Origin of the sequence: Paenibacillus sp. FSL M7-0134, from assembly GCF_038007865.1 — a bacterium.
Lineage (GTDB): Bacteria > Bacillota > Bacilli > Paenibacillales > Paenibacillaceae > Paenibacillus > Paenibacillus polymyxa_B.
The window spans coordinates 2,204,388-2,319,730 of the sequence record NZ_JBBOXV010000001.1 but is presented as its reverse complement, the minus strand read 5'-3'; the positions used below and the strand labels follow the sequence as shown (position 1 = coordinate 2,319,730).

Annotated in this window: 103 protein-coding genes (2 of these 103 cut by a window edge); 14 read left to right on the top strand and 89 right to left on the bottom strand. The window is 44.5% G+C overall.

The window, feature by feature from the left end; genetic code table 11:
* From NSQ58_RS10335 to NSQ58_RS10325, 3 genes are all read right to left on the bottom strand, one after another.
* Positions 1–260, bottom strand: the 5' portion of a protein-coding gene (locus tag NSQ58_RS10335) for a hypothetical protein (RefSeq protein WP_040103232.1). The gene continues 112 nt to the left of window position 1, outside the view; 260 of the gene's 372 nt are visible here — the first part of the coding sequence; it begins with the start codon at positions 258–260; the stop codon falls past the left edge of the window.
* 154 nt (positions 261–414) lie between these two features.
* Complete coding sequence (locus NSQ58_RS10330; protein ID WP_341057325.1) at positions 415–1,389, bottom strand: hypothetical protein; 975 nt, start codon at positions 1,387–1,389, stop codon at positions 415–417.
* Positions 1,390–1,561: 172 nt separating this feature from the next.
* The gene (locus NSQ58_RS10325) at positions 1,562–1,786 is read right to left on the bottom strand and encodes a helix-turn-helix domain-containing protein (RefSeq protein WP_160789508.1); all 225 of its coding nucleotides are present in this window, start codon (positions 1,784–1,786) and stop codon (positions 1,562–1,564) included.
* A gap of 153 nt (positions 1,787–1,939) precedes the next feature.
* On the opposite strand from NSQ58_RS10325, the gene NSQ58_RS10320 reads away from it, so the two are divergent.
* Positions 1,940–2,227, top strand: a complete 288-nt coding sequence (locus NSQ58_RS10320) for a DUF6809 family protein (protein WP_007431381.1) — start codon at positions 1,940–1,942, stop codon at positions 2,225–2,227.
* 197 nt (positions 2,228–2,424) lie between these two features.
* Here the strand turns inward: NSQ58_RS10320 and NSQ58_RS10315 are convergent, their stop codons facing one another.
* The 15 genes from NSQ58_RS10315 to NSQ58_RS10245 all read right to left on the bottom strand — a co-directional run bounded on the left by NSQ58_RS10315 (position 2,425) and on the right by NSQ58_RS10245 (position 18,915).
* A complete protein-coding gene (locus NSQ58_RS10315) occupies positions 2,425–2,985 on the bottom strand; it encodes an AAA family ATPase (RefSeq protein ID WP_076157317.1) in 561 nt (186 codons plus the stop codon).
* 529 nt (positions 2,986–3,514) lie between these two features.
* Positions 3,515–4,054 carry a hypothetical protein gene (locus NSQ58_RS10310; protein ID WP_341057320.1) on the bottom strand — a complete coding sequence of 180 codons (540 nt, stop codon included), beginning with the start codon at positions 4,052–4,054 and terminating at the stop codon, positions 3,515–3,517.
* Between the two features lie 174 nt (positions 4,055–4,228).
* Positions 4,229–4,975: a methylamine utilization protein MauJ gene (gene mauJ / locus NSQ58_RS10305; RefSeq protein WP_341057319.1), complete on the bottom strand. Its 747-nt coding sequence runs from the start codon at positions 4,973–4,975 to the stop codon at positions 4,229–4,231.
* A 147-nt stretch (positions 4,976–5,122) separates the two neighbouring features.
* Positions 5,123–5,887 carry an HNH endonuclease signature motif containing protein gene (locus NSQ58_RS10300; protein WP_190297672.1) on the bottom strand — a complete coding sequence of 255 codons (765 nt, stop codon included), beginning with the start codon at positions 5,885–5,887 and terminating at the stop codon, positions 5,123–5,125.
* 181 nt (positions 5,888–6,068) lie between these two features.
* A complete protein-coding gene (locus tag NSQ58_RS10295) occupies positions 6,069–6,434 on the bottom strand; it encodes a hypothetical protein (protein WP_341057316.1) in 366 nt (121 codons plus the stop codon).
* Between the two features lie 158 nt (positions 6,435–6,592).
* The gene (locus NSQ58_RS10290) at positions 6,593–6,988 is read right to left on the bottom strand and encodes a contact-dependent growth inhibition system immunity protein (protein ID WP_340981962.1); all 396 of its coding nucleotides are present in this window, start codon (positions 6,986–6,988) and stop codon (positions 6,593–6,595) included.
* A gap of 239 nt (positions 6,989–7,227) precedes the next feature.
* A complete protein-coding gene (locus tag NSQ58_RS10285; protein WP_341057314.1) occupies positions 7,228–7,818 on the bottom strand; it encodes a restriction endonuclease in 591 nt (196 codons plus the stop codon).
* 638 nt (positions 7,819–8,456) lie between these two features.
* Positions 8,457–8,837, bottom strand: coding sequence for an immunity 22 family protein (locus NSQ58_RS10280; protein ID WP_028542320.1), 381 nt, complete (start codon positions 8,835–8,837; stop codon positions 8,457–8,459).
* Between the two features lie 158 nt (positions 8,838–8,995).
* Positions 8,996–11,059 carry a methyl-accepting chemotaxis protein gene (locus tag NSQ58_RS10275; RefSeq protein ID WP_340858269.1) on the bottom strand — a complete coding sequence of 688 codons (2,064 nt, stop codon included), beginning with the start codon at positions 11,057–11,059 and terminating at the stop codon, positions 8,996–8,998.
* A gap of 284 nt (positions 11,060–11,343) precedes the next feature.
* Positions 11,344–11,883, bottom strand: coding sequence for a CueP family metal-binding protein (locus NSQ58_RS10270; protein ID WP_340858268.1), 540 nt, complete (start codon positions 11,881–11,883; stop codon positions 11,344–11,346).
* Positions 11,884–12,109: 226 nt separating this feature from the next.
* Positions 12,110–14,497, bottom strand: coding sequence for a polyprenyl synthetase family protein (locus tag NSQ58_RS10265; RefSeq protein ID WP_340858267.1), 2,388 nt, complete (start codon positions 14,495–14,497; stop codon positions 12,110–12,112).
* A gap of 220 nt (positions 14,498–14,717) precedes the next feature.
* Positions 14,718–15,638, bottom strand: a complete 921-nt coding sequence (locus tag NSQ58_RS10260; RefSeq protein ID WP_053325851.1) for a hypothetical protein — start codon at positions 15,636–15,638, stop codon at positions 14,718–14,720.
* 161 nt (positions 15,639–15,799) lie between these two features.
* The gene (locus tag NSQ58_RS10255; protein WP_160790284.1) at positions 15,800–16,753 is read right to left on the bottom strand and encodes an ADP-ribosylglycohydrolase family protein; all 954 of its coding nucleotides are present in this window, start codon (positions 16,751–16,753) and stop codon (positions 15,800–15,802) included.
* Positions 16,754–16,834: 81 nt separating this feature from the next.
* Positions 16,835–17,923: a hypothetical protein gene (locus tag NSQ58_RS10250; RefSeq protein ID WP_256703621.1), complete on the bottom strand. Its 1,089-nt coding sequence runs from the start codon at positions 17,921–17,923 to the stop codon at positions 16,835–16,837.
* Positions 17,923–18,915, bottom strand: a complete 993-nt coding sequence (locus NSQ58_RS10245; protein WP_341057307.1) for a hypothetical protein — start codon at positions 18,913–18,915, stop codon at positions 17,923–17,925. Before NSQ58_RS10245 ends, NSQ58_RS10250 begins: the two co-directional genes overlap by 1 nt.
* Positions 18,916–19,127: 212 nt before the next feature.
* Here NSQ58_RS10245 and NSQ58_RS10240 point away from each other — a divergent pair, with 212 nt between their 5' ends.
* Both NSQ58_RS10240 and NSQ58_RS10235 read left to right on the top strand, forming a co-directional pair.
* Entirely contained in the window at positions 19,128–19,778 is a 651-nt protein-coding gene (locus NSQ58_RS10240; protein ID WP_340858262.1) for a hypothetical protein, read from the top strand.
* 34 nt (positions 19,779–19,812) lie between these two features.
* Positions 19,813–20,382, top strand: a complete 570-nt coding sequence (locus NSQ58_RS10235; protein ID WP_023989662.1) for a DUF1697 domain-containing protein — start codon at positions 19,813–19,815, stop codon at positions 20,380–20,382.
* Positions 20,383–20,494: 112 nt separating this feature from the next.
* Here NSQ58_RS10235 and NSQ58_RS10230 read toward each other — a convergent pair whose 3' ends face one another.
* From NSQ58_RS10230 to NSQ58_RS10180, 11 genes are all read right to left on the bottom strand, one after another.
* Complete coding sequence (locus NSQ58_RS10230; RefSeq protein ID WP_341057306.1) at positions 20,495–22,240, bottom strand: methyl-accepting chemotaxis protein; 1,746 nt, start codon at positions 22,238–22,240, stop codon at positions 20,495–20,497.
* Between the two features lie 383 nt (positions 22,241–22,623).
* Positions 22,624–25,416, bottom strand: a complete 2,793-nt coding sequence (locus NSQ58_RS10225; protein WP_339200606.1) for an alpha-mannosidase — start codon at positions 25,414–25,416, stop codon at positions 22,624–22,626.
* A 38-nt stretch (positions 25,417–25,454) separates the two neighbouring features.
* The gene (locus NSQ58_RS10220; protein WP_339200608.1) at positions 25,455–28,610 is read right to left on the bottom strand and encodes a beta-galactosidase; all 3,156 of its coding nucleotides are present in this window, start codon (positions 28,608–28,610) and stop codon (positions 25,455–25,457) included.
* The gene (locus NSQ58_RS10215) at positions 28,607–29,926 is read right to left on the bottom strand and encodes a glycoside hydrolase family 125 protein (RefSeq protein WP_076264739.1); all 1,320 of its coding nucleotides are present in this window, start codon (positions 29,924–29,926) and stop codon (positions 28,607–28,609) included. Before NSQ58_RS10215 ends, NSQ58_RS10220 begins: the two co-directional genes overlap by 4 nt.
* A 26-nt stretch (positions 29,927–29,952) precedes the next feature.
* Entirely contained in the window at positions 29,953–33,066 is a 3,114-nt protein-coding gene (locus NSQ58_RS10210) for an alpha-mannosidase (RefSeq protein WP_341057304.1), read from the bottom strand.
* Positions 33,066–35,369 (bottom strand): glycoside hydrolase family 3 N-terminal domain-containing protein, encoded by a 2,304-nt coding sequence (locus NSQ58_RS10205; RefSeq protein ID WP_341057772.1) that lies wholly within the window; start codon positions 35,367–35,369, stop codon positions 33,066–33,068. Before NSQ58_RS10205 ends, NSQ58_RS10210 begins: the two co-directional genes overlap by 1 nt.
* Before the next feature lie 22 nt (positions 35,370–35,391).
* On the bottom strand, positions 35,392–36,312 hold the full coding sequence (locus tag NSQ58_RS10200) for a carbohydrate ABC transporter permease (RefSeq protein WP_076264741.1): 921 nt from the start codon (positions 36,310–36,312) through the stop codon (positions 35,392–35,394).
* 23 nt (positions 36,313–36,335) lie between these two features.
* A complete protein-coding gene (locus tag NSQ58_RS10195; protein ID WP_076157362.1) occupies positions 36,336–37,265 on the bottom strand; it encodes an ABC transporter permease in 930 nt (309 codons plus the stop codon).
* A 111-nt stretch (positions 37,266–37,376) separates the two neighbouring features.
* Positions 37,377–38,855, bottom strand: a complete 1,479-nt coding sequence (locus NSQ58_RS10190; protein ID WP_341057301.1) for an ABC transporter substrate-binding protein — start codon at positions 38,853–38,855, stop codon at positions 37,377–37,379.
* 187 nt (positions 38,856–39,042) lie between these two features.
* A complete protein-coding gene (locus NSQ58_RS10185; protein WP_316244027.1) occupies positions 39,043–40,566 on the bottom strand; it encodes a response regulator transcription factor in 1,524 nt (507 codons plus the stop codon).
* The gene (locus tag NSQ58_RS10180) at positions 40,559–42,403 is read right to left on the bottom strand and encodes a sensor histidine kinase (protein ID WP_341057300.1); all 1,845 of its coding nucleotides are present in this window, start codon (positions 42,401–42,403) and stop codon (positions 40,559–40,561) included. The genes NSQ58_RS10185 and NSQ58_RS10180 overlap by 8 nt, the downstream gene beginning before the upstream one ends.
* 190 nt (positions 42,404–42,593) lie before the next feature.
* Here NSQ58_RS10180 and NSQ58_RS10175 point away from each other — a divergent pair, with 190 nt between their 5' ends.
* Positions 42,594–45,341 (top strand): endo-beta-N-acetylglucosaminidase, encoded by a 2,748-nt coding sequence (locus NSQ58_RS10175; RefSeq protein WP_341057298.1) that lies wholly within the window; start codon positions 42,594–42,596, stop codon positions 45,339–45,341.
* Positions 45,342–45,476: 135 nt separating this feature from the next.
* Here the strand turns inward: NSQ58_RS10175 and NSQ58_RS10170 are convergent, their stop codons facing one another.
* The 22 genes from NSQ58_RS10170 to NSQ58_RS10065 form a co-directional block, all read right to left on the bottom strand.
* A complete protein-coding gene (locus NSQ58_RS10170) occupies positions 45,477–46,013 on the bottom strand; it encodes an SMI1/KNR4 family protein (protein ID WP_341057297.1) in 537 nt (178 codons plus the stop codon).
* A 56-nt stretch (positions 46,014–46,069) separates the two neighbouring features.
* Positions 46,070–46,729 carry a DUF2625 domain-containing protein gene (locus NSQ58_RS10165; protein WP_034095070.1) on the bottom strand — a complete coding sequence of 220 codons (660 nt, stop codon included), beginning with the start codon at positions 46,727–46,729 and terminating at the stop codon, positions 46,070–46,072.
* A 36-nt stretch (positions 46,730–46,765) separates the two neighbouring features.
* Positions 46,766–47,284, bottom strand: coding sequence for a hypothetical protein (locus tag NSQ58_RS10160; RefSeq protein ID WP_069081143.1), 519 nt, complete (start codon positions 47,282–47,284; stop codon positions 46,766–46,768).
* A gap of 35 nt (positions 47,285–47,319) precedes the next feature.
* On the bottom strand, positions 47,320–48,471 hold the full coding sequence (locus NSQ58_RS10155) for an immunity 26/phosphotriesterase HocA family protein (protein WP_053325867.1): 1,152 nt from the start codon (positions 48,469–48,471) through the stop codon (positions 47,320–47,322).
* 84 nt (positions 48,472–48,555) lie between these two features.
* Positions 48,556–49,563: a phosphotransferase enzyme family protein gene (locus NSQ58_RS10150; RefSeq protein ID WP_053325868.1), complete on the bottom strand. Its 1,008-nt coding sequence runs from the start codon at positions 49,561–49,563 to the stop codon at positions 48,556–48,558.
* Positions 49,564–49,657: 94 nt separating this feature from the next.
* Positions 49,658–50,656, bottom strand: a complete 999-nt coding sequence (locus NSQ58_RS10145) for an AraC family transcriptional regulator (RefSeq protein ID WP_034095071.1) — start codon at positions 50,654–50,656, stop codon at positions 49,658–49,660.
* An 84-nt stretch (positions 50,657–50,740) separates the two neighbouring features.
* Positions 50,741–51,937, bottom strand: a complete 1,197-nt coding sequence (locus tag NSQ58_RS10140; RefSeq protein WP_341057294.1) for an MFS transporter — start codon at positions 51,935–51,937, stop codon at positions 50,741–50,743.
* Positions 51,938–51,971: 34 nt separating this feature from the next.
* On the bottom strand, positions 51,972–54,713 hold the full coding sequence (locus tag NSQ58_RS10135) for an alpha-L-rhamnosidase (RefSeq protein ID WP_076264743.1): 2,742 nt from the start codon (positions 54,711–54,713) through the stop codon (positions 51,972–51,974).
* Positions 54,714–54,981: 268 nt separating this feature from the next.
* On the bottom strand, positions 54,982–55,983 hold the full coding sequence (locus NSQ58_RS10130) for an ABC transporter ATP-binding protein (RefSeq protein WP_028542292.1): 1,002 nt from the start codon (positions 55,981–55,983) through the stop codon (positions 54,982–54,984).
* On the bottom strand, positions 55,967–56,956 hold the full coding sequence (locus tag NSQ58_RS10125; RefSeq protein ID WP_023989675.1) for an ABC transporter ATP-binding protein: 990 nt from the start codon (positions 56,954–56,956) through the stop codon (positions 55,967–55,969). The genes NSQ58_RS10130 and NSQ58_RS10125 overlap by 17 nt, the downstream gene beginning before the upstream one ends.
* Before the next feature lie 64 nt (positions 56,957–57,020).
* Positions 57,021–57,956, bottom strand: a complete 936-nt coding sequence (locus tag NSQ58_RS10120) for a DUF1177 domain-containing protein (protein ID WP_053325872.1) — start codon at positions 57,954–57,956, stop codon at positions 57,021–57,023.
* A 13-nt stretch (positions 57,957–57,969) separates the two neighbouring features.
* On the bottom strand, positions 57,970–59,241 hold the full coding sequence (locus NSQ58_RS10115; RefSeq protein WP_023989677.1) for a M20 family metallopeptidase: 1,272 nt from the start codon (positions 59,239–59,241) through the stop codon (positions 57,970–57,972).
* Between the two features lie 134 nt (positions 59,242–59,375).
* Entirely contained in the window at positions 59,376–60,968 is a 1,593-nt protein-coding gene (locus tag NSQ58_RS10110; RefSeq protein ID WP_316244036.1) for an ABC transporter substrate-binding protein, read from the bottom strand.
* Between the two features lie 35 nt (positions 60,969–61,003).
* Positions 61,004–61,912: an ABC transporter permease gene (locus tag NSQ58_RS10105; RefSeq protein WP_023989679.1), complete on the bottom strand. Its 909-nt coding sequence runs from the start codon at positions 61,910–61,912 to the stop codon at positions 61,004–61,006.
* A gap of 34 nt (positions 61,913–61,946) precedes the next feature.
* Positions 61,947–62,957: an ABC transporter permease gene (locus tag NSQ58_RS10100; RefSeq protein WP_023989680.1), complete on the bottom strand. Its 1,011-nt coding sequence runs from the start codon at positions 62,955–62,957 to the stop codon at positions 61,947–61,949.
* 405 nt (positions 62,958–63,362) lie between these two features.
* Positions 63,363–63,770 (bottom strand): hypothetical protein, encoded by a 408-nt coding sequence (locus NSQ58_RS10095; protein WP_341057290.1) that lies wholly within the window; start codon positions 63,768–63,770, stop codon positions 63,363–63,365.
* 15 nt (positions 63,771–63,785) lie between these two features.
* Complete coding sequence (locus NSQ58_RS10090; RefSeq protein ID WP_076157390.1) at positions 63,786–64,112, bottom strand: hypothetical protein; 327 nt, start codon at positions 64,110–64,112, stop codon at positions 63,786–63,788.
* 333 nt (positions 64,113–64,445) lie between these two features.
* A complete protein-coding gene (locus NSQ58_RS10085; RefSeq protein ID WP_023989683.1) occupies positions 64,446–65,648 on the bottom strand; it encodes an MFS transporter in 1,203 nt (400 codons plus the stop codon).
* Positions 65,649–65,755: 107 nt separating this feature from the next.
* Complete coding sequence (locus NSQ58_RS10080; protein WP_075154565.1) at positions 65,756–66,718, bottom strand: helix-turn-helix domain-containing protein; 963 nt, start codon at positions 66,716–66,718, stop codon at positions 65,756–65,758.
* 543 nt (positions 66,719–67,261) lie between these two features.
* Positions 67,262–68,245 (bottom strand): sensor domain-containing diguanylate cyclase, encoded by a 984-nt coding sequence (locus tag NSQ58_RS10075; protein WP_316244037.1) that lies wholly within the window; start codon positions 68,243–68,245, stop codon positions 67,262–67,264.
* A gap of 24 nt (positions 68,246–68,269) precedes the next feature.
* Complete coding sequence (locus NSQ58_RS10070) at positions 68,270–69,076, bottom strand: alpha/beta fold hydrolase (RefSeq protein ID WP_028542285.1); 807 nt, start codon at positions 69,074–69,076, stop codon at positions 68,270–68,272.
* 183 nt (positions 69,077–69,259) lie between these two features.
* A complete protein-coding gene (locus NSQ58_RS10065) occupies positions 69,260–69,814 on the bottom strand; it encodes a TetR/AcrR family transcriptional regulator C-terminal domain-containing protein (RefSeq protein WP_023989688.1) in 555 nt (184 codons plus the stop codon).
* A 196-nt stretch (positions 69,815–70,010) separates the two neighbouring features.
* Between NSQ58_RS10065 and NSQ58_RS10060 the strand changes: the two genes are divergently transcribed.
* A complete protein-coding gene (locus NSQ58_RS10060; protein ID WP_023989689.1) occupies positions 70,011–70,505 on the top strand; it encodes a nuclear transport factor 2 family protein in 495 nt (164 codons plus the stop codon).
* 87 nt (positions 70,506–70,592) lie between these two features.
* Here NSQ58_RS10060 and NSQ58_RS10055 read toward each other — a convergent pair whose 3' ends face one another.
* From NSQ58_RS10055 to NSQ58_RS09945, 23 genes are all read right to left on the bottom strand, one after another.
* Positions 70,593–71,429, bottom strand: a complete 837-nt coding sequence (locus tag NSQ58_RS10055) for a methyl-accepting chemotaxis protein (RefSeq protein ID WP_023989690.1) — start codon at positions 71,427–71,429, stop codon at positions 70,593–70,595.
* Between the two features lie 276 nt (positions 71,430–71,705).
* Positions 71,706–73,163 (bottom strand): glycoside hydrolase family 1 protein, encoded by a 1,458-nt coding sequence (locus NSQ58_RS10050; protein WP_316244038.1) that lies wholly within the window; start codon positions 73,161–73,163, stop codon positions 71,706–71,708.
* Between the two features lie 31 nt (positions 73,164–73,194).
* Positions 73,195–75,108, bottom strand: coding sequence for a beta-glucoside-specific PTS transporter subunit IIABC (locus tag NSQ58_RS10045; RefSeq protein WP_028542282.1), 1,914 nt, complete (start codon positions 75,106–75,108; stop codon positions 73,195–73,197).
* Positions 75,109–75,215: 107 nt separating this feature from the next.
* Positions 75,216–76,049 (bottom strand): BglG family transcription antiterminator LicT, encoded by an 834-nt coding sequence (gene licT, locus NSQ58_RS10040; protein ID WP_023989692.1) that lies wholly within the window; start codon positions 76,047–76,049, stop codon positions 75,216–75,218.
* A gap of 586 nt (positions 76,050–76,635) precedes the next feature.
* Positions 76,636–77,652 (bottom strand): GTP 3',8-cyclase MoaA, encoded by a 1,017-nt coding sequence (gene moaA, locus NSQ58_RS10035; protein ID WP_023989693.1) that lies wholly within the window; start codon positions 77,650–77,652, stop codon positions 76,636–76,638.
* 37 nt (positions 77,653–77,689) lie between these two features.
* Positions 77,690–77,923, bottom strand: a complete 234-nt coding sequence (locus NSQ58_RS10030; RefSeq protein ID WP_023989694.1) for a MoaD/ThiS family protein — start codon at positions 77,921–77,923, stop codon at positions 77,690–77,692.
* Positions 77,920–78,360, bottom strand: a complete 441-nt coding sequence (locus NSQ58_RS10025; protein WP_023989695.1) for a molybdenum cofactor biosynthesis protein MoaE — start codon at positions 78,358–78,360, stop codon at positions 77,920–77,922. The genes NSQ58_RS10030 and NSQ58_RS10025 overlap by 4 nt, the downstream gene beginning before the upstream one ends.
* Before the next feature lie 85 nt (positions 78,361–78,445).
* Complete coding sequence (locus NSQ58_RS10020; RefSeq protein WP_023989696.1) at positions 78,446–79,465, bottom strand: ThiF family adenylyltransferase; 1,020 nt, start codon at positions 79,463–79,465, stop codon at positions 78,446–78,448.
* Entirely contained in the window at positions 79,458–80,612 is a 1,155-nt protein-coding gene (locus tag NSQ58_RS10015; protein WP_023989697.1) for a nitrate/nitrite transporter, read from the bottom strand. The genes NSQ58_RS10020 and NSQ58_RS10015 overlap by 8 nt, the downstream gene beginning before the upstream one ends.
* A gap of 166 nt (positions 80,613–80,778) precedes the next feature.
* A complete protein-coding gene (locus NSQ58_RS10010) occupies positions 80,779–81,309 on the bottom strand; it encodes a hemerythrin domain-containing protein (protein WP_176716890.1) in 531 nt (176 codons plus the stop codon).
* Between the two features lie 22 nt (positions 81,310–81,331).
* A complete protein-coding gene (locus NSQ58_RS10005) occupies positions 81,332–81,979 on the bottom strand; it encodes a response regulator transcription factor (protein ID WP_023989699.1) in 648 nt (215 codons plus the stop codon).
* A 7-nt stretch (positions 81,980–81,986) separates the two neighbouring features.
* A complete protein-coding gene (locus NSQ58_RS10000; RefSeq protein WP_023989700.1) occupies positions 81,987–83,051 on the bottom strand; it encodes a PAS domain-containing sensor histidine kinase in 1,065 nt (354 codons plus the stop codon).
* Position 83,052: 1 nt separating this feature from the next.
* A complete protein-coding gene (locus tag NSQ58_RS09995) occupies positions 83,053–83,505 on the bottom strand; it encodes a GAF domain-containing protein (protein ID WP_023989701.1) in 453 nt (150 codons plus the stop codon).
* Positions 83,506–83,550: 45 nt separating this feature from the next.
* On the bottom strand, positions 83,551–84,234 hold the full coding sequence (gene narI, locus NSQ58_RS09990; protein ID WP_028542277.1) for a respiratory nitrate reductase subunit gamma: 684 nt from the start codon (positions 84,232–84,234) through the stop codon (positions 83,551–83,553).
* On the bottom strand, positions 84,234–84,800 hold the full coding sequence (gene narJ, locus NSQ58_RS09985) for a nitrate reductase molybdenum cofactor assembly chaperone (RefSeq protein WP_023989703.1): 567 nt from the start codon (positions 84,798–84,800) through the stop codon (positions 84,234–84,236). Before narJ ends, narI begins: the two co-directional genes overlap by 1 nt.
* Entirely contained in the window at positions 84,793–86,370 is a 1,578-nt protein-coding gene (narH, locus tag NSQ58_RS09980) for a nitrate reductase subunit beta (RefSeq protein ID WP_023989704.1), read from the bottom strand. Before narH ends, narJ begins: the two co-directional genes overlap by 8 nt.
* Complete coding sequence (locus NSQ58_RS09975; protein ID WP_028542274.1) at positions 86,360–90,034, bottom strand: nitrate reductase subunit alpha; 3,675 nt, start codon at positions 90,032–90,034, stop codon at positions 86,360–86,362. The genes narH and NSQ58_RS09975 overlap by 11 nt, the downstream gene beginning before the upstream one ends.
* A gap of 198 nt (positions 90,035–90,232) precedes the next feature.
* On the bottom strand, positions 90,233–90,910 hold the full coding sequence (gene modB, locus NSQ58_RS09970; RefSeq protein WP_028542273.1) for a molybdate ABC transporter permease subunit: 678 nt from the start codon (positions 90,908–90,910) through the stop codon (positions 90,233–90,235).
* Positions 90,907–91,758 carry a molybdate ABC transporter substrate-binding protein gene (gene modA / locus NSQ58_RS09965; protein ID WP_023989707.1) on the bottom strand — a complete coding sequence of 284 codons (852 nt, stop codon included), beginning with the start codon at positions 91,756–91,758 and terminating at the stop codon, positions 90,907–90,909. The genes modB and modA overlap by 4 nt, the downstream gene beginning before the upstream one ends.
* Positions 91,759–91,787: 29 nt before the next feature.
* On the bottom strand, positions 91,788–92,507 hold the full coding sequence (gene ric / locus NSQ58_RS09960; protein WP_023989708.1) for an iron-sulfur cluster repair di-iron protein: 720 nt from the start codon (positions 92,505–92,507) through the stop codon (positions 91,788–91,790).
* 109 nt (positions 92,508–92,616) lie between these two features.
* Positions 92,617–94,038, bottom strand: coding sequence for a protoporphyrinogen oxidase (hemG, locus tag NSQ58_RS09955; RefSeq protein ID WP_341057289.1), 1,422 nt, complete (start codon positions 94,036–94,038; stop codon positions 92,617–92,619).
* Positions 94,022–95,137, bottom strand: a complete 1,116-nt coding sequence (locus NSQ58_RS09950) for a TIGR04053 family radical SAM/SPASM domain-containing protein (protein WP_076295515.1) — start codon at positions 95,135–95,137, stop codon at positions 94,022–94,024. The genes hemG and NSQ58_RS09950 overlap by 17 nt, the downstream gene beginning before the upstream one ends.
* Before the next feature lie 14 nt (positions 95,138–95,151).
* On the bottom strand, positions 95,152–95,940 hold the full coding sequence (locus NSQ58_RS09945) for a YwiC-like family protein (RefSeq protein ID WP_341057287.1): 789 nt from the start codon (positions 95,938–95,940) through the stop codon (positions 95,152–95,154).
* A 169-nt stretch (positions 95,941–96,109) separates the two neighbouring features.
* Here NSQ58_RS09945 and NSQ58_RS09940 point away from each other — a divergent pair, with 169 nt between their 5' ends.
* Positions 96,110–96,532, top strand: a complete 423-nt coding sequence (locus NSQ58_RS09940; protein ID WP_023989712.1) for a hypothetical protein — start codon at positions 96,110–96,112, stop codon at positions 96,530–96,532.
* A 29-nt stretch (positions 96,533–96,561) separates the two neighbouring features.
* Here NSQ58_RS09940 and NSQ58_RS09935 read toward each other — a convergent pair whose 3' ends face one another.
* The 5 genes from NSQ58_RS09935 to NSQ58_RS09915 form a co-directional block, all read right to left on the bottom strand.
* Positions 96,562–97,359, bottom strand: coding sequence for a hypothetical protein (locus NSQ58_RS09935; protein WP_341057286.1), 798 nt, complete (start codon positions 97,357–97,359; stop codon positions 96,562–96,564).
* A 78-nt stretch (positions 97,360–97,437) separates the two neighbouring features.
* A complete protein-coding gene (locus tag NSQ58_RS09930; RefSeq protein WP_341057284.1) occupies positions 97,438–97,905 on the bottom strand; it encodes a hypothetical protein in 468 nt (155 codons plus the stop codon).
* Positions 97,906–97,938: 33 nt separating this feature from the next.
* Positions 97,939–98,418: a DUF6097 family protein gene (locus NSQ58_RS09925; RefSeq protein ID WP_341057283.1), complete on the bottom strand. Its 480-nt coding sequence runs from the start codon at positions 98,416–98,418 to the stop codon at positions 97,939–97,941.
* A 99-nt stretch (positions 98,419–98,517) separates the two neighbouring features.
* The gene (locus NSQ58_RS09920; RefSeq protein ID WP_445671668.1) at positions 98,518–99,228 is read right to left on the bottom strand and encodes a DUF1963 domain-containing protein; all 711 of its coding nucleotides are present in this window, start codon (positions 99,226–99,228) and stop codon (positions 98,518–98,520) included.
* Between the two features lie 11 nt (positions 99,229–99,239).
* A complete protein-coding gene (locus NSQ58_RS09915) occupies positions 99,240–100,166 on the bottom strand; it encodes a cell division protein ZipA C-terminal FtsZ-binding domain-containing protein (RefSeq protein ID WP_341057281.1) in 927 nt (308 codons plus the stop codon).
* A gap of 161 nt (positions 100,167–100,327) precedes the next feature.
* Between NSQ58_RS09915 and NSQ58_RS09910 the strand changes: the two genes are divergently transcribed.
* The 4 genes from NSQ58_RS09910 to NSQ58_RS09895 all read left to right on the top strand — a co-directional run bounded on the left by NSQ58_RS09910 (position 100,328) and on the right by NSQ58_RS09895 (position 103,780).
* The gene (locus tag NSQ58_RS09910) at positions 100,328–101,074 is read left to right on the top strand and encodes a hypothetical protein (protein ID WP_341057769.1); all 747 of its coding nucleotides are present in this window, start codon (positions 100,328–100,330) and stop codon (positions 101,072–101,074) included.
* 272 nt (positions 101,075–101,346) lie between these two features.
* Positions 101,347–102,432, top strand: coding sequence for a WXG100 family type VII secretion target (locus NSQ58_RS09905; protein ID WP_341057280.1), 1,086 nt, complete (start codon positions 101,347–101,349; stop codon positions 102,430–102,432).
* A gap of 33 nt (positions 102,433–102,465) precedes the next feature.
* On the top strand, positions 102,466–103,302 hold the full coding sequence (locus tag NSQ58_RS09900) for a hypothetical protein (RefSeq protein ID WP_053325888.1): 837 nt from the start codon (positions 102,466–102,468) through the stop codon (positions 103,300–103,302).
* The gene (locus NSQ58_RS09895; RefSeq protein ID WP_341057279.1) at positions 103,295–103,780 is read left to right on the top strand and encodes a DUF5381 family protein; all 486 of its coding nucleotides are present in this window, start codon (positions 103,295–103,297) and stop codon (positions 103,778–103,780) included. Before NSQ58_RS09900 ends, NSQ58_RS09895 begins: the two co-directional genes overlap by 8 nt.
* 18 nt (positions 103,781–103,798) lie before the next feature.
* Here NSQ58_RS09895 and NSQ58_RS09890 read toward each other — a convergent pair whose 3' ends face one another.
* From NSQ58_RS09890 to NSQ58_RS09880, 3 genes are all read right to left on the bottom strand, one after another.
* A complete protein-coding gene (locus NSQ58_RS09890) occupies positions 103,799–104,509 on the bottom strand; it encodes a 5'-methylthioadenosine/adenosylhomocysteine nucleosidase (protein WP_338532710.1) in 711 nt (236 codons plus the stop codon).
* A 42-nt stretch (positions 104,510–104,551) separates the two neighbouring features.
* Positions 104,552–105,727: an aminotransferase class I/II-fold pyridoxal phosphate-dependent enzyme gene (locus tag NSQ58_RS09885; RefSeq protein WP_341057277.1), complete on the bottom strand. Its 1,176-nt coding sequence runs from the start codon at positions 105,725–105,727 to the stop codon at positions 104,552–104,554.
* Positions 105,728–105,796: 69 nt separating this feature from the next.
* Complete coding sequence (locus NSQ58_RS09880; RefSeq protein WP_341057276.1) at positions 105,797–106,636, bottom strand: MetQ/NlpA family ABC transporter substrate-binding protein; 840 nt, start codon at positions 106,634–106,636, stop codon at positions 105,797–105,799.
* 289 nt (positions 106,637–106,925) lie between these two features.
* On the opposite strand from NSQ58_RS09880, the gene NSQ58_RS09875 reads away from it, so the two are divergent.
* On the top strand, positions 106,926–107,483 hold the full coding sequence (locus NSQ58_RS09875; protein WP_076264755.1) for a YdhK family protein: 558 nt from the start codon (positions 106,926–106,928) through the stop codon (positions 107,481–107,483).
* An 85-nt stretch (positions 107,484–107,568) separates the two neighbouring features.
* Here NSQ58_RS09875 and NSQ58_RS09870 read toward each other — a convergent pair whose 3' ends face one another.
* The 5 genes from NSQ58_RS09870 to NSQ58_RS09850 all read right to left on the bottom strand — a co-directional run bounded on the left by NSQ58_RS09870 (position 107,569) and on the right by NSQ58_RS09850 (position 111,818).
* Positions 107,569–109,452, bottom strand: coding sequence for a stalk domain-containing protein (locus NSQ58_RS09870; RefSeq protein WP_341057274.1), 1,884 nt, complete (start codon positions 109,450–109,452; stop codon positions 107,569–107,571).
* 167 nt (positions 109,453–109,619) lie between these two features.
* Positions 109,620–109,907 carry an antitoxin Xre/MbcA/ParS toxin-binding domain-containing protein gene (locus NSQ58_RS09865; protein ID WP_023989726.1) on the bottom strand — a complete coding sequence of 96 codons (288 nt, stop codon included), beginning with the start codon at positions 109,905–109,907 and terminating at the stop codon, positions 109,620–109,622.
* 13 nt (positions 109,908–109,920) lie between these two features.
* Positions 109,921–110,406, bottom strand: coding sequence for a methylated-DNA--[protein]-cysteine S-methyltransferase (locus NSQ58_RS09860; RefSeq protein ID WP_341057273.1), 486 nt, complete (start codon positions 110,404–110,406; stop codon positions 109,921–109,923).
* Between the two features lie 25 nt (positions 110,407–110,431).
* Complete coding sequence (locus NSQ58_RS09855) at positions 110,432–110,992, bottom strand: bifunctional transcriptional activator/DNA repair enzyme AdaA (protein WP_023989728.1); 561 nt, start codon at positions 110,990–110,992, stop codon at positions 110,432–110,434.
* Between the two features lie 37 nt (positions 110,993–111,029).
* Complete coding sequence (locus tag NSQ58_RS09850) at positions 111,030–111,818, bottom strand: isocitrate lyase/PEP mutase family protein (protein WP_339200640.1); 789 nt, start codon at positions 111,816–111,818, stop codon at positions 111,030–111,032.
* Between the two features lie 332 nt (positions 111,819–112,150).
* On the opposite strand from NSQ58_RS09850, the gene NSQ58_RS09845 reads away from it, so the two are divergent.
* Complete coding sequence (locus tag NSQ58_RS09845; protein WP_341057272.1) at positions 112,151–112,843, top strand: chitosanase; 693 nt, start codon at positions 112,151–112,153, stop codon at positions 112,841–112,843.
* A 229-nt stretch (positions 112,844–113,072) separates the two neighbouring features.
* On the opposite strand, the gene NSQ58_RS09840 is transcribed toward NSQ58_RS09845, so the two are convergent.
* A complete protein-coding gene (locus tag NSQ58_RS09840) occupies positions 113,073–113,444 on the bottom strand; it encodes a hypothetical protein (RefSeq protein WP_023989731.1) in 372 nt (123 codons plus the stop codon).
* A gap of 437 nt (positions 113,445–113,881) precedes the next feature.
* Between NSQ58_RS09840 and NSQ58_RS09835 the strand changes: the two genes are divergently transcribed.
* Together NSQ58_RS09835 and NSQ58_RS09830 are read left to right on the top strand one after the other, a co-directional pair.
* Positions 113,882–114,148 (top strand): hypothetical protein, encoded by a 267-nt coding sequence (locus NSQ58_RS09835; protein WP_023989732.1) that lies wholly within the window; start codon positions 113,882–113,884, stop codon positions 114,146–114,148.
* A 28-nt stretch (positions 114,149–114,176) separates the two neighbouring features.
* Positions 114,177–114,323 carry a hypothetical protein gene (locus NSQ58_RS09830; RefSeq protein WP_023989733.1) on the top strand — a complete coding sequence of 49 codons (147 nt, stop codon included), beginning with the start codon at positions 114,177–114,179 and terminating at the stop codon, positions 114,321–114,323.
* Positions 114,324–114,423: 100 nt separating this feature from the next.
* Here NSQ58_RS09830 and NSQ58_RS09825 read toward each other — a convergent pair whose 3' ends face one another.
* On the bottom strand, positions 114,424–115,343 hold the 3' portion of the coding sequence (locus NSQ58_RS09825) for an MFS transporter (RefSeq protein ID WP_069081162.1). 253 nt of this gene lie beyond the right edge of the window; the window shows 920 of its 1,173 coding nt (coding positions 254–1,173); its start codon lies off the right edge, out of view; it ends in the stop codon at positions 114,424–114,426.

Sequence of the window (115,343 nt, the reverse complement as noted above, 5' to 3'; positions counted from 1 at the left end):
ATTTGTTCAATACTCCCGTAGCTACGTTTAAATCCTTTGGCCAACTTCAGTATGTTTTCTTTAGTTGCGGCAAATGATAATACTACTCTTAACTCTTCATCTGTCCAAGGTCTCCCCTTATTTTCTGTACTATACGCTTGTTTTTTCTCATATTCAAAAATCAACAATTTCGTTTTGTGGATTACTTGGTCTGTTGTTAGTTCTTCAATTCCTTCATTAAGTAATTCAATTAATCTATCTTTATATTCTTTCTTTTTCATACATTTTCCCTCCATGATTTTTTCAATAATTACGCATAACGTTCCTGTATTCACGACCCAGCGTATGCTTGGTGTCCGGCGATGCCGGACCCAGGACGAATGTCCGCAGCGTGAATATTATGTTATATGATGTCGAGATCATCTCGAACTACAATCAAATCTTCTCTAAATCACTAAATAAATCGTTAATATTTGATAGTGCAAAAACTTTAGTATCATACTTCTTATCCAGACCTAATCGCTTGATTCTATTCATTTGATCGCGATCTGTAAGTACGTAATCACAATAAGGAAGTAGCGTTGACAAGTTCGTAATATCTGTAGGATCTCCAATTTCAAGAGATTTTCTTTTCGAAGTAAATAAATCCGTCACCATACGTGCATTGATATCTACATAGGGCAATTGTTTATAATCATTTGATTTTAAAAAATCCAAGTAGCCTGATAAACCACTTTTTTGTTCTTCGTTCCAAAAGGATAACGGTCTATTTAGCATGTGTAAGATTTGAAGATTTTCAACTTCACTCAAAGGAATATCATTTTCTTTTTTGTATTTATACATATCTATTAAGTATGAAATAGCAATAAAATGTCCGTTTAACTCATCATTTATTTTTGAGACAAATTCTTTGTCTTTGTAGAACTCATCTTTAACGGATTGAAGTTCTTCGATATTTTTTTGCTTTATAATCTTTCTTGTATCTATTTCTAATTGAGTTGGCTCTATTACAATTGAAAAAATAAAACCATTTTTATTTTTGAGATGAGTTACTGGATCTCTATGAAATGCGTCTAAATATGTTAGTTCTACATCTTTTGTTTTACTATATGATTTTATTGCTTTGATCAGTTGGCTTTCTTTGATTTCATCATTCGAAAGAAAGCTAATTCCAAGTGATAAATCTACGAATTGCTTAATCACTTCGCCAACTTTTTCCTCTATCTCTTCTTCTTGTTCTCCTAATGGACAAATGAGTTTTCCTTGGCTTACTTTTTCTCTAACAATATTAAATAACTTTTTTATTCTTGGATTCTCTTTCTCCTCTTTGATAGTTTTATAAATTTCTATAACGGCAAGGGTATCTAGCCAGATAATTGGAGTCGTTGATTTAGTAATAAATATCCCCAAATAATCCACCTTCATTTCTATGCTTTCACTCGATTTTAAATAACGTTTCTGTATTCATGAACCCCGAAGGGGTTGTCTGCTGAAATTCCTCCCCGAAATCCATCCGCAGACCAAGGCTCCGAAGGAGCCCGCTGCTTGAATATTATGTTATACGACGGATTCAGTGCCCTCACTATTGATTATCTCCAGGTAGATATTCAATCAAATCAGATAATTTACAGTTAAATGTATCGCAAAGCTTGAATAAAGTCTCCAGCTTTGTTGTTTCTATATTCGTTTCCCTATATAGCTTATTAATTGAATTCCGACTCAATCCCGATTTCGCCATCAATTCTGTTATATCATCTATTCGATGTTCTGCCATGAGTTCCCTTATATTGCACTTGATTGCGGTCATCTTTTCCCCTCCATAATTCTATCTTATCTCCCATATCAGTAATCATCAACGAAAAGCAAAGTTTTAACTCTACAAAGTCAAATATTCACCTCGTAATTAACCCTATAAAGTTATATAATAACTCTATAAAGTTAATTAAAGGAGGAACAATATATGATTAATGCATTAGAATCATTGACAGAGCCACTTATAAGAATACGTTTAGAATTACTCTTTGCTGAGCTTCTGGAGTACCATACGGAGTACAATCAGCTTTCTTCGGAGACAGATCGATACTTTAGAACGCTTCGCGAAGCGTTACCCGATCAACTTCAACATACGGTTTTTCTGTACGAAGATGCTCAAATTTCTCTCCAATCCATCTTAGAAAGAAGCATCTACATACAAGGTTTCAAAGACGCTCTACAACTCTTTAGTGAATTGAAAAATTCTAACATCTAGAGGATCATATGATCCTCTTTTCTATTGTTTTTGATTCTTTCGTATAACGTTCCTGTATTCGTGACGCCCAGCATATGCTGGGTGTGTCTGCTGGAATTCCTCCCTGAAATCCATCCGCAGACCAAGGCTCCCTTGGGAGCCGTAGCATGAATATTATGTTATACGAAGGATCATTTTTCTTTGATAGACTCTCTACCTTAAAACTTAAATCTTTCTTTTATCATTTCAGCTACCTGATTTGCTTCCAACCCACTGTTGTTAATCCTTATATAATTTTGTTTAGTAATCTCTCCGGGTAAGGAATTCAACCTATGTTTTTCATGAGTTTCAATCAACTCAGCCTCCGACCACTCCACATTTCGTTTAGTTGGTTTATGTATCAATCTATTCTCAGTCGTATTTCGTTTTTTTCGTTCTTCCAAGTCGGCCTCTAGTTCAACCAAGTACACGGTTCCTCCTCTCGATTCAAATAGGTTTGAAACCTGCTCAATGTAGTTCCAATCACTTTGAAGATCAAATGCCCATACAAACGTAAATATGAGTCCTTCCAGTTCACTTTTGGACACTTCTTCAAAAATCTCTTGCCTGATTAGACTAACCAGACGCTTTCCGGCAGGTGTGCCGTAATCAAAAAATAGAGACACAAAATCAATAGACATGTGATTATGAAATAGTTTTAAATCTGTTGTTGCTTCTAAACATTGCCCTACTGTCATCTTCCCCACTGCTTGGGGACCAAAGATTATAACCAATTTCATTTAAATAACCTCCATCATAAATTTCACTCTAATGATCTTTCGTACAACGTTTCTGTATTCATGAACCCCGAAGGGGTTGTCTGCTTGTAATGCCTCTTCGAAACCCAACTCGCAGCCCCAGGCTCAATTGGAGCCGCAGCTTGAATATTATGTTAGCCGGAGTCATCTACTTCATCGAGATCGACTTCTATATAGTCATAGTAAGTTCTCATTAATTTTGTTGAAAAGAAATTAATGATATTCTCAGTTAAATCAATATGTGAATCTACTTTGTTGTTTTTAACACTTTCATATTTTCTGATAAATTTAATTCATATGCGAACTCTTCTCCAATATTTTTTATCGCTTTTTTATTTAGATAACCCTTATTGTGAATAACACAGTTTCTTTCTTCGTTAAAAATTCTTATATCGGTGTTCCATTTAAATTCACTGGCTGCATTTAGATATTTTAAGAGATACCTTACTTTATTTACAACTCCAGAGAGATTCTTGTCACTAAGCATCGCTGAATCAATAAAAAATTCTTTTTAATCAGTATCGTCTTCAAATTCTAATAATTTTTTATAATTCACTTTGATATTGGCTTCACTAAGGAAATTATCTAAGTACATCCCTAGTGATTTTATTATTTCCGAAAGATATTCGTCCAATATTGTATATGTATTTACGAAACACATTTTATTATGGATATAGAGTTGTTTCATAAATTCATTTGCTACCAATGTTTCAAAGAATGAATTGCCATATTCCAAGCTTTTCTCTAGTTCTATTATTTTAATTAGCCATGGATACTTAGCAATAAGTTCTTCTGTATTATTAGGTAATATATAATCCAAATCTTCTAGAGAAGCATTGTTTAAGAGGATGTCTATAATCTCTTTTTGAACAGGGATTAAATCATTAAAATTTATCGTTCCAAATGTAGAGTTTTTAGAAAAGTTAGTTCGATAAAATCTCAATTGATTAATATCTTCAAGGAATTTCTCTTTCACTTTCAAAACTTCATAGTCAATTCCCCAGTCGTAAAAATCTCTATTTTTAAAAAACTGCCCTTTATAATTACTCATATTTTCTCCTATCGATAGATGATTTCGGCTAACGTTCCTGTATTCACGACGCCTGGCGTATGCCAGGTGTGTCCGGTTGCTTCTGCTTCCCTGAAATCCCTCTGCCGGACCGAGGGCGTATGCCCGATGCATGAATAATATGTTATGTGCTGTACCGTGACTCCATGGATACGCTTAATAATACTTAATTAGTTGTCCCCTAGTCGGTATCATTAGTTCATCACTCATAATTATTTCCGCTAATTCTTTGATAACCTCAATCTCTCTTCCAATCCTAAAGTTATCTTCATGATTGTCAGCATCTGCAATGGGTTCGCCGCTAATGATATTAGAATGTGCTATAGCACATCTCCCGGAACGATAAAAATGTTCTCCCAAGTTAGTGATGCCTTCCTGCTTCAACTGTTCAATCTTACTTTTACTTTTAATGAGTTTCTCTATATTATTATTTATCCAGTCTTTTTGTTCTTTCCCCGTCTTATAAATCATATTGATGATTTTAAAACAACTCAAAAATTTATAAAAAATACTATTTGAACTGAATGCTTCTCTATAAATTCCTAAAGCAATTTTCTGTTCATGTGTTGAAGCTATTTGCCTGTAACTAGTTAAATCTATTCCCCCACCTATCCTTGCAAATTTTCGAAACGCAACGTTAGTAGGCGTCTTATGAGAGGCCCATCCACCACCAGCAATGATCTCTACTCTTGATTGATACAACCAGCAAATCTCACTTAAGAATTTTCTAGTTGCCTCGTTCGCTAATTTAGCATTTTTTTTAGTTGTTTCAATGAATAAGTTATGACCTTCTTCTGAACTCCCTCGAATTATTTCTATGTCAAATGAATCGTATCTGACATTATATTTTTGTTCACAAAAATCAAAGCTTGTATCAAAACAAGTACAAACCCAAACTTTCATAACAGCCCTCACTTTTTAGTTTTTCAAGATATTGCACATAACGTTCCTGTATTCACGACCTCAGCGTATGCTGAGGTGTCCGGCGAATGCCGGGCCCAGGGCGTATGCCCGCAGCGTGAATATTATGTTAGATGATGTTCAAATCTCCTATGAATTAGCTTTCAGTTGATTAATTTCTTCCCATGACCAACCTTCAACCATCCTATGATGTTTTGGACAAACTAAAACCACATTCTCTTCAACATACTCTCCACCATTTTTCCCTGGAATCACTCTATGCATATTCAATTTCTTAATGTACTCGGGTACTCCACAAATAAAGCATTCGTAATCAAATTTTTCTAGAATCAGTTGTCTAAATTTAAATTTAAAATCCATCATTTCTGAGAATTCAAATGCTCGATGTCCATTAATCCTTGCATATTCTAAATTTTTGTACGCTCTTTTAATCACGCTTTTATCATGCTCTTGTGGAGAAGAGCTACTATATCGTCCAGATTCAAAATACCATAAATTATCATCTGGATTAAAAACGCCCCACTCACTCCTAGAAATAGAAAACTGTTTTTCAACTTCCTCAGTGTCTTCAATCAAATGTTTAATAGCCCACTTTGCTCTTTCTTTCATAGACCTTGGTAAAGACTCAATATCTCTTAGTCCAGACATTTGAATTTCTAAAATTAGTTCTTCTTTATCAATGCTTAAATCGCCAGAACTAATAGATTCATTCAAATCGTTCAATTGATCCAAATATTTAGGGGGAAGTAACCAACATTTTTTTGCTGAACTCCATTTGCGTTCTTCTTTAGGGATCATCATTTTTAATTTATCTAGTATATGATTGAAAGGGATACCATTACTACTAGAAATTTTCACTTGTAAAGCATCTTGATCTTTTATAATTTCTAACATATTGTTACTCCTTATTTGAATTTCATCTAACATTTCTGTATTCACGACCCAGCGAATGCTGGGTGTCCAGCTGCTTCTGCTTCCCCGAAATCCATTCTGCCGGACCGAGAGCGTATGCCCAATGCGTGAATATAATGTTAGCTGATATTGCTGGCTCCTCGATATTACTTATAATTATCTCTTATTCTATTAACTCTCCTTTCCAATTAACGACTTTTATTTCTTTATCCCTTAAAAGGCACCAATCAATTATTTCACCTATCAAGTTCGGAATGATTATTTCATCATTCCAATTTGGTGTTATCACTCTTCTGTATCCTATATATTCTTTAGTCCATCCTTCAAATTCTTTTCCAATGATTACAATTATAGGGGTTTTATTTTTAATGCTGTGCTGTCCCACTTCATAGGTAACTAAAAACTTCTTATTCTCAGCTATAATGTGTAATTTAATTATTCCTTCGTCATCAATATCCGGTTCAACATACCAATAGAATAATCGATTTGCACGTATGATCTTTCGTTTGTATTTTTTTCTTACTCCCATGTTCACCTCAAGAAACTTTTTTGATTTCAGCAATTTCAGCTAACGTTCCTGTATTCACGACCCGACGTATGTCGGGTGTCCGGCGAATGCCGTACCCAGGGCGTATGCCCGCAGCGTGAATATTATGTTATGTGGTGTACCGGGCTTCTTGAATCTACTTACAAATGATCGCTTCTGTATTTACTTATGTGCTCTTCTAATGTCTTTCTCGCTTCTTCATAGGTTCTAATCACTTCATCCAATTCGTTCTTCAACTCTTTATGTTCTTTCCAATATTCTTTCTCCACTTTGAGTATCGAACAAAATAAATCTCCGATATATAAATCTCCTGATCCGAATGGGTTCTGTATTAATTGCTCTAAGGCTAGAGGTAAAAGAAAATCTAGATTCATTTGTTGCCCAATCAAAAGTCTTAAATCTTCATTATTCAATTCACAAAGAGGTTTCTTCCTTAATCGATGTACTTGGATCACTAATGAAGAAGCAAAATTCGGTTCGCCCCAATATTTTCCTTCAAGTTCTTCAAGGGTTTTGGTTAGATCTATTTTTTGCATGGCTTCACCCTCTTAAATAAATGGTTTCCGGTATGTCACATAACGTTCCCGTATTCACGACGCTTGGCGTATGCCAAGTGTGTCCAGCTGCCTCTACTCCCCCGAAATCCCTCTGCTGGACCAAGAGCGTATGCTCGATGCGTGAATATTATGTTATGTGGAGTTCTATCCCTTTTAGGAGAAAACCTGTTTTTCCTAATTTCAAAAATAGCATTTTTTTGTTCTACAAAGTATTCTTCTTATTTGCTATCTTCGTCATATTCTTTCAATACTTTATTTTTAATTCCTAATAACAAAGTTTCTGAGGGATATATTTTTTTATCAGGAAATTCATTTAGTCTAGTGTTCCATTGGTAAGCGTAAAATTCAGGAGATTGTTTAATAAATTCCATGAGCATATGGTTTGTTTGGAGATTGCTGGAGGCATGAATATGCATAACATACTTATCGAATATTTGTAACAAAGCAACTCCATGCTGCCTTGCATATTCTGTTGCCCCACTCTGAAAACCAGATGTAGAAATTAATATCCCTTTGTGAGCACCTAAACTTCGTACCTTATCAGCTAGAACCACAATTTTCTCACGTTCCACTGGACGTGTGTAACGCTTACATTCAACAATAACTTTGAATCTTACAGACAGGGCTATAAATTCAGCAATAATATCAATTTGGTACTCTCCATCACTAGTCTGAACTTTTTGGTTATGAAGTATGAAGAAGTTCTTAAGTGCTTCGGCTTCAGCGTAAGCATTCAATATTTCCAAACAATACTTTTCAAATTCTGTGGCAGAAATACCGGCGACAAATTCACGGTATGGATTGATCATTTTCACCTCACTTTCGATTCCCTTAAACCTATTAATTTTTTATTTATACGATATTCTCAGGCTTATATTGGTACTTGATATAATTTCACATAACGTCTTATTTACGAACTTCATGATTCCTGCACTTTTCCCCTTATTCTCGCACTTTCTACGTTTCAATCCTCCAGCCCGCTCAGCCGATCCAACGGACTTTGAATCTGCCCGATGTCCCGCCTGTATACCCCTGCGTCGTTCGCACACTCTGATGCCCCAGCAGTTCCTGAAAATAGCGAAGATCAATCTAAGCTTAACGTTCCGTCAGGTGGCGGCCTTTTCTCTGCTCTGGAAATAGCCAGTCTTCCGGCTGCTCCACCTCTTTGTACTGCTCGACCATCACAAAAGCCGCTTCTGAGAGCAGCGCTTGCCGAACCTTCCTGCTTCATCCCGATAGAGTAGGTTTATCTTCATCTCACTTGTCTCCTTAGTATATCAGCCGTTCAAAAATTTGGAAATCTAATTTTGCACAAAAAAAGGGCCTTAAGATGGAAATTTACCTTAAGTCCCTGATTCTTTCGGATCAAATTATTGATCCTTTAAGTTCAATTTTCATTATATAATTACTTGAAATAAGACTCCGAAAACAGTGGAATAATGTAACGTTAATCTCTTGTATAAGGATACGCGGCTAAAAAGCATAGTTTCTCGCCGCTTTTTTCAAGCAAACCGCTTGTATTACAATCATATATAAAGAACAACGAATTATATTTACCATCTATTTTACTCAAATCATGTAATAGTGGAGATAAAAAAGAATCAACATAGGAAACATCTTTTATACCATCATCGGTCCCGTCAACCTGAAAGACTCCTTCAGCAAAATCTTCGTCAAAATCATCTATTTCATGATCATTTAAAAAACCGCTAAAAACATCCTCATTCTCATCTTCCGGGTATTTGATCTCAACATATTCAAACAACTCATCTTCAGAGGCAAAGTGACCGTACCAGACGGACACAACATTTTTTTCAAAGCAATCCATATCTTCACCCCGCTAATATTTCAGTTTATACGTATAGTCTATCTGTATCCCGCACCAGCTACCATGCTCTCTATCCCACAACAGCTGTTAAAGCTAAAAAGCCCGCGCTGATCGCGGGCTTTGCTGTATATAAGTCAAAATCATGCCTAGTAGACTTGCTACTCGACCTTGAACTGTTTTAATTCGTCTTGAAGCTTATTGGACAATTGGTTTAATTGTTTGGATAGTTCAGCAACCTGTTCAAAGCTCTCCAATTGTTCCTGCGTGCTGGCGCTGACCTCTTCGGTTGAAGCGGAATTCTCTTCTGTGGTAGAAGAGATAATCTCCAACGCCTGCAAAATCTCATCTTTGTGCTTGTGGACTTTGGAGGTGTTCGTGCTGATCTGAATCATTCGCAATTTCAAATCTTCCAAATCCTTGTTAATGCTAAAGAATACTTGCTTCGTGTCCTCCACCGATCTGGCATTTTCTTCTGCAATTTTCAGACCGTGAACCGTATGCTCAACTGATACGCTGGTTTTTTCTTCAATCACACGTACCTTCTTGTAGATTTCCTGTGTCGCCAGCGCCGTCTGCTCAGCCAGCTTGCGAACCTCTCCGGCAACCACAGCAAACCCTTTGCCCTGTTCTCCTGCACGTGCAGCTTCAATGGAAGCATTGAGCGCCAGCAGGTTGGTCTGCGTTGCAATTTGGTTGACCGTATCGACGATGCTGGAAATCTCATGACGGCTCAGATCAATATCCTGAATAATAGACGACATCGCTTGTGTGGAATTGTGATTTTCTTCCGCCCATCTGGATAACTGATCTACTACAGCAAGCCCCTGTCCGCTTTGTTCAGCAGAGATTTGCACCATTGTTTCGATGGCTTTGGCATCATTGGCAATTTCGTCAATTTGGCCGGATAATGCTCCGGTTTTTTGTAAAATGTTATCCGTTTCGATGGATTGGTAGTTCGTTGCATTGGCAATCTCATTAATTGCTGTCGCAGTATCGTTCATCGTGATTGCGGTTCTGGAAGAAATGGATTGCAAATCATGAGAAGACTGATTCAACACTTGAGCTGAGCCACCCACCATTTGGAGCATGCCTTGAATTTTTTGAACCATATTGTAAATTCCTTGAGAAATTTGCCCGATTTCATTGTTGGATTGCGTATCAAACTGAACGGTCAAATCTCCATTTTCAATCAGCTTGATTTTTGCAAGCAGCTTCGGTATGGATCTCAACAGATAACGGAGCGTTATATAACAAATCACAACGAGCAGGATGGTGGCTGCCGCAAAACCGCCAATGGTAATCCAGGTAAACGCTTTTAATTCTGAGAGCACCTCTTCTTCAGAAATGGTTAAGCCTACAGACCACCCCGTATCTTTACTGGTTGCATACCCGATATAACGACGTTCGCCATTATCATTAATTAGCTGTACTCCTGACTCACCGGCAATCATTTTCTTTCCGATCTCCCCAAGATCACCTGTGCTTTCGTTAATCTTTTCTTTCAGCACTTTATTTTGATCGGGGTGATACAAAATATCACCTGTTTTGGATGCAAGAATCGAATAACCTGTGCTTCCAAGCGAATAGCTTTGCATAACGGCAGGGATGTCTTTGAAAGCAATATCAACTGCAGCAAATCCGATTAATTGATTACTGCTATCTTTAATCGGATAGAAAATGCCCATGAGCACATTACCCGAATTGACGTCCTTATAGGGTTCTGAGTAGTATAAACCGTCAGCTTCAACAGCTGGCTTGAAGTATGGGCGTGTATGGATATCAAAATCCGGTTTAGAAGCAACACCATCATTCTGAAGAAAGAAGCCTTTACCAGATATTCCTGCAATCCAGGCGTCGGCAAAAGATGGCTCTGCCTTTACAATGGCTGCCAGAGTCGCTACTGTTTCCGCAGCATAAGGAGAAGTTTTCACCATTTCTGCCGATGAGGTGGTTTCTAAATATTGCTTAAAAAGATTGTTCGTTGACATTTGTTTGACAAGTGATCCCTTTTCCTTAAACAACGCATCGAATTGAGTGACAACGGCCTGCGTCTTGGTCTGGAGCATGGCCTCTTGCTGCTTGACAAGTATGCTTTGCGTGCTTGCAAACATGAACGTCCCCAAGGTTGCAAAGACGACAACGATAATGACTAACAAGACCATGGCCAATGTGTTGGCGATGCTGGATGATCTGATTACGCGCTTCTTAATATTTTGTGACATGCTGCCATCTCCCCGAGGAATATTGAGCGAAAAGCTCTTAGATAATATGTCGGAAGTTTGCAGCTGTTTTAATAGGTTTTTAGTATACACAATTTAAAGTTTCGCTATCTGATTCCTCATAGATTCCCTCCCAACCTGTTCGGTAACTCCAGCAAAAGATTAGGACAGCACAAAGAGCCTCCGTCAGACGTAGGCTCTTTACTAAAAGCTATATATGAGAACGCAGGGTTTTGCGGATTTAGAGCGTTTCAGCGATCCGTAAGCTCAACCCTCATCCTCCGTCGTTAACCCAACTGCATCGTTGTGATACACGTATCGTTTTTCTCATATGTAGAGAATTCAGTTTCAGCCGTTTTACCTTCATGATTCACGCTAATGCGGTATGTTTTATCCCTCGGTAGCCATAGATCAATAAAACCATTGGATTGTGATTTCATAGCGGCATTCTCCATGATGACATTCCCTTCGGAGTCGTGAACGGTCACATTGAACGCTCCGTTTTTTATTTCGCCTTGGCAGCCCGTTAGACTATGAGTTGCACAAGGGTGGGTCTGTTCCACATATGGCGCAATCGAAACAAAAAACTCGTTGTCAGGCAAATCATAATTCATGGTCTGAGTATCGTCCCCTGTGACAATCAACTGACTGGAATTAATGGAAGCAGACTGGGCTGCTGCCTTGCCTGCACTTATATCATGCACCAATTTCTTGATATCTGTCGTCTCATGGTTTTCCGCCCCTTCTCTCTGAATATTCCCTGCAATTAGGTACGTCCCCAATGCGGCAACAACCAACCCTGAAGCGACCAAGATTCCTTTTTTCATCTGGAGTTCATCTCCTCGTCTATTTTGTATTATTATAAGGGAGAATGCACCATAATGGGCAAAATGGGGTGCTGAAGTCACCAGATATTCACATTTCTGCGCTGTGATTCAGTCATATTTGTATAACATAGAGGATTGCCGATGAGCGAAGGAGCATGATCAGCTCTTCTGTCTCAACGTAAAAATACCCCATTACTCTTGTGGAGCATTGGGGTACACTCGTTTTTTAACGGTCCCTGTTCACGACATAATGTATTAAGTGCTTCAGAAAAGCAATATTACGTGGGATCTCTTCCAATGCTTCCATAGCGAGGCAATAGTGTTCCCACATCTCTTTACTGGCACCTTCAAGACCAAGGATGGACACGAAATTCGAATTGTTATTATCAGAATCTTGGCCAACAGGTTTTCCGAGTAAGAGCATATCTCCTTCCACATCAAGCAAATCATCTTTAATCTGAAAAGCAATCCCCATATGATAGGCAAATTTCTTCAAAGCAGCAATTTCCGACTCCTTGACCTGTGCAAGCATGGCTGGCATAACCAGACAAGCCTCAAACGCCACTCCTGTTTTGTAAAAGCACACCATATTCAGCTGCTCCAAGGTCAGTGCCTTTCCTTTGGAATCCAGATCCATCGCCTGCCCCATACACATATCTTCTGCTTTCTGGGCCGAGTATTGTATCAAAGCAAGCACCGTTTCAGCATTGAACTGGTCAAGTGACGATTGTTCCCCAATCGCCTTCTGGATCAGATACAGACCGGTTAGTTCCGCGGTGGCGCTATTGTGCACCTGATGCAAGGTCTGACGCCCTCTACGGGTAGACGCATTATCCTGGGAAGGAAGATCATCAAAGATCAGGGATGCGGTATGCATATACTCCAGTGATCTCAGAAGAGGCACGATTGCCGATGCATCTAATCCATATTCGTTCACACCCATGACCCAAGTCAATATAGGCCGTATCCGCTTCCCGTCCCCTTCGAGACTGTAATTTGCAGCCTCAATAAGCTGTTCTTTCATGGCCGGAATCCCTTGAGGCTTGGTAATTTTCAATTGGTTGTTAATCTGCTCACGGACCATTTTGACCGTATTGAAAAAGTCTTCCTTTTCCCTCGCATCGTTTTTCAGATGGGTAATCATCTGATCCCGAAGCAGCTTATCTAAGAAATCTACATCATCCGCTTTTTGTACCATCTTCTGAATGAGATTATTAAATTCCGGATTTCCGGATGCAAAGATCTCCATCGTTTCATCATACTTTTCAATACCTACACGTTCTTTATAACGTTTGAGTCCATTCATTGCACGATCCAGTATCACCTCACGAGCCATGGTATCGGAGTCATATACGTTATGGATCAAATAGGAAATAACCGCCCAGTATAATTCAAAGGGATTGATAAGATCCGATCTCTGATGATGATATTTTAAATAGTAGGTATAGGGTGTTACCGCACCGTCTCTCATATCGTCAACCATATCCGCAAAATCATCAGCAAGCTGGTTATAGATGCCATAAAAGAATGTTCGTTGCTCAAAACCCTCATCCGCAGGAGCACTAATCACGGAACGGACAATCAATCGGGACGAAGAGGACTTCAAAATAACGGGTATATAAAGCTCTTCATTGGTATAAGTAACTCGCGTTAGGTCCTTAACACGGTCAATATCTTGAGCATGAAAAAAGACATAGGACTGCTCGAAAAATGTTTGCTGTGTGTCTGGCCGCTGATGTTCCTTAATATACTCAAATGCATCCGAGAGCTCCGAATGTATGTATTGAATCAACTCCATATGATTTCCGGTCCAATCGCCCAACTCAGGCACAGATCCACTAAGAAGCGCGGCACGTATCATACGGGAATATTGTTCTTTTTCTTCAACCGTCAAAACCTGGGAATCGAGAAGATCATCAATGAAAGGATAGGTCAGACCATAGGAGTACCCAAGCCTGATGGCTTCATCAAGTCTGCGAGCACGTTCCACAGGCAACACTGTATCGTCCATTTCTTCCATCACATGCAGAATAACCCCGATAATGATCTTAATCAGTTTGCGCTGGGCTTGCTCGGCATCCATCTCTTTGGGAATATGGGAGGATACGGACCTAAGTTTGTTGATCACCCAAATTATCGCGGTTTCTATACCTTCCCTCTGGGCCCACCGATACACCCCGGCCAAATTCATAAATTCCGGTTGGTCTCCCCCGTTTGCACGGGTGGATTGGATCAAGTGTTTTTTTACGTCTGCAATGACACGCTGAATCCGGGTATGTGTGTCAGGAGAATTCAGAGCTTTGCCTAGGTCCCTCATATAAATATAGGAGACACTTCGGTCCAGATAATCATCCAATTTGCCTGTATAATTCAGCCATTGAATGTATCTATTATAGTCCCGAGTATCAGGTTTTCTCTTTCTCCGTGAAAAAAAGGATAACCATGAGGAATGATGAATATGATTTTTTTTCCACTTTTGAATGTCTTCTGTCAGGGTGGTCACATAAGATTTGTCTAAGACCTGATCATACAGTAATGCAAAATACTGAATCGCCTTCCGCTCAGCCAGCTGATATCCTGTATTGGCTTGTAATTTTTCATTCATATAATGCATTACCTCAACTTCTCATTTTGTTAAACATGGTTGCATTTCTCCCTGAGGGAACGAACTTGGATCATGTTTTTATCTTTATACGGAAAAAAAACTGTAAGGTTACGAAATTATCATGCTGCTTATCGATACCCCCTCTTTGGCAATATCCATGAATTTAAAACAAGAATATAGGCTCAAATTACTTCCAATCAACAAAAAAACCCACGTCTGACGTGGGTTTTTATAATAACTCTTCTATCGCCACCTGGTACAACAGAGAACCTTCACGGAGCAGCAGGCGGTTTTTTCTGAAATCCTGTTCGTGCGGCTGAAGAAACTCTTGATCGTCATTTAAAAAACGGATGTTTTGCCCTTTGCTCAAACTACCTGGCTTCACATTCTTTTTCAGGACATATTGTCCACTCTTTCCATACCCGCCATCGAATAAAAAGTGATATCCATCTGTAGCCACCCCAGAGCAGCCAGAAATCCTCGGATTCATTAACGTAATATTCGTGTGGTCACTACCGGAAATACGTCCTAATGAAAAGTCTGAATAGTAATAAAACCAGATTTCCTGTTCGCTGACTACGTTTAATGCATAGCAATCATCAATGGCTGCTGCTTGGTTCTCATATATTTTATCTCCCTTTTCATTCCAGGCGACAAGACCGGAGGACCCAACAGGCTCAACCCAACCATAATTGCCAAATATACCTTCGTCAAAATAACTGGTCCAGATCGTACCTTCTTCTGTTACCTGAACACTCTGGATGCCGTCTCCAAGCAACATCTCATTGACGGTATGACCTTCATAATCAAGGATTTTACCATTTAGATCGTATTGACCAGGTCCGTAATAATGGCACCGTGCTCCGACGAGTAACAAATGATTTTTTAGAGGCTGTACATAATGATAGTTGAACTGCTGCCCCTCCACACACACTTCTTGAATGTGATCGTCTAGGATGAGTACCTTGTAAGTATGTCTGTCTTTAAGAGAGGCAGGCGTGAACATCCCCCGCACTCGTTCTGGGGCTTTATCAATCAGCAAAATATACACGCGCCCATCAGGGCCAAATTGAGTCGAAACGATCTCAAATCCTTTTATATCGTTGGAAATATCAGCAAATGAATGAAGCCGTTTAAATAGATGTGACAAGGTAATTCCTCCTCTGAAAGGTCAATAAAGTGAAGTGTTATTTGTATTGAACTCATTTTGTCATAACGGCATGTTGCTGAGTAGGGCGGAAGTATGGCGATATAGCAAACAAAAAAACAAGCTGGGCTCTGCTTTATAAGAAAAGCAGCCCAGCTTGATCTTTATGGATGTTCTCCTTGGAGCGTTTGGTCCTTCTCAACCTTCTGCCATAAAGCCTCAGTCAGTTCATCTATCGTCTCCTTCATCGCCAGCTTCTCGCGCCAACGACTCGGAATACCGCTTATTCCGTAATAAGCTCCTGCAATTTGCCCGTACACCGCCCCAGTCGTATCAGCATCATCCCCCAGATTCACTGCCAACAGTGCTCCCTCTTCAAATGAAGTCGAATGATGGAATGCCCACAACGCAGCCTCAAGGGAACGAATGACATACCCGGTTCCTTGTATTTCAGGCGGCTCTTTATGCCGGTAAGATCCCCGAATTATTTCTTCAATGGCTGCCGAATAAGCGGGCTCGTCCTGCCGCCACTTATAACAGACGTCCGCCGATAACATGGATTCTTTGTCCGCTCCTCGCAGACCTGCCACAAGGATTGAAGCAAGCACAGCACAGGACTCCACACTTTCGACTGCTCCATGGGTGGTTCGTGAGCTCATCTCAGCGTACATCACCGCCTCTTCCGGACGGTTCGCATAGGCCATAGCTACAGGTGCAAGCCTCATAATAGAGCCATTGCCGGCAGTCATGGGGTCAACGGACCCACTGTACGGATCTCCGGTAGCTTCGAAGCGATGCAGTGCTGCTCTCGTTGCACCACCGATATCAAAGCACGTTCCCGTGCTGCTCATATATCCCAAGTGGTACCAATTGGTGTATCGGCGCATTTGATCTGCCGGATCAAAGCCATCTTTTCGCACCATACTCTCGGCCAAGCAGAGCGCCATCGACGTATCGTCCGTCCACTGGCCCGGCTTTAACCCAAAGACACCGCCGCCCACGATATCCGTTACAGGTTCAAATGTACCTGGACTGCTGAATTCCACAGTGGTTCCCAAAGCATCGCCCACGGCCAGCCCAACCAGGCATCCCAAAAAACGATCCTTGATAAGTGCCATTTTGGTTTTACGCCCCTTTTCAAATGTAATAACTAACGCATATTTTCCCATCTCGCCAGGAAGGAAGCCCGACACTGCCATTTATTCGTAGCTTAAGGCTTTACAGCGGCTATCCGGTTTCAATTCAATGAAAATTCCTGCTTCTTGATGGTAAACGAGTGGAAACCGCTCCGTATCTACATATTCCCGCACACCGCTTGAAAGCCGCCATACCTGAAGCGAGACTCCTTTTCCCCATAAGAATAATCGGTCACCACAAATGGCCATATCCGCTTGGGGAAAAGGAAAAGTCCCGTCTTCAACAGGCTCACAATTTAGAGATGGAATCGCTGGAAGCACACGTCGGTACCCTGGCTGGGTCATATCGAATAGGACAACAGCCGGTTCAACTCCTTCCTCTCCCCAATCTTCCTCCTCCAGTAAATCAGCATCCATCTGTCCCCAAACCGCCAATGTATCGGGTCCTGTCCAGCACACTGGCCCATCCCAATCTATGGTTTGCCAAAGATCGCGAACCGACGGCCCCTTCTCCGATTCCCATGGATTCAGCAACCAATCCGATAACGACCAAGTTCGGACCACTCCAATCGGAGCCCACACCCATCCCGTATCCGCAATCCACTTTCCCCCTGGTGAAATCAGCAGCCTCCCATGAAAATAATCTAGATAATGTTCATTTTTGCTGTCGCTGTTATAAACAGGGGTAGGCCTTGCTGTCAAAAGCATGCCTGTTTCTATATCCGTCAGGTCAAGCCGGTTCCATTCCGTCCCATGAACAAGAATGCATGCACCATCTTGGTGTACAAATGCCAGGGGAAACATACTTTTATCGTAGTGATATTCGTCCCGTGATAATTGCATTTTTTCTTGAGCATGGACTAAATCATACACTGCCGCATGCCGTCCAAAACGATTGGAGATAGCTACGTAGCTGCCGTCGGAACTGGTAACCATTTGGACAGGTTGCATGGGATTAAAATCAGGAATACAAATACGTGTGCACAATTCTGCGCTGCCAGAGCGAAGTTCTAGTCTCCACAGTTCTGCTTGTGTGTTTAGTGCCAGCAGGGTTATGCTTTCCTGAGAGTCACCCTTTAGTGGATGAATGGCTGTAAGGCGTCCGATAGACGGTGGTAAATCAGGTAAAGAAACGTGATGGAATGGCATCATTAAACCCCTTTTATTCTTGATAAAGAATAATCTATACCCGCATTTGTGAAGCTTGCTTTATCGACAAAAAATCTGATTTCAAGCAATGCAGTTAATACTTTCATAAAAACTCCCGGTTTTTTCTTGCAAAACAACTTAAGATATGTAATTTCGCTAGGATCTCTTTTGAGAACAAAATAGGAGTAATTCATCAAGATCAAATGGGAGATGAACTGCTCTGTTGGAGATTGATGCTCATTGATACAGTCTATCAGCACCTCTAATACCCTATTTTTATTAGATTTGTAGGCTTGCATAAACATCGTTGCTTCTACAAATGGTTTGTTGAAATCATCGAATGGAAAATCATATACATCATGACTACCCAGCATAAAGTTGACCCATTGGCCTTGTAAAAATTTTATTTTTTCCAGCGCTGCTTGTGTATCCATATCCATCTTATTTTTGTTAATATGTTCATGCAAAATGTTAATAAGAATGTGCAGATCATAATATTGTGCGTCTTCCATTCTGTACATGATCCTATTATTTTCAATCGTTAGACGATCATAAATGTCGTCACCTAAACCCAGTTCAAATAAAAGATGTTGGAGGAAAAGTAGTCTGTCCTGAGCAAACGTGAATTCATTGCCTCTCTCTCTTAGATGTGAAACTTGATATTGATAATAAAAACAAAATAAGTTTTTTCTCCTATAAGCAACATCTTTATGTATATCAAAAACATTAAAAATGAACGAAAGCAATCGAACCAGACGTTCAGCATCCAGTTCGCTTCGAATGACATGATCCATTTTTGTAAATAGCGACCTGTCAAACAGATCATGCCATCGCACTAGAGAAACATAATCCTGCTCGTTTATATTCAGGGTTAATATTCTTAAATTTTGCTCTTGATCGGGATAAGAATAAAATAGATATTCATGACTTAAATCAGAAATACGCTCATTAAAATAAGCTCTTAATTTGTAATCGTATATTTTAGAAAAAGACATGCTTATCCTCCTTACAAGTAAGCCTGAGCATATTAAACTAAGCACAAAACATTTTCGAACTCCTATATTGTAAAATTAATCTGGATAGACTGGCAAGGCGGCACAATTACAGAAACATATGTTCTCCATATTTATATTATGATATCTTTAGGCTAGAAATGAAACGTTATTGTCGGAGGTCATAGCCTACAATTAGAAAGGAATGGACACCTATGAAACAGTTAAGCGAAGCTCTGGCCCGTTTTGTACAACAACAAAACTTATATAATGAAGCCTACGGGCTGTTCCAAAACCACGACATCCAGCCCCGGATGGAGAAACTAGCAGATTGCTGGGACAGTCAGATTCCTGTATCCCCTGAGCTTAAGTATCTGTATAGCCATTATGAAATGATCGATGCTAAGGCAGTGGGAACACACAAATTAAAAAATGCAGCAGTTGAAATCGGGGATGCCGCGGTTCTCTTTTTTGCCGCACCAGAACATCTGTATCGCCAACAGCTGGGCTATCGCTGGATTACATCTGGTGAGCTTGTCCAAGAATCTTCTTCGTGGCCGCCCCATCATGTCGTGATTGCCACTTTTAATGACGATCCAGTCATTGTCGATACTAGCGCACTCGGTTCCCCTGTATATGCTGCATTCGAAGGCGGTGTCCCGCAGCAGATTGCTGACTCTTTAGCTAACTTCTTTACGGCTCTCTCCATCCTGATTGAAGGTGCCTGTACCTTTAAGGGAGAATTGAAAGATGAGGAGACCTACGAAACCAAAGCAGAATATATCGAGCACGTAAAACCGCTGCTGCATCCGCTGTTGAGCGAAAATCAAACCACGTATTTAATGGAATACCTATCCCTTTGTTAGAAATCCTTTTTTTTGAAGAGAGGTGGGACTTTTTATGATCTATATCGCATTACTGCGGGGCATCAATGTTGGCGGCAACAACAAGATCGAGATGAAGAGGCTCAAGCAAACGTTTGAAAATGCAGGTATGGGGCATGTGACAACTTACATTAATTCTGGAAACATTATTTTTTCTAGTCAGACCCAGTCTAACCAGGAGCTTTCACTCATATTGGAACAGGCGATTCTGGAGGATTTTAGCTTACCCATCCGCGTCATCGTCCGTAATATGAAAGAGATTCAGAGCATTATGGAGGCACTGCCGAATGAATGGTCTAATGATACACAGATGAAAAGTGATGTAATGTTTCTGTGGGATGAAATTAACGATATTTCCGTTCTGGACAAGCTTCCTTTGAAACCGGGAATAGGCCATGTAATATATACGACCGGGGCCGTTCTGTACTCTGTCAGCAAAGAACAAGTCACAAAAAGCGGGTTAACGAAATTAGTCGGAACCAAGCTGTATCAGCAAATGACGGTGCGGAATGTGAACACAACTCGTCAGATTTATAAGCTGATGCAAATGGCTGAACAGGAAGAGTTGCAGGATACGAGTTCTTGACTGTAATCCAAAAGCAACGTTGGAAGGGTAAACTTAAAAAGGAGCCTTTTTAGGGCTCCCCAACTGTTTTTCTTCGATGTAAAGTTTTCCCTAGTCTTTATATATTGTCTCGTTAAATTTTAAAGCCTTCGACCAGTTCATTCAGTCGGGCAGCGCTTCCCTTCACCTGATCAGACTGGTGTGCCACTTCAAGAGATTTCTCCGTCGATGAAACCATATTCTCTGCAATGTGCTGAGTGGATATAGCGGACTGTTCGCTGGCTGTTGCAATCTCATGAATCGCTCTCACCATCGTTTGGATGGTTGCATTCACCTGCTTAGAGGTGGCGTTCAAATCATTGACCGTGTTCGTATGCTCCACGGCATCATTGTAATATTGTCCTGCTGTATCCTCAAGCAGCTGATAATCCTTGCCTACCTGGGCTTGCAGGAAGTGCAGTAATTCTTCGGCATTAGTAGTTAAATTCTCTACCGATTGCACAACTTCTTGAGTAACACTCTGAATTTGGTCTACCGCGTGTTTGGAGCCGTCTGCCAACTTGCGAATCTCGTTAGCCACAACCGCAAACCCTCGACCTGACTCACCCGCACGAGCCGCTTCAATGGATGCATTTAGAGCCAGCAAATTGGTTTGTGCCGTAATTTCTAAGATAGACTGAGAAAGTAAACGAATTTGGTCTACGGCCTTGGCTCGTTCTAACGCTTCCTTCATCTTTTCATTGGCCTTCCGGTAAATTTCCTTGGCCGCTTTATTGGATTCACTTGCCGCATGCTTCAATGTTTCGGCTTTTACACTTGTATCATGGGCAGACTGAGCTCTTTCTTGAGTTTTGACCGAAATGTACTCTGCTGCCCGCTGCATTTCTTCCGCCGAATGGTTCATATTTTCGGTGTATGCCGAAGTCTCTTCCATAGCTGCTGACAGCTGTTCGACCGTGGCAGATACATCTCTAATCCGCTCATTGAGATCTGTCATATTATGATTCGTCTGATCACTCAGTTGGTTAATTTGGCGTGACTCTTTGATAACCCCCGTAATGACCATTGAGGTTGAATCTGTCATTTGTTGAATGGCACGCGCAATCACAGCGATCTCATTATTTCCTTTAAGCAAGGCAGGATCAAGTGCTGCCGTTAAATTTCCTTGGGTAATCTCCTCACAGTATTTCGTAATTGTACTCATCCGAAAACGGATATTTCGAATGGCCGCAAAGGAGATGGTGATAAGAAAAGCCAGCACGAGGGCCAGAACTGTGATCAAAACAATTGTACGCATTTTAATCTCATTTTGCGTATTTTGATATAAGTTGGCGGATTGCTCATTGTTATAATCTGAAATCGTAGTCAGCATCGTAACAATTGCCGTACTGGATTTATTAATCCGGCCTCTCTCTTCCGTGTCATACGTTCCACTATTTTTTTTGACTGCCATGATTTGCTCAATATCCTGATAATATGTGTCTATACTCCCCCGTAGTTCCTCGTACATTTTCTGTTCCTTAGCATCCAAATTCCTTTGTGAGAATTCATTTAGTCCGGTTGTAACGCTATCTTTTCCTTTCTGCACCTGCTTATACTGTTTATCTGTGTACTCCTTATTGTCGAGTATTTTTGTATAATTAGCCCGCATATTATAGAAATCACTTTTGACTTCAAGAATATTCGTTTGGTGTTGAAAGCGATTCACATACAAAATACCTTGACCCTCTTTAGCTTGATACATACCAATAACCCCTACCAACGATACAATGAGTAAACCCACTAAGCTGATTACAATCATGGAGATCATCGTTGTCGTAACCTTTAAATCTCTAAAACCCTTCCCTTTTTTAGTCCTGTCTGATAGCTTGTTACTCATCCAAACCCCTCCAGATCGTCTATGGATAATAGTTCACGCTGCTCTCAACTTTCACGAGTTTCCGCTCGGTCTCCTTGACATTGCCCTCCAAACAACACAATGAAGCAGATCACAGAACGTGATGATATCTATATTTATATATATCGGTAGAAAGCGCTTAAATTTATAAGTAAGATAACAGTGATGCAAAAATAAAGAATATTCTGATAGCCAAATTCATTTGCAGACTTGCTATGTAACTCAAAATTTTAGATACTCATGGGCTTGAAGAATTTGCTAAACCTATCTACTATTTACTTTTAGCCATATGATAACAAGCCCCGATGATAAGTTATTTCATCGGGGTATATTATCCTATGGCTATGTCCTTCTTCTCTTTATTGTTAAGTCTTCAATTTAAAACCTAGTGTGATAATTTCATGCGGCTTTACAGACTGAAGTAACTCATCAGAAGAATCCATTACGATGTCTTCTCCTTGTTCTTCGAGGATATTACTTTTATAAAAATCGTATTGCTGCGTCCTGGGCTTGATAATTAATTCGGCTATACTATGACTCATATTGTACCAGCGTAACAGCACATCCCCCGACAGCTCATTCATTTTCATAGAGGAAAAGGCAAGCTCCGTGCTTTTCCAATCAAACGGCCCATAATCTGGAGCAACTGTACCCTCATGAATCCCCGTTTGTTTTACAATCCAAGGAATTTGGTATTGATAGGCTTCTCTATACGCGCCGGACTGAATACCGTCGCCATCATGTGGAATGATTTCCAGACGGGCGGTATGCTCACCTGGACATTGCGCTTCCGGCGTCGGGAACCATCCCCAATCACCCAGCTCGCCAACTGAGCGAAGCAGCGTTACTGCAATCGTGTTACGTCCATCACGCAGCACTTCATATTCATTCAACCCGAGATTGGCCACGGTCAGACCGGTTTGTTCCCCGCTTACATCCACAAACGCCTGCTGATGCTGTGTGTTGCTTGGGTTTTCCCACTCAGGTGCGGGTTCATTGTCCCGGATTGCAATTTCAAACATGGCGTCCGCCCGATGCTCGCCAGAGTGTATTTCTGTCGGAAACAGAGCGCGTAGTCGGTGGTCCTTGGCTTGGTTGTTGAAGGTGGTTTCCATAGAAACACCCCTGCTGTTCCGAGATAAAGAAATGACAGTCCGTATCGTCAGCGGAACAGTCTGTCGGGAGCGCTGAGCCTGACGATACGGATAATAAACTAGCTCTCGCTGCTCCTGCCCCAGCGTTTCATCCGCAGAGGCCGGTATTTCCCAATGATGGATAATCTCCAAGGATGCGAGAAAAGGTGTATCTTCAAGCACACGGATGTCAGCGATCAAATCTTCGGTGGTCAGCGCCTGCTCTCCCTCGGGCTGTCTGAACATATACTCGTTGCCGATATCACCAACATTTTCATATACGCCAAGGTCTTTGTAGCTGCAGCCTGTACGCTTATCCGTCAGGGTAAAAGAGCCGTTATCCGCAATTTCGACGTGAAGCAAATCATTTTCCATACTTCGACTGCCTTGAAAAAGTGAAGAGGAGTCAGTCTCGACATTGCTTTTCAGCCAAGCATAGGTTTTTAAGCCTAGCAGGGGCACACGTTCTACCTCAAAGGTAAGGCGAACCCGACGAGACATGTAAGGCTGGCGGAATCGATCATCCGGCAAATCATAACCGAACTGTAGCCCGAGGTCCTCCACCTTGCATGCCACCGGACACCCTTCACTGTCCACCAGTACGCGCCCGGAAAGATCCACTTTCTTCGCTCGATGAGAGGCCTCCTCAAGCGTGTATCCTTCACGGAAGTATAGACGCACCACTTCCAGTTCTGCCGACACTATACCACTGCGTTCCCAGCCTGACGTATTAAAAATCACGAGTGGCAACGCATCTTCTCCAAATCGACTGAAGCCCGTCGTATCCACTGCTTGCGCAATGACCTCAATGCTTTCATCCACAATGCTCTCGGCTACATGACGGCTCTTATCAAACCGGGTCACCATCTCACGGTGCACCTCGTCCACACTACAGCCGCAAATACTGTCATGCGGATGGTTCTGCATCAGTGTTTTCCAGGCATAGGTGAACAAATGGTGAGGGTAAGCCTGCCCCAACAGATGCGCGAAGGTTGCAAGCGGCTCAGCCACTTTTTCCAGCATCACTTGTCCCAACTGGTTCATCTGTTTCAAATACACCCGGGCAGAAGCCGTATTCACCAGCGTTCCCCAGCCGTCCGTGCGCTGACTGCGAAACTCTCCCTTCACTGACGAGAGTTGCCTTTGGGAAGCCCGTTTCAGAGAGGTCAGATAATCGTTGAAATTAGAATGAATAAACTCCATATCCGGATAAAGCTTCTGTGCCGTACGGATTGCTTCCGGTAAATCAAGCTGTAAAGGCTGGTGATCGCATCCGTTCATGAACAGCAGCTCGCCAGTTGAAGCATATTTTTGCGCATCATCCAGTTTACGCTTCCAATAAACCTTGGCTTCCGCCTCATCTACCGGAACCTCATTGCCGTTGGAATACCAGTTAGCGAATAAAATACCGAGTACCTCCGATCCGTCTGGCCCCGTCCATAACAGTTCCGAAAAGGAGGACTCGTAGCCTCTATCCGACACTGTATTGTTAAACCCTGTGGGCTTTACGCCCCTTCCGAAGAAAACATTCGTAATCCCCGACTGTAGCATTAACTGCGGAGTCTGCCCAACCAGACCAAACGTATCGGGGAAGTATCCGATCTTGGACGGATTGCCGTAACGTTCAGCATCGCGGTGCCCGATCTGCATATTACGTACATTGGCTTCGCCGCTGGTCAGAAAAGCATCCTGCAAAATGTACCAGGGTCCGATAAAAATACGACCATTGCGAATATGCTGCTCCAGCCGTTCCTTATGCTCGGGGCGAACCTGTAGATAATCCTCCAGAATGATCGTCTGCCCGTCCAGATAAAAGCTTTTATAATCTGGGTCCTGCTCCAGCTTATCCAGTAGAGAATCCATCAGGCTAATCAGGCGCATATGGTGCTTCTCATAAGGCAAATACCACTCCCGATCCCAGTGGGTATGCGAAATAATATGTGCTGTCGTCTTGCTACCCGTATATGTGTCTACTTCCCTGCTTATCGCTTGATTGCTGATTGATTCATCCCTTTGCTCGCTCATTGTATATCTCCTCACCGTATATCTTGACCTGCCATTGTTCACTGCATCACTTCAATCGTCACGTCCTCGGGACGATATACTGCTAGCAACTGACCTTCTCGATCCACAGCAAACAAGACAGAGCGGCTCCTTGGCAACAGAAAAGCGTAGGATAATCCAGTCGCCTTATCTCGAACACGCACTTGCGTATCCCGGGAAAACTCCGATACGAAAATATACAAGCCCCCATTCTCGAAATTCAGCTTACGTCCATATAGTCCCGGCTGATCGCCACCGTCTATCCACTCCAGTTCTCGCTCCACCCCGGCGGCAGTGAGGGCATAGCGATATAGCTCACCAATCGGCTCATCCCTGCCATTCAACTCCAGTGGAAGCGGACTCCAGATCAAGCGCCCCTTGCCAAGCGGCAGGTTCACGACTTCATCCACCATCGCTCCATCCGCTTCCGGTGACAGTTGTTCCTCCTTAGCCACCTCAGCAATTCGCCGCTGACCGAATGAGACAGGGAAGGTTTGACCCTCCAGACTCATCACTTCCTCCCGTTGGACGTTCCCCAGCGTACGCTGCCCAATAATATCATCGACTCGGTCGCTCACTTTCCAGTAAGGATCAAGGCCCAACGGTCCGGTGACTAGTAAAGTCACACCGAAGGAACGTACCATTTCCAGAAGATGTTCCAGCGATGTACTGTCGAAATTGTGCGCGCTAGGGATCATAATCAGTTTCGGTAACTGCCGCTTGAGCGAGTCCAGATGATACTCGGAGACGGCACGGAATGGCTGCTTGAGATCATAGGACATCACCCGTGTAAGCCGTGTCGTGGCATCAAAGGCAAGCGATCGGTTGGAGAAATCATTCGAGTACGGGAATACAACAGCCGTTTCCTCCAGTTTTCGGTCTGTAAACAGATCGCGAATATCATTCATAAAACGCCCAAAATCGTAAGATACCTCTGCTTCCGGCTTCTCGGTCCCATCCGCACGTAACGCACCGATGTGAGATTCATTGGCATTATCCATATAAAAGTTCGTATTCCATATCCAATGAATCGCACCCGCTCCACCAGTCGAAAAGGCATACGCATACTTGCGCTCCAGCATATCGCGCAGCTCCGGCTCTGAACGTTTGGCTCGACCATCCGGCGTCTCAACATACATTATTCCGGTTTCCTGCACGAGATTCGGTTTGTCTGGTGTTTTGGTAAAAATACCGTCCCACACCAAATGGTCATTCAGCCACCATGAATGCACCGTCGTATAATCCACCACAGCCTCATAAAAAAACGGAGACGGCCGCTGCGCGCCCATTGCCTCGTCCTGTCCTACAGTTACCAAATGCCCGGGACAAAGCTCTCGAATCGTAGTCGCCAATTGCTCGGCCCACAGATTGTGCATATCCATTGAAAACAGACAGTAATCCAGCCACTTGGCTCCCTTTTTGGCCTGATGCATATCCTGAACGTCGAAGTTTATCTCCTCCGGCTCGGGAATTGTGGCAGAAGCAAAACAGGGAAGCTGCTGTGGCGTCATATTCCATGCTTCCTGCAAACCCTCAATGCTGCCGTGCCGTTGCCCCAGCCATGTGCTGAATGCCTCCTGTTCCCATGAGTTCCTCGCAGAACGCGGACCATCCGCGAAAATGCGCGACGGATCAAACATGGAAGGCTCGTTAATCAGATCCCAGTCTACATGGGTTGTAGTCGTGTGACGGCTGACAATACTGCGAATGAACCGCTTTTGTGCTTCCACGCTTTGCGGATCGAGATAAGGGTTAACCCCTTCCCATGTTTCCGGTGTAAAAGAAAAGAACGTGAACGTCACCTGCAATCCATGCCTTTTGGCTGTCAGCAAAAAAGCATCAATTGCTCGAAGCGCCTCTTCCGAGGCGTGCCCGTCTATCTGCATCATGTTGCGATAAGCCGTCCATACCCCTGTACGAATCCAGTTGATGCCCACTTTGGCCATCTGGGCCATATCCCGGTCCCAAATTGCTGCATTGGGCAAAAACAGAAACTTCCGTGCTACATCTGAGGTCATATAGGTCATGCCGACAACAGGCAACGGGCGCCCATCCTTTATAAAATAGTCCCGACTGCGCATGATGATCTGTCCTTCAGCCAGCAGTTCGGCATCCTGCCCCCAAAAGCCCTGTCGCAATATACGCACTTCACCATCCGATGACTCGGCTCGGCAAATGACCCGATATAAACCGCTTAGGATGAAAAAGGAAAGGGGAATACGTACAAAGTCCTGTTCTCTGCTAACTTCAATCTGCAAGCGCTTGCTCCATACCTGCTGACTGTGATCATCCAATATTTGCTCCACCGTCAGGTCAAAGCTCCATATCTCGTGATATCTGGGCGTGGCTCCTCCTCGATGCAATCTTTGGGTTTGAAGTGTCAGTATGGCTCGTTCCCCAGGCTCATAAGCAGCATAGTTTGGCTTGATAGCTAGCTCCGTCATCCCCTTGGCGCAAAAACGTGCCCATTGGGCAAGCAACTGCTCCCCATCCTGTTCCCAAAAGGAAGCTATCAACGGCAATTGGACAAACATCCAGCGTGCGCCGGCAAACAGACCTCGGGCATGCTCCCATAGCACCACCGGGGCGGCAATGTCCCGTCCGTCCTTACTTACTCCCTTGAGCAAAGGATAAATTCGCGTATTCATCGGCCCGGCAGAGCCCATTTGGTGCGGCAGATCGCTGCTTTTGGTCGTATGTGGAACGAGATTCCACGTATCCGTCACCTGGAACAGAGACTCCTGACCACACAGCACAGGAATATCCTCTGATGCGACCAGGGAAGTCACCTTCGACGCGTCTACTCTCAGCACCTCATGAATATGCAATTCCTGATGATATGCAGTCTGCTCAGTCTCAATTACCCAGTCTCCATGCTCATCAGCAGGATCGCGAACCGGATTCTTAAAGGGTGCTCCCCCGACGTTAAGCAGCCCCCCTCCCCTGTGGAGAAATGCCACGATTTCGGTCCAGGCGGACTTGGGGAAGTACGGTGCATGCAGATTGACAAAGCAGCCGTTGTCCATATGCTTTAGCGTTTCAGCCAGTTCATCGGCTCGTACGACCACCACGTCTGCAACTCCCTGAAATGCCTCGTCTGGCAACAGGCTCCCTATAGCGGGAAAGCCTCGCTCACTGAAAACAACGATGGATGGGTTTACTATGGATTCATTCATAACAAGCCATCCTTCATGGCCTTATACACAAGCTGGGCAAACAGACTGTTGGACCAGGCGAACCATTTTCTCGTATAAACCGTGGGATCATCTGCATGAAAGCCTTCATGCATATATCCGGTGTCGCCATCGGTCGCTTCCAGCATCCGGATCATCTCCAGCTTTTCTTCTGTGGTCTGGGCCGTTAACCCTTGCATAGACAGGGACATATGCCAGATGTAACCCGGCAGAGTGTGCGGACTTCCGATGCCTTTAGCCGCCTTGCCTTCATAGTAAAACGGATTCTCCTGACTTAAAGCGAAGAGTCTCGTATTTTGATAGATAGGATCGTCCGCCGTCGTATAGCCCAAATACGGAATGGACATCAATCCCGGCGTACCTGCGTCATCCATCAGGCAGTAGTTGCCAAATCCGTCCGTTTCATAAGCATATATAGGCCCGAATACCGGGTGGCGGTAAATGCCGTACAAGCGGATACCGTGCTCCACCTCAGCCTCCAGCTCCTTCAGCTCGTTCAGAAAGTCCATATCACGAAATACCCACTCCGCAAACTCCTGCATCTGCCGTAGAGCAACTACGGCAAACATATTACCGGGTATATTGTAGTGGAAATCGCAAGCATCATCACTGGAACGGAAGCCCGACCAAATCATCCCTGTATAATTTACAGGCATACCGAGTCCCAGATTGCGCAAGGAATCGGTGAAAATGCCGTTATTACGCGTAAACCGATACGCAGATTGCTCTTGGTGACGTTGCTCCGTTTTGAACACATCCACCATTTTACGCAGAGCCATCTTGAATTTTGAATCAAAAATATCGGTAAGCTCCGTTTCCTTCCAGTACATATAAGCCAGCCGAATGACAAAGCAAAGCGAGTCGATTTCAAATTTTCGTTCCCACACCCATGGCGACATTTCCGTCTCATCGGCCGCGTTCCAGTGCCAGTCATTCGCCGTCTCATTGAACGCATTCGCATACGGGTCTATGAGGACATAATGAATATGGCGCTTGATCAGACCACCAATGATACGCTGTAAATCAGCATCCTCCCTGGCTAACGGCACATAATGAATGACCTGCTCTACGGAATCCCGCAACCAAAGAGCCGGAATATCACCTGTAATGAGAAACGTTGTCCCATCATCCATTAGTTTGGTCGTCGTCTCCAGCGAATTCGGAAAACAGTTTTTAAACAGCTTCAGCAGCTTCGGCCTGTGAGCCAGTGCTTGCTCCGCTTCCTTAAGTACGTCCTGAACAGCCTGCGGCAAGTCAAGGTCGGGCATCGGTATTTTGGGAAGTCTGAATTGTTCCAATAGCTTTTTCGCTCCTTTATCAATATCTATTGCAAGCGTATCGTTTTAATTTCATAAGGTGTAAAAGACAATGTGAGACAGCTACCTTCCAGCTCAAGCGGCTGAAGGGGTTCCTCCAGCGCATTCGACACGTAGGCTGCGTTGAACGTGTAAGGCCAGATCAACTTGATCGTTTCCCGTCCCCCAGAAGATTCGTACAAACGAAGAATCGTCCCCAGTCCATCTTCGGCCGGCTTGATCGTATCCAGCATAACGTGACGGCTATCAAAGTTAATGAACGATCCGCTGCTCGGCAGCACTCCGGTGCTGCGCTTTTGCTGTTGCACAACAGGCATATCTTGGTTCAGCTCAGCCGCATGACGCAAGGTATGGGCGCTGCGCCAGTCTCCCACATGCGGATATAGCGAATACGTAAAATCGTGCTCGCCCAGATCGGCATCTTTATCCGGCCATTTGGGTGCACGCAGCAGAGACAGACGGATGGTGCTGTCTTGAATGTCGTAACCATATTTGCAATCATTGAGCAGACTCACGCCATACCCGTGCTCGGAAATATCCGCAAATCGGTGTCCACACACTTCATACTGCGCCTGCTCCCAGCTCGTATTCCGATGAGTCGGCCGCTCCAAAGCACCATAAGGAATTTCATATGTCGCCTTGTCCGTAACCACATCTATAGGAAAGCCTACCTTTAGCAACTTGTGCGCTTCATTCCAGCTCACATGCGTCTTGAAATCAATTCGCCGCTCATGATGATAAAAGATCACATCCTGTGTCATTTCAGATTGATGGATTCGCCATCGGAAGCGCAGCACATCCTTCGTTTTCCCCTGGAGCACTACTTGTTTTTCCAGCAACTCGGCTTCTCCTGCTACCTGTTCCTCATAGCGGTCATCCAAGTCCCATGCATCCCACAAGGTCGGACGGTCATGGAAAAAATGAAAACGGTTTGCCCGTTCCCCTTGCTTCAAGATTTCACGGTTTGCCGCTTTATCCAGCAGACGAATCATTTCGCCCCGCTCATTAAATTGCACCTTATAAAATCCCGTCTCCCAGATATCCCCCAGCGATCCAGATATCACAGCTAGCTCGGGCTTCTCACCTGTTTGAGCCTGTTCTCGCTCCAACCAAATCGTTTTGTAGCCCAGTGCAGGAACATCCGGAATACGCACCGAAATGCCGCCTTCCTCCACATCGATGTCCAGCCGCTCGGCTTCATCATTAGCGTAGTGGTAGGCATACAATCCCTTTGCCGATTCCGTAGCGATATGGATCATGGCACTACAGCTCCAGCCCAGGCTGTTAAACACAAGATACGGCATTCCTGTTCTCGAGCCTTCCGTGTTCACTTGAGCCGCCAGCGTCGTAATCCCCTGTTGAAGCCCGACATGTCCCCATTCGAAAATTTGCTGATACTCCTTATCCGAAGTCCCGTAAACCTCGGTAATCGCAGAGCCGGGGATAATATCGTGGAACTGATTCAACAAAATCAGCTTCCAGCCCTCATGCAATGCCGAACAGATGTCCTGCACCTGCTTCGGCTCCAGCTTTGGTAATGCTAGCGTGCTCCATAGCTCTGCCTCGCGGTAGACTCCCTCCGCTTTCCGGTTATTATGTTTGTTGCGAGCATGGGTCGTGTAGGTTCCCCGGTGCAACTCAAGGTACAAGTCACCATGCCATTGGGGAAGCTTCGGATGCGCCTGATCTATGCCTGCGAAAAACTGCCCCGCCGTGCTGAACCGACTCGCAGGCAGTCCCACCATTAGCGGAGAACGCTCTATATATTCCAGCATTTCACGCGTAACTCCACCGCCGCCGTCTCCATGTCCATAGAGCAACATGTGCTCAGGATGAGCCGATTTTTCACGATAGGACTGCCAATGGTCATGAATGTCCTGTGGCCGTGTATTTTCATTCACGCCATGATTGAGGTAGGACAACATCGAAGTACCATCGATGCCCACCCAGTGGAACAAATCGTAAGGAAACACATTCGTATCATTCCAGCCGAGCTTGGTCGTCATAAAATAGTCTATCTTCCCATGCTTTAAAATCTGCGGCAGGGACGCACAGTAGCCGAACGTATCCGGTAGCCATTCGATATGAGAGGTTTTGCCGAATTCCTGTTGGTAAAAACGCTGACCATACAGCATTTGGCGGATGAGTGATTCGCCACTGGGCAGGTTCAAATCAGGCTCTACCCACATCCCCCCAACCAGCTCCCACCGTCCTTCGGCGACTCTCGCTTTGACCCGTTCATACAGCTCTGGATCATTTTCTTTTACAAAAGAGAACAGCAGCGGCTGGCTCTGTGCATATTGATATGCCGGGTATTCATCCATCAGCGCATCCACCGTTGAGAAGGTTCGGCTTGTTTTCCGTACGGTCTCGCGCATCGGCCACAGCCAGGCAATGTCAATGTGCGACTGTCCTACCATGTGCTCCAAACCTTGCGCATTCCCACCGATCTCCTGAACTTGCTGAATGAGCTCCTTTTCTGTCGCTGAGATCGCTCCCCCTTCTCGAATGGCGTCTTCCTCCAAATTCGCAAAGCAATCCATCACCCCATACAGAGCTTTCAGCAGGCGTATTCTGCGGATATCGCCCTCAGGCAGCAGTAGAGCGGCTTCGCTAATAACGGTAACGGTATACATCAGACTCTGCACGGGCTTGTTTAGCCGTACAAGATAGCTTGTAATAGAAGAAATCGGAGGTTGAATGACAGCCTGCCGATTAAGTGGATCAACGGGTTCGGGTACAGGATCAAACAGTTCTATATCCAATACCGGTGAAGGCCCGATGACCTGCGGATTAAGCGTGACATAGGTATGATTGCGATCAAGCCCGTGATAGGAAGCACCATTGACCCGCAGCAATCCTTCTCCCCCGGACTCAAACACCAATCCAAAAGGTTCTCTCAACCACGCTGTCGGTACATCCAACTGCGTTTGAAAAAAATAAGTCGTCCCCTGACTGCTGGGGAATCGCTTGAGGTCCAGTCCTTCCGATAAAGGTGCGGCGTCTTCGTATTGACCTGGTGTTTGGTAAGTGGAGCGTGTAATGTTCCAGCTTCGCAAATCCAGCTTCTCCAGCCATTGGCATTCCGACAATTCCCGAATCAGGCGTTTGATACGCTCCATTATTCATCCTCCCGTACGATCAACTCGGCACACAGGGTATCTTTGGAGTGCCTGCCTACTTGAATAGAAAATCGCCCTGCCTCAACGACCGGCTGTAGATCACGCCCTATATATTGCAGCTTGTCGGAGCCTACAACAAACTCAACCGTCCGTGTTTCTCCCGGCTTTAATACAACTTTGCAAAAGCCCTTGAGCTCCCTGATTGGGCGGGTCACCAAACTCACCGTGTCCGAGATATAAAGCTGTACTACCTCAGCCCCTTCACGCTCACCCGTGTTGGTTACATCGACTGTAACCGTAACGGATTCGTCCGCTCGGATCGAGTTGGTGCTTAATGTAAGCCTTTCATAGCTAAATGTCGTGTAGCTGAGACCGTAGCCAAACGGATAGCACGGCTCGGAATCGTCCTCCAGATACCGCTTGCCCCGGGAACGCTTGCCATTGTAATATACCGGCAACTGGCCGACATGCTTAGGGATGGAGAGGGTCAAACGTCCCGAAGGATTTACATCCCCAAATAAAATATCCGCGATTGCATGTCCCCCCTCTTGACCGGGATACCATGCTTCCACAATGGCGTGCGCATGCTGCTCCACCCACGGCTCAGCAATCGGTCGCCCGTTCATATAAACGACGACAAGTTCCTTTCCCAGCCTGTAGACTTCCTGCATGAGTTGGAGCTGTACCCCCGCAAGCCCCAACGTCATCCGGTCGATGCCTTCGCCGCATTCCATGTCGTTCCAATCGTGATCCGATACCTTCGATGCGCCGGTTTTAAGATCAATCGCCCCTTCCCCGAAATCGCGGGCGCTGGACCCTCCAACCACCATCACCACTGTATCGACCTCAGCCGCACATGCCAGTGCATTTTCAAAGCCTCCCCGGGATTCTCCCTTGATCCGGCAGCCAGGTGCGTACAGAACGCTATCCTGATCCTTGCCCAGCTTGCCACGGATACCATCAAGTACAGTTATCACGCGGGATCTCGGCTGCGGTGATGTATAATCTCCCAACTGATTGTAGACCTGATCCGCATTCGGGCCGATGACCGCAATACGCTTGGAGGTTTTCGGCAGGGGGAGCGTTCCATCGACGTTTTTGAGCAGCACAATCCCTTCTGTCGCAAGCTGACGAGCCAACCGAATATGCTCCGCCTGACCAATCACCTGCTCTGCTCGTTCCGCATCCACATACGGTTTGTCAAACAGACCCAGCCTGAATTTTAGCGTGAGCACCCTGCGAACCGCCCGATCCAGCACACTCGTCTCCAGCTTGCCAACGCGAACCGCCTCGGCCAGATGACTTCCGAACATTTCGCCGGACATTTCCATATCAATCCCTGTGCGAATCGCCTGCACAGCGGCATCCGATCCATCCTCGGCCACATCGTGCCCGCTCGCCAACATTTCAATCGCGCCACAGTCCGTAATGATCACACCGTCAAATCCCCACGCCTGACGAAGAATATCGTCCAATAGCTCAGCATTCACTGTACACGGGACCCCGTCGATTTCGTTATAGGCTGGCATAACAGATTGCGCCCCTGCTTCCACTGCTTTTTGAAATGGATACAGATCCACCTCTAAAAGCTCGCGCCAGCCCATATGCACAGGTCCGGCGTTACGTCCGCCTTCCGAGCTGCCATAGCCTGCAAAATGCTTTAATGTAGCAGCTACGCTATGTTCGCTGAGTAAGCTTTCCCCCTGAAGCCCCTCCACTGCGGCAACAGCAAATTCACCGATGAGATAAGGATCTTCGCCGAAGCATTCCTCTGTGCGTCCCCAGCGCGGATCACGCACAACATCAAGCACGGGCGAGTACGTGACCGCCCCACCCTGAGCGCGGGTTTCACTCGCAACTGCACGGCACATCTCGCGGTACAGATCGACATTCCATGTGCTGCCGATGGACAGCGGAACCGGAAACACAGTGCCGTCAATCGCCATATGCCCATGAGAGCATTCCTCACCGATCAGTATCGGGATGCCCAGCCGGGAATGCTCTACCGCATAGCGTTGGATCAAGTTCACAGCCTCCGCCCCTTGCTTGGCAGATAAGCCATTCTCCAAGGTCACCCCGGTCCACGGATCAGCGCGAAGTACCCCGTATAAGGAACCGACTCCCCCATTTTGCACCTGCTGCTTGAAATCATGATGTAGGGACAATCCCCCATCTGTGTGCTCATACACTTGCCAGCCAAAGGGCTGCACAAGCTGTCCCACCTTTTCCTCTATTGTCATCAAACCGATTAAGTGCTCCACCCGTTCTTCGATCGGTTTGCTTTTATCTTTATAAATCAACATGGTCATGCCCTCTCCTCCCCTGTTATTCCTTCACAGCCCCAACCGTAAGCCCCTGCACAAAATAACGCTGGAAAAATGGATAAGCGAATATAATAGGTAGCGTCGCCAGTACTACCATCGCCATTCGTGAAGTATCCTGCGGAATGGATTGAAGCGCAGCCAGGCTCATAGAGCTATTCTGCGAATTTTGCTGGATGAACTGAATGCTGGATTCAATCCGCATCAGCATGGACTGAAGTGGCACCAGATTGGGATTGTCAATATACAACAGGGCATTAAACCAGTCGTTCCAGTAACCAAGCGTGCTGAATAAACCAATGGTCGCAAGTCCAGGCAGAGAGAGCGGAAGCACCATTTTTAAAAAGGTGTAAAACTCGCCTGCCCCATCTATTTTGGCTGATTCGACGATGGCATCTGGCACGCTGGTGCTATAGAATGTGCGCAGGATCATAATATAAAAGGCATTCATAGCCAGCGGTAAAATTAAAGCCCAAATCGTATCCTTAAGCCCGAGCAATTGGGAAACGACCATATAGGTCGGGATCATTCCGCCATTAAAGAGCATGGTTAAAATTGCAAAAACTGAAAAAAATCTTCTATAACGGAAGCACTTTCGTGAAATAGCATACGCATATAATGAAATAAGAATGAGACTGATCACCGTACCGATGATCGTTACAGCAATCGTCACCCCATAGGAGCGCAGTAGCGTATCACTGGTACGAAATATGAAACGATAAGCCTCCAGACTCCATTGGGACGGGAGTAACCGATATCCGTCCCGCGCCAGCGTTTTCTCATCGGTTAGGGAAATAATGACGACGAATAAAAAGGGAAATACACACAAGAACGCGAACACCCCTGCTACCACATTCAGAACAACATTCCAGCCCCGTGAAATATGATGGAAATCTCGTTTTTTTCTTTCTTTTCCAGAAGCCACAGTCCACACCCCTCTCCTCTTTTTTAGAACAAAGCGCTGTCTTTATCTATTTTTCGCACAACATGATTGGATAGGATGACGAGAACGAAGCCAACCACCGACTGATACAAACCTGCGGCTGTGCTCATCCCAATTTCCCCTGTCGTTTTCAACCCGCGATATACATAGGTGTCGATGACGTTCGTTACCGAATACAAGGTGCCCGAATCTCTTGGAACCTGATAGAACAAACCAAAATCCGCATAAAAAATCCGACCAACCGCAAGCAGCGTCATTATGATAATGATCGGCGAGAGCAAAGGGAGCGTCACATTACGAATTTGCTGCCATTTGCTGGCTCCATCTATCATGGCTGCTTCATACAAGGATTTGTCGATCCCCAAAATCGAAGCCAGATAAACGACACTGTTATATCCGATCGCCTTCCATAGACTGACTAGAATCAAGATATACGGCCAATAAGCAGCCTCCGAATACCACTGAACCGGCTCGATGCCAAACCCTGCGAGAATTTGATTCAGCATTCCCCGATCCATGCTCAGAAAGCTGAAGGCAAAGTAGCCCACAATGACCCATGATAGGAAATACGGGAGAAACATGCCTGTCTGGTACAGCTTCGCCAATCGTTTATTAATCAGTTCGGAGAGCAGAATAGCCATAGCTACCGAAAACACAAGTCCGAGAATAATAAAGACCAGGTTATACAAAAGGGTATTTCGCGTGATGACATAGGCATCGTTGTTATTGAACAGAAACTTGAAGTTATCCCAACCCACCCACTTGCTCGTATAAATACTGGCCCAGAATCCTTCCCTGTTAAAACGATATTGCTTGAAAGCAGCCACTGTTCCGACCAGCGGCAGATATGAAAAGAAGAAGAACCAGATAGCGCCGGGCAGCACCATGAACAGCATAACTTTGTTTCTCATCACATTTTTGAAAAATGCGGCCATAGGTATCCCCTCCCAATCTGTTATGAGAAAAGCAGCTAAATTAGCTATTGGAAAAAGACCGGGCGTAACTTACACCCGCCCGATCTCTCCTATATTTCACGACCTAAAATATTATTTGCTGTTTTTTTCCTTCCAGGCATCAAGCTGGGATTGCGCTTCCACCATCACCTTATCCAGACCAGCCTGCTTGAATTTCTCAATCACTTTCGGGAGATTCGTTTCCGGGTCCAGCGTACCTGTCATCAGCGAAGCCCAAAATTGCTCTTTGACGTTCTGAACGGCTGCCATCTCCGCAGATACTTTACTGCTGTCAAAGTTGAAGCTTAGGATTGGAGAGTTTTTTCCTTCCGAATTGAACTTCTTGAATTGCTCCCATTTATCAGCCGGATCATTCGGATTCAGATACAACAGCATATTGTTGCCGAGTGAATACGAAGGCATATCATAGTTTTTGGAATTAGCCAGATTTTCGATATACTGGCCATCTGTTTTTTTGTAATGCACTCCTTCAATACCGGAGTCAACCATATTGCGTAATACCGGATCTGTATTCAGCAGGTTCAGGAACTGCATCGCCTTTTCAGGGTTTGCCGAGTTTGCCGAGATCGCCATAATGGAGCCCTGTACAGACGTATTGGTCACAATTGGATCGCTGGCAGGTGTCGATATCACTGGATAGCCGTAGCTTGCAGACCACAGGTTATCGGCCAGCGGTTGAGTTTGCGCACGATCCAGAAACCAGTTTCCGGACGTAGTTAAATCATTGGTCGAGCCTGTGGTTGCAGCTTCCGGTGATACGTATCCGGCCTTGTAATACTTATGCATCGTCTTCAGCGCCTGCTTCATTTCAGGCGTTTCCAAGATGTTTACGATCTTATAATCCGTGGTATCCAGTTTGACAGCCATCGGCAGGTTTTGAATGATATAGTCATATGGAACATAAGGAACATAGTTTTTGTCCATGCCGAATGCAGTTACGCCAGGCTCGTTTTCTTTAATCGTTTTGAGCAGAGGCTCCAGGCTATCCAATGAGCGGACATTTGAAAGGTCCAGCTTGTATTGCGTCAGCAATTTGTTATTGAACCGCCATACCTCTTGCTGCGGAAGCTCCTTATTGGCAGGAATGCCATAATGATGTCCATCCACCTTAGAGCCTTCCAGAAACGCAGGGTCAATCGTCTTTTTAAGATCCTGGCCGTACTTGTCAAGCAAGTCGTCCAGTTCCATGAAAGCGCCCTTTCTGGCATTTTGCACATAATCAAAGCCACCGGAAGCCGTGAATACAATATCCATGGGCTCTCCCGAAGCCACGTTCACCTGCATTTTTTGCGGGTAGTCGCCCCAATCGACCATTTTCATTCTAATCGCGGCGTTTATTTTCTTTTGGGTATACTTGCTAACCTCTTCCATCACCCGATCTACATCTTTTTGAGGCGTACCAATGGTGTACCAGATCAGTTCTACCGGTTTTTCCGCTCCTCCATTCGTCGTTTCCCCGCCACCGCTGCTTCCTCCACAAGCACTGAGAATGAGCGTCAGCACCATACACATCACGAGAACAAGCGAGTAGCTTCTTTTGCTTTTACCCATGTATGATCCTCCCTTATGAATTGGAATTTGACCCTATCTTGTTCATTGGAAGTCGCTTATGGGATTTTTGCAAAATCCTCATTTATGAAGCAACTACGTTAACCTTAACTAATGTAAGCACTTTCATAAAGAAGATAAACTTAATAAACCAAGGTACAAATTAAAGAAATCCATGTACACCTGGTATTTATCCCAATCCTTTATAGTCTGTCGGGGAAATGCCCACATATTTTCTGAACTGCTTATAAAAATATCCCGTCTCCCAATACCCCACGTTCCGCGCAATTTCGTGTACCTTGAGATTGGTGTTTTTAAGCTGTTCCTTGGCTTTTTTAATCCGGTACTGATTGATATATTCAGCAAAGGTTTCGCCCGTTTCCTTATGAAACAACTGACCGAGATAAACGGGATGAAGGTGGTACTGGTAACCTAATATTTTTAATGATAGCTCCTTGGCATAATGAACATGGATATAGGACAGCACCTGACTTACGATAGGGTTTTTCATATCTTGTAGCAGTGAATTCACCGTCTCTGTCGCCACATGCTGAAGCGCACTCACCAGCTCTGCCAATGTCGTACAGCATTTTATCTGGTGAAGCCCCTGCTGAAACCGTTCCGACTCATTGGAATGCTTGATGTTCTCCAGCTCCATCTTGAACCGGATCACCAACTCCAGCGCCATATTCCGCAGTTCATCCGGGGTAACACTTTCGAGATGCTGAAGCTGCTCAAAATCACTCTGAATTCGTGCGGTAAGCGCATCTAGGTCTCTTGCTATAATCAGCTTCACATAATCCTTCCAGTCGATGGAACAAGTCTCGCCAGCGTTGCCCTCGCTCTCCTCCAGCATTGTATAGTCAATGATCCGGCGGTCATTATATATCATAAAATATTCCAAAGATTTTTTAGCTTCATTATAGCTGCGTGGAGCTGCAGCAAGCGAACCGGCGCTGCCTATCCCGATATACACCGTTTCTTCCCCGTCCGTCGACCACTGAACAGAAAAATCCTCCAAGAGCGTTAACAAGTCCTGTCTGCCCTCATCATAATTCGGTAGTGCGGCAATGATTACACTAACCGCATCAACATCGCGAAACAATGTTAAATCGGGCTGGTGTTGAATGTACTGCCTTAACTGTTGATGCATTCCTGCCGAATCCCCTTCCGTCCGTAACACAGCTACCTCCATGAAGGGGATATTTAACGAAAAACCTATCAATTCAGCACGTTCCTGGAATTCTGTAGGCGCAATCTGTCCTGTCAGCCAACGGTACAACGTATTTTCCTTGAGAACCTGCACCCCAAACGTCTCATATTGTTGATCCAACCGGGACCTGTCCAACTTCTCCGTTGTATTGCATAAAGTGGATTCCAGTTCCTCCACATTAATCGGCTTTAAAAGGTAATTTTCGATGCCCAGCTTCATGCCTTCCTTCAAGTAATCAAATTCATTAAATCCACTCAACACAATCGCCTTCAAGTCAGCATGCAGCTTTCTCGCCTCATGAATCAGCCTGAGACCATCCATCGTCGGCATAGAAATGTCCGTAATCAGTACGTCCACGGGTCTGGAGGCCAGCGCTTCCAGCGCCAAAGATCCATTTTCCGCATGTCCGACAATTTCTAGCCCAAAAGAGGTCCAATCCACAATATCGTATAATCCCTCAATGATAAAAGGCTCATCGTCTACAATAAATACTTTATACATATATGGCATCCATCCCTTCCCTGTTAGGGCATCGTACCCGAATCGTCGTTCCCTCGCCGCTGCGGCTCTCCAGTTCAATCCCGGAATCGGCTCCGTGTAAAAACCGAAGTCGGGTGTGCACACTGCGTAGTCCAAACATTTGTCCGTCTTCCTCCTGGCGTTCCAGTTCCTCCAGAACCTGTTTCAAACGCTCCCCTTCAATGCCCTTCCCATTGTCACGGATCTCAACCAGCAGAACCTCCCCCGTTTCACGCACTTCAATGGTCAGCACATTATCATTCCGATCGCTTTGTATACCGTGAACAATATAATTCTCAATAATGGGTTGAAGCATCAGCTTCATGACAGAACGAGTATACAACTCGGGGTCGACCGTAATCGTGTAATTGAACCTTTCCTTGTAGCGTATTCTGAACAACTCAAGATATAATCTGCAAGCCTCCAATTCATCTTTAAGCGTGTATATTTTTTTCTGCTGAACCAGGCTTTTGAACAATACCGATAAGCTATAGATCATTTCTCCTACATCCTTGGCTCCCTGGGAAATCGCCCTCATACGTATCACTTCAAGCGTGTTATACAAAAAATGTGGATGAATACGTGCCTGCAAGGCAACAAGCTCCGTTTGCTTTTGCTTGATCTCTGCTTTATACACCCGTTCAATATATAGATTAAGATCGTCCAGCATATCGTTGAAGCTTCGAGAGATTTGTCCCAGCTCATCCTCTTGGGGGTCTTGGATACGAGCTGTAAGATCGCCATTTTTCACCTGACGAGTGAATTTAATAATCCGATTCGTTCGTTTAGCAAAGTTAATGACGAAAAAGGCAGGGAACAGCACAGCAAACAGAATACAAACGACACTGATTGTCAAAATCGTATTACGGATACCCCGGTACGATTGAGCCATTTCCTCATTGGGGACTGCCCCAATCACGACATATCCTTCGTCCGGAGAAATCAGCTTGTTGATGTACATATTTTGCTTCGCCTGAATGATCCCAGCATCGGAATCCACATCGTCATATAATGATCGGGTCACTTCGACGTAAGGATACGTTTTCCCGTAATAGTTACTCCTAGAATCGAACAGAACCGTTCCATGGGTGGACAGAACGATAATTTCGCCCTTTAGGTTGTTCCCGTAGCTGGAAAGTGCATTGGAGATACTTTTGGAATTTAGAAACACCAGAAGCTGACCGGTATTTTTGAGTGTTTGCTTATTGTTAATGGGGACTTGTAACGAATATAACGAGGGGCTCCACTGATCGATCGCCTTCCGAATCCAGTAATTCGGAGCAGAGACGCTTTTGCTTTCGGCAGCCATCACATCCGGTACAAAGGAACGCGCCGCATGCACCGGGAATTGCTTGAATTGCTTGCTCTCATTGAAGGTGGACAAATATTGCTGGTCGGCACTGTACAATATCAAATTGCTAATATCGCTATTTTCATCCAGCCAATTTTTAAAATAAGTGAGCACATCTGTTGAATAATCATGACTCTCCATGTACGTTTCGTCCATGCGGTGCTGTACATATTCGGAATACGCGTGGTCCATAAAAAAAGAAACGTTCATCGAGAGCGCCTCATTCCGGTACATATCCCGCACCATGTTCTGAACGGATTCATGCCGGAGATGGATATAGCGGTCAACACTCTCCATCGCTGCTTTCTGGGTATCCAGTTCCCGTCGAACCATGGATTGCGAAATGGATATATACGTGACATATGCAATCGTAATAATTGACAAAATGGCAATACAGGAGAACAACAATAGTATCCTCAGGAACATGTTGTTTTTAAAATAAGCTGGGTATCTATTGCCCCTTTTCATCGTATAAGCCCTCCAGGATCGTTCATGCGTAAATAAAGTATACCATGTCCTTCGCTGGATATAAGTAAGCGCATTCATGAAAATGAGGATTTTCTTTAATTTAAACGCCATATCTTTAATTTAGCCTCTATGTAAAAACCGTTTTATTGATTATCTTTAGGGGGATAAATACTCGTTAGGGGGATGAGCTATGAAACGTAACAAGGTTCACAAGTTCGCTTTAAAATGGACTGCGCTGGTTTTGACTTCTGTCCTGTTAAGTCAAACCCTCTCTCCATCCGTTTATGCAGGCGATACCCTCCCATATGAAGGAGAAAGCGCCAAAGGGCCGAATCAGCCTTATCAGCACGGATACGCCAGCTCACATATTTTGGACTGGACTCCTACCAAAGATGTCTATGGAGATATGCTTCGCGCTCGCGTCCCTCTGCAACAACGTAACAGCTCCTTCGCCGCTACACAGGCCCAACCTGCTTTAAGCCCTGACACGCAAATGTTTACACTTAGCGGCGATTATGGAAACGCTTTTTTTGATAGCTATTCCTATACCAATAAATTCAGTCAATACTTGTTTAACTATTGGCAGTATACCGACTATTACGGCTACTGGCACGGTATGCCTACCGCCCATGTACCCGAAGAGCTATACGATCCCCAAAAGGATTGGACGGAAAAATGGTTCGAGTTCGGCATTCTGAACATTCCAAATCCGGGTTATACAAATGCGGCGCACAAAAACGGCGTTCTCTCCATCGCCTGTATTTTTTTCTCGGATAATGACCGTGGACCGCAAACGTATAAGCAAATGCTCGTGCGGGATGCTCAGGGTGGATTTCCGGTAGCTAAAAAATTGATCGAAATGGCGAAATATTATGGCTATGACGGCTACTTCATCAACCAGGAGGAAGCTTCTAAAGGCGTAGCTACAGAGGATATCCCCCGTTACAAGCAGTTTATGAAATACTTGCGAGATCAGGGCATGTATGTGCAATGGTACGACTCCACCATAAACGAAACCGGTAAAATTGCTTATCAAAATGAGTTTAATGCCGTGAACAGCCCGTTTGTCAAAGACAAGCAATACGGACAGGTGTCCGATTCTATTTTTCTCAATTATTGGTGGGACAAAGCGAAGCTGAAAAGCTCCGGCGACCATGCCAAGCAATTGGGTCTGGACCCTCTTAAAACCGTTTTTGCTGGGATTGAGGGCGGGAACGGTGACTTTGGCAGATGGAAGCAAAAATACGATCTACGTCTGAATATCGGTGAGAACGGGCAGCCAATGAACAGTATCGCGACGTTGGGAGCAGATTTCACACATAATGCGCTGGATGAAGAGTTTGGCGGACAGGACACCAATCGCAGAGCTGACAATGCCTATCAATGGATGACCTTTATCCGCGACCGTGTCTGGTGGTCAGGTCCGAATCAGAATCCCGTCCGTGCACAAAGAAACCCAAGTGTAGATTTGTCCGATGTAAAAGCTTCGGGCGCAAACTGGGACGGTATCGCGGCATATATCGCCGAACGTTCTGTCATCCGTGGCTCCCATTTTAATACCAGCTTCAATACCGGACATGGCTTGCAGTATGTCGTGAATGGAGTCATCTCCAATCCCAAGGAATGGTCCAACATCAATATTCAGGATATCCCGGTAACTTGGCAATGGTGGCTCGATACCAAAGGTAAACCGCTCTCGGTTGACTATGACTATGGTCCGAATTATACCAAAGGCACTCGGTTTACCTATCAGCCTGTGGGCGCTTATCAGGGTGGCAGCTCCCTCGTCGTTAACGGAGAGCTGAATTCAGATAACTTTTTACGCCTGTATAAAACGGATCTGTCGGTAAATAAGAATTCAAACTTGTCCATCACGTACAATAAGCCTTCCTCCGATGACAGCTCGGTGCTGAGTATCGGACTTATTTTCAAAGATAACCCCGGCCAAGTCGTAAAAGTCAGCATCCCTAACTCTGGTAAACAAACCACGGGCTGGGTAAGCCACAATCTGGATTTGAGTGCCTATAAAGGAGAAACAATTGTAGCTTTCGGTTTATCTTTTGATAACGCGAATAAAACAATCAAAAACTATCAGATGAATATCGGCCAAATCAAGATAACAGACCATTCTGTCCTGAAACCAGCCGCGCCGACGGGATTCAAAATCACCAAGGCACTGACCGATACGAACGAAATGCTCGTAGCCTGGGACCTTGAGGATTACTCCAAAGTTAAACAATACAATCTGTATGAGAACGGCTCCTATATCGGCGGAATTTATGACTCATCCTATTATATTAAATCCCTAAACCATAAATCCGGTGAATTAATGCTTACTGCAGTTGGGGCTGATGGAACGGAAAGCGAACCGGCTCGATTAAGCTACGATCTGAATGCTGCCGTCAGTCATATTAAGGTGGAGACTCAAGAAAACGGTGAGGCTACAGTAACGTGGAAAAATCCCTCTGAAGCGGACGGAACGGTTAAATTGACCTTGATCACCGACTATACGGACACCGTATTCCATAAAACCATTACGGCGGACAATAGCGCTGAAACGGCTACGTTTACCGATCTGCCCACAAACGGTGATAGCTACACACTACGTATCGCTATCGGCAATCATGAACCTGTAGCATACACTGGGTATCTCGCAGACACGACGATAGAGCCTTATGTAGAAGAGAATGTGACGGTCACTGGGTCAACGTATACGCTTGCTCTACCAACCTTGAAGGACTGGCATCGTTTATATGTATACGAAAACGATGTGCCCAAGCAATTTGGCGTAACTTATGTATCGAAAAAGTTTCCTTACATTGTCCGGGGAAGAACAAAATTAAGTGAACTGACTTTTACCCCTACTTCTCGTACCAGCTCGCTAAAGATCGTGCTTGAAGATTATGCCGGCAATCAGGCCACAACATATGTAAGATAGCTTTGTGCAAGAATCCCATGGTCCTGATTGTGTATCGCATATCCGCTACAAACAGTCCCAATGAAGAGTTCCTTCAATGGGACTGTTTGTAGACTTCTCACTATTGGCTATATATTGGGCAGAATCATGCAGGTATCAATACACTGCCCATTTTTCCGTACACAGCTCTATAAATGAATGGGCAACCTGTTCACATTCGTCATATCCCAGACTACCAGAATGAGCAAAAAGAACGGGATACTCATTGTTTCTTTTTTCCTCTCTCATATCAAACATATAGTGGTTTCCGCACCCATCCATCGCAAACGACACAGCACCCGGCATATATTCCGGCAACTCGTAGGCGAGGTTCATTTCTCTCAAATCTTCGGTATTGAAAAACTGAAAATAACGTTCTCCATTTTGAAACTCCCCACCATTAGAATATTTCAAAAACTCCATATAGCTGTCAGGAAATTGTCCTTGGGGCAGATGCCAGCCAACAGGATCTAAAGGTTTATATTGATCATAGAAAGGAGACGACTTTGGAAAAGGGTTCACTTGTCTTTGCTTGATTTCGTGAATCTCTTGCTCGGATAGCTTTATGTTCCATGTTTTCAAAAAATTCGCGATTTGTTCATCAGTTGCTTCCTGACTTATTACAAACGGTTGTTCAAATTGAATACTCCACATATGTGCCAACCTCCATGCCTTGATGCCTCTAAGAGTTGTTGTTTATACCACAAAAGCTATTCCTTATCCAATGCCACCTGCCATGCATTTGTAATGTCTATAGGTGACTTGCTGCTGGTCTCCCCTCCACCTTCTTGGGTCCATAGCGGCGGATAATATGCAAATACCTCTCCCGGCTGAAGTTGCTCCATATCCTTCTGCCAACCGTTCCAGCGGAATGTCTGGTAGAACAAGCCCAAATCTCCCTCAGCCAACCAGCTCAAGAAACCGGAATAGGCCAGCTCAGTGGATTCCCATTCCAATGCATCTGGTGCAAAATAGTAGATATGACCGCTACGTCCGAATTTCCCTATATCCAATCCAAAAAATCCACCTGCTGCATCATAGGCAACAATCAGCATCCCCTCAAGCGCAGGAACACTTTTCGGCTCTTGAAGCCCGTTCCATGAGGTCAAGCTACCGAAAATTCCAGAGCCACCCGCACCCAGCAAGGTGATCCAACCGTAATCAAACACGATTCCTCCTGTCTCATAGGCAACTGTTCCCAAATATGATTTCGTACTCACCTGCAAACGGTACAGCGTGTCCCCTGGAGCGGATTCCGATTCGGTCGATACAATGTGATGTGAATTCCGGCCTTCTTTCAGAATATTTCTGACCTCTTCCCATGCATGGTTATCCTTATCCACCAGTTCATCAACAGTTAAAGTATGCATGTTCATTCCCCTTCCCGCATATCCCAAAATTCACTTTCAACCTACAAACTGATTTTTGAAAACCTGCGTTTGATCTAAAATCACCCACTGATTCACTTCGTCGTATCCTTTTACAATTGCCGTGACCTCATGCTTCGGATACATCCACTCGGATGGTGTCTTTTCCTCATATGTACGAGTGTCTGACAATCCGACCGCATGATGCTGGAAAATATGAATAAGCGTACCGTGTGGTAAAAATACTTCAATATAACCCTTTACCTTAGTTCCAACGGGCAGTGCATTTTTGATTTGATGCCATTCCTGGTTCAAGGTGTGAAGATAATTGGACCATACTTCTTCAAACTCTTTTTTTGTAATTTGCGTATAATAGGGCTCCGTGTCATCAATCGCTTTCTCAGCTAATAAGAAATGATACTGCTCGTGCTTGCGATTAGAGGCGATATACGTGCCGTCATCCTGGATGACAATTTGTCGATAAGCTATTCCATCCGAATCTATTTCAAAATACCAGGTTCCCATGCCTGGTTCCGGACAATCTTTAAGATATTTCATAGGCCCCTCCTATTAAAAAATTCAATTCGTTTGTATCACTTTTTCCCGCCATAGGTTCTTGCCAAATATGCAAGATATTCCGAACGCGTCAGTCCTCCCGTTTGACGGTTGAACTCATCATACGAAATGTCTTCCGGGAATCCGAATTCGGCCAGTGCTTTTCGACGTTCATCCTGATGTAACGGATTATCCAGCGTTTTGTGCCACTCCCGCTCTTCCCAGGAGCCAAAACAGTCGGCAACGATACCTGAATAAGCACCGTTATTTGAAAATTTTCGCGAGGACTTGAACACGGTCTCCCCTTCCGGTTTGGAAACCGTGCCCGTTCCCCAGGACAGACTATATGTTTTTTCTTTTCTACTATCCGTACTACAGCCATAGCCGATGGGGAACACAATATCCTCTTCCACTAACAGCTTATGCCCTACCCGCTCATAGGCACCCCGCATAAAGGAATCATCCATAACAATCCAGGTCGTTTCGGATAATGGGGCGGATGTGATAGATTCCAAAGCTGTTGAACGGTCACGACTCGTAAACAAATATGGACGTACGAATAAAGGCATGGTCATGACACTGTTCCAAATGCTCTCCTCTGCAAACAACTGATCCTTTTGCATTTGGCGCAAATCTCCAACGACCAGCACATATCCATCTGTGAAAAGGTCTATTTCCACGCGGAAGATGTCTCCTGGGACCGTTTTATAACGCTGGTTTTTCATATGCTTCAACCGGTGCAACCTGCGATCGTAATCCTTGGGCACAAGTGACGGATATTGCTGAAGCCAATCGATGATCTCTTCTTTACTATGTAAATGCTCACATCCCGTAATAGGGAGTTTCACACCCGTTTTGCTATTCACAGCAGTAACATAACTAAGAGGACGATCCCTTCGAATGCCTGCTGAAAAGGTCACGCCTTCTGCCTTGATGCTCGAAACACTTGTGTAATTCAGCTTTTTCTCTTTGCCACGAGCCGTTTTAGGCAAAACAAATGCCCGGTCACGCGTAAAAATCTCTACATCGGTTTCTCCATAAGTATCCTCAGTGGAAGAAATTCGCTTGCGAATAACGTCTCCATCCACACAAATAAAGTATCCTTCTTTAATTTCTACCACATCCCAATGCTCTTCCAGCGCCTCCAGCCCGAAGTACGGCCGTAATGCGTTCGTTAGCCAACTATTCATCTGTTCCTCCAGTTTCGAGTACATTTCAATGCACCCAGGCTCAATTTTCCCAAAGATTATAACATAACGCGGCATTTAGCTCGTTTATTCATACACTGTTCCAGCTTGGACCAACTCTTCCTGAATCCAGCTACTGCTGGTGGAAAGCTGGCGCAAGTCGGCAGAGATCTGTTTGACCTGCTCTTGCAATACGTGTGACTGATCCGTTCCTTCCAGAAAGCGACTCAAAAAATGAAGAAATACGTCTACCTTCCTAAGCAGCATCAATATAGGCACAGCATCAATCTCGGTGTGGCTTAAATGAACCTGGCGGCTGAAGCCCCGGCAAAAATCCCGAACTGCTGTCGTCTCCTCTGGTTGTCCCAAAAATCCTGATAAGATGACCGCCGGCTCCATGACCCGAACGTCTAGCGTACAAAATTCGAAATCAAGCAGTGCGGTTACTAGACTATGATCAGAATCCTTTACTAACAAATTGGAAGCGTTCAAGTCTCCATGTACAAGCTGATGCGGCAACTCTTCCAATGCATGAAGCGAATCTGTAATCTCTTCATAAGCTTCCCCTATTAATCGCAGTTCTTCATGCAAATCCTTTAGAGGCTCAGGCGGATGTAAACAAAAGCCCTGAACCGTTTCCCGGTTACACAACGGATAGGATTGCTGCAAAGCATAATACGGTCGATAGACTGGAGTCATATCAAGATTAACTGTCGCAAGCACAGCCGATAATTCCCCCGTAGTCTCGCCCAAAGTATAGGCAAAGCTTGAATCCTGCTCCAGGGGTGATATGCCTTCTATGTATTCGAACAGACACACATATTTACCGCTTTCCGTCTCCAGTTGAGCAAGCGTCTCTCCCGTGACCGTCGGAATAGGCGTGGGTGTCCTGAACGATAGTGAATGCTTACTCAGCTCCTGCAAAACTGCATGCTCAAATTCAATTTTGTCCCGATCCTTGTGTGTATCGTAGACGCGCAGCACTCCGTTTCGCCCACCACTCTTAACAAAATACGTCGTATTATTCCAACCCCCGGTTTGTTTCTGCAGCGTTCCGTTCCACTCTGGCCAGTGACGTCTTAGTATTGCCTCCAAGGATGTACCCTCCCTTATAAACACCAGCTTATGAATTTGCAGATATTATAACAAATATAGACGCCCATTAGAATTGGACGTCCTTGTATATCCTTCATTTCCTCAACTGTTTGTTTCGGATATTTTGCGGGGTGGCACCATATGCTGTTTTAAACTTTTTATAGAAAAAACTCATGCTGTTATATCCCACCTGTTTAAATATCATTTCGAACGGCAGATTGGTATTCACTACCAAAGAATAGGCTGCATTGAGTTTAATGTTGGCAATAAGCTGAGTGTAAGTAAGACCGGTTACTTTTTTTAACTTATTACTTAAATACGTGCTATTGTAATTAAAATGGTTAGATAATTGCTGTAGGCTTAAATGCTGATAGTGCTCTTCCATGTAATTCAGAATAGAGGTAATATTATTTTCCTGCTGGTTTAAGTGAATATTATGCTCGCTTTCCAATACACGGACCAATTCTCCAAATACAATTTGCAAATAAGCCTTCACCAATTCCATCGAATCCTCTTGCCTGGAATAATATTCGATTAAGATTCTACGCAATATATATTGAAGGTTCTCATTATGCTGCGACTCAAAAATAATAAAGTGATTATGGTGCTGATGCTGGAGGACAGAGTTGGCTAGAAATTCGCCAATCAGGCTTTTTTTCTTAGATAGCCGCTGCAGAAATAGGGATGAAATCGTTTCTCTTTGCAGCAAGATATTAATCAGTATATCGTCTTCTCCCAAAGGAGCGATGCTGTGAGGCACATCCTTATCCAGGACACATACTTGGCCTTCACAAAGCTGAATTTCTTTGCCTGCTATGATTTGATTGCACTTACCTGAGTAAACATAGTTTAATTCGATAAATTCATGCATGTGCTCCAGCATCGGAGCAAATCTATTGTGCTTGCTAATATAAATATCATGTTCTCCAAAGAAAAATAAAGCGGGCATACGGTATATATTCTGATTTATATCAAAAAAACGCTCATTCTCCGATTCTTTGGAGAGATCATTAATCACCTGATTGTTTTGCTGTTGTAAAAGTTCAATTTCCGTTTTGTTTCTCAGCAACTGATCCAACTCATGAAGGTTCATAAACACTGACTCCTCCTTCACTATATGATGGAAAACGGGCGGTTCTCCGCCCGTTGAAAAAATTACTATATCGGATACATCCCATTAACTGTGGACTGCCGCTTGAGTTTTGCTTCCCTTTCCTCTAATAGCGATTCCCAGACAAAGGAGTGCCGCAATCGTAAATACAATCGCAGAAACAAGGAAGGAAAATGAAGCCGTTTCATTTCCAGACAACACGCCAACTAACTTGATCACATAAGGCGAAGCAAACGCTCCCAAATTGGACCCTACCATCGCAATGGAAATGGATAAAGTCTCACTGCCTTTAGGTACGATTTTAGTTAGTATGGTAAAAACATAAGGAATAAACAGCGCAAAACTAAAGCCAATGATCAGCATGGCAACGGTAACCATGGTAACATTCTCAGCAAACCATAGTAGTACAAAACCAGTTGCTGTTAATAGACTGGAGATAAAGGGAGCGTAATTTCTAAACCATTTATAGATTCTACCAAACAGGAAGCCCGCAATCATGGTGGACAAGGAAAACAGCGTTAACGCAGTTCCTAAAAAACCAGCATTGGGCATGCTCTTTTCAGCAATCATAATGCCTGTTTTGGTATATACAATCATGATAAAAGTCATAAACAGAAAAAGTGCAGCCCCTAATCCAAGTACAGGTATGGATATTCCCCCGCTCTTGTGACCCTTTTCTGTCGAGTTCTCTACTGTAGGCTCCCCGCGCTCTGGTTCGGGAATGATCAGAAAGAATAATAGCGCAATAGGAATGGTGATTCCATAGCATAAAAAAGCGAACTGCCAGTCAATTAGGGCGAGCTGCCCTGCCACAAAGGTAGCCAAACTGCTTCCGAGTCCTTGAACGGCGCTTTGAAAGCCTACTAATTGAGCACGTTCATCCCCTTCAAAAAAATCACTAATTAAACTGACGGCCAGTGAATTGAACATCCCGAGACCTGCACCTAGTACCAAACGCAGCGCAAGAATCCATGTAATATTCGTCGTGAACATGGGAAGTATTCCGCCGATGACTACGAGCAAAAGCCCTAGCAGGACTGTATTTTTTTTACCCAATCGAGAAGAAATCGGGCCACTCAATAGCACAAACAGCATCATCGAGAAGGATGGAATCGTGACTACGCTTTCAATCAGCGAACTGGAGACGCCTGATAATTGGTTCAGCATCATTGGTATGACAGCCGAAATGGCACTCGCTGACGTCAGGACTAAGGAAATGGATAGCAACGCCGTTTTAAACAAAACTTTGTTCTTTATATTCATTAAGCTCTCACCTCTAGTCTATGTTATTTAGCCTCTAGTTGCATCTGTACTGGAACGTATACTGTCCAGAACCGACCGTAAACGTCATTTCATGATCTCCGCTCCTTTGGAAAATCGCCTGTTTCCCTGTAGAACCTAATTTCCCAGCCAGCTCCTGTGGAACATCACCAGGCGGATACTGAATCGACGGATATTGCATAACAATGATTTGCTGTAGTGCATCCGGCTCCATAACGCCCGGAAGTGTAATCTCAGCCGTCGTATTATGTGGTACGTGAACCGTCATCTTCATTTCTTTATTCACGATTTCCCATTGGACTTCAAGCGTGCCATATGGCGTCTCCAGCTTGCCATGGGCCGAAGTAAGATTGGCAGGCGGTTTAGGAGCTAAACGTGATTTTTTATAGCCCGCTTCAAGCACATCGATTCCGGCAATATTTTGGTACATAAAGTCTCCTACTGAACCGTACGAATAGTGATTGAACGAGTTCATATCGGTGCTCCAGAACGAGCCATCCACTTTGATGCTGTCCCAATGCTCCCACATGGTCGTTGCTCCCCGTTCAACCTGATAGAGCCATGAAGGATAATCATTTTGAAATAAAATGTTATAAGCGACATCCGTATAGCCATGGTCGGATAAAACCAGACATAGATAGGGGGTGCCCACAAAGCCGGTATCCAGATGCATATCATTTTTTTCGATGAGCCGTACGAGCTCCTGGATCACTTGCGTTTTATACTTTTCTGGCACCAATCCGAAGTGCAAAGCCACAACCTGTGCAGTCTGGGTATTGGAGGTCAATTTGCCCGCGTCATCGAAGTAGCGGTTCGCAAAAGCCATTTTAATCCCCTCATGTAAGTTTTTATATGTGTTGTAATCGGTATAACGATTCAGCAGTTTGGCCGTCTGTGCCAAAATATGAGTCGAATACGCAAAATAAGCAGTGGCCACTAGCGTTCCGTCCGTCGCCCCAAAATAGCTTCCTTCCTCGCTATCCAGCGCAAGCCAGTCTCCCAGCTGCAAACCGGTATCCCAAAGACATTCTTCGTCCCCTTGGGCGCGAATATAATCCACCCATGCTTTCATACTGTCATACTGCTGCACTAAGATTTGCTTATCCCCATAGCATTGATATAGGGTCCACGGACATATAACCGCCGCGTCTCCCCATGCTGCCGTCGTTTTGTCCATATTATCGGCAAAGGTTCCTTTGAGGACATCCGGCACTACAAAAGGCACTGCCCCATTTTCCAGCTGGTTGTAAGCCAAATCCCTAAGCCACTTTCGGAAGAAGGAAGCCGCATTCATATTGAAGCTGGCAGTTCTAGCAAAAATCTGTGCATCGCCGGTCCAGCCTAATCGCTCATCACGCTGCGGACAATCGGTTGGCACATCCAGGAAGTTCCCCTTTTGCCCCCACACAATATTGTGTTGAAGTTGATTCAGCTTTGGATCAGATGTCTCAAACACCCCGATCGTCCCCATGTCCGAATGCAGAACAACACCCGTAAAATCTTCAATCGTAACGCCATCAGGAAAGCCCTCAAGCTTCACATATTGAAAGCCTTGAAAAGTGAAATGCGGCCTAAATATCTCCGTCCCCTTCCCGCTACAAATGTACGTAATCTGCTGCGCTGCATCCCGAATATTATCTCTGTAAAAGTTCCCTTGCTGATCCAGCACTTCACCATGAACCAGATTCAGAACCGTACCTTCGGGGGCTTCCACTTTAAATTCCAGCCAACCTACCATATTTTGACCCAAGTTAAGCACCAGCTCACCTTTAGGAGTTCGAATGAGTTCAACAGGCTTCAATCGGTTCATCACACGGACAGGTTCGTTCTCCTGAGCAATCAGATGACTTAACGGGAACGAGACGACCTGCATCATTTTCCGTTCGGTTAAGGAGCTATGTTCGGCTGCCTGCTGCTCAAGTCGGGCATCATAGATTTCGCCGTTATAAATATCCGACATTAAAATGGCACAGCTCGTTTCCTCCCAGGAAGAATCAGAGCAAATGACTTCAGAACGGCCATCTTCATAACTAATCTTCATTTGAAATAACAATGCATTCGTGTTCCCGTAGGTGTCCTTGCGCTTTTGCCAACCCAGATAACCGCTGTACCAGCCTTCTCCCACCGTGGCTGTGATTCGATTATGTTGTTCTCGAATGGTAGAAGTCACGTCATATGCTTGCACCTGGACACGATCGTTATAATCCGTCCATCCCGGGGTAAAGTAGGCATCGCCCACCCTTTGTCCATTGAACTCCAGTTCATACAGCCCAAGACTTGTAGCATAAATGACTGCTTTTTTCACTTTTCCCTCAACCGAAAAATATTTGGAAGCGGCAAAAGGAGCTCTTGTCTGAAACTGTTCATGGATGCTCCGCTCCTTCACTGTGATCCATTGTGCTTTCCAGTCCTGCTCATGGAGCAGCCCCATCTCCCAAAAGCCGGACTCACTCCATTCCGATTCTTCCGGTTCTGTGTCACCCGCTCCCTGAGCCCATACTTTTACCCGATAATAATATCTTTGTCCTGATTCCAGCGGGGGGCCTTCATAGGGAAACAAAATGGATTGATCCGAATAGGTAAAATGATTCCAAATCAGCGGTTCAAAAGTGGGATGAACGGATACTTGCAATTGGAAACGTTTTTGAGAAACATACATTTTTTCAGATTCGATCTGCCAACTTAACCGCGGTTTTAGACAACCCAATCCAATCGGATTATTTAAATGCTCGCATCTAAGCGCTTTCACTTTTAGCATTCTTATGTCCTCCCTGAGGTCTTCTTTTGTATTTCTATATTCAAATTAAAACGCTTCCATTGATTGTGCGCAATGTTGTATCCCTGCATGTTATATGCTTGATTTACAGGTGTTGAAATTCCACCCCTTATATTGAATCTTAAAATGGATTTATTGGAAAAATATGTGCGTTTGCAGAACAGCTACACTTAAAAAAAGCCTGAATCCGTTTGAGAAGGATTCAGGCTTGATTCTTGCTAGAAGGTTTATCTATTCTTTTTCAGCTGGCCTATGCCTGTCCAGCTAGCGCTTGTTCGGGCGTGGAAGCTGGATACAAGTGACAGGCTACCTGTCGCCCTGGTGCAGCTTCGGCAAAGATGGGCTGTACTTTGCTGCATATCTCCATGGCTGCCGGGCAGCGATTATGAAACGCACAACCACTTGGCGGATTTTCTGGACTGGGCACATCCCCTTTGAGTACAATCCGATCACGCTCCGCTTCCGGATCAGCTACAGGTACCGCAGACATTAGCGCCTTTGTATACGGATGCAGCGGCTTTCTGAACACTTCTTGGGTCGGTGCGAGTTCGACCAACTTGCCCAGGTACATCACACCCACGCGGTCGCTGATAAATTTGACGACCGACAGATCATGGGAAATGAACATATACGTCAGGTCATATTGTTTTTGCAGGTCCTTCATCAGATTGAGCACTTGCGCCTGAATCGACACATCGAGGGCCGAGACTGGCTCGTCACACACGATAAATTTGGGATGAAGCGCCAGTGCCCGTGCGATCCCGATCCGCTGGCGTTGACCACCCGAGAACTCGTGCGGATAACGATGTGCGTGATAAGGAGACAATCCGACCACTTCGAGCAGCTCTTCCACCCGCTCTTTGAGCTGCGTTTTGCTTAGCTTTTCATGCGTGATGAGCGGTTCTTCCAGCACCTGCTGTACCGTCCATCTGGGATCAAGCGAAGCAAACGGATCTTGAAACACCATCTGCATATCCGTTCTGAATTTGCGCAGCTGCTCTGTGTTTAGCTTACGTATATCCGTGCCATTAAACAGAATCTCTCCATCCGTCGGTTCGATCAATCTGAGAATTGCCCGTCCAGTTGTGGATTTGCCGCAGCCGGATTCTCCCACGATTGCCAGGGTTTCACCCTGCTGTACAGTCAGGTTAATACCATCCACCGCTTTGACTGCTCCCACTTGTTTGGAAAAAAGTCCTTTTTTGATCGGGTAGTGTTTTTTCAAATTACGTATTTCAAGCAGTGTACTCATGATATCCCTCCTGCTGTAGCAAGCAGCGGCTTTTGTGTCCGGGTTCCACTTCTGTAAGCTCCGGGGCCTCTGCACGGCAAATTTCCTTGGCAAACTGACAACGTGGTGCAAAGCGGCAGCCATGTGGCATATCAAGTGGGTTGGGAACCTGGCCCGGAATGGAAGCCAGACGCTCCTGATCACTGTTTAATTGTGGCAGTGAAGCTAGCAAACTTTGTGTATACGGATGCTTGGGCTCTTTAAAAAGCGTTTTTACATCGGTTTCTTCTACCACTTGTCCGGCGTACATAATCACGACCCGATCGCACATTTCAGCAACGACACCAAGGTCATGAGTAATCATCAGAATGGAAGTTCCTTCGGACTTCTGCAGCTCACGCATCAAGTCAAGAATCTGTGCTTGAATGGTTACGTCTAGTGCCGTTGTCGGTTCATCGGCGATCAGCAGCTTCGGATTGCACACCATCGCCATCGCAATCATCACCCGTTGGCGCATCCCGCCCGAGAGTTCATGCGGATAAGAAGCGGCTACTTTTTCTGGACGTGGAATTCCCACTTTCGTCAGCATGTCCACAGCCATGTCTTTCGCTTTGTGTTTGCTTACACCGTGGTGGTATCGGGCAGACTCCGCAATTTGCTTGCCGATTTTGAACACAGGATTTAGCGAAGTCATCGGCTCCTGAAAAATCATGGCCATCTCGTTGCCACGAATCGAGCGCATTTTCCGCTCCGAAAAATCCAGCATGTTTTCACCGTTAAACCGTACTTCACCAGCGGCTACTTTCCCAAGTCCCTTGGGGAGGAGCTGCATAATGGAAAGGGAGGTAATGCTCTTGCCGCACCCGGATTCGCCAACGATTCCGAGTGTTTCGCCTTTGCCAACCGATAGATCGACGCCGTCCACAGCCCGGATGGTGCCAGCCGCAGTCTTGAACTCCGTCCGGAGGTTGGTTACTTCAAGCAGTTGTGCCATGCCCTCTTCCTCCTCCTTGTCCATCATTGAACCTTCATGTTCTTTTTAACTTAGGGAATAAAGCTTATTCAGACTTGCCCATCGTTTGTAGATGCTTCATAGTACCGTACAATTTAGTAATATGTTGAAACTCCTTTTCCGAATGAAAAGAGCATTGCCCACGTCCATAAGCTTTGGCTGTTTCTACAGCCAATTTGGCCGCCAGCGCAATATCGCTTTCGTGGCTGGCCCCCGTTGCACTGCCTGGGACAGGAGCAGCGGCCGTGATGGCTACACCAACCACTGGAGCGGAAGTTGCCACCGCTGGTTGCAAAATGCTGTTGATGTGATACAGGTCGTTACCATAAGGTGTGATGTCCTGCGTAGTTACAGCAAACGTGACACACGGTTCGCCAGTAACGGTCTGAACAATATCGACGAGGTCTTCACTAATTCGTAGCACATAGCCTTCACGTACCGTCGGGGAAATGGCAATACCTTTATGGTTAATGACCCGATTCCCTTTGGTCGTATCAATGGACAGGATCGCTTCCATTTCGGGTGTCACTTCATATTTGTTCATCGTCAAAATATCTACGGGTGAATCCATAAATGGAACCGGATCATGGGGCTGAGTGGGTGCATCTGGACAAATATGTGTACATATGATCACGTCTCCATCAAGCACATCTCCTTTGGACTGCATGCACAATAGTTTAGCCGCCGCCGAAATTGCCGCTGCCGCACCGTCACCATCGGATACAAATCCGATCATTTCCGGTCGTGCTCCAAGTCCACCAAGTCGCCCTACTACACCCAAGGTTGGAGAATCGCCCCCCTGAATGCGACCCGTTTTACCGGCAATGACAATTTTAATAAAATCCGTAGAGCCCTTTTCACCTTTCACGGTGGAGACCGTAATCTCCGCTTGACCCAGTTGTTCCAAATAAGCTTTGACTTCTGCCCCGCTGGCAAACGGACTATCCAAAAGGTCATAGACTTCAAAAACTTGTTTCATCATACGGCAGATCCCCTTATGCTTCTTTTTGTGTTGTTTTCAGATATTTAAGCGCCGTCAAGGCGTATACTTTCGCAGATTGAATGATCTGCCATACCGGAGCTTTTTCATTAAAATTGTGAATGGTCGACAGTTCGGCAGGCCCGTATTGCAATACCGGGATATTGTATTTGCGGAATGCACGTGCATCGCTGGTTGCCCATTGCAGTACGCCATAGGCCTCTTTACCGCTGACCTCAGCGATAGATTCCACAAGCTCCTGTACAATCGGCTCGGTTGGAGGGGTCCAGTTGGCATTACCATAAAATCCGAATTGTTTGGGTTCCGCGTCAATGCCAACACTTGCAAGCAGTTCTTTGGCTTTGGCCAGTACATCCCGGTGGTCTACGCCAAATGGAACACGGGAATCCACTTGCACTGTGCAACGGTCCGCAACCACATTGACTTTGGTGCCTCCCTGGATCGTACCAATGTTCACTGTTACATGATCAAACGCTTGTCCATAGCTTGGGTTCTCCCGTTCACTTGCATAACGCTTGGAAATTTCAATGATCTCTTTGACTTCTTCCGGGATGTCCGGCTTGATGTCCCACAGTTGTTGCAGCGCTTCAATCCCTTTTGCTGCCTTCAAAATAGCACTTTCACCTGCTATCGGCTGCAAACTGCCATGACCCGGTGTGCCTTCAACGGTAAATTCAAACCAGCAGCTTCCTTTTTGCCCGATGGTCGGGTTTTGCGGGCCTGAAGGCTCTGCGATCACAGCAGCTGTTCCTTCAATCAGCTTTCTTTCCAGCACCCAAGGTACTCCAAGATGTCCCCCGGTTTCCTCGTCTGGAACTACAAGCAACGACAACGCACCTTCGAGTGGTACGCCTAGTTTGGAGAAAAGCGCAACGGTAAATATTAATCCGCCCAGTCCTGCTTTCATGTCCGAAGCACCGCGACCCAGGAGGTAGCCATCACGTATCTCACCACAAAACGGATCAAAATCCCAACGAGTACGATCCCCTGCCGGCACAACGTCTGTATGCCCACAGAAAATCAGTTTTTTTCCGTCCGCCGTTTCAGCGCCATAATCAGAAATGAGATTCCACATATTCGGCCCGGATTCATGCACCGTTGTTTCTATACCTGCTTCTTTAAGATAGTCCATAATGAACTGACTAATTTCGCGTGAATCACCTGGAGGATTTTCCGAAGGAAACTGAATCAACCGCGAGCATAGCTCAAGCAATTCGTCCTGCCGTTTATCTATTTCATCAAGAACTAACGTTTTCCAATCTGTCATTTCCATTCAGTCCCTTCACGTTTTTCATTTAGCCAACTAAATTTTTTACGATCCATCGGGATCAGCTTCATACTTCAGGCGTAAAATGATAGCCTTCGGCTGTAAAAACCGAAGGCATAAGGTAAGATCACAACTTACTCTTTATTCAATGAATAGAATCGGATAACCTCATCTGGGTAGTAAACATATCCAGTGACGTCTTTGCTCATGCCAACAACCCGATTGTATTCATACAGGTACGCCCATGGCGAATCTTGATTTATAAGCTCTTGCGCTTTGCCATACAGCTCTTTACGTTTATTTTCATCTTGCTCTTTGCCAGCTTGTTCCCAAAGCTTATCCACTTCTGCATTAGCATAATGCATATAATTCGAAGAACCGCCGCTGTACATCAGGAACCCGAGATGGTAACCAGGGTCGTTGACGAAGGAAGTCCATTTGGAAATGTATGCTGTCAGGTTGCCTTCTCGTTGCTGTTCAAGGAACTGTGCACGGGCAACATTGACAACATTCATCTTTACGCCAATCTTGGCAAGTTCAGCTTGAATCAATACAGCATCATCTGCCCAGTCCTGGAAGCCGGAACCCAGTGTCAGATTAAAATTAAACCCATTAGGATAACCCGCTTTTGTAAGCAGCTGTTTTGCTTTGTCCAAGTCGTGCTTGTAGCTGTAGCCCGCATCCGTGTAGCCAGGCGTGTTACTCGCTACAGAACTCTTCATTTGCTTTGCTTGACCGTACATGACATCGTCGATTAATTGGTCGTAAGGAATAGCATAAGCAATGGCTTGACGCACTTTTGGATCATTAAAAGGTTTGACTTTGTTATTCATGGCGAAATACAGAATCCGGTTACTTGCATTGGATTGAACCTTCAGATCAGCGTTGGTTTCCAGCTTCGAAACGTCCTTTGCAGGAATCTCAATCGCCATGTCCACATCGCCTTTATCCAGCAGAAGTACACGGTTGGAAGCTTCCTTGGTAAACTTCATCGTTACTTTGCTCAGATTTGGCGCTCCTTGCCAGTAGCTGGCATTAGCATTAAAGACAGCTTCTGTCGCAGGGTCCCATTTTTCAAGCTTGAACGGACCTGAACCTGCCGCATGTGTTTTCAAATAGTCGCCATCGCCATTTTCTTTGACAAGCACATCATCCACAATGGAGAAGTTGTACAATGACAGGATTTGCAGAAACATATGATTGGGTTGGGACAATGTAACGACAACGGTGTGCTCATCAGGCGCTGTAGCGGTTTTAATGGAGCTCATACCATACAGGAAGCTACCGGAATCGGAATTTTTAAGCCGCTCAAAGGAATACAACACAGAATTGGCGGTCAGCGGGTTGCCGCTTTGGAATTTAACGTCTTTACGCAGATGGAGCGTATAAGTCATGTTATCAGCGGACACATCCCATTTCTCAGCCAGCATGGGCTTAATTGCTTCCGTATCTGCCACTTCACCGCTATCCGTAGACTTTTTGCCATAGGTCACAAGCTGATCATAGAGCGCAAGCACAAGGGTATCCGATGTAAGATCACTTGCTTCAGCAGGGTCCATGGTTGACCCTCCCTCCGAGTAAGCAAGTGTAATCGTCTTTGGTGGGGATGGGGCATCTGCGCCTTTCTCTCCAGATGAAGCGGACGGGCTGTTAGCATTGCTCGCACAGCCTGCCGTCCATAGCAACGTAGACAAGACGACAATTAAAGAAAGACTTTTTTTCAACATGGCTTACGTTCTCCCCTTTAATGATCTATTTATTTTTATTTGCTAGAGCGCAGTCTAGGATCAAGAACATCCCGCAAACCGTCTCCAAGCAAATTGAAGCCCAAAATAGCTGTCGCAATTCCAAGACCCGGGAAGGTTACAATCCACCACTCACCGGAAATGATATACGCTCGCCCTTCTGAAATCATTGCGCCCCATTCAGCAATCGGGGGTTTCACACCGAGCCCCAGGAAGCTGAGACTGGCTGAGGTGAGGATGGCGAAGCCCATTCCGAGCGTTGCATTCACAAGCAGTGGGGCAAGTGCATTAGGCAAGATGTGGCGAAACAGGATCGTTCCGTTCGTTACACCAATCGCCCGGCTGGCCTCAACAAACTCCTTTTCCCGGAGAGAGATGGTTTGTCCGTGAATCAGTCTGGCGAATTCGGGTATGCCTACAATGCCCACAGCGATGAGTGCACTCATCAGTCCTGGTCCCATCGCTGCAGCAATGGCCATGGCGAGTACCAGCGACGGGAAAGCCAACAGAATATCCATACAGCGCATAATAATGCTGCCCATTCGACCGCCATAGAAACCTGCGATGGCTCCAAGCGGTACGCCGATGATAAATGAGATCGACACGGCAATCATCCCGGTCCATATGCTGATTCTGGCTCCGTAAATGACACGGCTGAGAATGTCACGTCCGTAATTATCGGTCCCAAACCAATGTTCTGCACTTGGCGGCAGCAGCTTGTTCGCCGGGTCGGTTACATAAGGATCATGTGGAACGATCCATGATGAGAGGATGGCAATGAGCGTCCAGCCAACGATAAAGATGAATCCGATTAAAGCGAGTTTATTGCCAAACAGTAATCGCCAAAAGGTCTTGCGTTTCGGTATAGCGGTTGCATTGGGCTGAGGTACAGCCGCTTTTGCCACCAAATCACTTGCAGTGCTCATCCGAGTACCTCCCCCTACTTTTGTGCTTCGTTCATTATTCGTACCGGATACGTGGATCAATCAATCCGTAAACCAAGTCGACTCCAAGATTGATAAAGCTGTAAATCAGCGCACTTACGAGGGTAAATGCTTGAATCGGTGCGTAGTCAGCCGCCAAAATGGAGTCCGTCACATAGCTGCCCACTCCTGGCCAGGTAAAAATGGTTTCGGTAATAACCGCTCCACCAATCAGGTAACCGACCTGCAAACCAAGTACGGTAAGTGTTGGAATAAAGGCGTTAATGAGTGCGTGCTTATAAATAACAATTCCTTCGCGCAGACCTTTGGCTCTGGCTGTGCGAACAAAATCCTGACCGATCACTTCCAGCATGCTGGAACGCATCATCCGTGCCACAATCGCCATAGTGCCTGTACTGAGACAGACTGCTGGCAGAACCAAATGGGATAAACTGCTTTTTAAAGCTACAAAATCACCGGTCATCAAACTATCGAGTACATAAAGTCCCGTAACGTGCGTCGGCGGATTGATGTCACCGCTAATTCGACCCATGGGCGCAGGAGCGATGCCCCATTTAGCATAGAAGATATAAATGAATAACAGGCCAATCCAGAAAATGGGCATACATGCACCGATCAAGGAAAACACACGTGAAATGTGATCCACAATCGATTCTTTACGGGTTGCTGCCAGGATGCCGATTGGGATTGCCACCAGAATCGCAATAACCAAGCTTGCCAGCGCCAACTCGATGGTTGCTGGAAACCGGGTAGCAAAGTCGCTTGCCACTGACTGTCCGGTGTGATAAGCCTGACCCAGATCACCTTGGAACAATCCAACTACATAATGAAAAAATTGAATGTACTTCGGTTGATCCAGTCCCATGCTGCTTCGAATATTTTCAATCGTCTCGGGTGTAGCCTGTTCCCCCGCAAGCATCACGGCAGGATCACCCGGAAGCACTCTTGAGATCATGAATGTAATGACGACAATACCAAGCAGTGCCGGAATCATTTGTATCAATCTACGTAGTGTGTATACGGCCACAGCCTGTCCCTCCTTATCCGTAATTCCTCGTGTCTTTGTCACCTTTCTTTTCATCACTTGTTATTTTTATTCATTGTACTAAGGAACAAGAACGGTTTCCACGTCCTGAATAACTAAAAATAATGACGAATTTTGTCGTTTGCGCACTAAAGTTACTCACCATGTTATTTAAATGTCGTGTTTTATTCGAATATAGAAATCAAAATCAGCATGATGCCAAAAAAAGCGGTCCCCTTTCAAAAGGAAATCGCTTGTTTTTTATATATAGATTGTAGTATTAGGCCGATCAGGAAAGGAGAAATAATCGCGAGCACTGCAAAGAACGAGGTGTTCGACTCAGCAGCTTGCTGTCCGGTCGCACCTTGAAGCGAGGGGGAGCGAAAATACGTATTGCTTTGTCTTTCTCTATAGATTTCCAGTCACGATAATACCATTTGCTTTCTTCAGATGTGCTCTGACCCAAGCTATAAAGGAATCGATAAATATGCGCAATTCCGGCTCCTTGGCAGGCCAAGCATCCAATTCTGTTAATATCTCATGCCATATCGACTCCGGAATCGGATTATCCCAACAGGGATCAAAAGCCTCATACGTTTCCCCCGTATCAGGATCGTCAAGTGGATATTTGGACTTTAACGCAGACAACACGATATCAAAGTCATCTGCGTAGATAAAGATTATCTCCTCCAGCTTTGGTTCATCCGTATCCCCATAACGCAGCGGTTCAAAAGTATATCCAATATTGGCTCGTGGACCACTATAGCGATAGATTAGTGTCTGAATCTCTTTTTTGTCCTTCTTACTCAATCTCACCACTCCTTTCTTCGGCTATAACTCGAACCAATCCGCAGCGCATTTCTCTTCTTCCAGCACCCTGCACATTCCTTCCCTCCACTTCACCGCATCTTCGCCACCAATATGAAATAGACAATAGATATAAGGTTCACCATCTTTTAACCCTTCAATATTCCTTGCCTCTTCCACAGACACCTGGAACGCCTCAGGCCAATCGGGATCATTTTGAAGCAGGACAAAGCCATCCTCATCCCTTTGCATCCGATATCCGTCAATCCTAGGCAATGCTTCAGCTAAACGATCCATTAGCACTTGAATATCCTTAACATCTGCGACTTTAATTCCATACTCCCAACCCATCTGCATCCCTCCAATTTTATGAACTCCTCCTTAACTAGCCCCCCCTAAATCGGATTTCACCTTCTCATTCACCTCAGGAGTTCAGTCGTAGTCCGCATATAAGAGGTACTTTTTTGTTTAAAGCCACCCACTTTTGCTGGATTTCCATGAGCCTCCCACTTTCCTTCTGCTTTCCCTGAATTTTCTTAAAACTTATTATAATAGATATCTAAACTATGTAGTTTATGAATTAGCAAATTGAGACCTTTTGACTATCATTCAAACCAGCAAACAAAATAGGCTTCTCGTGAATATAGCACGGAAGCCTATGGGTTCATCAAACAATTCTTTTATTTATTTGGTCCTCTGAGATACCAGCTCACTATTCCCTTTTCTCTTTCTTACCCCCAACATAATGATGGCCATAACAGCTACTAGAGCTGCTATAAGAGCAAAAGGAATATATTTGTCCACCCGATATAGCGTCGTTGTCAAAATAGGAGCAATAATTGCAGAAATCCCTTGGACAGTGGCCACCAGACCAGCGGCTCCCCCTTGCTGTTCTTTACTAACAGAAAGAGAAGCCCCAGCCATAAATCCAGGCATAAGCAAGCCTGTACCTATACCAAACATAAAGAACGCTAAATAGTAAACAACCATGCTGGCTGACATGAGGAATATCAGCATACCGGCAATAAGGAACAGAGAACCGAGCAAAATCATCGGCTTGGGTTGCCATTTAAGCCATTTCATCTGAACGATCTGTACAATCAACATGGCTGCACCGGAAAACATAAGTCCAAAGGAAACCACTCTTGCTGTTTCTTCGGATGAAAGGCCTAGTTGATCTTGAAAATAAAATCCGCCTATAACCTGGATGGTCACAATACTAATCATCGTAACCAAACCTGCAAACAAATACATTCGTAGACCGGGTTGAAACGGGTTAATCCGAGCTGGCTTTTGCTGAATAACGGGCTTGGCAGACGGAATTGCCAGCAAGGCCACTACAAATGCTACAGCAGCAATTACAATCCCAAAATATAGAGGCCACAGCAAGCCTATTAAAGTAAAGGCACCTGCAATAGCAGGACCAAATACTAATCCAAGTCCATTGGCTGCGCTAATGATCGCCATCCCACTGCCTCGATCTTCTCCCTCGGTCACATCTCCCATATAAGCTTGGGAGGATGACAATACCGCCGGGATAAACCCGCCGATCAAACCGCGTGTAACAATTAACAGGACTAACAGCAGCCCCCCGCTGAGCCAACCTTTTAATCCTGCAAAAAGAGTAAGCGTAAACAGCAAGCAGCTTACACACATCCCTATGAATCCAAGCAGAATCACAGGCTTGCGTCCCTTTGCATCACTCAGATTTCCCCATATTGGGGCCATTAAGGCCATCGTTATGGAGCCAAGCGATATAATTAACCCAGAATGACTTTCTCTTAATCCCAACTCACGAATAAGGGGCGGCATAATTGGAGCAATGAGCATGAGCCCAAGCATAGCCACAAATACACTGAAAAAGATGCTCCCTTTTATTCTGTTCATCCTCGCACACTCCTCTGTTATAGATTCTCTCTATGCAGAAGTATACGAGTCACAGCACCACTCTACTGCCTATATACGGATTATTCTACGGTTAAACGGATTTTATTTTAAAATACCTTCTTTAAGGATGATGGCTTCACTCCGTATTCCCGGAAAAATTGCTCTGAAAATGCACTCACATTGCTATATCCTACAGCCATCGCAGCTTCAGTCACATTGCTTTCTTGGCTTCGGAGCAGCTTCATCGCATAATCAAGACGAATTTGGCGCAAATATTCAAATACAGTAGTTCCAAAGCAGGCTTTGAATCCTTTTTTTAATTTAAAATCGTTTAATCCAACCTTTTTGGATAATGTGATCAGTGAGGGTGGATCAATCATGCTGAACTCAAGTATCTCCCGAGCCATATGCAGCTTTCTAACATCTTCTTTAGACAAACCTTCGGGCATAGGTGTTAAATCAAATAATTGAATCATAAATCGATTTAAAATCTCAAGTGCTGCTGCTTCCATTAACAAAGGCGATTTATGCACACTTTTCAAGTCTTTGATCAAATGTTCAATCATCACTATACTTCTGTGATCCAGTTCAAAACTAAAGTGATGGAATGCAGCTCCATTAAGAATTTGATTAAATTCAATAGCTACCTGCCGACGAGCCGCTAACTGTGAAGCCGCATAATTAAACAACGAAATCGGAATGCCAAGTGCAAATGATTTGTATTGTTCGTTAACCGGAGGATGAAAGCAAGCTTTAAAATCCTGTAAAAAAATAAGTGCCCCCTGTCCCATCGGGAGTGTATAATCCAACCCAGCCACATTCACATGACGTTGACCCGAAAGCGCAAATTGGAGCTCAATCATTTGTCCACTGGAAGCAAAGTTGGTCGGATACGGCTCGTGATATTGAATATGCGAATACACGATCTCAATTCCACTATAAGTTGTAACTCGGTAGATATGTCCATGGCCCGCTTCCGGTAAAATCATATACGTATGCTCGTTCTGTTGTCTGAACGGGGTCTTTTCCAAATAATGCTGATATATTAATGATAACGAATTTGAATTCACAAGCGTCCACCTCAAATGTTTTCATTCATCCTGATCCTTCGAATGAGAATCGTTATCAATAATAGTAGCTGAATTTGAATGGTTTGACCAGACCTATTGGAGTGAGCTGTGGAGACATTCGGGGGTCTATTAATCCCAATCCATATAAAACGTTGCCTTCAATTTACCCTTCTCACATGCTGGACAGCTTAAATGATGAAGAACATTGTTTTCAATGTGTTCCTGTTTCATGACACTCGTGCATCTAGGACAAGCATAAGAAATCCTGTACTGGGATGAGTCGGATTTCATCTCTATAAACAATTCATTGCGTATAGCCTGACAGTCCGGGCACACATATAGAGCGTCATAAGCATCATATCTCGTCGAAGGGTTGCCTATGAATTCCTCAATACATCGTTTAAGGGCAGCATCCTCTACAAACGAAGCAACGGATTCCAAACTCATATATGCAAGACCAAATCCTACAAATATGTTCTCAGTATAAGTACAGGTATCACAGTCCAGCTTGTACGCTTTCCCCATTTTTATCCCTCTTTATATCTATCCCTTTACGAGATTTGCTGAATGAGTGACCCGATTTCTCCCGCCACTTTTGGAAGCATACAGAGCCAAATCCGCTTGATGAACCATCGTTTGTTCCGTATCCTCTTGCGTCACCGTTGCCACACCAATACTCACAGTAATAGCATATTCTCCCCAATCCATCGAGGCCGTCGTGGAGCGGTATCTTTCCGCTGTAAGAATAGCTTCTTCTTGATCGTTGCCCGGAAGAATAATTACGAACTCCTCGCCGCCATACCGAGCGACAATGTCCCTATCCCGGGACATGGATTGCAGTAATTCTGCCAGATTCGTAAGCACTAGGTCGCCCACTGGATGACCATAAGTATCGTTAATACTTTTGAAACGATCAATATCAATGATAAGCAGCGAAAAAGATATTCCACTCTCACGAAAGGACGCGAGGCTAGCTAGTAATTGATCTTGGAAATACCTTCTATTTTTAAGACCGGTTAACGGGTCCGTTGATGCCATCGTTTCAAGCTGGAGATTAATCCTTTCTAGCTCCTGCTGTTTGATTTCATATTCTTCGTGCAACCGTTCAAGCTTCTGGTTCGCTTCATTCGTAGCCTGATATAATTCCTGAAGCTTGGTTTTGGTCTGCAGAATATCTCTCTCATGTTCAATTCGCTTACGCATCATAAGCACTACACAATCAATAACAGTTTCTCCGTTGCGTTCCTGGCGCACCCCGTTTAGAAGTACAGGCACATCCTGTCGATCACTTGTCCGAAACGAAAAGTACATCTCATCGACATGCCCGTACAACTGAATATAGGGATAAAAATAAGTATGAAAAAATAGCTTGTTGGTAACAGACATTGTGGATTCAATCGGCCGTCCGAGCAATTCATTACGGTCATAAAGTAGCATATCCAATAAAGTTTGGTTTACCGATTGAATGAAGCCAGAATCCGAGATTGAGAAATATCCACAGGGAGCTTTATCTAATTGAATATCCATTTCATGACTGCCTTTCTCCTGATATTACACACTGGCTAAATACTCTTTAATCAGATCGCTTGTTTCTCCAGGTTGACTTAAGTGAGGATAATGCCCCTTTGCCCTCATCTGTTGAAGCCTGCTGTTTTTAAGATGAGTATGTAAATAATTCCCTACTTCAATCGGAGCAATGCTATCGTCCGAGCACTGGAGAATCAGTGTAGGAATCGAAGCATGCTGGAGATCGACACGGCAATCTGAAAAAAAAGTCACTTCCGCAAATTGTCGTGCAATATGAGGGTCTCTTGAGCAAAAGGTTTTCTCCAACTCTTCGGTTAATTCCTGTCGTTCAGGATTCTGCATAACAATGGGTGCCAGGTAACTAGCCCAGCCAATGAAGTTCATTTGCATCATATCAAGCAATTCATCGATGTCACTCTTATCGAAGCCTCCATAATAATAGGGGAGGTCATTCACATAACGAGGAGAGGGACCGAGCATGACGATGCGCTCAAAATATTGGGGATTGCGGATAGAAGCAAGCATTCCGATCATACTACTAACAGAGTGTCCGACGAATATGACATTTCTTAATTCTAGCGCTTCCATAATATCTAGCACATCTTGGGCATACCCTTGTAAGTCGCTGTATTTTTCTGAATCATAGTACTTAATTTGAGATTCTCCGGAACCTACGTAATCAAATAAGACGATTTGGTAGTTGTCGATAAAGCTAGGGACGATATAACGCCACATATCCTGATCGCATCCAAAGCCATGAGCAAATACGATCGTTTGGCTGCCTGAGCCCAGCACTTTTACATTATTACGTACGAGGATGTCAACGGTCATTATAAATCACCTCTCTGAGGTAGTAACTGTTCTATCAGCTTCTTTTCATTATTATATCGGAAAAGATTTGATTATGGATAATGAATCTCATTCAGAAATACATGTACCCAATATTCTTCTAGTTCGGAGTAACTCTGTTCATTTAACTCATTCAAATTCATATCTGTATCCTCTCCGCGGCATTTATTCATCTAAATGAAAATATTTTTTTATAGGCAAGGGCATCGCAGAGAATATTAATTCGCCTAATTGCTCTGGAGATTCCTTCATGCCGTTCTCAAGCCAGTCCTTAGTCACATTCACTCCTCCATAAGCGTTAAATCTTATAGCAAAAAGGATGTCGGGAGGCAACGAAGTCCTATTTGTTTTCTTAAGAATATAATTAGTGTGGCATTCAACCGTATAGTTAAAAATATTATTATAAAAAGACAAGTGCGTATTGTCGTCAAAAGCCTTTTTAAAATAGATGTAATCCTCTTTAATAAACTCAACAATTCTCCCTGCAACACGTCCCCAAGGCTCTTTTTCTATATATTGTTCAATAATTTTATCTGCCTTATCACTATATATCCATGAGATCAGGTCATATTTACTGGAAAAATGATAATAAAACATCTGTCTGCTAACCTGACAATTGTCAGTAATATCCGTTACGGTGATGGACTGGATTGGATGTATTTTGGCTAAGTCTATCAAAGATTCAGCAAGAAGTTCCTTAGGAGTTGTTTTTCGAATCATGTTAGCCCTCACAAAATTTTATTTTACATTTGTACACTATGAAGCATTTGTCTACATTTTTAACACTCTTAAAAATCAGTCTATTATTATTTAATTGCCTATATTTTATACTAATGATGTAAATAGAAGCTGGACAGCCATCTACCAAATGAAAAGGTAATGGTTCAAAATCTTTTTTATAAAGGAGAATAACAGCATGAATCCCAAAAAGATTAAAAATGTAACTATTAATGCTTCATTCAACAGCGAGAATGAAGTTGCTAAAAAGAACATGGATGTCATTGTAGACTTTTTTTCTTTATATTTAGGAGATACGGACAAATTTTATTCTTTGTGGGTTGAAGATAATCCGGCTGTAATTACCCCATTTACCACTGATGATGTGGCAGTTTTGCACAATTCTGTTCAAGAAGGCTGGGATGCTGTAAAAGGCTTCTTTAATCCCATTTTTAATGATATGAAAGGGACATTTGAATGGACCATCGATGAGTTTATAGTCGGAGAAAATCCTAACACGATTGTGACAAAAACACGCAGCCATATTGATATCACAGCGAATGGACCATGGGGAGAAAATAAAAAAATAAAATACAACGGGATCTATGTCCAGATCTTTAAATTTGAAAACAATAAAATCAAATCTTTCGAAGAGTATTATGATACTGCACTGTTAAACCAACAATACTCGTAAATATTTACTATTAGAAAAAGTCTCGGCCTGTAATCTACATTTCCATACGGAATGTACAATTCACAGACCGAGACTTTTTTTCATTCTTTATTCTGCTTCAACATCATCCGTGATTTTTTCTACTAACCCTCTCAAGCCGTGGTTGGTTACATTTAATTGATCAATAATATTCATAAATTCCGTAACAAGCTTGGCTTGCTCTTGGGAGGATACCGCAATCTGTGTGATTTCTTGTTCCATGTTATAAACCGATTGTCTGACGGCTTGCAAGGACTGCTCAATCCGTCCGGTTGCTTCCTTGGTGCCCGTAGACATTTTTCGGATTTCTGTAGCCACAACCCCAAAACCAGCTCCTGCCTCACCCACTCGGGCTGCTTCAATTGCTGCATTTAATCCAAGCAAGTTCGTCTGCTCTGAAATTTCCTTAATGTAGCCGGCCACCTCAGTCACGTTACCGGAGTCCTCAACCGCCTGTTTAGTATTGCTTAGAATTTCTTCGGCTGTCGCACTAAGCTCCTCCGAATGGGCCGCCACATGCTGAATCCCTTCAACTAGCTTGCTTGTAACATCCTCGGCTTGAGTCATCAACTTCTTCAGTTGATCTTGATTATCCATACTATAGGTGATACACATTACGGCCTCGATCTCATTCTGTTCATTCTTAATCGGATGAAAGTAAGAATCAGCAGCGATGCCGAAAACTTCAGCAGCGTAACGCTCTCTGGTCTTTTCACCGCCTACTAGCATTTTGAAGTCTCTGTGTACATCAGGAAGAGGATCGCCTGCTTTGAAATCATAAACTAAGCTTTTACCCGACTGAAAGAACAGAAATTTTTCCCTGTCCATTACGGAAATTGAAACATCTTGTCGTGCAGCTTCTTTGATAAATGGCATGGCGGTCAAAACAGCTTCTACTTGATTCATAATATGTATCCACTTCCTTATATTTTGATATAAGTCCTATCTTCTTTTTCGACATTTTCATCCCATGTGTTTAGTGAATTTTAAAATACATGGATGATGTTGAGCCCCTACCTATAAACAATCTCCGTAGTTTCCTGAAGGGAATCCATTTTCACAGCCGGGATGAATATCCATTTAAGGTATTATTTTCGTTTCATAATGTAAATTCAAGCAGCGCGTACCGATTAAAATTGGCACGCGCTGACGGTATGACTTTTATGAAACAGGCGCTAAGATTTAATCCAACTGCTCTCCATTGGTTTCAATCACATTCTTATACCAATAGAAGCTCTTCTTTCTGGATCTGGCAAGTGTCCCTTTGCCTTCATTATCCTTATCTACGTATATAAACCCATAACGCTTTTTCATTTCACCAGTTCCCGCACTTACCAGATCAATACATCCCCAAGGCGTATACCCTATTAAGTCTACTCCATCAGCAATCGCTTCTTTCATTTGCTCAATGTGTTGCTTTAGATAATCAATTCGATAATCATCGTGAATGGTGCCATCTTCTTCCACTGTATCTACGGCGCCAAGGCCATTTTCAACAACCATTAACGGGATTTCGTATCGGTTGTAAATGTTATTGAGGGACCATCTCAATCCCTGTGGATCGATCTGCCAATCCCAGGCACTTGCTTTCAAATGAGGATTCTTTAAGCCCATAGATAAATTTCCTCCCACCTTCTCCTGGTTGGGATCGGCGCTGACACAAGTAGAGGAATAATAGCTGAAGGTATAGAAATCTACGCAGCCTTCCTTTAAGATGTCCTCATCCTCTTCTTGCATTTTGATCTGAATGTTATGATCTCTAAAATAGCGTTTGGCAAATCCCGGATAAGCGCCTCTTACTTGAACATCTGAGCATAAGAAATTACTTAAGTTATCCTTTTGTTGAGCTAGCAGAATATCATCAGGATGGCATGTAAGTGGGTAGGAACACATATAAGCAATCATACAACCGATTTTAAAGTCCTTATTGATTTCATGACCCAGCTTTACAGCCTTTGCACTGGCAATAAATTGATGATGCAACGCCTGATACAAAACCTGCTCATCCTTCACTGTAGCATGGGCAAGCTCTCCATTCCCCTCCGGCATCATAGCTCCAGCCATGAATGCGCCAAATGACAAGGTTAAAATATTGATTTCATTAAAGGTTAACCAGTATTTCACGACATCTTTGTATCTGTTAAAAAGCACTTCACAATATCTCACATAAAAATCTACGACTCTGCGATCTGACCAACCATTATATTTTTGGGTCAAATGAAACGGTGCTTCATAATGTGAGATTGTAACCAAAGGCTCAATATTATACTTTTTCAATTCTGCGAATACACGATCATAGAACTGCAAGCCTTGCTCATTCGGCTCTGCATCATCTCCGTTAGGAAATATTCTTGACCACGCAATGGACATTCTAAAGACCTTGAATCCCATCTCTGCAAATAAGCGGATATCCTCTTGATAGTGGTGGAAAAAATCAATAGCCTCGTGACTCGGATAGTTCACTCCTTCTTCCAGTATAGGTGTAATTCTTCGGGAAGTCGTATGCGTTCCAGCCGTAATCACATCCGCAGTGCTTAAGCCTTTACCTTCTTCATTATATCCACCTTCAAATTGGTTGGCAGCCGTTGCACCTCCCCATAAAAATCCTTGTGGAAATTCCAATTTAGTTGTATTTTTCATTGTTTAATTCCTCCTCAACATTTAATTAAGATTAGACTACGACGGTCAATAAATCTTCTTGATACTCAATCGCCTTCTTCTCTGTTTCAATGACATCCAGGTAATTCGTAGTATTGGCAACGATAACAGGTGTGGTCAAAACATAACCAGCCTCTTTTATAGCTTCCATATCAAACTCCATAAGCAGCTGGCCTTTTTTAACAGCATCTCCCTGTTTTACTTTAGGATAAAAATGTTTGCCTTTTAATTTGACCGTATCTTTGCCTACATGGATGAGGACCTCAACACCGTGATCACTTGTAATTCCAATCGCATGACCTGACGAAAATAATGATGTTAATACACCATCTACAGGTGAAACGACCTTACCTTCAGAAGGTTCAATGGCGATCCCTTTACCCAGAGCACCTGTCGAAAAGGCTTCATCTGTTACTTCAGATAAAGACTTCACTTCACCTTTTAATGGACTCATCACCGTCTCTTGCTTTACTAAAACTTCTCCTCTTGCCGCTCCTGGTGTACTGTCTTCCTTTTTTGCTTCTTTCACTTCATCATCTTTAAATCCGCCAAAGAACATAAGCAAGAAGCCTAATACAAAGCTTACCAGGATACCGATAACAGCCCCATAAAATCCGTTGTCTATACCTGCCGGACTGATATAGCTTGGGATAGCGAAAATACCCAATCCACCAATAATGTAACCTTTAGTTCCCATCATTCCTATAATACCGCCGCCTACTGCGGATGCTATACAGCTTAAAATAAATGGTTTCTTACGTGGTAATGTAATCCCGTAAATTGCTGGTTCTGTCACACCAAAAATCCCGGAGATGACAGCTGGAATGGAAAGTGATCTCAGTTTTACATTTTTGGTCTTAAACAAAATCGCCAGTACGACGCCCGTCTGAGCAAAGGAAGCTCCCAGCGTAGCCGCAAGAATCGGATCGAATTTAAGCACTGCTAAATTGTTCATAGCGATAGGAACAAGTCCCCAGTGTAATCCAAAGATAACAAACACTTGCCAGAAAGCGCCCATGAGCATACCTTCAATAATCGGACTTAAGTTATACACAAAGAGGGTTCCAGCGCCAAGCAGTTGACCTGCCCAAGTCGAGAGAGGTCCAATCACAATCAACGCTAAGGGTACAATAACTAACAATGTGAAAAACGGAACCAAAAATGTTCTCACTACGCTAGGGATTACCTTTTTAAAGAAGTTTTCTATTTTTGAGCCTACATAGGTGGATATGATAATCGGAAGAACGGTTGACGCATAACTCATCAGAATGACCGGAATACCTAAGAAGGTGATATATACCGGTGACTCAAATATAGTACCGCTAAATAGAGTATATAGTGGTTTGCCCGAGGCTGTTATCGTGCTAAATGTTGGGTACACAAGCGATGCACCTATAGCCATGCCTATAAAAATGTTGGCATTGAATTTTTTAGCTGACGTATACCCCAGGAAAATAGGAAAGAAGTAAAACAAACAATCACCTAAAGCATTGAGAATTTGATAGGTACCCGATGTAGTAGCCAGCCAGCCCAAAGCTACAAATAAGGCGGTGAAGCCCTTAATCATACCTGTGGCACTTAAGACACCCAGCGTGGGTGTAAATACACCTGAAATGGTATCAATGAATCTATTGAACAAACTCATTTTTTCACCTGATGCTTCTTCTGAATCTCCTGTTTGAAAACCACCTACAGCAGTAACATCAGCATAAACCTCAGGTACATGGTTACCTATAACAACCTGGTATTGCCCGCCACTCTTTACCACAGTGACAACACCATCCATATTTTTCAAAACCTCTGTATTGGCTTTACTTTCATCTTTTAATTTGAAGCGCAAGCGTGTAATACAATGAGTTAGACTATTCACATTTTCTTTGCCGCCGACATTTCTGATGATGTCTTTTGCTAATGTCTCATACTTCATTGTAACTTCCCCTTTAATTGTATTTATAAAAAAAGGCAAAACCAAAATAGATCAAATTCGATCTAGGTTGGTTTCGCCTGCATTACCAGTAACAATCCAAGAGTTATTCAATTTTCTCTTTGGGTCACACGCTGAATATGAATCGTTATATACAGCTTTTCCTCATCTGACAATACCATATCCAAGTATTTCTCAATCTTCAGCATGCAGCCATAAGCCTTTTTGTACTTTGCTTTCACTTGCCTCCACAAAAAATCGTCTTCCAGTTCTACTTTTTCTTTTTTATTTAATCGCTGAAAGAAGAACCTTAAATGCGTAATAAATCGCTCATAACTGATCGAGCGTTCATCTATGGTGGTATTATAAGAGTATTTAATAATATTCAAGATGTCGTGTATTTTTTGAGTTTGCTGAGCAACATCTGCTACCTTGTTGTAGGAGCTGTTTACTTGAGCATTTATTAAATGAAGAGCAATATTACCTGCTTCATCTTCTGACAATCGTTTGCCTGTTTCGTCTTCAATGAACTCCAGTGCTTTTAATCCAACCGCAAATTCTTTGGGATAAAATTTTTTAATCTCCCAAATTAATGGATTTGCATTTTTAAACCCTTCATCAAACATTTTAAATGCATTGTTCATGTGATCCGTAAGCGAAACATATATATAATCGCTCAATTGTGCTTCTAATATGCTTTTTCCATATTCAATGATGTCATAGCATAACGAAACATATTCTGATGGAACATCCTCTAACAATAGCTTGAATTTCTCTGAAGCATCTTTATGTTTAAGCACAAAGACCTTTTCAATTAGATGCTCTTCTACTTGTTCACCTGCACTCTTTTTGAATGCAATACCACGACCCATAACAACAAATTCATCTCTTTTTTGATCTTTGGCTATTATGGCGTTGTTATTAAATATCTTCGTTATGATCATCTAACTGCCCCCCTTATCCCATCAAATTTAAAAAAGGATTTAGTTGCTGGGCGAAATTTCAGATAGGTCACAAGACGGTAATAGCCGATCAAACCTTCGTCGTAAATCAAATGCAAATGTATTGATTTACAATTTCGTGTTATGAAAACGCATTCATAATGAGAGACAAAGCCTTACGTTTTCCCTGAATGATCTTGAGTGCTTCCAAACCGATCTGATATTCCGTTTTGAAAATGAATATAGTCGGTTAACCACGTCCTATGACATCATTTTTCGGATGTCGATTCGTTGGTCGACGTCATCATCTTTGTTGTTCAGCACTTGTAAGGCTTTATATCACTCACCTTTCTGCGTTATGGCTGGGCCATATATTCATATCATGCAGGATATCGTAAAGCTTGTATTCTAAAAAGAAAAGGCAAAACCCAACACATGGAAATCTAATTCCATGCCTCGGGTTTTGCCTTTTCAGTAACAATCCCAAGATCATAATAACATCGAATTTAAGTTTTGCCAACAAAAATGTTTGCGCTTTCTTTTTCGAGGCAACCACATCAAATACAGCACATTCTCATGGTATAAAATGTCAGCCACCAATGTAGGACATGTTAATCTTTTTTTTGTTGTTGGCTGTCTGCTCCGTACGTTCATCGGAATACCGGTCTGTGCGTTGCTCCCATACAGAAGTAATCACATCGAGTAATTCCTGGTCATTCGCTCCATTACGAAGCATCTGACGTAGATCAAATCCGCCTGAAGCAAACAAACATGTATAAAACTTGCCATCGCACGATAAGCGGGCACGTGTACAAGACGAACAAAACGATTCAGAAACCGAAGTAATAAAACCAATCTGTGCGTCGCTGTCTTTATAACGGTAACGCTTTGCTACTTCTCCAAAGTAATCCTGATCCATCGGCTCCAGCTCGTACGCATTCTTAAGTCGTTCAACGATTTCTTTTTTGGTTAGTACCTTTTTGAAGCTCCATCCGTTGTCATTACCTACATCCATAAACTCGATAAAGCGAAGGGTTATTCCCTGCTCCTTAAAATAGGCGGCCATCGGCAAAATCTCCGAGTCATTAACGCCTTTTTGAACTACCATATTGACCTTGATTTCAAAGCCGATTTCTCTTGCATATTCGATCTGCTTCAAAATAATATCAGGCTTAATCCCCCGCCCATTCAACCGCCCAAATAGCTCGGGGTCCAGAGCGTCCAGACTGACATTAAGCCGTCGTAGCCCCGCGTCATAGAGAGGCTTAGCCTGCTGTCCTAGCAGCACACCGTTGGTGGTCAAGCCGACATCTTCCACTCCGTCAATGGACAAAATTTGGGAGACCAGGTCGGGTAGATTCCTGCGCATTAATGGTTCGCCGCCCGTGAGTCGGATCTTTTTTACACCCAGGGATACAAAGAGCTTCGTCAGCCGGTGAATCTCTTCAAACGACAGACATTCATTTTGGGGAAGAAAGGCGTAATCGTCACCGAAAATTTCTTTAGGCATGCAATAGGAACAGCGGAAATTGCAGCGGTCTGTAACCGATATACGCAGGTCACGAATCGGCCGCTGCAACTTGTCTTTCAGTGGATGAAAATTCATACGCCCCCTCCTTTCTAGTTGTTTAGCATCGTTATCATTAGCCGCCGCTGACTGGGGGAATGAAGGCTGCAATGTCTCCATCCTGTAATACATCCGTAGACAACGCATACTCCTCGTTTATCGCAATTCGCACAGACTTGATCGGCATATCTGGATATTGATCTGTTATCCAATTGGATAAATCGCCTACCGTTTGGCCCGCCAAATCTGCCAATTCTTCTGCTTTTCCCGTCACCTCACGGAGTCCCGCAAAGTAGTACAGCTTAATCATGACTGATCTCCCCCCGGCTTTTTCTTTTGATCTCCGACCCACTGCGTTCCATCTTCCCAAATCTCTCGTTTCCAAATAGGAACTATTTCTTTGATTCGTTCGATCGCGTATTCATTCGCCTCATACGCATCCGAACGGTGAGGTGAAGAAACGGCAATGACAACGGCGACATCACCGATTTGAAGCTCGCCAATGCGGTGCGCGATCGCCACTCGCGTTCCTTCCCATTTCTGTTCGATTTCGCGACCAATCTCTGCGAGTTTTTTTTGAGCCATAGGGACATAGGCCTCATAAGCAAGGTATAAGGTCCGTACGCCTTGAGTCCATTCTCGTACGTGCCCTGTAAAAATAGTCACCGCTCCTGCTTCCGGCCTTAGGACATAATCCGCATAAGCCTGCGGGATAATGGGCTCCGTTACGATTTCAAACACACTCATCTTTTCCACCTTCCAGCCACCGGACAAGCCACTCTCCGGTGACAGACTCTTTTAAATGTTTCTGCTTTTTGTATCTACATCTCATTTAACCGAACAGCTGATGATATAGTTTTTGACCGTTGGCAACACTCCGGACACCGTGTATGAGAAGCCTTCCGTTTTTGAATAAAATCATTCGATGCTTAAAAGCATAAAACTCAACGAAATAAGGGGTTCTTTTTACACGATCTGCTATAAGCCTGCCCATTTTCTCTGCATCATCAAGCGTGATCGGACGTTGTGGGTCTGGAAGAACCTGTACCACGTTCCGTCCGCACAGAGTCGCATACGCCGAGCGACGTGATGCTGTCAGTGCAGGAAACGTAGGATGTTCTCCACAGGTTGGACAATCTTGGTTACGGATGCGGGAAATCCCTATGTCCATCTGCGTATTCTCCCATAGATCAAATAGATGAACCTTGCGGCGCATCTTATCATGTCTGCCACTCAGCCACTTCATGGCTTCTGCACATTGGAGGGCAGCTGTCACCTGGACTGCGGGTGAGATGATTCCAGCCGTATCGCAGGTCTGATTGATCGCAGGCAACGATGGCAGAAGGCAGCGTAAACAAGCAGACTCGCCCGGCACGAATGGAAAAACAACGCCTGTGCTTCCAACACAGGCTCCATAAATCCATGGAATTCCTGCCTTCAGTGCAGCGTCGTTGATAAGCAGACGAGTTTCAAAATTGTCCGTAGCATCCATCAGCAATTTACTTTTGCTGGCAAGTTCTTGAACAAGCTCGGCATCCAAATTATCGAGATATGTGTGCAACCGCACGTCTTCTCGTATGGCTTTCAGCCTTTTTTCGGCTGCCATGACCTTAGGCTGCATTTCCGCGGCGTCCTGCTCCGTGAACAGCTGCTGACGTTGCAGATTCGACATCTCCACATAATCCCTGTCGACAAGATGAAGCTCCCCAACGCCCGCTCTTACCAATGTTTCGGCAATGGCGGAACCCAGTGCCCCGCAACCGATAATGGTGACGACAGCAGCGGATAAATTACGCTGCCCTTCGCCACCAATAGGTCTAAATAAGATCTGTCTGGAATAACGTTCATTCATTAGATTGTGTCCCTTGATAATACAGCCATATAACGAGGATCAGGCTAGCCAGCGCCACTTGGGAGAGGAGCATGAATCCAATGGAATATTGGCCAGTAGCGGCATGAATCGTCGACAACAAGATCGGAGGGAAAAAGCCACCGAGACCGCCCATCATGGATACAATTCCGTTAACTATACCTGCCTGTTTATTAAAATAAAATGGAACTAGCTTGAAAATGACGCCGTTCCCCATTCCAGCACATACAGCGATCGCCAAGCAGCCTACTGTATAAAGGGTAATCCCTGGTGAAAAAGCCAAAAGAATCGCAGCGACCGTATAAACAGAGAACGTGCCTACCAGCAGGAACAGGGGCTGAAACCGATCCGCCAGCCAGCCACCGATGGGGCGGAAGAAAGTGGCAATCGCTATAAAGCCTGCTGTACGCATCCCTGCATCCACTTTAGTCAGCTCAAAATTCGATACCAGGAAATTCGGCAAGTACACCGTGAACGCTACAAATGAGCCAAATGTAATAAAATAAAAGAGCGAGAAAAACCAAAGCTTTTCATTTTTGTAAACCCCTTTAATCTGTTCCATAATGGGCGTCTTTACTTTAGCTTCATGACGGTCCCCTAAGAAGAAATTCAAAGCGATAAAAACAAGCAGCAGAATGAGATACAGCTTCACTGTAGGGGCCCAGCCAATTTGAGTAGCCACAATAGGGGCCGAGAAGGTAGTGACGGCTGTTCCCAAATTTCCTATGCCATACATCCCATTTACAAACCCATGCTTTTCCTTTGGATAATACTTCGGCAGCGAAGTCACCCCAACCGAGAACACAGCTCCCCCAATCCCAAGGAACAAGCCACCGATAATTAAATCCATCATCGTAGAAGCTTCACTGATATAGTAGACGGGAAACAAAAGCAAAATAAAGCTAACGAGAAAAACGATTCTTGCTCCGAAGATGTTGGCATAATAACCAAGCGGAATGCGCAGAATCGAACCAAGCACGACTGGAATTGCCGTGACCATGGCCAATTTTCCGGGTGGAATAGCAATATCCTCCGTAATGAACGGCATAAGAGAAGAAATGATAACCCATACCATGAATCCAAGAATCAAGTTCAATGTTTGTAACGGCAACTGCATTTTTCTAATCATTTAACTCACCTTTTCAACGTTTTTTCTGTCGAATTATTGATTTGAATTTTCTGTCCCCATTGTAGCCGCTAGCCCATCCATTCGAATATAGGGGACTCCCCTTTACCTGGCAGGGGACTCCCTGAAAATATAAAAAGCCGCTTCTATAGGAAGCGGCTTGGTCAATTCAAGAGATAAGCGTATTTAATTTGTCACATAACTTGGTCAGATCATTCCGATTGATCTGTTGCTCTGCCATAGGAAAAAGTACGGCTTCTTCTTTTATAAAATGTACAGTCAGGACTTCGAAGGCCTCCCCTGCGTTCTTGGTCGCCTCCTGAATCTCATCAAGCGTGAGCAAACTCAGATCGCCCTCCGTCTGATAAAGAAAGTGATCGATATAGCCCTCTATTTCACGGTGCTCCTCCTGTATACCGACGAGCGGTCCCTGTTCAAAACCAATGTAGGTTCCTAGCAGAGAAAAGAAGTGTTCTTCTTCCTTTTCGGTATGTTTCTTGAGGGGTACCCTAAAACCGATAATCTGCATTCTCAGCTTTTCCAGTTGCTTGCGGCCTTCTTCCAAATCTAGTATTCTGTGCTGCTCAAACCACAATACAATGGCATGCCATTCATCCATCAGATAGGTTAGATAGCGATGCTCATTTTCAAGAATACGCATGGCAGGTTTGGAAAAGCGCAATTTCTCATTTTCCAGCACGCGGATTTCCTCCATTCATCGGCTAAAAATCCAGCATTTTTTTCTTTAATGCATATTGGACCAGTTCAGGCCGACTTCTTAAATTCAATTTCTCCATGATTTTCGCTTTGTTCGCTTCCACCGTCTTGACAGAGATGAACAGCTTTTCCGCAACTTCCTTGTTACCGTAACCTTTTGCGACCAGAGGTAGAATCTCCAGTTCCCGCTTGGACAGGATCTCATAAGGATCTTCTGATTGTGACGTCGTATCTTTTTTGATGAACTCACGAACGAGAGAAGTAGCCATTTTAGGATGGATATAAGTCCCACCCCCATGAATGGTTCGTATAGCAAGCAATAACTCCTCATCTGGGGCATTTTTCAAAACGTATCCTGAAGCACCATTCTTTAAAATATGAAAAAGATATTCTTCATCGTCATGCATGGTCAGAATCAGAATTTTAGTATCAGGGTGGTCCTCTTTAATCTTGCCTGTAGCGATCAATCCACTTTCGCCTGGGGGCATGCTGAGATCCATGATTAGAATATCCGGACGATATTTAGCTACCATCGTATACGCTTCAATGCCATCCGCAGCCGTTCCGACAACCTCCATATCCGATTGGAAGTTCAAAATCATGGAAAATCCGCTTCGTACAATAGCATGGTCATCCGCTAACACAATTTTGATCAAGTCTCTATTCCTCCTCTTGGCCAATCGGAATTTGTAAAAAGACTTTGGTTCCCTGACCAACATTTGAAAGGACGCCAAAACTCCCGCCTACCAGCTCTGCTCGCTCCTGCATGCCATATAAACCTAATCCCGTTCCAATAGGCTTGCTCCCCTTTTCAAAGCCAATTCCATCGTCCTCTACAGTCAAACGAAGTGTATGATCGTGCTCAGTCAAAGAAACTTTAACCATGTCTACCTGGGCATACTTCAAGGCATTGAGAACAGCCTCCTGGCAGACACGGTAAATGACCGTTTCCTTTTCACTTCCATATCGCTTTTGGGAAAGATCCGACACAAATTCAACTACCAGACCAAAGCTTTGTTCAACCCTCTTAAAGTGGGAACGAAATGCCGCTTCAAGCCCAAAATCATCAAGTGTGGCGGGGCGTAATTCCACAGACAGGTTGCGGATATCATCCAACAATCGCGTCATGGATGCTTCAGTCTGCTTCATATTTTTGATGAGCTGTTCATCATTCGTCATGTATTTTAACACCCGTAGTTCAACAACCGCGCTCATCAATTCCTGGGCCACACTGTCGTGCAGTTCCCTGGAAAGCCGTTTGCGCTCATTTTCCTGCGCTTCAATGACATGCTTCATCATTTTGTTTTGATACAATTTTTCCTGCGTCTGAAATTGTGGAGTCAAGTCTCTCAACATCAACACCCGTGTTCCATGTTCAGAATCAATGGTGTGAAAAGAAGCGGCATAGGGAACCATTCGGTTGCTCTTCGTTTCCAGATACACCTGAAAAGAAGCGAAATCCTTGGATTCTGGCATATTGAAATAACAGTCAAGGCAGGTACGGGGCTCCGTTTCGCTTGTATAGCCCCTGCATGTTCCACATAAAGCTCTTTCCTTCCCTTCATAGAGTTGAATCAGGACGTCATCGCCCACAATCTCCTCAGCTGCCGGATTCATGGCTAGGGTATTCCCTTGCCTATCAAAAAAGAAAATGGCTTCCGTACTGTTCTCAAACAACTTCACCATTAGCGCACTCAAAGAACCAGTCCCTAAAGACAATGTCAATTCACATCACTTCCTTCCCGTTCAACTCTCCAATTCCTCTATGTGCCAAGGCTTCCAAATCACGCATCATGGCTTCGGTCATGAGCTGTTCTTCCCGAAATCCACCAAGCAGTACGCCCGCGACGCGAGCATCATTCCATAGGGGAACAGCCCCGAGACTCTTGAGCTTCTCGGATTGAACGATCGGATAGTTAAACAGGTTGTCTGCCCCCACATATTGATAAATAGATGGAATGAAAACGGATTTCCCGGTTTTAAACACGATTCCTGCTATGCCCTTACCGGATTGCAGCACAATCCGCTTAAAGCGATCATTTAAATTACCGGCTGCATTTTTCCATTTAATTACGTATTGATATTCGGCCGGTTCAACCAGAGCTAGCGCCATGAAATCATAACCGAAATGTTCGCGTATTCGCTCAAGCTCCCTTTGATAATCCATCCTATTATTCATCGCTCTCTCCTAATAGAATTAGGAAAGAAGGCAGAGCCCGCTTTCCTAATTCGATTTATGTCTTCTGTAAAGGATATAACTTCTGCGCACATAATTCAACGGAACACTCCACACATGTACAAGCCGGGTAAACGGCCAGAATGCAAAAATCGCAAAGCCCATAAGTATATGAAGCCTGAAAGACATCGGTACGTCTCTCATCAGAGTCGGGTCAACACGGAATATGAATAAACCGCGGAACCAGATCGAGATCGTCTCCCGATAATCGAATTCCGGCTGTACCGCATTCGTTACGAGAGTCGCGAACATCCCCATGCATACAATGGCCAAAAGCAATACGTTTACAATCAAATCAGACGCTGTACTTAAACGGCGCACATTGCGCATTGTAAAACGACGAGAGGTAAGAATCAACATACCGAGGAATGTCATCGCTCCAAATATTCCACCAACATAAACTGCTCCAATATGATACAGATGATCGTTTACACCCAGTGCATGCATCCAGGTTTTTGGTATGCCCAAACCGGATACATGACCCATAATAACTGGGATAATACCCAGGTGGAATAAGAGACTTCCGATCATCAATTGTTTTTTTTCAATAAACTCACTTGATTTTGCTGTCCAATTGAACTGGTCGTTTCTATAGCGGAAAATATGCCCTACAATAAAGACCACCACGCACATATAAGGGAAAATAACCCATAAAAACTGCTCTAGCATCATCATTGCGCGGCTGCCTCCTGTTCTACGCAAACTTTAAGCGTTTCACGCAGTCCCTTCACCAAATGAAAATACGGGCTTTTCATTTTTTCCAACGCTTTAAGCAAATGATATGTGCCGTCTTCCAAGATCGCGATTGGCATGCGGAAGTTTTCTGTCGTCTTCGGATCTTGCGACCATTCGGCGGCATACAGAAATTCACACATGAGCGGCAGGTAATCTGGCAGCTCTCCATCTGGCATTTCAAGACCATACATCTCGTATAGCACCTTTAACTTGACCAACATTTGTCCCCGTTCTTTTGCATCTTCGAATTTAAAGTAAGTCATATATAGTGCACAATTCTTTTGAAAATCAAAGGTTTCCGTATACATTTCCTGAATCTCTTCCATACTGAACTCTTGCATAAGGGACCAGTAGGTGTTCGCATACGTATATGCCGGATGGTTTGGATCAAACGATGTTTCCAGAAAAGCCGGATGAAAATCCAGCTTTTCTGGGTACATGAGTTGCTGGGCGAAAAACCCGAATGATGGCTTGCATTCATACAGCTTCGCTACATTAATCACGCCAAATACCCCCGTAGAAGTTTTCTTCATACATTTCTTTGCCCGTTTTCAAGGGCTCTTCCATCCCCATTGAACTTGCCAGACTACAGCCATCACATCCAGAGCCTGAACCCATGTTTCCCATGGTATCGCCGTAACCAGCAGATCCTTGAGCTCGGTACGGGTTCGAATATCCTTCTTTATGCGATGTCGGAATGACGAAACGATCCTCATACTTGGCAATCGCCAGAAGTCGATACATCTGCTCGGTCTGCCGCGGTGTCATGCCGATGCGCTCAAGACGGCTTTCATCGAAAGATTGTCCTGTGGACTGGGCACGCATATAGGAGCGCATCATAGCCATTCGCTGCAAGGATTCCTTCACGGTTTGCGTGTCGCCCGCCGTCAGCATATTGGCAAGGTACTGAATGGGGGTACGCATCTCTTCGATAGCCGGAAAGATCATATCGGGATTCTCAATCGAGTCTTTCCCTTCAAAGTAATTCATGATCGGACTAAGTGGTGGCACATACCAGACCATAGGTAATGTGCGGTATTCCGGATGAAGCGGGAATGCCAGCTTGTGCTCAATGGCAAGCTTGTAGACCGGCGAGTTCTGCGCTGCTTCGATCCAGTCCTCCGAGATACCGTCTTTTCTCGCTTGAGCAATCACTGCCGGATCACTTGGATCCATGAACAGGTCGCACTGCGCTTTGTAAAGTTCTTTCTCATCCTGCGTAGAAGCGGCCTCAAGCACCCGATCCGCGTCATACAGCATAACGCCGAGGTAGCGAATTCGTCCTGTACATGTCTCGGAGCAGACTGTCGGCAGGCCAGCTTCCACACGTGGGAAACAGAAGGTACATTTTTCCGCTTTGTTCGTCTGCCAGTTAAAGTACACTTTTTTGTATGGACAGCCCGTCATGCAATACCGCCATCCGCGGCAGGCTTCCTGATCCACGAGCACGATTCCGTCCTCGTCTCGTTTGTACATGGCGCCCGAAGGACAGGACGCGACACAGCTTGGATTTAGGCAATGTTCGCAAAGCCGTGGGAGATACACCATGAACGACTTCTCAAAGTTAAATTTAATCTCTTCTTCGATTTTCTGAATATTTGGATCAAGCGGACCGGTTACATGCGCACCCGCCAGGTCATCTTCCCAGTTTGGGCCCCACTCCAAATCCATTTTTTCACCTGTTACCGCAGAATGCGCGCGTGCCACAGGTGAATGCTTCTGTTCGCCAGCGTTGGTCAGTTGCTCGTAATTATAAGTCCAGGGCTCATAATAGTCTTTCATTTCCGGCATGTCTGGATTGTAAAAAATCTTACCCAGTGCTATCTTGGACAGCTTGTTGCCTGACTTCAGTTCCAGTTTCCCTTTGCGGAGCTGCCAGCCCCCTTTATATAATTCCTGGTCTTCCCAGCGCTTCGGATAACCGATACCGGGTTTGGTTTCCACATTGTTAAACCACATATATTCCGCACCTTTGCGGTTCGTCCAGGTTGTTTTACATGTCACGCTGCACGTATGACAGCCAATACATTTATCCAGGTTCATGACCATGGCAATTTGAGCTTTAATCTTCAAGCCAGTTAACCTCCTTCATTTTACGTACCGCAACGTACACATCACGCTGGTTGCCGATCGGACCATAATAGTTGAATCCATAACTAAGCTGAGCATATCCACCGACCATCTGGGTTGGTTTGAGATGAATTCTTGTTGGTGCGTTATGACTACCGCCGCGTGTGTCCGTGATTTCGGAGCCTGGCACTTGAATGTGCTTATCCTGAGCATGGTACATGAACATCGTTCCTCTTGGCATCCGGTGGCTGACAACAGTCCGGGCGGTTACGACGCCGTTACGGTTGTATACCTCTACCCAATCATTGTCGGCCAGATCGTGTGCCTCTGCGTCTTCGTTGTTGATCCACACCGTAGGACCTCCGCGAAACAGTGTCAGCATGTGCTGGTTGTCCTGATAGGTGGAGTGAATATTCCATTTACCGTGCGGTGTCAGATAACGAAGCACAAGTGAATCTTGCCCGCCTTTTATTTCCCGGTCGCGAGGGCCGAACACCATCGGCGGCAGCGTCGGTTTGTAGATCGGCAATGATTCCCCAAATTGTTGGAAAATCTCATGATCAATATAGAAATGCTGTCTTCCCGTCAAAGTACGAAACGGAACGAGACGTTCAATATTCGTTGTAAATGGTGAATAGCGGCGTCCCTTCTTGTTCGATCCAGTGAATACCGGTGTCGGTATAACTTCACGCGGCTGTGCCGTGATACTTTGGAAAGTGATCCTTTCCGCTGCCCGATCGGCCGAGATGTCTTTGAGTTCCACACCGTGAAGCTCTTCTGCCTGCTCATAAGCCTTTTGCGACACCCGTCCATTAGTCGCGGATGAAAGGTGAAGAATTGCATTGGCCACTTGGCGAGCTGTCTGGATTTTGGGCAGCCCATCTTTAATGGACTCATCGTAATAAACTCCGTTCAACTTTTTCATTTCCTCATATTCGTCCGCTACGGAGAAGCTGACGCCATGCGCACCTGCTTTCCCAGTAGTCAAATTAGGACCGAGTGAGATAAATTTATCGTGAATTTTAGTATAATCGCGTTCGATGATGCTGAAATTCGGCATGGTTTTACCCGGAGTCGCTTCAATCTCGCCCTTCGTCCAATCCTTTACAAGACCCATCGGCTGTGAAATTTCGCCTATACTATCGTGTGCGAGCGGCGCGGTCACAAGGTCTTTATATATTCCTGGTAGATACTCTTTTGCCATATCCGAAAAGACTTCGGAAAGCTGGCGGTAAATATCCCAGTCCGCGCGGGATTCCCACAGAGGGTTAACAGCCGGATTAAATGGATGCACGAAAGGATGCATGTCTGTTGACGACAAGTCTGTTTTTTCGTACCAGGTTGCCGCCGGAAGCACGATGTCCGCGTACAATGGAGTTGTTGTCATCCGGAAATCAAGTGCAACCATCAAATCAAGCTTTCCTTCTACATCTTCTCTCCAGACGATTTCCTCAGGTTTCTGTTCTTCATTCGGCCGGGCAAGCAGGGCATCAGATGCTCCGAGTAAATGTTTCATGAAATACTCTTGCCCCTTCGCCGAACTGGAAATCAGATTTGACCGCCAAACAAAGAGTGAACGCGGGAAGTTCTCGGCTGCCCCAGGATCTTCTACAGCGAAGCGTGTCTTACGTGATTTAATCTCTTCCACAGAATGATTAATGATGTCCTCGTTGGACTTCTTGCCTAATTGCGCAGCCTCTTCGGCGAACAGTAGACTGTTTTTATTAAACTGTGGATAAGAAGGCAGCCATCCCAGACGCGCTGCGAGCACGTTGTAGTCTGCTGGATGTCTGTAACTGACATCTCCGCCAATCGGTGACTTCAAGGTGTCTGTTCCACTTTCTTCGTAACGCCACTGCTCTGTTGCAAAGTAGAAAAACGATGTAGCATTTTGCTGTCGAGCCGCCCCTTGCCAGTCTTTTGCAAAGGCAATCGTTGACCAGCCTTCGATTGGGCGAAGCTTTTCTTGACCCACATAATGCGCCCAGCCTCCACCGTTTACGCCTTGGGAAGCAGTCAACACGACAAGATTCAAGATGGACCGATAGATCGTGTCACTATTGAACCAGTGGTTGATACCCGCACCCATAATAATCATGGAGCGCCCTTTAGTATCGATAGCATTTTGAGCAAATTCCCGAGCAATCTGTACCACAACAGACGCCTTCACACCTGTGATCTTCTCCTGCCAGGCAGGGGTATAATGCGAAGCTTCGTCGTAATAATTCTTGGCGTTATGAGGGCTGTCATTGCGTGCGACACCGTACTGGCTCATCATCAAATCGTACACGGTTGCTACGTAACGTTCCGAGCCATCTGCCAAGCGTACTTTTTTGGCTGGAATTACACGTTTGAACGTTCCATTACCGGCGTTATCAAAGTAAGGGAATACGACTTCTTCCCATTGCTCGCCATGACCTTCCACAGTGAGCGCGGGCTCAACCTTTGTTCCATCTTCCCGTTCCAGAATCAGGTTCCATTTCTTATCCTGCTCCCAGCGCTGTCCCATCGTACCGTTCGGGACCAGCATTTCCCCCGCCGCTTCGTCATATATGACCGGCTTCCAGTCCGCATGCGGCGAAGCATCCCCCAGGTCACTCGCCCGTAGAAAACGTCCACCTTTCCAGGCTCCCTCGTGTGGATCAAGCAGAATCATAAACGGCATATCTGTATATTGTTTGGCATAGTTAATGAACATCGGTTCTTGGCGCTCTCTGTAAAACTCATCCAAAATAACATGCGTCATAGCCTGGGCTATGGCAGCATCTGTACCCGGATGTGGTGCAAGCCAGTTGTCAGCGAACTTCACATTCTCCGCCAAGTCGGGAGCCACGGATACGACTTTTGTTCCCTTATATCGTACTTCCGTCATAAAATGAGCGTCTGGCGTCCGGGTAAGCGGTACGTTCGATCCCCACATAATCAGGTAACCCGCATTGTACCAATCAGAAGATTCCGGTACATCCGTCTGTTCACCCCAAATTTGAGGAGATGAAGGCGGAAGGTCGGCATACCAGTCATAAAAACTCAACATCTGTCCACCGAGAAGCGAAATGAATCGGGCTCCTGAAGCGTAGCTTATCATTGACATCGCCGGAATTGGCGTAAAGCCCGCGATCCGGTCGGGACCATACTTACGAATGGTATAGATGAGTTGCGCCGAGATCAGGCGTAGGACATCGTCCCAAGCGACACGGACATGACCACCTTTTCCGCGAGCTGCTTTGTAGAGCTTGGCTTTCTCCGGATCTTCCACAATGCTTGCCCATGCTTCCACCGGATTGGCATGTTCCTGGATGGCTGCCTGCCAAAGCCGCAACAGCTTGCCGCGCATATAAGGATATTTCACGCGTAATGGACTGTATTCATACCAGGAAAATGTAGCCCCACGCGGGCATCCGCGCGGTTCAAATTCTGGCATATCTACACCGCAGGAGGGATAATCGATCTGTTGATTTTCCCAGGTAATGATGCCGTTTTTTACAAAAACCTTCCAACTACAGGAACCGGTACAGTTCACTCCGTGAGTCGTCCGAACCACTTTGTCGTGAGACCAACGCTGACGGTACACGTTTTCCCATTCTCTATTTTTTTCCTCAAGGATTGACCAATTTCCCGAATAGCTTTCGATCGGTTTAAAAAAGTTGAGGTTGTATTTTTTTTTCATCGATGACCAACACTCCTTTTTAGAAAGAATCATCCCAACGCAAGTTCCAAGGGAAGACTCATTCGCTTACTCTCATTATGTAATTCATTCATCTCTGTTCCCATTAGGGAATGTCCTATAGCGCTACAGGAAATCCCTCGTTCTATGGAAAGATACAAAAAAGCCTCCCCCTGCTAAAGGGAAGCTTGTATGGAGTAATTAATTGTTCTTTTGACCCGTTAACAGGAGCATGATAAAAGAAATGAGTATGATAGAGCATGTCCACGCCCAGGCCATAGGAAGATGACCAGCATCCACCGCAATATAAATGGCCGTCGGAATCGTTTGTGTTTTACCCGGAATATTTCCGGCAATCATCAGCGTAGCACCAAATTCGCCCAGGCCGCGGGCAAAACCGAGTATAAAGGCAGCCTTAAAAGAAGGGAAAATTAAAGGGAAGGTGATGTATCGAAAAACCTGCCATTCACTTGCACCCATCGAACGTCCCGCGTTTTCCAAGTCCCGGTCGACAGAAGACAGTCCCATTCTCAGCGTCCGATAGACAAGAGGAAAAGCCACTACCACCGCTGCTATAACCCCAGCCCACCACGAGAATATAATAGGCTCGCCAAACCATTGCTCCACAAACCGTCCGAACCCGCTTTTTCGTCCAAGTAATATGAGCAGTAAAAAACCAACAACCGTCGGTGGGAGTACCAAAGGCAGCATAAGCACGGTTTCAACAACCGTTTTCCCTTTAAATAATCCCAACCGCGACATTGACCATGCCACAAGCAAGCCTAATATGATTACCAGAACGCTGGATAACAGTGCAACCTGCAACGATAATCGGATAGGAGGCCAATATTCATTCCAATCTATATCTTGCATGCTCACTTCGGTATGGTAAATCCATACTTAGCCATAATATTCAGAGATTCTTGCGATTGTAGGTATGCATAAAAGTCTTCGGCTTCTTGAATGTGCTTTGAAGCTTTGACAATCCCGATTGGATACTCAACAGGTGAATAGGTTTTGGGATCCACCTCAAAGGCGATTTTTGCCTTCTGTGAAGTCAACGCATCTGTTTTATATACAAATCCGACATCAGCATTCCCCGTTTCCACATATTGCAGCACTTGTCTAACGTCTTTTGCTTGAACCAGCTTGCTCTGTAACGTGTCCCAAAGCTTCGCTTTCATCAGCGCTTCCTGTGCGTAGTTGCCCGCAGGGACACTTTCAGGAATTCCGATCGCAACTTTCTTCACTTCTTTTTTTGTTAAATCGGTTACACTCGCGATGTTCATCGTCCCGTCTGCAGGGATAACCGCGACCAATTCGTTCGTCAGCCACGTTTTTTGTTTTTTTGTATCTATTAACTGCTGATCAACAAGGGACTTCATGTTTTTGGTCGAAGCGGACAGAAACAAATCCGACGGCGCTCCTTGCTCAATTTGTTTTTCCAACGCACCAGAGCCGCCGAAGTTAAAATTCAATTTGATGCCTGTATGGGTTGATTCGTATGAATGCTGAATTTCTTTGAGCGCATCCGTTAAACTTGCTGCTGCGGATATGGTAAGCTCAATAGTTTCAGCCGTTTTCGAAGATGTCTGGCTGGAAGATCCATTCTTACCGGCGCTGCCAACATTTGAATCTAGTTGTTGTTTCGTACCGCATCCTGATAATAATAAAATGATGGAAATAACCAAAACGAAAACAGTGCTACTTTTAATGAATTTATGCATTTGGTTCGGCTCCTCATGTTCGTTCATCATCAATTAATGGGTTTCGCTATTAGCTGTGCCTGTCTCGTACGTTCGATCAGTGTACAATTTTCAAGAAGAATATGATTAAAAATATCTGCTTCCAGGTCTTCTAACCGCTTCAATACGAGTCGGTGCGTACCACAAGCTTCCTGCATCGGCTCAAAGCCGTTTGTGATCAAGCGCATTTCCTTCAGGAATTCCACCACCGTTTGATGCTCGTTTTGCAACTTGGACAAAATTGGATTCAACTCATCTGCTCGTTCCACTGTTGATTCTTGTAAAAATGCTTCAATCATCGGAAACACAAGGTCCTCCTCATTTTGAATATGTTCCGATAATTCCTGTTTAAGCAAGGTGAACAGTTCATTAACTCGCTTGAGATGCGAATAACGTTCACCGTGAACCCGCGTTAGTTTGGTTACATACGGCGTTAAGGCTGATAGTTCTTCCCGAAGCTTCGTATGATACTCATTTTGAATATAGGCGATTAGCTCTTTTGGTTCGAGTGAAGGAGGTTGCATTTGCTTATGCTGTGCCTGCTTTTCTTCCACTTCATGTATCTGCGTCAGCAGTTCATCAGCGTGGAGGCCTCGATTGGCTGCTGCTTCACGGAGCGATATCTTCCCTCCACAGCAGAAATCAATTCTCAGTTTGCGGAACAGGTCTCCCGTTTTGGGTACTGCTTTCACGATGTCCGCCACCCATGTTTCTTCCGTTAACTGGCTCATCTTCCATTCCTCCATCTTACTTCGATTTTATACTCAACTTTCATTCTACGTCTCCCTTAAAGCTGAACCAATCAGGGGGTTCCCTCTTTCACTAGTGGAAAGAGCCTGATTATAACAAATCAGAAAGCAACTGTTCAGCCGCTTCTTTCCCTTGAGCGATGCAATCTGGAATTCCAACGCCCCCATAGCCGGCACCGCATAGAAAAACACCCGGTAAATACTGTGCAAAGTCCTGTCTCATCTTCGCCATATGCTCTTTGTGTCCAATCGGATATTGCGGCATCGATCGATCACACCTACTGACTTCTGTGAATTCCGGTTCCGCTTCCAGGCCCATTAAATCTTTCAAATCCTTGCGCGCGGCATCCACAAGTTGATTGTCTGTCATTTGAACCCACTCCTGTGCACCTGCATGTCCGATATAGGTCCGTAAAAGCGTATATCCTTCAGGAGCAGTATGGCTCCACTTCGTCGAAGACCAAGTACATGCGGTAATCTTTTTGCCTTCTTTGCGGGGGACTAGAAATCCCGTTCCCTCAAAAGCAAAATTAAGATCTGTGTTTTTATAAGCAAGGGCAATATTGGCTACGGAAACATAGTGAATCTTGTGTAACCAGCTAGCGCTTGCAACGCCGGAAAATAATGTAGCCGCTTCAAAAGCTGGAACAGCACAAATCACCGCATCCGCATCTATTTTTTGTCCATGTTCTAAAATGACCTGATAACCGTTTTCTTTCCTTACTTCAACTACACCTTGCCCCATAACAAAACGTACGGTATCCAGCCTTTCCTTTAGCCGCTCCACGATCGTAGATAATCCTAGCCGATAAGAAAGAAACATACTTTTCTTAGCGATATCCGGCAGTTTGTCTTGTACTGCTGGCTTTCTTCCCGCCCCTTTAGACATACCCTTAATCAAACTTCCATGCTTTTGTTCCATTAGTTTAAATTGAGGGAAAGTTGACATAAGGCTCAGAGAATGAGTATCCCCAGCGTAAATTCCAGACAGCAGAGGTTCTGTAATCTGATCCAGAACTTCTTTGCCGAGACGCCGTTTGATAAAATCCCCTAGAGATTCGTCCTCATCACCTTTCTTCGCTGGAATGAATAAATCCAAGGCTGCCCGTGCTTTTCCCAGCGGAGAAATAAGCCCTGTCCGAATGAAGGGGGTGAGCTTTGTTGGAATGCCCAGAATGAAGCCCATCGGCATCGTATGAAGTTTGCCCTTATGCAAAATGCAAGCAGATTTGGCTTTCGGGTTTGTCGATACCAGCTCTGCTTCCAGCCCCAACTCCATGGTCAGATCCAATATTGCTGTCTTTCTGGCCAAGAAAGCATCTGGTCCTTTTTCGATCATAAAATCGTTTTGGCGAACGGTTTGTAGCTTTCCTCCCAGACGTTCACTTTTCTCCACCAGTGTAATCTCTACTTCAAGCTGCCTATCCTCAGCCAGCTTTTTCACATAAAAGGCAGCACTTAAACCGCTTATTCCTCCACCGAGAATAACGACTTTTTTAGAACTTTTTTTCATGAAAACACTTTTCCTCTCCAACTCCGGGTATATAAGCACAATAAGGGTCACTCTCCAAATAGTCTCCTGTTATTGCAAAAGCCCTTGCTCTAGAGCCCCCACAGACAGCCTTGAATTCACAGACTCCACATTTACCTTTAAGTAGGGACTTATCTCTAAGATTCATCATGATCGGAGAGTTGCGATAAATATCTGCCAGGCTATCCTTTCGTACATTCCCGCACATAAGAGGCAGGAAACCGCTCGGGTATACTTCGCCGATATGACTAATAAAAACAAATCCATCTCCATCATTTACGCCTTTAGGAGCACGTCCTAAAACATCTGCCCTTTTTTGTCCGTCTGCTACACTGCTCTCACCTGCTCTGTGCTTTTCCTGCAGTACGACCCTCCGGTAGTGAGGAGCTTCTGTAGCCTTCACACCGTACGGCATCTGTTGCTGTATTTGATACAGCCATTTCATTACGGCTTCATGCTCATCAGGAGTAATCATATCTTTCTCCATGCCACGTCCGGTTGGAACAAGGAAAAATAAACTCCATAACACGGCCTGCATTTCCTTTACCCTTTCTGCAATTTGCTCCAGATCATGAAGGTTGTACCGGGACACCGTCGTGTTCACTTGAATAGGGATATTCAGTTCCTTCAAATAACCAATTCCTCGCATGGTCGTATCGTAAGAACCTGCTGTACCCCTAAAATGATCGTGAATGTCTGCACATGAACCATCCAGACTAAACGCCCACCGCGATAACCCAACTTGCTTTGCTTTTTCTACCGCTGCTCGTGTCACTTTAGGGGTGGCACTGGGGGTCATTGAAACCGACAGATTTTTCTCTTCAATTGCATATCGAGCCAGTTCAAACAGATCAGGACGCATTAAAGGATCTCCGCCTGTGAATACAACCAACGGATGATTCATTTCAGCAATTTGATCTATCAGCTTCTTACCCTCTTCTAATGTCAGCTGGCGAGGATCAGGTTTGTACTGAGCTTCCGCTCTACAGTGAAGGCACTTTAAAGCACAAGCTCGTGTAACCTCCCAGATGACTATAAACGGATCTGTATGATAATCACGCGGCGTTTTCAAAGATATCATTGATGTCTCTCCTTTTAGAAGTATAAAAACAACACAAAAACATAGAGCATCATTGAAAATCCAATTTCCGCCATGCCAACTTGTTTTGCCTTTAATCCGAGTTTAGGAAGCCATATGGCTCGTATCAAAAAAATCAAAAAAGGAACAAACAGAGGTAACTTTAACCAGGTAGCAAACAACAAAATCACCAAATGATAGATGATGGAAGCATAATGGTAACGTATATTTTTTCTTTCACGAATGATCGTTTTGACATACAAAGCAGTTCCAATAAAGTAAAGCACCAAAAGTAAGAATAGCTCTGTTGCTACTCTCCAATCCTCTCCTCCCCCCATATAAATAACAGGGTATATAAAAGAACAAAAGAGTAGAATTGCAACAATGTCATTGAGTAAAGCACGTTCATTTTTCGTTTTTGCAAAATAAATATTAGCCATAAAAAAGAGCAATAGAAGAACTCCATACCAGATCAAAGCAGGCTCAAACCATATCAGTGAAATTAACAAAGGAAGTAATATCACTCCGTATACAACGGCGGGTTTGCGGTATCTTTCACTGCTGCCTGTTTTGATCCATTGGAGGACAGGAAAACTGAATAAGTAGATAAAAAACCAGCACACAAATAGGGGGATATGAATGAGTTCCCCTCGAGAAGCAGTTAAACCGAATAAAAATGGAAGAACGAGCATGGCCCAGGCTCCATGTTGATTAGGTATGTATCTGCTCATCCCCTTCAAACCCTTGATCCTTTTTTCACAATCTTTTTTATGTCTGTTATTTCGGTTAATCGATTCATCATCCATTCCCCCAAAATTGAGTTTTATCTTCTAACTTCATTCTAAGTATTATATGAAATTGAACCAATTAGGGAGTTCCCTTTTCCTTAGCGGGGAATATCCTAACCGGAAAAATAACGCTATTTTCTTATGCTATACTGTACTAAAAAAGGGAACAAAGAAAGGATGAACTGTTATGGGAGGACCTTCTTTACGTCAACTGCATGCTCATCATGCCATTCATCAAGGCGGGCTAACTGGCGCTCTAGATAAGACGAGAGAAGTAGAAGAATTACTCGAAGCAAAAGAATTCAAGGTGGCGCGTCAGGCTGCCGACCACTTGATCGAATATTGGGAAACCCGCATTCTCAGCCATGCTGATGCAGAAGAGGAAGGATTCTATCAGGAAAAGGTCGAGAAAAAACCGGAACTGCAGGAGGCTGTCGTCAAACTTACACGGGATCATGACCTGCTCCGAATCATTGTAAAAGAGCTCAAAGCCGGGATCCGTGAAGAAGGGCTTACGCCTGAAGTTCTTCAGCAGTTCCACGCGCTTCTGGTTGTCAATGCTATTCATAGTCGGGAAGAAGAACGTTTGTTGTTTGAGGAACCGTCATGATCAAGATGTGGCATAACGATTCACTTTCTCTATAAAAACGTACCGAAGAAATAGTCCAACGCCTCCTGCGAGTATCTGTCATCTCCTTGCCAAGCTGCTACGGAATAAAAATCATGATTGCCGTTCTGTCGTTTACGAGGCGTGTCCTGTGGGACCAGCAGTCCGGCATATCCCCACACCTCCATGACTACATCACGCTCGTTTTTGCTGGATGGAAACACATCCTTCCAGCGCTTTTCCAATTGACGTGCACTGCTTTGAGCCTCACAGTTCTGAACAGCTTCGAGCATGTTATGGAGTATAGCTAGATCCTCATCGGAAACCTGAACATCCTCTTCTTGACTGAACAATTCAAGGTCCATCCAGCAATATAGAAGGTGGTTCAGACGAATACCGCCCCATTTGATTCGTTCAAAATTCAGTACATTCAAATCTTCATTGACGTATTCCTTATCGGACATCACTTTATTAAAATTACAGTCCCCACAGCTACTGTAATTGGGCAAGACGACAGGCCGCTCCCCATACGTGTGTAAAGGAAGCCCTGCGGTTAATGCCCAGCTCGATAAGGCGCTTCGTAAATGAACCTTTTTCGTGGAAAGGCTGTGCAAAAATGCTGCTGCCACTCGCTCTTTTGTAGCCTTTTGCTGGTGCAGCTCATGTAGCCTGTTTATAATCTCGTTATGTGTAATGGTGATCGGATCGAACATCAAGCCCTTACTTTTGGCATATTCAAATTCCTCACCCGAAAAAGATTCCCGCTCCTGCTTCCAGCCGCTAGAGGACCAGAATGTGTTCATCAGTATTTTTTTCGCCTTTTTATCCACAACACATCTCCCTTACTCATCCAACACCCTCACCTCCAGCACAAAGCGCAGGGTTGTCGTGTATTTTATGTAAGATCACTATTCATCTTTATACTTAAAAGCAATGGCCGTATTTCCCGACCGGGGGTCAAAATAAGAAGAGATTTTCCCCCAGTTCAGTTCATATTCCATATAGGGGTAAGGCTTTGTTTGACGATAGCTTGGCTTCACGGACAAATGTTGCTGTAACAAACGATCATGCTCCCTTTGCCGCTTTCTCTCCCCTTCCTCAGACCAATTATCCCACGAAGTTGGAAATTCATCGCCCTGGAGCGAAATCTCCACGACAATTAGGCTTGTATCCTTAAAGCATACAGACACAAAAAAATGCCGACGCAGCAAAGAAACCTGATCGAAATGATACCAGATGTAGTTATTCCCTAGCCTTCTTACAGAATGAAAATATTTCGAATACCAAGTGGTCTCTAACAACTGATCTTCTGTTAAAGATGAGTAGATAGCACGCTCACCATCGACCTGAATGATTCCCGATTCCCAGTCATTCATTGCTGCCACTCCTTCAGCTATTATGCCAATCTCCTACAGCTGCTCTCTGTCCTCATGATTGAAAATGGCCTGCCAGGCCCGATCTAGCACGTGCGTATGTAATCGTCTGGCATAGACATTTCTAACGATGGCAAGAACGATCACACTCACGAATACAACACTGAGCAAAGTGATAGAGGGAACCCAATGGTCAAACATGGCATTCGCCAGCACTTGCAGCAAATGTCGTTCGGGTTGTAAATATTCCACCGCCGCAACGATGCCTGCTGCCAACAATATGATCACAGATATGATCATAAGCATTACATTGATTACTTTGTATTTGGCAAGCCCTCGCTGAAAAACGCGAGTTCCAGCATATTGCTCCAGCACGATGATCTGCTTGTGAAAATCATTTTCTACCTGCTCTACAGGCAGATCGTGCTTCTGAATAAATGCATAGGCTTTCTTCAATTCGGATTGAATAAATAAACTACTCTGGATAGCAGATCCCAGCTGACCTAAAACATTCATATCTTTTTACCCCACTTCAATAGTGTCTAACTTACGAGTATATAGGGTTGCCATGCTCTACAACACGATCGGTTCCAGACTGCTCTCTAAGTGAGCTAATCAGTAAAAATCAAAGTAACCCCGCCAGGCTCCTTCATTCTGATGCTTGGCAAAATAAAAGCTGCCTCCATCGACAATATTCAATTCGGCTTTGGCATCTGAAGCAATCTGAAACACAAATTCATAGCCCTCGCCAAAGTCGATGCCCGATTGAACAAAGCTGGGATAGCCACCGATTTTGTGAACCGCATATATTTCCTCTACAATGTCCTCAAAATAGTCGGGTTCCTCCTCGTCCATATGGTTGAGGGCATCGCCATATTCCTCAGGAATGTCTTCACCGTCCCAGACCGGATAGTCATTCTCTTTGAGCTCTGGGAATAGCGGGGACGCCTTGATTTGCATAAATGCCGGACCAAAATCTTTTTCGACCAAATCCTCTAACGACGTATACTCACGAATACACATATATCCTTCCATGTCCTCATGATCCAGTACATCAGGAGACAGAAAGACCGTCAACAGCTTGACACTGTGTATAGCCGGAGGAACAAAGGGCAAGGCAGGCAAATACAATTGCATGATCGGAGCCATAACATTCCCCTGTACATCAATGGGTTGCTCCTCCGTTGGCAAAGCCACTGTAACTCTACCAATCCAGCTCTGTTCAAGGGAACCGGACGGTCTACGGCCCCCTGTATGGAAAATAGTAGCTTTACGTTTTAGAATCGTTCTTAGCTTCTCAATAGCGTTGCTGGACAACGAAACCACTCCTTTCTAATCTAGAATAGAAACGCAACAACATCCTCTCCTGCTTTAAAACCAAACTCACTTAAGCGGTCTTCCATCTCTTGAATCTGACGTAGATAATCTTCCGGCACAGCTGGCAGACCCTGTTCATTCACTAATGTCCCGCCAAGTCTGGCGCGTGCATATTCGGCACTTTTCCACATCGCCTCAAACACAGTTTGCGGCTGTACGGTTCGTACCCCATCCATACTGAAAATCAAATCGGCAAAGCGATCCTCCGCGAGTGTACTCAACCCAAAAAATCCAGGCTCGGTTCCCGTATGTACACTAAATAGTTCATCATAGCCTCCCGGCCCGTGATGGTGTGCATGGAAAATATCCATATCTCCCCACTCCACTCCGAGACTCAGCATGACATCCCAGATATCCGCTCCACGGTAAGATTGGCCTTGATCCGCTACCAGCCTAAGCATGACAGCATGTTCCCTTTCACCTTCCTGATCTGTAAATGCTTTAAGTTTTTCCGCTTTTGCACGTGCACGGGCAGCATCCTCCCGAGGAAGCACATGAACGGTGCCCTTCTCCTGAAAACGCGCTGGCAGTGTGTTCATAAAGTCTGCAACCTTGGCTTCATCTAAACGAATCTGCATCTCTACATTATCGAATATATCCATACAAATACAGATTTTATCAAAATGGCATTCGCCTGCCGATCTGCGTCCCACACTAGTCCATATCTGCAAATCATGCACATGTCCATACACGATATACCCCTTAAGCAATTGCAAAATATCCTCATCTGATAACGTAAAACCGCTGAATTCCACGTCAATCAGCCAATAGATATTAGAATCAGGCTCCACTTGATGGATTCCTTTTATGGTCTTCACAGGCTCATGTTCCAACTCCACGGCAAGGATGCTAGATACATCCTCACCCCCATGTTCAGGTAAATTCATGAATCTCCCTCCTAGCTAGCTGTTTTCACTTTACAGTTTCCTATAATTCTCAATCTATATTAAACTATAACTCACCAAGCACAAAATAGTATAAAAACGGTGCTGGGTTGTTGAACATAACTTTTTAGAAACTTCACAGCTTCGAAAGGGGAGAACTCATGATGCAAAAACTTTGGCAACAAGGGAAGGCTTTGTCTCTGCCTATTATGGTGTCCGCATCGCTAATATCTGGAGCGCTGTCTGTAAGTACACCTGCGGCGAATGCGGCTGCAACCAAGGAATTGCTTCAGCTATCCGGTCAGACGACTTACTATGGAGAGGTCGAGAATGGGCAGCCCAACGGACGTGGTACGATCAAATGGAGCGAATATAAGCAGTATTCGGGTGATTTTGTGAATGGCAAGCGCTCAGGTACCGGAAAATATATAAATCAATACACCGATGCAGATGGACAAAATCATAAAGTCGTATACAACGGCACATGGAGCAATGACACGATGAGTGGCAAGGGTACGCAGACTGAAAAATTGACCCAAATGGACGGAACCGTACGTTCGAACGAGATCCAAGTAGGTACCTTTCAGAACAATGGATTACAGAGTGGCTACCAAGTGATCCACGCTGTGGCCGATCCAGACTACAGCTTCACTTATAAAAATAGCAAAGAAATACTAAATATCTTGCACAGTAATCAAGATCTGGTCCAAAGATGGCAAAAAGGAGATCTCTTCTCCGTAAATTATAAAAATGGCTCTGTCCAAAAGGAATACTCTATGTTCCCTGAAGAGACTGCTACCAAAGAACGTCAAAGACAAGCGTCCATCAAGTATCTCAAAGGAATTACTGCCAAGGTCACTCCTTATTTGCAGCAGTTTGAAAAGCTGTCCAAGCAGATTCCGCTAAAATAATTAAAACGACGCGAAATATGTATTAGCTTCTACGCAAGAAGGCCTCTCTTTCTAATGGAAAGCTCCATTTGAAAAGAGGGGCTTTTTTCGTTTTCGTTATGAATGGCATATAAGAACTTCGGAGCATAACACCTCCTACTATTCTCCCTTATGAATCCTCAGGAACTCATACAAATGACTTATTTTTCACTTAAATCCCCTCCTTTTTTTGCTAACCCCCACTAGATTCACTAGAATATAAGTAATTATTTTAATCATCCGAGGTGGACATCATGGCTAAAATTATGGTTCCTCCTGAGAAACTAGAGGCGGTTTCCAGGCAGTTCGCACAAGCACGTGAGCTGGGGGCACAAATTTGCGGACAACTGTCACAGCATATTCAGATGTTGGAAAATAGCTGGGCGGGAACAACACAGCAGCGCTTTTATCAGGATTTTCATAAAGCGCGTGGACAAATGGATGCTTTCACTCAAACTGTCGATTCTGTCAGCACAGAGCTGCGTTCCATTGCAGTAAAATTCAAGGAAACAGACACCCAAGCAGACACGGGTATTCCCAAAGGAGATCACAGCGGACAGATCGGCAGCAGTGAAGGGGCAACTTCCGGGAAAAAAGGACCCGATCCAGCAGATATAGCTATTAACAGCATTTCAGAAACCAATAAATGGCGCGGGCAACTGGGATTTGCCGGAACAGCTATCTATAGCGGTCTGGCTTCCACACTTGTGCTCACCAAAACAGTAGAATTCAAGAAAAGTCTGAAGAATCCCACTCGAGCGGTTATACATAATGCGGCATGGGTGAATGGCAAGGGTAACAATGCGTTTATGCGTAATTTGGGCAAAAGCCTAAACCGCCAATTCGCTAAACCCGGTATTGTGATGAAGGGTTTAAAGGGCTTTGATCGTTTAGCTGGAAAGCTTCAAATGGGTAAGCTTGGCCTCGGATTCAACAAAGCCAATAGCTTTCCTCAGTGGACGCGGAACGTCATCGCCGGGGTGGAAAAAGGCCGTTACGGCATAGCCACCCGCCAAATTCCCGGCATGATTGCCAAAAAGCTATACCCTATTAATGCCACCATGAATATTGTGGGCGAGGGTATCAGTCTGGCTGGAAAATGGAAAAGCGGGAAGCTTACCGGAACGGATGTGGCTGTATCTGCTTCTAACGTAGCGATTAAAACCGCTGCAACTTATGGCGGTGCTGTTGCTTTGGGAGCCGTAGGCGGCGCTATCGGTGGTCCGGTCGGTGCAGCCGTCGGTGCTTACGTCGGCGGTACGGTGGGAAGCTGGGCAGGTGGAAAGGTCGCCAAATTCGCCGAAAAAGGGATACGTTGGGCCAGCAAACTATTTAAATGACATACACCTAACAGATGGAGAAGGAGCCTAACTATGGACAAACAAACGGTAATTTTAACGCTTGAGGAACTAGGCTTTGCCTTGACCGCACTGGGCGCAGAAGACATGGCTTCTGGTCTGCTCCAATCTTATTACGGGGAACTGACCGAAGATCGCTGGGAACTGCTTTTTCATGCCGCAACGCATAGCCTGATATCCAAGGGTTTGATGGAACAACGAGATGACGAGCAACAACAGCTTGAATTTGATGCGTTCATTGTTGAAATGCTAGCTCATCTGGTACAAAGTCGTCAGATGCTACGTGGCTACAAGGAGCAACAGGATAAGCAAAATACATTAACGATACACCATGGAAATGAACGTTTTCTGTATCATTTTTCCAGCCACAATGAACTCCATTTCTTTCGCTGGTCTTCCCCAGAAGACTGGCATCACGACATTGATCAATTGTTCGGCCTGCTTGCTTCGAACTTCAATGAGCACAGCCGATACGTCGATCTGACAGAAGAACAGTGGAATGAGTTAACCTCTTCCAGCTTCAGCATGCAGCAAATGACAACGTGGAAGCTTCATGAGTCCGCTCAGCAAATAATACAAGACTGGCGAGAGGATTTTGATCGTAATCAGTGTAGCCTAGATAATTTGAGCCAGATGATATACGCGGATACGGATGAAGATGGACCTTCCGTTACAAATCTACTATTTGTTCTTAAAGGAACGAATGATGTGTGGATCGTAAGAAATACAGAACTGGATATGCAGGCCACCCCATGTCTGCGTATTGAAAGTGTAACCGAAGCTGACTGGAGAGAACGAATAACTTATTTCATTCAGGAGTTTGTACGCGACGAGGCGGTATTCCGTGGATAAAATTGTATATCGAAGATCTTTGGCATTTTGGAAAGCCATGGGCAGCTTGATGTTTGTGCTTATCTGTCTGTTTTTGCTGCTGCTCATTTTTATCGACGAAGATATCTCAGCTCTACAAATCTTCTTCTTTATTACCTCCGCCATTATCGGATTTCCTTTTTTTGGTATCTATCTCGTGGTTTGTTTGAGCAGAACGCTTCGTAAGGATACCTACCTGTTCATCTTTGACGAGCATAGCATTTCCGATGGTATTCGAACTGTCCCATGGTCTGCAATCACTAAAGTCGAATTCGAAGGAGCCTCCATCCGCAAATGGCTGCGCCCTCGCTTTCCCGCCTTTATTTTTCATCTGAATGACCGCAGCACCTGGGAAGTCAGCACCGATTATGTGTTGAACGATATGGAGCTGAACCAAGCCGGGAAACAACTTCGAACTCTCATTAACCAGCATGGCAAGCCAAAGAAAAAACGTTCCTGAATAGTGCCATTGAATATGTCAAAGCTTGTCTCTATCATATGCAGCTACAAGAGCCACAACTACTGCTGCCGAGTTGGCCGCAGCCAAATCAAGATTGGAGTCAAAAGAATCCGCCGCTTCTACACCGGCAAGATCAGACAAAGAACGGACAGCCAAAAACGGAACACCAAACTGGTACGCAGTCTGAACGACCGCGGCCCCTTCCATATCCGTCACTTTCGCTTCAGGAAACTGGCTACGGATAAAATGGGCGCGCTCAGCCTGGGAGATGAAAGAGTCTGCCGTCGTAATCAATCCGTTGACGATCTGCCCCTCAATCCTGGTCTCCGCCAGCGCTTCTGTCGCAAAAGCAAGCAGCGCTGGATCGACAGGATAACTTGCCGGCATCTGTGGTACCTGTCCGTAGGTATAGCCGAACGCCGTTCCGTCCACATCGCTGTAAGTCAGCTCGGTCGCCACTACGACATCGCCAACATGCAGCGCTGGATCGAGCCCACCCGCAGACCCGGTATTAATGACAAGCTCCGGGCTAAATCGCTCAATCAGTAGCGCCGTAGTCGAGGCTGCGTTCGCTTTGCCAATTCCTGATTGCAGCAGAATAACCTCCTTGCCCTCAATCTGGCCTGTATAAAAAATCCCGTTCGCAATCTGGGTCATCTTTATCCCTTCGATCTGCGCTTTCAAATCTGCTATTTCTTCCTCCATGGCTCCGATAATCGCTATACTCAAAGTTCTTTTCTCGCTCCCTCCATGAATTCCTTGTATTCCAGCTTATACTTGAAAAATACCCGTTGCTGCGATGCGCTGCACCGCCTCCAGCAGCCTTTCTTCACTGTTCACCAGACTGACCCGCACATAAGAAGCTCCCGCACGACCAAAGCCTTCTCCAGGGGCGACCGCAACATGTGCCTCGTCCAATAAAAAGTCTGCAAATGAAGCGGATGTGTAACCCTCTGGCACCTTGAACCAGGCAAAAAAAGACCCTTGGGGAACAGCTACATCCCAGCCAATACCTCGTAACGCTGCAATGAGAATATCACGGCGCCGCTCATATAACGCTGCGAGTTCCCGTACCGGTTCCTGCGTGCCCAGCAATGCCACAGCCCCCGCATCCTGTACCGCTCCAAAAACAGTGCTGTAGGCATGCGTATGATAATGCTTGAGCGCACCAATGATGGACGAATTTCCCACTACAAAGCCGAAGCGCCATCCAGCCATGTTATACGTTTTGGAAGCCGTATACGTCTCGACGCCATATTCCTTGCCGCCGGGGATTTGCAATAAACTAATCGGCTTATGCCCGTCAAATCCAAGAGCACCGTAAGCAAAATCATTCATAACCGGAAACTGATATCGAGCGGCATAATCCAGCGTCTTTGTCAGAAAATCTGCAGTAGCTACTGCTCCAGTCGGATTGTTCGGATAATTAATCATGAGCAATTTGACCTGCTCTGCGATTTCTTCCGGCACGGTTGTATAATCAGGCAAGAAGCCATGCTTCTCATCAAGCGGAATCGTATGAATATGGGCTCTTGCCAGCGCAGCAGCGGAATAATATTGGGGATATGCCGGATCGGTGGTCAATAACCAATCACCGGGATTCAGCAGCGCCTGTGGAATCCCCATTACGCCTATGGCTGAGCCGTTGAATATGGCAACCTCCCGGTCAGGATCCAGCTCCACCTGATACTCCCGTTTATAGAACGCGGCGACAGCCTCCAGCGTGCTTTTTTTCCCATGAAAAGGTGGATAGCCCTGATTGATCGGTTGATCGACCGCTTCCTTCAAAGCGCTGATGATATGCGCCGGTGTTGGCTGATCCGGGTTGCCGGCTGCCAAATTGATTACATCTATTCCTTTGCTTTTATACAGATTCACTTTGTCATCCATTGCGCTAAAATAGTTGTCAGGCAGAGCCTTGACGAGATCAGAGGATGAAAAAATCACGTTCATCTCCACCTTTTATCCATAAGATACAGGCTGACAACGTCAGCCCGCAGAAGATAATACCCCATATTATTTGAAATAGCTTGGTAGCTTGTAGCCTTCATAAACAGGATTCGATTGGATGTACTTTTGGAATTCTTCTGAATGATATCCTTCAATAATGTCTTTGACGAAGGGCTTATCCTTGTTCTTGCTGTCCACAGCGACCACGTTCGTGAACGGATCTGTCATATTTTCAAGCTTTAATGCCGAGGTCAGCTTTATTCCATTCGATACAGCAAAGTTCCCTTGTATGGCCGCAAAATCAACGTCCTCCAGTGCACGTGGCCCCTGTGCCGGGTCGGTAGCAACAAATTGCAGATGATGTGGATTAGAAGTGATGTCATTCACCGAGGTTTGCAATGGATCGATTTTGTCCTTTAATGTAATCCAGCCTACTTCCTTCAAAATATTCAGCGCACGCAGCATATTGACTGGCTCATTGGGCAGGTTGATTTGGGCTCCATCGCTGATTTCGTCAAGGCTGGTGTGCTTGCTGGAGTACAATCCCATTGGAGGAGTCGGGACCTGCACAGCACCAATCAGATCAATATTCTCCCGCTTATTCATAGAATCCAGGTAGAGCGAATGCTGGAACACATTAGCATCAATATCCCCATTAGCCACGGCTACATTGGGCTGAACACCGTCTGTAAACTCTTTATATGTAATCTTATAGCCTTTCTTCTCCAAATATGGAGCCACACCATTCTTAAACTGATCGCTATATGGACCGGGATTAAAGCTGATATGCAGTGTTTTCTTTTCTTCACCCGCAGCGTTGCCCAACGTATTCTTGCTGCCGCAGCCTGAAATAAAAAGCACGACTGCTCCCAGCAGCAATATAAATGAAATCCATGGTTTCTTCATTTTGATGTCTCCCCCTGCTCCTTGATATCATCTACTTTTGGTGAGTTAGAATGTTACAGTCGCTCAAAATACCAAGTAACTTGATGCGTTTTATAGATATTACAATGATTTTTTATTCACTGTCAACAACATTTAATTACGCATCTTCTGCATAACAAAAAAGGGGTCACAACAGGAGCTCCCCTTGAAAGCAAAACACTTCACAAGTTTGTCATATACTTCCGTTTTAAATATACCCCATAGGGGTACATTTAAAATATGTAATTAAAACCCTAAAGGAGCTGTAAATATGAGAATGCAATGGGCTTTGCTCGCTGGTACAATCATGATTATTTTGAGTGGGTGCGGGAACAGTAACACGCCGAACCAGGAGCACACGACAAACAGCAGTCAACAGCACGACACATCGGATATGAACCATTCCACTTCCAGTGAGCTTCCTGCCGGACTAAAAGAAGCTGAAAATCCAGCCTTCAAAGCTGGTAGCCAAGCGACTATCCAAGCCGACCATATGGCAGGCATGAATGGAGCTACTGCCACGATTGTGGGTGCTTATACGACTACTGCTTATACAGTCTCATATACTCCAACCACTGGAGAAGAAAAAGTGAATAATCATAAGTGGGTTATTCATGAAGAGATTAAAGATGCAGGTAGCGAGCACTATGCACCGGGCACAGAAATTATCCTTGGGGCAGATCATATGAAGGGGATGGATGGGGCTAAGGCTACCATTGACTCCGTAGAGCCAACGACTGTATATATGGTCGATTATACGCCGACTACAGGAGGAGAGCCTGTCAAAAATCATAAATGGGTGACGGAGAGTGAGCTTTCTGCCCATTAGAACTCTTACAACACAGGCGCTTATGATAGCAAAAGGGAGCCTTACATCGGCTCCCTTTATACGGCTTTATTGAGTTTGGACAAATCTACTTCGCTAAATTCAGCTTGGCATCCTTGATGTCATACAAAGCCCCTTTGTTGGTATCTACAAGCTTTTTCATTTGTTTGTTGGCTAGTCCATTCGCAGGCACGATTGCATTAAAAATAACACCATTTTTCTGTAATTGCTCGTTGATTTCATCTACTGAAAAACGGGCTTTACCCAGAGCTGTATTTTTATCATGAACTGGCGCATCTGTAATGAATATAATTGTTTTGGAATTAGAATTCTTGGGAAATTTACTTATAGCTAACTGAATAGCCTCTAATCCCGATTCCTTCAAATCCCCGCCAGCGGAAGGGCGCAGCATATTCAAATTACCTTTTAACTTGTTTTTATCGGTCGTAAACTCCAAAAATTCTAAATCTTTATCTGCCTTCAGATTGATATCCCGAAATGCAACGACAGCAAATTGGGAACCTGCTGGAACGGAATCAACAAAGCCTTTCACCTTCTGTCTCACATAATCCAGCGTCCCTGTCATACTACTTGTAACATCTATGACGAACACAATATCCGTAGATTTGGAGAAGGTGGTGGATATCTTTTTCAGAATCGTTGATTTGGATTGTGATTCGGAAGCATCTTCATTTTCCTCCATTAATTGTTCACTTTCGCTGGTTGTCAAAACCTGCGGTGGAGCAAGAAAAATCACAACGCTCTGAGCTGCAATATTCCACTTTACCTTCGCACCTAGCGCCTCACTTACAAAGCGAATAGGAACCATTACTTTGCCGTTAATGAGCCTCGGCGCCGCATTGAGACGCACTAATTTACCGTTGATATAGGCATCTCTGGAGCCTACAGTTAACTTGATCGTTGTATTTCCTTTGGTTGCAGTAACGGTCTTGGTAGCTCCATCCCATTTCACTTTCGCCCCAAGCGCCTCAAAAACGGCACGAAATGGCACCAGCATACTTCCGCTAATAGAGGTCGCAGGCTGCTCATATTGTTGCAATTTCCCGTCTATAAACACCTCAACCTGCTGAGCCTTGTTATTATTTATGGGAACAAATTGGGGTACAGACGCTGCCGAATTTCCCGACTGGTCGATCATTTTGATATAAAAGTAGTATCCACCCGTAGATAAATTCAGGTTACTCAAAGGGTAGCTAAACGTTGTTTCTGGATCGAACTGAATCCGTTTAATTAATTGAGTATCTGCATTTTTTACCATAACGTATGAAGTGTACGTGGGTTGAATATTTTTTATTTTCAAACGAACCGAAAATGACGTACCTGAAGTGTTGATTGTAAATGTCCCCGGAAAATTTTCTCCAGACGGGATAGACAAAGGGATTTCCGGTGACTCATCCACCTCTTGGTCCACTTTAGGCTCCACGACAGGCTGGGTTACTTGAGGTTCAATGACTTTCGGTTCATCCACAGGTTGAGCAACCTCGGGTTCACTGGGAGTGGGAATCTCTTTTAGATTGGTCTCCACCTCAGGCTGCGTTACTTTCGGCTCCCCAGCAAGTGGAGTTACTGTAGATTCATCGACTGACTGCACAGTCCCTTCCATAGTTGTAACTATAGGAAACTCTATATGATTTTCTGATCCTGGCCCAGGTGCTGGTCGTGAATCTGCAATCGAAATTGTGGAGTTGGTATAATCGATCGTAAAGTCACCCGGAGGAATTTCAATATAGTTGCTATACAGACGAATTGGTGTATCAGGCTTAATCGTAAACGGGAGATCGAATTTAAACACTCTGTTTACTCCATTACCATCATCAAGGGTAAGCTTAAGCTTATCTCCATCTCTGAATACTGTCGAATTGGCAGCATGAACACTTTCTGTACACAAAGTGAACAACCCTACGAGTATCGTTAAAAACGAAAGTAGGAACATCATTCTTTTGAGCTTCATTCTTATTTCCCCTTTTGAATCTATAGTCTTGTCGGTAAATCATAGCATAGGGTTAGATGAAGTTCATGCCATCTGATTACAGTTATGGATATGCGAACTCACTTTTTCCATCATTCGCGCTCTGTTCATCTGTTCAATGTTCATATGTATCTCCTTGGCCCGCTTCTTCAACGTGGCATACGTAATATGGCCGCCTTCAGTGCTTTAGTGCCTTCTTCGCTTTTCAAATAATCCGACGGTGTTTCGTTGCCGAGTGCGGGGACTTTTCGATCCATCCAAGTCAGCAAATATTCCCCCATATCGGGCAGCAGCACAATCTGAATCTCCTTGGGGATTTTACTTTCAACCACTTTTGCTCTTATAGCCGGATCTACCTGTGCATACCGCTCCTGATAGATCTGAACCATGTTGGCCCAGTTCTCCGGCTTAAACTCTTTCAAATATATGTCTCTCATCTACGAACCCTCCTTAGGGCCTCAGACAACGCTTTTCATGCTGGAGCAACCATTCTTTTCTCCATAGCCCTCCTGCATAGCCCGTTAGTTTCTGATTGGAACCGATAATTCGGTGACATGGAATCACAATGCTCAGCTTATTTTTTCCATTAGCACTGCCTACGGCTCGGATCGCTTTTTCATTTCCAATAGCAAGAGCAATATCTTTATAAGCTGTCGTTTTACCGTACCCCACGGACACCAGAGCATTCCATACTTTTTGCTGAAAATCCGTACCTTCAAAGGCATAAGGAAACGTAAACTCAAAGCGCTCACCTTTAAAATACTCGTCAAGCTGGATAGCGCATTCCGCTAATACTTGGATTGGAACCTCTTCTATAGCCCTCGTTAAGAGCTCATTCTGATTAGAGAACATAATAGAATAGACAGCCTCATTTGTGCCCTGTATCTCTATCTCTCCAATCGGCGATACATACTTCAATACGTAAAGTTCACTCATAAAAGGATACGACCTCCTTCCTTTCCTATTCCTTACTCAACTTTCTATACTCACTAGGAGAACAATGGTTCAAGCTGCGAAACGCCTTATAGAAATGGGAGGGACTTTGGAAGCCCGTCTCATAGCAAATCTCAAGATTCGTAAGATTTGTACTTTTAAGAAGATAGGCTGCCTTATCTACTCTTATTTTTTCCAAATACGTACGCGGGGTTTCGGCGGTTTCCTGTTTAAAGATCCGATCCAAGTAAAAGGAGCTTATTCCGATATGGTCCGCAATATCCTGCAATACAAGTTTTTCCTTGTAATGATTGACCAAGAAGGTTACTACATTCTGCACAAGTCTGATATACGGCGAATGGTCTGTATGGGGCTGGCATCTTTTGCAAGCACGAAAACCCGCCTTTTCCACTTTGTCCAAATCAAAGTAAAACTCCACATTTATTTTCTTCGGCTTTTTGGATCGACAGGAAGGTCGGCAGTATATGCGGGTTGTTTTCACAGCGGTAAAAAACAACCCGTCATACTTACGATCACACGCTATAATTTTCTCCCACATTTCTTCAAAAGAAAGACTAAGGTTAGCCATGATCGAATGCTCTGTCCTTTCTATAGTTCATATTCATCTAGCTCAAGGATTTTGCAAAATCCTCATATAAATGTGATGTATCTTGAAGCTCTATCAACTGTTCTGCATTCTTTTGCAAAGCAACTATTATCTTATCAGAAAATGCATTTCCAAAGCTAAACCGTTTAACTCCTAACTGCTGAAGCTGGTGGACATTCGTCAGACCCGGCAGGGATAAAACATTAAGCGGAGCATGTATATGAAACACAACTTCCCTGATCTCTTCATCACGCTTTAATCCTGGAACAAAAATTCCGCTCGCACCACTATCCACATACGCTTTGGCCCGCTCTATGGTCTCTGAAAGTGGGGCATCCATCTGCAAATATGTATCCGTTCTTGCGTTTATAAAAAACTTTTTAAACCCACGCGTATCCAATGCTGTTCTTATTTTGGACAACAGGTTACTGTGCAGGCCCACTTCTCGAAGTCCCTTTTTCGTTTTCAAAGAATCCTCAATATTAATCCCTGCAACTCCCACATCGGCTATCCTTAAAATATGCTCAACAATCGTTGCCGTATCCTCCCCATATCCTGCTTCAATATCTGCCGACACTGGAATCTGAACATGCTCAGCAATCGTCCGAATAATGCTTACATGCTGGTCAAAATCAATAAGCTCTCCATCTGAGAATCCAAGCGTATTGGCAATTCCCCAGCTCGTCGTACCTATCGCCTTAAAACCTGCCTTCTCCAGAGCCACCGCAGATAGCATATCCCAGGCGTTCCCTAAAAATAAAAGTTCCTCTGATGTGTGAAGTGCATGGAACTGATGAATTTTGTTCATAAATATAGCCTCCTGATATGTGATGTAACTCATTTTATCAAGAGGCTATCTTTGTTTCGTCCTCATTCTTGCACTTATGGTCTGTAGGAATCTAGGAACAACTAGGTCCATTTATTCACATATAAATCATAATTTTTGAAAAAAACGGTTATTTAAATGAGGGCTTCGACAACTCAAATGAAGCTAGTATAGAGCCATTATCCCTTACCAGCGAAGCAGCTACTAGCCAAGAAGCGGTTACAGCTATTGATCATGATGCTAATTTCTCACCTTCAACACTTCAGTTTCTGAAGGCTAATACAGGACTCGACGGTGAGCAATGGGATAATATTATGAAGCTAGTGAACAAACCAGAGCAAGATTCTTTGAAATGGACTGAATTCTATGGATATGCTGAAGATATCGGCGATAATCGCGGATACACCATTGGTATCTTTGGAGCAACAACAGGCGGTTCAAATGATACGGGACCCGATGGTCCGGACTTATTCAAAGCTTTTGATGCTGCTAGTGGAGCTAGTAACCCTTCCATTGCAGGTGGATTAACACGTGCTGGCCTGAAGGGGAAAATGAGTGGTTCGATTCCAAAGCTCAGCGATAGCGATAGTGTTATCAAGAAGAAGATCAACGCTCTCCAAAACAATGAAGCTTGGAGAGAAGCCATGTGGCGTACGTTCTATGACACCTATATCGAATATAGTGTACAGCAAGCACAGAAACGCGGATTTAATACTGCTCTGACGATTGGTTCATTTGTCGACACAGCACTCAATCAAGGCGCTACTGGTGATTCAGGTAGTCTTGAAGGAATCCTCTCACGTTCAGGCAGTAGTACGAATGAGAAGAAGTTCATGACTAGCTTCTATGCTAAGCGTACATTGGTTGTCGATACCAACGATTATAACCAACCTCCCAATGGTAAGAATCGTGTGAAACAATGGAGCTCTCTCTTAGCTTCTGGCGAAACAGATCTTAAGAACGCAGATGCAGCTGTGATCAAAGCAACGAATTGGGAACTGAAGTAAATATAATATACGTCATGAGGAGGGCATATCGTATGTCCTCCTTTATCTATTTTTTATGAACATTGAGTTGGTGTTGACTGCTAACAACATCCCATTCTCCCATACAGTTCCTCTCATCATTCGAGTATGTAGGTCGCGTGTACAAATAGAGAGACTGTCCCAAAAGCCCGAAAGTTGCAAGCTCCTGAAACAGTCTTGTAAAATGGTTTATGAAGTCGAAATAAGGCCGTTAGATGATTCGATAGCCAGATGGCAGTCTACCGCTACTGCGGATATTACGGATTTGCTGCAACGTCAAACGTTGATTGGTAGAGATAATAGATTCCACATCATTCCCGCGAATCAGATCATCCAGGTCGGCGATGTTGCGATTGCCTCTAAACACACGGAAGTTACCTCTAAACCGCGTGCCAGTAAAGAGTACAAGTGTAGCATTGCTGCTAGTAGAAAAGAAACGCAAACTTTCGATGCCGTTGAGAATGTTATCGGTATTACGAATGCCTAGGTTTCCTCTGAATACTCTCCTGGAACCCCGAAAATTTTCTTCGTTGTAGACTGTAAGACGTGGATACGTTTGAGATACATATGCTTTGTTGTCCATGTTGTAATTCCTCCTTTCAACTTTATCTTATGCTTCACCATCCGATTGGCGCGGGCCTCGCAGCATCCATCTAAAAATAGTTATGTGATTGAATAGAGCAGATGCAGACTTGAAAAAGGAACATATGTTCTGTATAATCTAGCTTAGCAATTTGGAAAATCCTGAACTAACGGAGATGCGGACATGGACGATAAATTTATTGAGGAACTACGTGAAATTAGCAGAAACGACAAGCGAAGATCCGAATTTCTTATTAAGGGTATGAAGGAAACACTTCAGGAAAGAAAAGAAAAAAACTTTATCGAAAGATGGATTTGGCGACAAAAAAATAAGAAGCTTATAGCGCGGAAGTTTAAATCCTAGTAGATATAACAACTGAATCTTCATAGATTTCTACTTTTTGTTTAGGTCATAGCTCATTTTTAGGAGGCAGAGTCATGATTGAGCTACTAGTCTCAAACGACGATATATTAAATCAAAATCAATTTTTGGCTGATGAAGTTCGATACAATTTGATCCATCGAATTTGTGAGTCAGAAGAGTCAACATGCCTCAAAACGTCCGATAAAAATATGATCTTTGCTCAATCACCCGGACATAAGGCTTGGCTATGGATCTCACAACAAATCACAGATGATTATAAATTGACCTATATAGAAGAACTCTTACGTTATTTAAAAGGAACCACCCTATACCCCGCCTAATTTGCGAAAGAAAGGTTTTGCCAGCGCAATGGTATCCGAGCTATGTTGCATTTTGGAAAATGAGCATTTAGTACCCATGCTATATGCAGATTTAAAAAATTCGGTTTCCAATCAAGTTTATAAAAATATCGCCTTTGAGGAAGGCGGCAAAATCACTGATATTGCGTTTGAATAAGCCTTCCTACTGCAAGAGAGCATGTTATTGCTCATTCAAATCAAAGAAGGCCGCAATGTCACCTTCATCACTGGGCCTCCTCTTCACTTATCTATACACTTTACTCCGTAACACCCACTTGTGTTTGAACTGAGGATCTTCGTGTAAGTAAATACGTAGCCACAATAGCTATACCAACCCCTGCTGCTCCAAACCAGGTGATGGAAGACAGCGAAACCTGACCAACAACTACACCGCCAATTCCGGCTCCGGCTGCCATAGCAAGCTGCATTGTAGATTGATTGAGACTCAGCATCACACCGGAAGATTCAGGCACAAGTGTGACCAGATTATATTGTTGAGTAGGTCCAGTTGTCCAGGCTGCGAACGACCAAAGGATCAATAAAGCAAATACTGCGATCAGGGAATGAGCGGCAAAAGGAAGCAAGAGTAAGGAAATACCGTGCAACACCATACCCCCTAATAATGTAAAGGGTATACCCTTTTTATCCGCACTGTACCCACCAATTTTTGACCCGATTAGACTGGCAATTCCGAAGGCGAGCAATACTGAGCTTAGCATATCCTCTCCTACACCTGATACATTCAGCAAATACGGTGAGATGTAAGTATACGCGAGTGAATAACCACCTAGCCAAAAGAAGGTAATGCCTAATCCCAAAGCAACTTCAGGCTTTTTCAGAAGAGCAAACTGTTGTAGTAAGGGGACAGGTCGATCTCCTTTTAAGCGGGGAATTGTCATAGATATAACAATTAGGGCAATAATCCCTGTCAACGCGATGCCGAGAAATACGGTTTTCCAGCCATATGCAGAAGATATCATTCTCCCAAGCGGCACCCCAATAATCAGCGAGGCTGTAAAACCCATAGTAACCGTAGCAATAGAACTGGCCTGCTTGCCGGCTGGGGCAATTTTCGCAGCAATGCTCAGTGCTGTAACCACGACCATCCCCGCCCCGAGGGCCATAAGAATACGTGCGGCGATAAACATTCCAAAACCCGGCAGAACAAAGGAGAGGA

Bases quoted from the DNA above. Each gene is read 5' to 3' on its own strand.
- NSQ58_RS10320 (WP_007431381.1), top strand. From the start codon at position 1,940: ATGATTAATGCATTAGAATCATTGACAGAGCCACTTATAAGAATACGT.
- moaA (WP_023989693.1), bottom strand. From the start codon at position 77,652: ATGAATTTTCATCCACTGAAAGACAAGTTGCAGCGGCCGATTCGTGAC.
- NSQ58_RS10110 (WP_316244036.1), bottom strand. From the start codon at position 60,968: ATGTTGAAAAAAAGTCTTTCTTTAATTGTCGTCTTGTCTACGTTGCTA.
- NSQ58_RS10165 (WP_034095070.1), bottom strand. From the start codon at position 46,729: ATGCATACTTTAACTGTTGATGAACTGGTGGATAAGGATAACCATGCA.
- NSQ58_RS10145 (WP_034095071.1), bottom strand. From the start codon at position 50,656: ATGAACCTTCATGAGTTGGATCAGTTGCTGAGAAACAAAACGGAAATT.
- NSQ58_RS10190 (WP_341057301.1), bottom strand. From the start codon at position 38,855: ATGGGTAAAAGCAAAAGAAGCTACTCGCTTGTTCTCGTGATGTGTATG.
- NSQ58_RS10245 (WP_341057307.1), bottom strand. From the start codon at position 18,915: ATGTCTTTTTCTAAAATATACGATTACAAATTAAGAGCTTATTTTAAT.
- NSQ58_RS09840 (WP_023989731.1), bottom strand. From the start codon at position 113,444: ATGGACAACAAAGCATATGTATCTCAAACGTATCCACGTCTTACAGTC.
- NSQ58_RS09860 (WP_341057273.1), bottom strand. From the start codon at position 110,406: ATGAGTGAACTTTACGTATTGAAGTATGTATCGCCGATTGGAGAGATA.
- NSQ58_RS09880 (WP_341057276.1), bottom strand. From the start codon at position 106,636: ATGAAGAAACCATGGATTTCATTTATATTGCTGCTGGGAGCAGTCGTG.
- NSQ58_RS10195 (WP_076157362.1), bottom strand. From the start codon at position 37,265: ATGGCCGCATTTTTCAAAAATGTGATGAGAAACAAAGTTATGCTGTTC.
- NSQ58_RS10205 (WP_341057772.1), bottom strand. From the start codon at position 35,369: ATGTTGATTTATAAAGATAAAAGCAAACCGATCGAAGAACGGGTGGAG.
- NSQ58_RS10045 (WP_028542282.1), bottom strand. From the start codon at position 75,108: ATGAAGTATGAGACATTAGCAAAAGACATCATCAGAAATGTCGGCGGC.
- NSQ58_RS10275 (WP_340858269.1), bottom strand. From the start codon at position 11,059: ATGTCACAAAATATTAAGAAGCGCGTAATCAGATCATCCAGCATCGCC.
- NSQ58_RS10235 (WP_023989662.1), top strand. From the start codon at position 19,813: ATGATCTATATCGCATTACTGCGGGGCATCAATGTTGGCGGCAACAAC.
- NSQ58_RS10265 (WP_340858267.1), bottom strand. From the start codon at position 14,497: ATGCATTATATGAATGAAAAATTACAAGCCAATACAGGATATCAGCTG.
- NSQ58_RS10285 (WP_341057314.1), bottom strand. From the start codon at position 7,818: ATGATCAATCCATACCGTGAATTTGTCGCCGGTATTTCTGCCACAGAA.
- NSQ58_RS10315 (WP_076157317.1), bottom strand. From the start codon at position 2,985: ATGAAATTGGTTATAATCTTTGGTCCCCAAGCAGTGGGGAAGATGACA.
- NSQ58_RS10120 (WP_053325872.1), bottom strand. From the start codon at position 57,956: ATGATGAAACAAGTTTTTGAAGTCTATGACCTTTTGGATAGTCCGTTT.
- NSQ58_RS10280 (WP_028542320.1), bottom strand. From the start codon at position 8,837: ATGGATTGCTTTGAAAAAAATGTTGTGTCCGTCTGGTACGGTCACTTT.
- NSQ58_RS09900 (WP_053325888.1), top strand. From the start codon at position 102,466: ATGGACAAACAAACGGTAATTTTAACGCTTGAGGAACTAGGCTTTGCC.
- NSQ58_RS10030 (WP_023989694.1), bottom strand. From the start codon at position 77,923: ATGATTAAGCTGTACTACTTTGCGGGACTCCGTGAGGTGACGGGAAAA.
- ric (WP_023989708.1), bottom strand. From the start codon at position 92,507: ATGAGCCAGTTAACGGAAGAAACATGGGTGGCGGACATCGTGAAAGCA.
- NSQ58_RS09845 (WP_341057272.1), top strand. From the start codon at position 112,151: ATGAAGCTAGTGAACAAACCAGAGCAAGATTCTTTGAAATGGACTGAA.
- NSQ58_RS10210 (WP_341057304.1), bottom strand. From the start codon at position 33,066: ATGGAGCGTATCAAACGCCTGATTCGGGAATTGTCGGAATGCCAATGG.
- NSQ58_RS10290 (WP_340981962.1), bottom strand. From the start codon at position 6,988: ATGCAAAAAATAGATCTAACCAAAACCCTTGAAGAACTTGAAGGAAAA.
- NSQ58_RS10050 (WP_316244038.1), bottom strand. From the start codon at position 73,163: ATGAAAAATACAACTAAATTGGAATTTCCACAAGGATTTTTATGGGGA.
- NSQ58_RS10185 (WP_316244027.1), bottom strand. From the start codon at position 40,566: ATGTATAAAGTATTTATTGTAGACGATGAGCCTTTTATCATTGAGGGA.
- NSQ58_RS10140 (WP_341057294.1), bottom strand. From the start codon at position 51,937: ATGAATATAAAGAACAAAGTTTTGTTTAAAACGGCGTTGCTATCCATT.
- NSQ58_RS10240 (WP_340858262.1), top strand. From the start codon at position 19,128: ATGAAACAGTTAAGCGAAGCTCTGGCCCGTTTTGTACAACAACAAAAC.
- NSQ58_RS10170 (WP_341057297.1), bottom strand. From the start codon at position 46,013: ATGTGGAGTATTCAATTTGAACAACCGTTTGTAATAAGTCAGGAAGCA.
- NSQ58_RS09995 (WP_023989701.1), bottom strand. From the start codon at position 83,505: ATGAATAATAGGATGGATTATCAAAGGGAGCTTGAGCGAATACGCGAA.
- NSQ58_RS09835 (WP_023989732.1), top strand. From the start codon at position 113,882: ATGATTGAGCTACTAGTCTCAAACGACGATATATTAAATCAAAATCAA.
- NSQ58_RS09945 (WP_341057287.1), bottom strand. From the start codon at position 95,940: ATGGATGATGAATCGATTAACCGAAATAACAGACATAAAAAAGATTGT.
- NSQ58_RS10295 (WP_341057316.1), bottom strand. From the start codon at position 6,434: ATGGGAGTAAGAAAAAAATACAAACGAAAGATCATACGTGCAAATCGA.
- NSQ58_RS09850 (WP_339200640.1), bottom strand. From the start codon at position 111,818: ATGAACAAAATTCATCAGTTCCATGCACTTCACACATCAGAGGAACTT.
- NSQ58_RS09910 (WP_341057769.1), top strand. From the start codon at position 100,328: ATGCAAAAACTTTGGCAACAAGGGAAGGCTTTGTCTCTGCCTATTATG.
- NSQ58_RS10135 (WP_076264743.1), bottom strand. From the start codon at position 54,713: ATGCTAAAAGTGAAAGCGCTTAGATGCGAGCATTTAAATAATCCGATT.
- NSQ58_RS10160 (WP_069081143.1), bottom strand. From the start codon at position 47,284: ATGAAATATCTTAAAGATTGTCCGGAACCAGGCATGGGAACCTGGTAT.
- NSQ58_RS10020 (WP_023989696.1), bottom strand. From the start codon at position 79,465: ATGAATGAACGTTATTCCAGACAGATCTTATTTAGACCTATTGGTGGC.
- NSQ58_RS10220 (WP_339200608.1), bottom strand. From the start codon at position 28,610: ATGAATGAATCCATAGTAAACCCATCCATCGTTGTTTTCAGTGAGCGA.
- NSQ58_RS09865 (WP_023989726.1), bottom strand. From the start codon at position 109,907: ATGAGAGACATATATTTGAAAGAGTTTAAGCCGGAGAACTGGGCCAAC.
- NSQ58_RS10065 (WP_023989688.1), bottom strand. From the start codon at position 69,814: ATGATTCGAAAAACAACTCCTAAGGAACTTCTTGCTGAATCTTTGATA.
- NSQ58_RS09940 (WP_023989712.1), top strand. From the start codon at position 96,110: ATGGGAGGACCTTCTTTACGTCAACTGCATGCTCATCATGCCATTCAT.
- NSQ58_RS10125 (WP_023989675.1), bottom strand. From the start codon at position 56,956: ATGGCACAACTGCTTGAAGTAACCAACCTCCGGACGGAGTTCAAGACT.
- NSQ58_RS10055 (WP_023989690.1), bottom strand. From the start codon at position 71,429: ATGAATCAAGTAGAAGCTGTTTTGACCGCCATGCCATTTATCAAAGAA.
- NSQ58_RS10155 (WP_053325867.1), bottom strand. From the start codon at position 48,471: ATGAATAGTTGGCTAACGAACGCATTACGGCCGTACTTCGGGCTGGAG.
- NSQ58_RS10225 (WP_339200606.1), bottom strand. From the start codon at position 25,416: ATGAGCGAGCAAAGGGATGAATCAATCAGCAATCAAGCGATAAGCAGG.
- licT (WP_023989692.1), bottom strand. From the start codon at position 76,049: ATGATCATAACGAAGATATTTAATAACAACGCCATAATAGCCAAAGAT.
- NSQ58_RS10105 (WP_023989679.1), bottom strand. From the start codon at position 61,912: ATGAGCACTGCAAGTGATTTGGTGGCAAAAGCGGCTGTACCTCAGCCC.
- NSQ58_RS09930 (WP_341057284.1), bottom strand. From the start codon at position 97,905: ATGAATGACTGGGAATCGGGAATCATTCAGGTCGATGGTGAGCGTGCT.
- NSQ58_RS10300 (WP_190297672.1), bottom strand. From the start codon at position 5,887: ATGTTAGAAATTATAAAAGATCAAGATGCTTTACAAGTGAAAATTTCT.
- NSQ58_RS10255 (WP_160790284.1), bottom strand. From the start codon at position 16,753: ATGGCACTTATCAAGGATCGTTTTTTGGGATGCCTGGTTGGGCTGGCC.
- NSQ58_RS10310 (WP_341057320.1), bottom strand. From the start codon at position 4,054: ATGAGTAATTATAAAGGGCAGTTTTTTAAAAATAGAGATTTTTACGAC.
- modA (WP_023989707.1), bottom strand. From the start codon at position 91,758: ATGCATAAATTCATTAAAAGTAGCACTGTTTTCGTTTTGGTTATTTCC.
- NSQ58_RS09950 (WP_076295515.1), bottom strand. From the start codon at position 95,137: ATGATATCTTTGAAAACGCCGCGTGATTATCATACAGATCCGTTTATA.
- NSQ58_RS10060 (WP_023989689.1), top strand. From the start codon at position 70,011: ATGAATCCCAAAAAGATTAAAAATGTAACTATTAATGCTTCATTCAAC.
- hemG (WP_341057289.1), bottom strand. From the start codon at position 94,038: ATGAAAAAAAGTTCTAAAAAAGTCGTTATTCTCGGTGGAGGAATAAGC.
- NSQ58_RS09855 (WP_023989728.1), bottom strand. From the start codon at position 110,992: ATGGCTAACCTTAGTCTTTCTTTTGAAGAAATGTGGGAGAAAATTATA.
- narI (WP_028542277.1), bottom strand. From the start codon at position 84,234: ATGATGCTAGAGCAGTTTTTATGGGTTATTTTCCCTTATATGTGCGTG.
- NSQ58_RS10090 (WP_076157390.1), bottom strand. From the start codon at position 64,112: ATGGGTTGGGAGTATGGAATTAAAGTCGCAGATGTTAAGGATATTCAA.
- NSQ58_RS10015 (WP_023989697.1), bottom strand. From the start codon at position 80,612: ATGATTAGAAAAATGCAGTTGCCGTTACAAACATTGAACTTGATTCTT.
- NSQ58_RS09870 (WP_341057274.1), bottom strand. From the start codon at position 109,452: ATGAAGCTCAAAAGAATGATGTTCCTACTTTCGTTTTTAACGATACTC.
- NSQ58_RS10230 (WP_341057306.1), bottom strand. From the start codon at position 22,240: ATGAGTAACAAGCTATCAGACAGGACTAAAAAAGGGAAGGGTTTTAGA.
- NSQ58_RS10115 (WP_023989677.1), bottom strand. From the start codon at position 59,241: ATGACAGATTGGAAAACGTTAGTTCTTGATGAAATAGATAAACGGCAG.
- NSQ58_RS10130 (WP_028542292.1), bottom strand. From the start codon at position 55,983: ATGAGTACACTGCTTGAAATACGTAATTTGAAAAAACACTACCCGATC.
- mauJ (WP_341057319.1), bottom strand. From the start codon at position 4,975: ATGAAAGTTTGGGTTTGTACTTGTTTTGATACAAGCTTTGATTTTTGT.
- NSQ58_RS09905 (WP_341057280.1), top strand. From the start codon at position 101,347: ATGGCTAAAATTATGGTTCCTCCTGAGAAACTAGAGGCGGTTTCCAGG.
- NSQ58_RS09925 (WP_341057283.1), bottom strand. From the start codon at position 98,418: ATGAATGTTTTAGGTCAGCTGGGATCTGCTATCCAGAGTAGTTTATTT.
- NSQ58_RS09975 (WP_028542274.1), bottom strand. From the start codon at position 90,034: ATGAAAAAAAAATACAACCTCAACTTTTTTAAACCGATCGAAAGCTAT.
- NSQ58_RS09875 (WP_076264755.1), top strand. From the start codon at position 106,926: ATGAGAATGCAATGGGCTTTGCTCGCTGGTACAATCATGATTATTTTG.
- NSQ58_RS10250 (WP_256703621.1), bottom strand. From the start codon at position 17,923: ATGATGCCATTCCATCACGTTTCTTTACCTGATTTACCACCGTCTATC.
- NSQ58_RS10270 (WP_340858268.1), bottom strand. From the start codon at position 11,883: ATGAAAAAAGGAATCTTGGTCGCTTCAGGGTTGGTTGTTGCCGCATTG.
- NSQ58_RS09830 (WP_023989733.1), top strand. From the start codon at position 114,177: ATGGTATCCGAGCTATGTTGCATTTTGGAAAATGAGCATTTAGTACCC.
- NSQ58_RS10025 (WP_023989695.1), bottom strand. From the start codon at position 78,360: ATGAGTGTGTTTGAAATCGTAACGGAGCCCATTATCCCGCAGGCTTAT.
- NSQ58_RS10085 (WP_023989683.1), bottom strand. From the start codon at position 65,648: ATGAACAGAATAAAAGGGAGCATCTTTTTCAGTGTATTTGTGGCTATG.
- NSQ58_RS10075 (WP_316244037.1), bottom strand. From the start codon at position 68,245: ATGGATATTCAATTAGATAAAGCTCCCTGTGGATATTTCTCAATCTCG.
- NSQ58_RS10070 (WP_028542285.1), bottom strand. From the start codon at position 69,076: ATGACCGTTGACATCCTCGTACGTAATAATGTAAAAGTGCTGGGCTCA.
- NSQ58_RS09915 (WP_341057281.1), bottom strand. From the start codon at position 100,166: ATGAATTTACCTGAACATGGGGGTGAGGATGTATCTAGCATCCTTGCC.
- NSQ58_RS10180 (WP_341057300.1), bottom strand. From the start codon at position 42,403: ATGAAAAGGGGCAATAGATACCCAGCTTATTTTAAAAACAACATGTTC.
- NSQ58_RS10175 (WP_341057298.1), top strand. From the start codon at position 42,594: ATGAAACGTAACAAGGTTCACAAGTTCGCTTTAAAATGGACTGCGCTG.
- NSQ58_RS10325 (WP_160789508.1), bottom strand. From the start codon at position 1,786: ATGACCGCAATCAAGTGCAATATAAGGGAACTCATGGCAGAACATCGA.